106 protein-coding genes, 1 tRNA gene and 1 pseudogene (2 of these 108 running past the window's edge) are annotated in these 115343 nt (G+C 54.2%); 49 read left to right on the top strand and 59 right to left on the bottom strand.

Translation table 11 applies throughout. The features are described from left to right. The 6 genes from CDH47_RS02385 to CDH47_RS02410 form a co-directional block, all read right to left on the bottom strand. Positions 1-662: the 5' portion of a hypothetical protein gene (locus CDH47_RS02385; protein WP_100638218.1), read on the bottom strand. It extends 34 nt beyond the left edge of the window; the window shows 662 of its 696 coding nt (coding positions 1-662); the start codon lies at positions 660-662; its stop codon lies off the left edge, out of view. A gap of 3 nt (positions 663-665) precedes the next feature. Continuing rightward, positions 666-1745, bottom strand: coding sequence for a tyrosine-type recombinase/integrase (locus tag CDH47_RS02390; RefSeq protein ID WP_100638219.1), 1080 nt, complete (start codon positions 1743-1745; stop codon positions 666-668). Positions 1746-2176: 431 nt separating this feature from the next. Next, positions 2177-2252, bottom strand: a tRNA-Phe gene (locus CDH47_RS02395). A 121-nt stretch (positions 2253-2373) separates the two neighbouring features. After that, positions 2374-2646 (bottom strand): oxidative damage protection protein, encoded by a 273-nt coding sequence (locus CDH47_RS02400; protein ID WP_100638220.1) that lies wholly within the window; start codon positions 2644-2646, stop codon positions 2374-2376. Between the two features lie 73 nt (positions 2647-2719). Continuing rightward, positions 2720-3787, bottom strand: coding sequence for an A/G-specific adenine glycosylase (gene mutY / locus CDH47_RS02405; RefSeq protein ID WP_100638221.1), 1068 nt, complete (start codon positions 3785-3787; stop codon positions 2720-2722). Then, positions 3784-5985 carry an AsmA family protein gene (locus CDH47_RS02410; RefSeq protein ID WP_100638222.1) on the bottom strand — a complete coding sequence of 734 codons (2202 nt, stop codon included), beginning with the start codon at positions 5983-5985 and terminating at the stop codon, positions 3784-3786. The genes mutY and CDH47_RS02410 overlap by 4 nt, the downstream gene beginning before the upstream one ends. A 192-nt stretch (positions 5986-6177) precedes the next feature. Between CDH47_RS02410 and CDH47_RS02415 the strand changes: the two genes are divergently transcribed. The 5 genes from CDH47_RS02415 to hisF all read left to right on the top strand — a co-directional run bounded on the left by CDH47_RS02415 (position 6178) and on the right by hisF (position 9550). Next, positions 6178-6639, top strand: coding sequence for an SRPBCC family protein (locus tag CDH47_RS02415; protein WP_100638223.1), 462 nt, complete (start codon positions 6178-6180; stop codon positions 6637-6639). A 128-nt stretch (positions 6640-6767) separates the two neighbouring features. After that, a complete protein-coding gene (hisB, locus tag CDH47_RS02420; protein ID WP_100638224.1) occupies positions 6768-7361 on the top strand; it encodes an imidazoleglycerol-phosphate dehydratase HisB in 594 nt (197 codons plus the stop codon). A 28-nt stretch (positions 7362-7389) separates the two neighbouring features. Continuing rightward, a complete protein-coding gene (gene hisH, locus CDH47_RS02425) occupies positions 7390-8031 on the top strand; it encodes an imidazole glycerol phosphate synthase subunit HisH (protein ID WP_100638225.1) in 642 nt (213 codons plus the stop codon). Further along, positions 8025-8762: a 1-(5-phosphoribosyl)-5-[(5-phosphoribosylamino)methylideneamino]imidazole-4-carboxamide isomerase gene (gene hisA, locus CDH47_RS02430; protein WP_100638226.1), complete on the top strand. Its 738-nt coding sequence runs from the start codon at positions 8025-8027 to the stop codon at positions 8760-8762. The genes hisH and hisA overlap by 7 nt, the downstream gene beginning before the upstream one ends. A 14-nt stretch (positions 8763-8776) precedes the next feature. Beyond that, positions 8777-9550, top strand: coding sequence for an imidazole glycerol phosphate synthase subunit HisF (gene hisF / locus CDH47_RS02435; RefSeq protein ID WP_100638227.1), 774 nt, complete (start codon positions 8777-8779; stop codon positions 9548-9550). On the opposite strand, the gene CDH47_RS02440 is transcribed toward hisF, so the two are convergent. The 4 genes from CDH47_RS02440 to gpmI all read right to left on the bottom strand — a co-directional run bounded on the left by CDH47_RS02440 (position 9547) and on the right by gpmI (position 14594). Continuing rightward, entirely contained in the window at positions 9547-10335 is a 789-nt protein-coding gene (locus CDH47_RS02440) for a divergent polysaccharide deacetylase family protein (protein ID WP_420843656.1), read from the bottom strand. The two genes, hisF and CDH47_RS02440, sit on opposite strands and share 4 nt — an antisense overlap. Before the next feature lie 56 nt (positions 10336-10391). Further along, the gene (locus CDH47_RS02445) at positions 10392-11789 is read right to left on the bottom strand and encodes a S41 family peptidase (protein WP_100638228.1); all 1398 of its coding nucleotides are present in this window, start codon (positions 11787-11789) and stop codon (positions 10392-10394) included. Positions 11790-11886: 97 nt separating this feature from the next. Then, positions 11887-13026 carry a murein hydrolase activator EnvC family protein gene (locus CDH47_RS02450; protein ID WP_100638229.1) on the bottom strand — a complete coding sequence of 380 codons (1140 nt, stop codon included), beginning with the start codon at positions 13024-13026 and terminating at the stop codon, positions 11887-11889. A 20-nt stretch (positions 13027-13046) separates the two neighbouring features. Continuing rightward, positions 13047-14594 (bottom strand): 2,3-bisphosphoglycerate-independent phosphoglycerate mutase, encoded by a 1548-nt coding sequence (gene gpmI / locus CDH47_RS02455; protein WP_100638230.1) that lies wholly within the window; start codon positions 14592-14594, stop codon positions 13047-13049. 159 nt (positions 14595-14753) lie between these two features. On the opposite strand from gpmI, the gene CDH47_RS02460 reads away from it, so the two are divergent. Further along, entirely contained in the window at positions 14754-15170 is a 417-nt protein-coding gene (locus CDH47_RS02460) for a rhodanese-like domain-containing protein (RefSeq protein ID WP_100638231.1), read from the top strand. 152 nt (positions 15171-15322) lie between these two features. Next, on the top strand, positions 15323-15826 hold the full coding sequence (gene secB, locus CDH47_RS02465; RefSeq protein ID WP_100638232.1) for a protein-export chaperone SecB: 504 nt from the start codon (positions 15323-15325) through the stop codon (positions 15824-15826). A gap of 55 nt (positions 15827-15881) precedes the next feature. On the opposite strand, the gene trmL is transcribed toward secB, so the two are convergent. From trmL to traF, 5 genes are all read right to left on the bottom strand, one after another. After that, positions 15882-16358: a tRNA (uridine(34)/cytosine(34)/5-carboxymethylaminomethyluridine(34)-2'-O)-methyltransferase TrmL gene (gene trmL / locus CDH47_RS02470; protein ID WP_100638233.1), complete on the bottom strand. Its 477-nt coding sequence runs from the start codon at positions 16356-16358 to the stop codon at positions 15882-15884. A 6-nt stretch (positions 16359-16364) separates the two neighbouring features. Continuing rightward, on the bottom strand, positions 16365-17543 hold the full coding sequence (locus tag CDH47_RS02475) for an acetyl-CoA C-acetyltransferase (protein WP_100638234.1): 1179 nt from the start codon (positions 17541-17543) through the stop codon (positions 16365-16367). Between the two features lie 134 nt (positions 17544-17677). Beyond that, positions 17678-18424, bottom strand: coding sequence for a pteridine reductase (locus CDH47_RS02480; protein WP_100638235.1), 747 nt, complete (start codon positions 18422-18424; stop codon positions 17678-17680). Positions 18425-18433: 9 nt separating this feature from the next. Beyond that, positions 18434-19555 (bottom strand): tRNA nucleotidyltransferase/poly(A) polymerase-related protein, encoded by a 1122-nt coding sequence (locus tag CDH47_RS02485; protein WP_100638236.1) that lies wholly within the window; start codon positions 19553-19555, stop codon positions 18434-18436. 117 nt (positions 19556-19672) lie between these two features. Next, on the bottom strand, positions 19673-20932 hold the full coding sequence (gene traF, locus CDH47_RS02490) for a conjugal transfer protein TraF (RefSeq protein ID WP_100638237.1): 1260 nt from the start codon (positions 20930-20932) through the stop codon (positions 19673-19675). 246 nt (positions 20933-21178) lie between these two features. Between traF and CDH47_RS02495 the strand changes: the two genes are divergently transcribed. Next, on the top strand, positions 21179-21727 hold the full coding sequence (locus CDH47_RS02495) for an LPP20 family lipoprotein (RefSeq protein ID WP_100638238.1): 549 nt from the start codon (positions 21179-21181) through the stop codon (positions 21725-21727). Between the two features lie 113 nt (positions 21728-21840). After that, complete coding sequence (locus CDH47_RS02500) at positions 21841-23049, top strand: flagellar assembly protein T N-terminal domain-containing protein (protein ID WP_100638239.1); 1209 nt, start codon at positions 21841-21843, stop codon at positions 23047-23049. A gap of 29 nt (positions 23050-23078) precedes the next feature. Here CDH47_RS02500 and CDH47_RS02505 read toward each other — a convergent pair whose 3' ends face one another. From CDH47_RS02505 to trhP, 8 genes are all read right to left on the bottom strand, one after another. Then, positions 23079-23540, bottom strand: a complete 462-nt coding sequence (locus tag CDH47_RS02505; protein ID WP_100638240.1) for a SufE family protein — start codon at positions 23538-23540, stop codon at positions 23079-23081. Continuing rightward, on the bottom strand, positions 23541-24083 hold the full coding sequence (gene sufT / locus CDH47_RS02510; protein ID WP_100638241.1) for a putative Fe-S cluster assembly protein SufT: 543 nt from the start codon (positions 24081-24083) through the stop codon (positions 23541-23543). It lies immediately after the preceding gene. Between the two features lie 12 nt (positions 24084-24095). Further along, positions 24096-24449, bottom strand: coding sequence for a HesB/IscA family protein (locus CDH47_RS02515; protein WP_100638242.1), 354 nt, complete (start codon positions 24447-24449; stop codon positions 24096-24098). Between the two features lie 13 nt (positions 24450-24462). Next, complete coding sequence (locus tag CDH47_RS02520; RefSeq protein ID WP_100638243.1) at positions 24463-25716, bottom strand: aminotransferase class V-fold PLP-dependent enzyme; 1254 nt, start codon at positions 25714-25716, stop codon at positions 24463-24465. Positions 25717-25722: 6 nt separating this feature from the next. Beyond that, positions 25723-27012, bottom strand: a complete 1290-nt coding sequence (gene sufD / locus CDH47_RS02525) for a Fe-S cluster assembly protein SufD (protein ID WP_100638244.1) — start codon at positions 27010-27012, stop codon at positions 25723-25725. A 12-nt stretch (positions 27013-27024) separates the two neighbouring features. Beyond that, complete coding sequence (gene sufC / locus CDH47_RS02530) at positions 27025-27798, bottom strand: Fe-S cluster assembly ATPase SufC (protein WP_100638245.1); 774 nt, start codon at positions 27796-27798, stop codon at positions 27025-27027. A 42-nt stretch (positions 27799-27840) separates the two neighbouring features. Continuing rightward, positions 27841-29289: a Fe-S cluster assembly protein SufB gene (gene sufB / locus CDH47_RS02535; RefSeq protein ID WP_100638246.1), complete on the bottom strand. Its 1449-nt coding sequence runs from the start codon at positions 29287-29289 to the stop codon at positions 27841-27843. Between the two features lie 245 nt (positions 29290-29534). Beyond that, positions 29535-30866, bottom strand: a complete 1332-nt coding sequence (gene trhP / locus CDH47_RS02540) for a prephenate-dependent tRNA uridine(34) hydroxylase TrhP (RefSeq protein WP_100638247.1) — start codon at positions 30864-30866, stop codon at positions 29535-29537. A 158-nt stretch (positions 30867-31024) separates the two neighbouring features. On the opposite strand from trhP, the gene CDH47_RS02545 reads away from it, so the two are divergent. Next, positions 31025-31381 (top strand): helix-turn-helix transcriptional regulator, encoded by a 357-nt coding sequence (locus tag CDH47_RS02545; protein ID WP_100638739.1) that lies wholly within the window; start codon positions 31025-31027, stop codon positions 31379-31381. An 18-nt stretch (positions 31382-31399) separates the two neighbouring features. On the opposite strand, the gene fabB is transcribed toward CDH47_RS02545, so the two are convergent. The 3 genes from fabB to CDH47_RS02560 form a co-directional block, all read right to left on the bottom strand. Further along, a complete protein-coding gene (gene fabB / locus CDH47_RS02550; protein WP_100638248.1) occupies positions 31400-32611 on the bottom strand; it encodes a beta-ketoacyl-ACP synthase I in 1212 nt (403 codons plus the stop codon). An 11-nt stretch (positions 32612-32622) separates the two neighbouring features. Continuing rightward, on the bottom strand, positions 32623-33132 hold the full coding sequence (fabA, locus tag CDH47_RS02555; protein WP_100638249.1) for a bifunctional 3-hydroxydecanoyl-ACP dehydratase/trans-2-decenoyl-ACP isomerase: 510 nt from the start codon (positions 33130-33132) through the stop codon (positions 32623-32625). Positions 33133-33336: 204 nt separating this feature from the next. Further along, positions 33337-34521, bottom strand: coding sequence for an NnrS family protein (locus CDH47_RS02560; RefSeq protein WP_100638250.1), 1185 nt, complete (start codon positions 34519-34521; stop codon positions 33337-33339). Positions 34522-34647: 126 nt separating this feature from the next. On the opposite strand from CDH47_RS02560, the gene CDH47_RS02565 reads away from it, so the two are divergent. Together CDH47_RS02565 and CDH47_RS02570 are read left to right on the top strand one after the other, a co-directional pair. Next, entirely contained in the window at positions 34648-35025 is a 378-nt protein-coding gene (locus CDH47_RS02565) for a SirB2 family protein (RefSeq protein WP_100638251.1), read from the top strand. A 70-nt stretch (positions 35026-35095) separates the two neighbouring features. Next, positions 35096-35695, top strand: coding sequence for an SAM-dependent methyltransferase (locus tag CDH47_RS02570; RefSeq protein WP_100638252.1), 600 nt, complete (start codon positions 35096-35098; stop codon positions 35693-35695). A 20-nt stretch (positions 35696-35715) separates the two neighbouring features. On the opposite strand, the gene CDH47_RS02575 is transcribed toward CDH47_RS02570, so the two are convergent. Together CDH47_RS02575 and CDH47_RS02580 are read right to left on the bottom strand one after the other, a co-directional pair. Then, the gene (locus CDH47_RS02575; protein WP_100638253.1) at positions 35716-36531 is read right to left on the bottom strand and encodes an ion transporter; all 816 of its coding nucleotides are present in this window, start codon (positions 36529-36531) and stop codon (positions 35716-35718) included. Between the two features lie 104 nt (positions 36532-36635). Further along, a complete protein-coding gene (locus CDH47_RS02580; protein ID WP_100638254.1) occupies positions 36636-37988 on the bottom strand; it encodes an MFS transporter in 1353 nt (450 codons plus the stop codon). A 293-nt stretch (positions 37989-38281) separates the two neighbouring features. Here CDH47_RS02580 and CDH47_RS02585 point away from each other — a divergent pair, with 293 nt between their 5' ends. The 10 genes from CDH47_RS02585 (at position 38282) to CDH47_RS02630 (ending at position 46434) form a co-directional block, all read left to right on the top strand. Beyond that, entirely contained in the window at positions 38282-38743 is a 462-nt protein-coding gene (locus CDH47_RS02585) for a universal stress protein (protein ID WP_100638255.1), read from the top strand. Positions 38744-38782: 39 nt separating this feature from the next. Further along, positions 38783-40288, top strand: coding sequence for an MFS transporter (locus CDH47_RS02590; RefSeq protein ID WP_100638256.1), 1506 nt, complete (start codon positions 38783-38785; stop codon positions 40286-40288). Positions 40289-40505: 217 nt separating this feature from the next. Then, the gene (locus tag CDH47_RS02595; protein ID WP_100638257.1) at positions 40506-41414 is read left to right on the top strand and encodes an urease accessory protein UreD; all 909 of its coding nucleotides are present in this window, start codon (positions 40506-40508) and stop codon (positions 41412-41414) included. 100 nt (positions 41415-41514) lie between these two features. Then, on the top strand, positions 41515-41817 hold the full coding sequence (gene ureA, locus CDH47_RS02600; RefSeq protein ID WP_100638258.1) for an urease subunit gamma: 303 nt from the start codon (positions 41515-41517) through the stop codon (positions 41815-41817). An 11-nt stretch (positions 41818-41828) separates the two neighbouring features. Further along, positions 41829-42164, top strand: coding sequence for an urease subunit beta (locus tag CDH47_RS02605; RefSeq protein WP_100638259.1), 336 nt, complete (start codon positions 41829-41831; stop codon positions 42162-42164). After that, positions 42161-43864: an urease subunit alpha gene (gene ureC / locus CDH47_RS02610; RefSeq protein ID WP_100638260.1), complete on the top strand. Its 1704-nt coding sequence runs from the start codon at positions 42161-42163 to the stop codon at positions 43862-43864. Before CDH47_RS02605 ends, ureC begins: the two co-directional genes overlap by 4 nt. A gap of 21 nt (positions 43865-43885) precedes the next feature. Further along, the gene (gene ureE / locus CDH47_RS02615) at positions 43886-44434 is read left to right on the top strand and encodes an urease accessory protein UreE (RefSeq protein ID WP_100638261.1); all 549 of its coding nucleotides are present in this window, start codon (positions 43886-43888) and stop codon (positions 44432-44434) included. Further along, the gene (locus tag CDH47_RS02620) at positions 44424-45131 is read left to right on the top strand and encodes an urease accessory protein UreF (RefSeq protein ID WP_193601567.1); all 708 of its coding nucleotides are present in this window, start codon (positions 44424-44426) and stop codon (positions 45129-45131) included. The genes ureE and CDH47_RS02620 overlap by 11 nt, the downstream gene beginning before the upstream one ends. Before the next feature lie 30 nt (positions 45132-45161). Then, positions 45162-45800 carry an urease accessory protein UreG gene (gene ureG / locus CDH47_RS02625; RefSeq protein ID WP_100638263.1) on the top strand — a complete coding sequence of 213 codons (639 nt, stop codon included), beginning with the start codon at positions 45162-45164 and terminating at the stop codon, positions 45798-45800. A 49-nt stretch (positions 45801-45849) separates the two neighbouring features. After that, on the top strand, positions 45850-46434 hold the full coding sequence (locus tag CDH47_RS02630) for a HupE/UreJ family protein (RefSeq protein WP_100638264.1): 585 nt from the start codon (positions 45850-45852) through the stop codon (positions 46432-46434). A 101-nt stretch (positions 46435-46535) separates the two neighbouring features. Here the strand turns inward: CDH47_RS02630 and CDH47_RS02635 are convergent, their stop codons facing one another. Both CDH47_RS02635 and CDH47_RS02640 read right to left on the bottom strand, forming a co-directional pair. After that, entirely contained in the window at positions 46536-48128 is a 1593-nt protein-coding gene (locus CDH47_RS02635) for an MFS transporter (protein ID WP_100638265.1), read from the bottom strand. A gap of 257 nt (positions 48129-48385) precedes the next feature. Further along, entirely contained in the window at positions 48386-49540 is a 1155-nt protein-coding gene (locus CDH47_RS02640) for an NnrS family protein (RefSeq protein WP_239985547.1), read from the bottom strand. A gap of 125 nt (positions 49541-49665) precedes the next feature. Here CDH47_RS02640 and CDH47_RS02645 point away from each other — a divergent pair, with 125 nt between their 5' ends. After that, positions 49666-50229: a Yip1 family protein gene (locus tag CDH47_RS02645; protein WP_100638267.1), complete on the top strand. Its 564-nt coding sequence runs from the start codon at positions 49666-49668 to the stop codon at positions 50227-50229. 15 nt (positions 50230-50244) lie between these two features. Here the strand turns inward: CDH47_RS02645 and CDH47_RS02650 are convergent, their stop codons facing one another. The 3 genes from CDH47_RS02650 to CDH47_RS02660 form a co-directional block, all read right to left on the bottom strand. After that, positions 50245-50742 carry an acyl-CoA thioesterase gene (locus tag CDH47_RS02650; RefSeq protein ID WP_100638268.1) on the bottom strand — a complete coding sequence of 166 codons (498 nt, stop codon included), beginning with the start codon at positions 50740-50742 and terminating at the stop codon, positions 50245-50247. A gap of 31 nt (positions 50743-50773) precedes the next feature. Next, complete coding sequence (locus CDH47_RS02655; RefSeq protein ID WP_100638269.1) at positions 50774-54073, bottom strand: carboxyl transferase domain-containing protein; 3300 nt, start codon at positions 54071-54073, stop codon at positions 50774-50776. A 163-nt stretch (positions 54074-54236) separates the two neighbouring features. Beyond that, complete coding sequence (locus tag CDH47_RS02660) at positions 54237-55019, bottom strand: crotonase/enoyl-CoA hydratase family protein (RefSeq protein ID WP_100638270.1); 783 nt, start codon at positions 55017-55019, stop codon at positions 54237-54239. Between the two features lie 64 nt (positions 55020-55083). Here CDH47_RS02660 and CDH47_RS02665 point away from each other — a divergent pair, with 64 nt between their 5' ends. After that, complete coding sequence (locus tag CDH47_RS02665; protein ID WP_100638271.1) at positions 55084-55896, top strand: PaaX family transcriptional regulator C-terminal domain-containing protein; 813 nt, start codon at positions 55084-55086, stop codon at positions 55894-55896. A gap of 29 nt (positions 55897-55925) precedes the next feature. Here the strand turns inward: CDH47_RS02665 and CDH47_RS02670 are convergent, their stop codons facing one another. Both CDH47_RS02670 and CDH47_RS02675 read right to left on the bottom strand, forming a co-directional pair. Then, positions 55926-57230: a TRAP transporter large permease gene (locus tag CDH47_RS02670; protein WP_100638272.1), complete on the bottom strand. Its 1305-nt coding sequence runs from the start codon at positions 57228-57230 to the stop codon at positions 55926-55928. A 2-nt stretch (positions 57231-57232) separates the two neighbouring features. Then, positions 57233-57787, bottom strand: coding sequence for a TRAP transporter small permease (locus CDH47_RS02675; RefSeq protein ID WP_100638273.1), 555 nt, complete (start codon positions 57785-57787; stop codon positions 57233-57235). A gap of 318 nt (positions 57788-58105) precedes the next feature. Between CDH47_RS02675 and CDH47_RS02680 the strand changes: the two genes are divergently transcribed. Further along, positions 58106-60820 (top strand): winged helix-turn-helix domain-containing protein, encoded by a 2715-nt coding sequence (locus tag CDH47_RS02680; RefSeq protein WP_100638274.1) that lies wholly within the window; start codon positions 58106-58108, stop codon positions 60818-60820. A 68-nt stretch (positions 60821-60888) separates the two neighbouring features. Here the strand turns inward: CDH47_RS02680 and CDH47_RS02685 are convergent, their stop codons facing one another. Next, a complete protein-coding gene (locus tag CDH47_RS02685) occupies positions 60889-62865 on the bottom strand; it encodes an acetoacetate--CoA ligase (protein ID WP_100638275.1) in 1977 nt (658 codons plus the stop codon). Positions 62866-63246: 381 nt separating this feature from the next. Here CDH47_RS02685 and CDH47_RS02690 point away from each other — a divergent pair, with 381 nt between their 5' ends. Then, positions 63247-64338 carry a C4-dicarboxylate TRAP transporter substrate-binding protein gene (locus tag CDH47_RS02690; RefSeq protein ID WP_161494471.1) on the top strand — a complete coding sequence of 364 codons (1092 nt, stop codon included), beginning with the start codon at positions 63247-63249 and terminating at the stop codon, positions 64336-64338. A gap of 199 nt (positions 64339-64537) precedes the next feature. On the opposite strand, the gene CDH47_RS02695 is transcribed toward CDH47_RS02690, so the two are convergent. Continuing rightward, positions 64538-65239 carry a Crp/Fnr family transcriptional regulator gene (locus tag CDH47_RS02695; RefSeq protein ID WP_100638277.1) on the bottom strand — a complete coding sequence of 234 codons (702 nt, stop codon included), beginning with the start codon at positions 65237-65239 and terminating at the stop codon, positions 64538-64540. A gap of 266 nt (positions 65240-65505) precedes the next feature. Here CDH47_RS02695 and CDH47_RS02700 point away from each other — a divergent pair, with 266 nt between their 5' ends. Further along, the gene (locus CDH47_RS02700) at positions 65506-67632 is read left to right on the top strand and encodes a methyl-accepting chemotaxis protein (protein WP_100638278.1); all 2127 of its coding nucleotides are present in this window, start codon (positions 65506-65508) and stop codon (positions 67630-67632) included. Between the two features lie 23 nt (positions 67633-67655). Here the strand turns inward: CDH47_RS02700 and CDH47_RS02705 are convergent, their stop codons facing one another. From CDH47_RS02705 to CDH47_RS02740, 8 genes and pseudogenes are all read right to left on the bottom strand, one after another. Next, positions 67656-69149: a nitrite reductase gene (locus CDH47_RS02705; protein ID WP_100638279.1), complete on the bottom strand. Its 1494-nt coding sequence runs from the start codon at positions 69147-69149 to the stop codon at positions 67656-67658. Positions 69150-69197: 48 nt separating this feature from the next. Further along, the gene (cobA, locus tag CDH47_RS02710; protein ID WP_100638280.1) at positions 69198-70061 is read right to left on the bottom strand and encodes a uroporphyrinogen-III C-methyltransferase; all 864 of its coding nucleotides are present in this window, start codon (positions 70059-70061) and stop codon (positions 69198-69200) included. Between the two features lie 10 nt (positions 70062-70071). Then, positions 70072-71268 (bottom strand): heme d1 biosynthesis radical SAM protein NirJ, encoded by a 1197-nt coding sequence (nirJ, locus tag CDH47_RS02715; protein WP_100638281.1) that lies wholly within the window; start codon positions 71266-71268, stop codon positions 70072-70074. A 16-nt stretch (positions 71269-71284) separates the two neighbouring features. Further along, positions 71285-71809 (bottom strand): siroheme decarboxylase subunit beta, encoded by a 525-nt coding sequence (ahbB, locus tag CDH47_RS02720; protein WP_100638282.1) that lies wholly within the window; start codon positions 71807-71809, stop codon positions 71285-71287. Beyond that, complete coding sequence (locus tag CDH47_RS02725; protein ID WP_100638741.1) at positions 71784-72227, bottom strand: Lrp/AsnC family transcriptional regulator; 444 nt, start codon at positions 72225-72227, stop codon at positions 71784-71786. The genes ahbB (CDH47_RS02720) and CDH47_RS02725 overlap by 26 nt, the downstream gene beginning before the upstream one ends. Positions 72228-72255: 28 nt before the next feature. Beyond that, entirely contained in the window at positions 72256-72801 is a 546-nt protein-coding gene (gene ahbB, locus CDH47_RS02730; protein ID WP_161494472.1) for a siroheme decarboxylase subunit beta, read from the bottom strand. Further along, the gene (locus CDH47_RS02735; protein WP_100638283.1) at positions 72798-73262 is read right to left on the bottom strand and encodes an AsnC family transcriptional regulator; all 465 of its coding nucleotides are present in this window, start codon (positions 73260-73262) and stop codon (positions 72798-72800) included. Before CDH47_RS02735 ends, ahbB (CDH47_RS02730) begins: the two co-directional genes overlap by 4 nt. A gap of 29 nt (positions 73263-73291) precedes the next feature. Next, positions 73292-74869 (bottom strand): annotated as a pseudogene (locus tag CDH47_RS02740) (cytochrome D1 domain-containing protein); the annotation flags it as partial. A 253-nt stretch (positions 74870-75122) separates the two neighbouring features. On the opposite strand from CDH47_RS02740, the gene CDH47_RS17650 reads away from it, so the two are divergent. Genes CDH47_RS17650 through CDH47_RS02765 form a run of 5 tightly spaced genes read left to right on the top strand, consistent with a single transcriptional unit; the run spans position 75123 to position 78782 of the window. Continuing rightward, positions 75123-75608 carry a c-type cytochrome gene (locus tag CDH47_RS17650; protein ID WP_239985548.1) on the top strand — a complete coding sequence of 162 codons (486 nt, stop codon included), beginning with the start codon at positions 75123-75125 and terminating at the stop codon, positions 75606-75608. A 24-nt stretch (positions 75609-75632) separates the two neighbouring features. Further along, positions 75633-76898: a cytochrome D1 domain-containing protein gene (locus tag CDH47_RS02750; protein WP_100638285.1), complete on the top strand. Its 1266-nt coding sequence runs from the start codon at positions 75633-75635 to the stop codon at positions 76896-76898. A 37-nt stretch (positions 76899-76935) separates the two neighbouring features. Further along, the gene (locus CDH47_RS02755) at positions 76936-77637 is read left to right on the top strand and encodes a PhnD/SsuA/transferrin family substrate-binding protein (protein ID WP_100638286.1); all 702 of its coding nucleotides are present in this window, start codon (positions 76936-76938) and stop codon (positions 77635-77637) included. 16 nt (positions 77638-77653) lie between these two features. Next, positions 77654-78442 carry a CbbQ/NirQ/NorQ/GpvN family protein gene (locus CDH47_RS02760; protein WP_100638287.1) on the top strand — a complete coding sequence of 263 codons (789 nt, stop codon included), beginning with the start codon at positions 77654-77656 and terminating at the stop codon, positions 78440-78442. Between the two features lie 10 nt (positions 78443-78452). After that, a complete protein-coding gene (locus CDH47_RS02765; protein WP_239985549.1) occupies positions 78453-78782 on the top strand; it encodes a hypothetical protein in 330 nt (109 codons plus the stop codon). Positions 78783-79111: 329 nt separating this feature from the next. Here CDH47_RS02765 and CDH47_RS02770 read toward each other — a convergent pair whose 3' ends face one another. From CDH47_RS02770 to CDH47_RS02795, 6 genes are all read right to left on the bottom strand, one after another. After that, positions 79112-79351, bottom strand: coding sequence for a cytochrome C oxidase subunit IV family protein (locus tag CDH47_RS02770; RefSeq protein ID WP_100638289.1), 240 nt, complete (start codon positions 79349-79351; stop codon positions 79112-79114). A gap of 12 nt (positions 79352-79363) precedes the next feature. Next, on the bottom strand, positions 79364-79948 hold the full coding sequence (locus CDH47_RS02775) for a cytochrome c oxidase subunit 3 (RefSeq protein ID WP_100638290.1): 585 nt from the start codon (positions 79946-79948) through the stop codon (positions 79364-79366). A gap of 10 nt (positions 79949-79958) precedes the next feature. After that, a complete protein-coding gene (locus CDH47_RS02780) occupies positions 79959-81782 on the bottom strand; it encodes a nitric oxide reductase activation protein NorD (RefSeq protein WP_100638291.1) in 1824 nt (607 codons plus the stop codon). Between the two features lie 12 nt (positions 81783-81794). Then, positions 81795-82763 carry a 4Fe-4S binding protein gene (locus tag CDH47_RS02785; RefSeq protein ID WP_100638292.1) on the bottom strand — a complete coding sequence of 323 codons (969 nt, stop codon included), beginning with the start codon at positions 82761-82763 and terminating at the stop codon, positions 81795-81797. A 66-nt stretch (positions 82764-82829) separates the two neighbouring features. After that, the gene (locus CDH47_RS02790) at positions 82830-84290 is read right to left on the bottom strand and encodes a cbb3-type cytochrome c oxidase subunit I (protein WP_420843654.1); all 1461 of its coding nucleotides are present in this window, start codon (positions 84288-84290) and stop codon (positions 82830-82832) included. After that, positions 84256-84705, bottom strand: a complete 450-nt coding sequence (locus CDH47_RS02795) for a c-type cytochrome (RefSeq protein WP_100638294.1) — start codon at positions 84703-84705, stop codon at positions 84256-84258. Before CDH47_RS02795 ends, CDH47_RS02790 begins: the two co-directional genes overlap by 35 nt. Before the next feature lie 187 nt (positions 84706-84892). Here CDH47_RS02795 and CDH47_RS02800 point away from each other — a divergent pair, with 187 nt between their 5' ends. From CDH47_RS02800 to CDH47_RS02810, 3 genes are all read left to right on the top strand, one after another. Then, positions 84893-85810, top strand: a complete 918-nt coding sequence (locus CDH47_RS02800; protein WP_100638295.1) for an AEC family transporter — start codon at positions 84893-84895, stop codon at positions 85808-85810. A 179-nt stretch (positions 85811-85989) separates the two neighbouring features. Further along, the gene (locus tag CDH47_RS02805; RefSeq protein ID WP_100638296.1) at positions 85990-87591 is read left to right on the top strand and encodes a BCCT family transporter; all 1602 of its coding nucleotides are present in this window, start codon (positions 85990-85992) and stop codon (positions 87589-87591) included. Continuing rightward, complete coding sequence (locus CDH47_RS02810; protein ID WP_100638297.1) at positions 87581-88039, top strand: universal stress protein; 459 nt, start codon at positions 87581-87583, stop codon at positions 88037-88039. Before CDH47_RS02805 ends, CDH47_RS02810 begins: the two co-directional genes overlap by 11 nt. Before the next feature lie 24 nt (positions 88040-88063). Here CDH47_RS02810 and CDH47_RS02815 read toward each other — a convergent pair whose 3' ends face one another. Further along, positions 88064-88975, bottom strand: coding sequence for a cation diffusion facilitator family transporter (locus CDH47_RS02815; protein WP_100638743.1), 912 nt, complete (start codon positions 88973-88975; stop codon positions 88064-88066). A gap of 156 nt (positions 88976-89131) precedes the next feature. On the opposite strand from CDH47_RS02815, the gene CDH47_RS02820 reads away from it, so the two are divergent. Next, positions 89132-90820 (top strand): HAD family hydrolase, encoded by a 1689-nt coding sequence (locus CDH47_RS02820; RefSeq protein WP_100638298.1) that lies wholly within the window; start codon positions 89132-89134, stop codon positions 90818-90820. 9 nt (positions 90821-90829) lie between these two features. Here the strand turns inward: CDH47_RS02820 and CDH47_RS02825 are convergent, their stop codons facing one another. Then, a complete protein-coding gene (locus CDH47_RS02825) occupies positions 90830-92362 on the bottom strand; it encodes a cryptochrome/photolyase family protein (protein WP_100638299.1) in 1533 nt (510 codons plus the stop codon). Positions 92363-92603: 241 nt separating this feature from the next. Here CDH47_RS02825 and hemN point away from each other — a divergent pair, with 241 nt between their 5' ends. The 3 genes from hemN (at position 92604) to CDH47_RS17655 (ending at position 96305) form a co-directional block, all read left to right on the top strand. Beyond that, positions 92604-94022 (top strand): oxygen-independent coproporphyrinogen III oxidase, encoded by a 1419-nt coding sequence (hemN, locus tag CDH47_RS02830; protein WP_100638300.1) that lies wholly within the window; start codon positions 92604-92606, stop codon positions 94020-94022. Positions 94023-94491: 469 nt separating this feature from the next. Continuing rightward, on the top strand, positions 94492-96174 hold the full coding sequence (locus CDH47_RS02835; RefSeq protein ID WP_205077488.1) for a sodium:solute symporter family protein: 1683 nt from the start codon (positions 94492-94494) through the stop codon (positions 96172-96174). After that, positions 96174-96305 carry a putative transporter small subunit gene (locus CDH47_RS17655; protein WP_239985550.1) on the top strand — a complete coding sequence of 44 codons (132 nt, stop codon included), beginning with the start codon at positions 96174-96176 and terminating at the stop codon, positions 96303-96305. Before CDH47_RS02835 ends, CDH47_RS17655 begins: the two co-directional genes overlap by 1 nt. 66 nt (positions 96306-96371) lie before the next feature. On the opposite strand, the gene CDH47_RS02840 is transcribed toward CDH47_RS17655, so the two are convergent. After that, positions 96372-98399 (bottom strand): methyl-accepting chemotaxis protein, encoded by a 2028-nt coding sequence (locus CDH47_RS02840; RefSeq protein ID WP_239985551.1) that lies wholly within the window; start codon positions 98397-98399, stop codon positions 96372-96374. A gap of 291 nt (positions 98400-98690) precedes the next feature. On the opposite strand from CDH47_RS02840, the gene ubiU reads away from it, so the two are divergent. After that, a complete protein-coding gene (gene ubiU / locus CDH47_RS02845; RefSeq protein ID WP_100638301.1) occupies positions 98691-99686 on the top strand; it encodes a ubiquinone anaerobic biosynthesis protein UbiU in 996 nt (331 codons plus the stop codon). Positions 99687-99699: 13 nt separating this feature from the next. Further along, positions 99700-100605, top strand: coding sequence for a U32 family peptidase (locus tag CDH47_RS02850; RefSeq protein ID WP_100638302.1), 906 nt, complete (start codon positions 99700-99702; stop codon positions 100603-100605). Here CDH47_RS02850 and CDH47_RS02855 read toward each other — a convergent pair. The 5 genes from CDH47_RS02855 to CDH47_RS02875 all read right to left on the bottom strand — a co-directional run bounded on the left by CDH47_RS02855 (position 100596) and on the right by CDH47_RS02875 (position 105040). After that, positions 100596-101288, bottom strand: a complete 693-nt coding sequence (locus CDH47_RS02855; protein ID WP_100638303.1) for an MOSC domain-containing protein — start codon at positions 101286-101288, stop codon at positions 100596-100598. The genes CDH47_RS02850 and CDH47_RS02855 overlap by 10 nt on opposite strands. Positions 101289-101322: 34 nt before the next feature. Continuing rightward, entirely contained in the window at positions 101323-101784 is a 462-nt protein-coding gene (locus CDH47_RS02860; protein WP_239985552.1) for a hypothetical protein, read from the bottom strand. A 109-nt stretch (positions 101785-101893) separates the two neighbouring features. Continuing rightward, positions 101894-102382, bottom strand: a complete 489-nt coding sequence (gene ubiT / locus CDH47_RS02865; RefSeq protein WP_100638304.1) for a ubiquinone anaerobic biosynthesis accessory factor UbiT — start codon at positions 102380-102382, stop codon at positions 101894-101896. 70 nt (positions 102383-102452) lie between these two features. Then, a complete protein-coding gene (gene narL, locus CDH47_RS02870; protein ID WP_100638305.1) occupies positions 102453-103124 on the bottom strand; it encodes a two-component system response regulator NarL in 672 nt (223 codons plus the stop codon). Positions 103125-103189: 65 nt separating this feature from the next. Next, positions 103190-105040, bottom strand: coding sequence for a histidine kinase (locus CDH47_RS02875; RefSeq protein ID WP_100638306.1), 1851 nt, complete (start codon positions 105038-105040; stop codon positions 103190-103192). Between the two features lie 153 nt (positions 105041-105193). On the opposite strand from CDH47_RS02875, the gene CDH47_RS02880 reads away from it, so the two are divergent. From CDH47_RS02880 to CDH47_RS02915, 8 genes are all read left to right on the top strand, one after another. Then, positions 105194-106462 (top strand): MFS transporter, encoded by a 1269-nt coding sequence (locus CDH47_RS02880; RefSeq protein WP_100638307.1) that lies wholly within the window; start codon positions 105194-105196, stop codon positions 106460-106462. A 130-nt stretch (positions 106463-106592) separates the two neighbouring features. Further along, complete coding sequence (locus CDH47_RS02885) at positions 106593-110336, top strand: nitrate reductase subunit alpha (protein WP_100638308.1); 3744 nt, start codon at positions 106593-106595, stop codon at positions 110334-110336. Continuing rightward, positions 110333-111904 carry a nitrate reductase subunit beta gene (gene narH, locus CDH47_RS02890; RefSeq protein ID WP_100638309.1) on the top strand — a complete coding sequence of 524 codons (1572 nt, stop codon included), beginning with the start codon at positions 110333-110335 and terminating at the stop codon, positions 111902-111904. The genes CDH47_RS02885 and narH overlap by 4 nt, the downstream gene beginning before the upstream one ends. A 9-nt stretch (positions 111905-111913) precedes the next feature. Continuing rightward, on the top strand, positions 111914-112666 hold the full coding sequence (gene narJ, locus CDH47_RS02895) for a nitrate reductase molybdenum cofactor assembly chaperone (protein ID WP_100638310.1): 753 nt from the start codon (positions 111914-111916) through the stop codon (positions 112664-112666). A gap of 23 nt (positions 112667-112689) precedes the next feature. Next, on the top strand, positions 112690-113367 hold the full coding sequence (narI, locus tag CDH47_RS02900) for a respiratory nitrate reductase subunit gamma (RefSeq protein WP_100638747.1): 678 nt from the start codon (positions 112690-112692) through the stop codon (positions 113365-113367). A 180-nt stretch (positions 113368-113547) separates the two neighbouring features. After that, entirely contained in the window at positions 113548-114354 is an 807-nt protein-coding gene (locus CDH47_RS02905) for a peptidylprolyl isomerase (RefSeq protein ID WP_100638311.1), read from the top strand. Positions 114355-114532: 178 nt separating this feature from the next. Next, positions 114533-115282 (top strand): Crp/Fnr family transcriptional regulator, encoded by a 750-nt coding sequence (locus tag CDH47_RS02910; RefSeq protein WP_100638312.1) that lies wholly within the window; start codon positions 114533-114535, stop codon positions 115280-115282. 22 nt (positions 115283-115304) lie between these two features. After that, positions 115305-115343 carry the 5' portion of a ribonucleotide reductase subunit alpha gene (locus tag CDH47_RS02915; RefSeq protein ID WP_100638313.1) on the top strand. It continues 363 nt past the right edge of the window, so 39 of the gene's 402 nt are visible here — the first part of the coding sequence; its start codon is at positions 115305-115307; the stop codon falls past the right edge of the window.

Consider the following 115343-nt stretch of genomic DNA (forward strand, 5'->3'; position numbering starts at 1 on the left):
TCCCAGTTAACAATAGTGGCAATCCGTTCTATGGCGCTTCCGCTCCGCTTGCCATTATGCATTAAGCCAAGCTCGCGGTAGTTGGTTTCAAGCCATTCGGTAGCAGCCGCTTTTGCCGTTTTTCCTTTTCGCAATTCTGGGTCTTGTATTGCTTCCCATGCCCTAATTGCTGCCGCGATTTCCGCGCTAAAGTTCGGGTGTTTCAGTTCCAGATAGTCGGGAGTGTTACCGGCGTCAGCGCCGAAAAAGAATTGCGGCTTGCAGTTGCGGGATAGTAGCCAGCGTTTGAGTTCATCAACTTCAATGATAGTTTCTTTGATTACATAGTCAGCCGCTGTAGCGTGCTCTGAGTCCGGGCGCTCTAGGTGGGCAACTTCAAGTTTTCCCGTTGTTATTGCGTTGCAAATAGCCTGTACGACGATATTGGTTTCTGCTGAGGGAAGTAGGTCGTTTATATTGGAATCGCCAGCGTTCAAATGAATAGTCATATATGTGTCATTTGTAATTAAAGCTGGTGATACACCGACAATGCAGCAAGCTGCGTTTGCAATAGAAAGGGTATCCGAAAGTTTGAGAGCATCATCTTCCGTCATAAACTTGCCGCTGCCTCCGAGGCTGAAAACGGATAAATCAACGTAGTCAGAAATGTAATCCGGGGTCATTTCTCAATCCTCAAATACGGCTTTGGCCATCCGTTCCACAACGGCGGCCTTGTGGTCTTGCGTCAGGTGGCTGTAGCGTTGAACCATGGCCAGTGTCTTGTGCCCCAATATGTCGGCAATCTCCCGCAAGCCTGCCCCGTTCATTGCAAGGTAGCTGGCGGCGGTGTGGCGTAGGTCATGGAACCTGAAATCTGTCAGCTCTGCCCGTTTTAGGGCGGTCATCCAAGCGCGTTGGAAATCGAGCGGCTTGTCTTGGGTTTTGTCGGTGCGGCCCTGAAATACATGGGCGGTGGAATCCAGCGGGCGAACCTTTGCCCACTCCTTCATGGCTTCCAGTGCGGGCCCTACCAGCGGCGCGGCCCTTGTCTCCCCGTTCTTGGTGTCGGCAAAAATGATTCGTTTGCGCTTAAGGTCAACATCCTGCCAGCGCAGGCCGGATATTTCGCCACGGCGGCCCCCGGTTGTCAGGGCCAATAGAACGATGGTTTTCAGTTCGGGTGTATCGGTGGCTTGGTCGCAAGCCGCCAGCAGCCTGTTACGCTCGTCTGTGCTTAAAAAGCGGGTGCGGCCTTTTGATTCTTTGCCCCGGCGAACCTTCCGGCAGGGGTTGTCAGTAATCCATCCCCAGTCATCGGCGGCGGCTTTCAGTACCGGGCTGAGTGAAGCCAGATAGCGGTTAACGGTTGCGTCAGTGCGGGGTTTTTCAGTCTTGCCGTTCATGTAGGGCGTTGCCTTCAAGGTGTCCCGGCATTCCGTCAGCAGTGCGGGCGTTATGTCGCTGATTGACGTTGCGCCAATCTTGCTACGCCACCACTTCAAATGAACACGGCGAGGGTTCTGGTCTTTCAGGTCGGGCAGAATGTCGCGGCTGTATCGGTCGATAGCGTCCGCCAGCGTTTTTCCCTTGCCAGCAGTCGAATGAAAATACCGGCCTTCTCTGATTGCTGCCTCTGTCTGGGTAGCCCACCGCTTGGCATCGGTCAGCCGTTCAAACGTGGCGGTTTCAGCCTGGCGGCCTTTGAGGCGTATTTTTACCCGGTAGGTTGTTCCGGTTTGAGTCGTGCGTTTTTCTATCGTGGCCATGCGTTGCCCCCCAATAGTGTGAAGGGCGCAAGGTGATATAGTGGCTTTGCCATTGGCTGAACCTCCCTATAAGGTTTTGCCGGTGGTTGCCGGGTTGGTGTTAGCGCACTGGCCCGGCTCCCCTTCACTGTAAGCCGCAACACGTCACAATATCAACCACGGGATAGATAGTCCTCGGGTAATATCTTTTATCTCCATGAAATTATTAGGTTTGTTTTTCTGTGGTGTGGGAAAGGGACACTGGCGGGACAGTGTGGGCTGAAATTCGGCTCTTTGAGGTGTCCCGCGGGGACAATTGGCGGCGCTTGGGTGTGCAGGTAAGGGGGGCTGATTATTGTGGTGTTTTGCGGTTTGGTGTCCCGCTAGTGTCCCATTTTAAGGGGCAGAAACGAAAAAGCCCGCTGGTGGGCGGGCTAAGTCGTTGAAATAATTGGTGCCCGGAGGCGGAATCGAACCACCGACACGAGGATTTTCAATCCTCTGCTCTACCGACTGAGCTATCCGGGCAAGTTGCTTTACTGCTATGCAACGGGGCGCTATTAAACCGGTTTCGGTGTGGTGAGTCAAGGCCAGCCCGGAAAAATATCTGAATCTTTTCAGGGTTGATCGGCCTTTGACCAATTCTGGGTCATTTCTCAGGTGGTACGTAGCCTTCGGCTTTGTCGAAAGGCTCGTTGTTGAAGAAATGCTCCATTTGCGCCTGCAGGTATTTGCGTGTGTTCGGATCCATCAGGCTCAGGTGCTTTTCGTTGATGAGCATGGTTTGCTCGTGCTGCCATTCTTCCCAAGCCTGTTTGGAGATGTTCTCGAAGATGTCCTGGCCCTTGGCACCGGGCATGGGCGGCAAGCTCAGGCCTTCCAGTTCTTTCTGGTGTTTGCGGCAGAATACGGTGCGGCTCATGATCGCTCCTGTTGTAATGGGTAAGTGATTGGATGATAGCAGATTGTGCCGGTCGAGCGTGCGTAGGCTGTTATCACAGCAGGGCGGCTTGTTCCGGGCTGGTGAGTAGTGTGCGGATTGGCGCTGGCAGGCCCAGGGCCAGGGCTTCGTGTCTGTGCAGCCATTTGTGTCGGGAATCATCCTTCACGGTGTTTTGCCCGTTCACGCCCAGGCGCGCAGGCTGAATGTGCAGGTGGTAATGGGAAAAAGTGTGGCGAAAGCCGCTGATCAGCTCCGGTTCTGTGCAATTAAATCCCAGATCCCGCTCACAGGCGTCCTGGAGTTCATCTGCACCATAGGCCGGATCCAGTTCCGGTAAGCTCCAAAGACCACCCCAGATACCGCTAGGCGGGCGGCGTTCAAGCAACACGCGGCCATCCTTATCTTCCAGTATGACCATCCAGGTGGTTTTTTCAGGTTTTGCTTTCTTGGGCTTGGAACCGGGGTAGAGGCTGGTCTCTGCTCTTGCGTATGCGGCACAGCCCTTTTGCAAAGGGCAGTCGTTACAGGCTGGTCGGGTGCGGGTGCATACCATCGCGCCAAGATCCATGATGCCCTGGGTATAGTCGCGCACACGTTTGTTAGGGGTGTGTGCCTCGGCATGCTCCCAGAGTTGGTTCTGCACTGCAGTTTGGCCGGGCCAGCCGGGAACCGCGTGGTAGCGGGCAAGCACTCGTTTTACATTGCCGTCGAGAATGGCAGCACGTTTGTTGTAAGCTTGGGCAAGAATTGCAGCCGCAGTGGAGCGGCCAATGCCGGTGAGGCTTTCCAGCTCTTCCTGTGTGTCCGGGAAGTTGCCGCCAAAATTCTCAATAACTGAGCGGGCGGCTTTTTGCAGGTTGCGAGCCCGGGCGTAATATCCAAGCCCGGACCAATGGCTGAGCACGTCATCCGTGGGCGCCTCCGCCAAAGACTGGACATCCGGGAAGCGAGCCATGAACGCCTGATAGTAGGGGATCACGGTTGCGACCTGGGTCTGCTGAAGCATGATTTCAGATACCCACACTCGGTAGGCGGTACGGTTATGGTGCCACGGCAGGTCGTGCCTGCCGTGTTGGTTGTACCATTTCAGAAGGTTTGCAGCGAAGCTGTCTGCTGTCACTTGAACAGACCTTTGAGTGTGTCTTTTACTTTGTCGCCTGCACCTTCACCGAGCTTTTCTTCGAGTTTTTTGCGTACTTTTTCTTCGGCCTTTCCCTTCGCCCTGTCTACTTCTTCCTGGGCCTTTTTGCGCGCGGCATTGGCTGCTATGGTTTTCAACGTATCGCGAAAGCGGGAGCCATCAAAGGAACACAAGTTGGCCGCACCGGCAGAAAAATCACCGCGACACTCAACCGGAATAATAACGTCCTCCACGTATTCAGTTACGCGGCAGGCATTGTCGCGATGAATGTCGCCCACAATCCTGAGGCCAAGTTCGTAATCAACCAGAGTTTGCTTCAGATCTACAGAGCCTTTGCCTTCCAGTTTCATACCCGCCAGCGAGGCAACCAAATCGGTATTGTTGAAGACGTTGCCATCGATCTCAAGCACGCCATGCATGTCGTTGAATGGCGTGGTGTCGCCCCAGTCATCCGTTGATAATTGGTCTTGGTTGGCCAGAGCAATGCCTTGGCAGGCCATGTGGGTCAGGTTCATTTTCCGGAACTCACCTTCAGCAAGGTTGAAGCTGATTTGGCCATCGGCTTTGTCTCTCAGAACCGAGATGCGGTTGCCAGAGGTTGTGGCGTTTACTTTGAGGTTCGCGCCACCGGAAAGCATGGTGATTTCTGCCAAGTCTGCGAGCAGGGGGAGGGTCTGTACATTGCTTACATCGGATTTGATGGTCCACTTCGGGGTGTCGGTGCGGGCATCGATAGTGGCGTTCGCGCCAAAGCTGCCTTCATAGAGCTTGCCGCTGAACTCATCCACTTTCAGCACGCCTTTGCTGGCGGTTGTGCTGGCTTTGATTTCGTTGATGCTCAGGTTGCTTACAACCAGTTCGCCCAATCCGAAGTTGATGTCAAAAAGCAGGCTGCGCAGGGTTTCCAGTGGTAACAGGTCGCCTTCCGGGCCGCTGGCGGCGGTCTGAGCCGGCGCATCGCTTTCTGCATCTGCACCCTCAACCGCTGGGGGCAGGTAACGGTCAGCATTCAGCTTGTCACCCTGAAGGTTGAACACAATGCCGCCGTTTTCCAGATTGTAGCTGCCTGAGCCTTTGAAGGTGGTGTCATCCAGTTTGATCTCCAGGTCAGACAACGCAGGCTTGCCGGCTGGCCCGCCGATGTTGGTAGAGAACGCGATGGCTTCAAGGACGGTTTCATCGGTTGTCTCAACAGCAGGTTGCCCCAGGTTTTCGAGCAGGTCTTTCAGGGAAAACTCATTGATGGCCAGTTCGCCCTTGATGGCTGGCTTGGCGCCGAAGCCTTTAACGTCCAGATTGGTACTCAGGGTCAGATTTGCGAGGCTGGCGGTAAAGTCGCTCAGCGTTGCGGTTTCATTTTCCAGGTTGGCCTTGGCCGAGCCAGACATCTCTGCCGTTACGGATTTGCCCCCGAACGGCTCGCCATTCATTTTGAATTCTGCTTTCAGGCCAGACATCGCGAAATCGTTCAAAGCTTCGTTAGCAGCAAGGCGGGCTTCTATGCTTCCGTCCACTGCGAACTGCGGCTGGGCTGTTTCTACACGGAAACCGATCTCCAGCGGAAATTCAGAGCCCAGGGTAATGCTGCTGGCGTTTACTGTGAAATCCTCAAGCGTCACTTTCTGGCCAGTGCTCAGATCGCTGTAGTGCACCTGGGCATTGCTGATCTGCACGTTATCGACATTAAAGTTAAGGGTCTCGCCGCCCTGTTCGTCGCCAGTGTCCACTGCAGTGGATTGTTCAGGTGTGCTGGCAACATCCTGCTTATCTTTTACATCGCCTTCTGCCGGCTCCGGCATGATGCGAGTCCAGTTGCCTTCCCCCTGTTCATTGATGGTCAGGTGTGCTTCGAGTCCGTCGAGTACGAAGGTGTCTACCTGCGGCGACATGGCGATGAGAGACCAGAAGTCGACCTGTGCCACCAGTTGTTTCAAGGCAACGAAACGCTCGCCATCCAGAAGGGCTTCTACTTCGTTCAATTCAAGTCCTAGAGGAATGAAAGACCAGCCGATATCGCCTTCCAGAATGAGGTCGAGGTTGGTTTTTTCCTCAACTACTTTTTCGATTTGCGGCTTGTAGTCGTTCGGGTCGATAACGACCATGGCAATAGCGATCGCTGCTATAGATAGAACAATCACTGCAACTATGGCGATCAGCACATATCGAATGGCTTTCATGTTTCGGGCATCCTTTCTTGTTGCGGGAGCTTTCAGGATTCAGTGCGAATCCGGTTGCGAATAATCTAAAGGATAACGCAGGGTTAACAAATTTACAGGGTGGGAGTATGACAATGCTGTAGTGTTAAGCCAAAATGCACCCTGCTTGTTTTCCGACTACATTGATATGTATTAACAAAAAAGGAGTTCGCTGTGGCTATTACTGTTTCGATTGAACTGAACCGAGAGCTGGAAATTCCGGGCAGCTATGATGAGGTGTTTGACCTGCTGGCGGATGTGCCACGCTCTGCGTCTCACTTTCCGAAGGTAGACAAGCTCACAGATCTTGGCGATAACACCTACCGCTGGGAAATGGAAAAAGTAGGTATCGACAAGCACGCTATTCAGTCTGTGTACGCGAGCAAGTACGTTTCCGATAAGGACGCGGGGAAAATCACTTGGGAGCCGGTAAAAGGCGAAGGTAATGGATTGGTAAGTGGCTCTTGGGTACTGAAGGCCAATGACGACAAGTCCACCACAGCGAAATTTCAAACCAGCGCCGAGCTGACTTTGCCACTGCCTAAACTTTTGAAATTGGCCATTAGCCCCGTTATCAAGCACGAGTTTAACGGCTTGGTGGATACCTATATGGATAATCTGAAGAAGGTTTTTTGATCTGATTTTGAATCAAACGGACTATCGTATCGATTAATCCGGTTATGGGACTCCTGAGAGCAGAAAAGGTATAATCCGGTAATTGAAATTTTCCGGCGTTGTGCCACTTAATTTGCTACGGAGTCTCCATGGCCGAACGTAAGGCTCGGGTAGAGCGAAATACCCTTGAAACCCAGATCACTGTTGACATAAATCTGGATGGTACCGGCAAATCCAGTTTTGACACCGGGGTGCCATTTCTGGAGCACATGATGGAGCAAATTGCCCGTCATGGAATGATGGATCTGGATATTGTTTCCAAAGGTGATTTGCACATTGATGATCACCACACCGTAGAAGATGTTGGCATTACTCTGGGCCAGGCATTCAAGCAGGCGGTGGGAGACAAAAAAGGCATATGCCGTTATGGCCATGCCTATGTGCCCATGGACGAAGCCCTCTCCCGTGTTGCGATTGACCTGTCTGGCCGCCCTGGCCTGATTATGGAAGTTCCCTTTACCCGCGCTGTTGTGGGCGGTTTTGATGTGGACCTGTTTGAAGAGTTTTTCCGTGGGTTCATTAACCACGCTATGGTAACGGTGCATATTGATAACCTGCGTGGCAAGAACACCCATCACCAGATCGAAACAGTGTTTAAAGCATTTGGTCGTGCCCTGCGCATGGCGGTTGAAATGGATGAGCGTATGGCGGGTGTTACGCCGTCAACCAAAGGCTTGCTGTAAACCGCCACTAAAGGATTCCGCATAAACCATGAAAACCGTTGCCATCATCGACTACGGCATGGGTAACCTTCACTCTGCCCGCAAGGCAGTAGAGCACGTCGCCCCGAATACCAGAGTTCTGGTAACCGACAACGCAGATCAGATTCGTGAAGCCGACCGGGTGATCCTGCCCGGTGTCGGCGCTATACGCGACTGCATGGCAGAGATTCGCCGGCTGGGTGTGGACGAATTGGTTCGGGAGGTATCTCGGGATCGCCCATTTCTCGGTATTTGCGTTGGCATGCAGGCTCTAATGTCTCGCAGCGAAGAAAATGGCGGTGTTGATTGCATAGGTCTGTTTCCTTCCCAAGTGCGGTATTTTGGTGACAACCTGGTAGTAAACGGCGAGCGCCTGAAAGTGCCTCATATGGGGTGGAACGAGGTTTATCACTCGGTGAAGCACCCACTGTGGCAGGGCATTCCCGATGGAGAGCGCTTCTATTTTGTGCACAGTTACTACGCTGAGGCAGAAGGTAATTCAGACATTGCCGGGCGCACCCATTACGGTGTTGATCTGGCAGCGGCAGTAGCCCGCAACAATATTTTTGCAGTGCAGTTTCACCCTGAGAAAAGTGCCGGGGCAGGGCTGCAACTTCTCAAGAACTTTACTGACTGGAACGGAACATGCTGATTATTCCCGCCATTGATCTGAAAGACGGCCGATGCGTTCGCTTGCGCCAGGGCCGTATGGAAGATTCCACCGTATTTGGTGGTGACCCGGTTGATATGGCCACCCGTTGGGTGGACGCCGGAGCCCGCCGTTTGCACCTTGTTGATCTGAACGGCGCCTTTGCGGGCGAACCGGTTAACGGCGAAATCGTTAAGGCCATAGCGCGCAAGTACCCGGATTTGCCAATTCAGATTGGCGGCGGCATTCGCTCAGCAGAAACCATTGAGGCCTACCTGAAAGCCGGTGTGCAGTGGGTGATTATTGGTACCAAGGCCGTCAAAGAGCCTGAGTTTGTGACGGAAATGTGCAAGCGCTTCCCGGGCCACATTATTGTTGGCCTGGATGCTAAAGACGGTCGCGTTGCTACTGATGGCTGGGCTGAAGTCTCCGAGGTTATGGCCGTTGATCTGGCCAAGCGGTTTGCCAACGATGGCGTTGAATCCATCGTTTACACCGACATCAACCGTGACGGCATGATGCAGGGCGTTAACGTGGAAGCCACGGCTGCTCTGGCAGAGGAAGGCGGCATTCCGGTAATTGCTTCCGGCGGTGTAACCAATATGGATGATCTCAAGCGTTTGGCGCCCGTTGCTCACAAGGGCATCATCGGAGCCATTACTGGTCGCGCCATTTACGAAGGCACGCTGGACGTTGCTGAAGCCCAGGCTTACTGCGACTCCCTGAAAGGCTGAACAAGGCAGATATTATGACACTGGCAAAACGCATTATTCCTTGCCTGGATGTGGATAAAGGGCGCGTTGTAAAAGGCGTGAACTTTGTGGATATCCGGGATGCCGGCGACCCGGTAGAAGTGGCTCGCCGTTATAACGAACAGGGCGCCGACGAGATCACCTTTCTGGATATCACAGCTAGCAGTGAGAGCCGTGATACAACCTATGAAATGGTTGAGCGCATGGCAGCAGAAGTCTTCATTCCGCTGACTGTAGGGGGCGGTGTTCGAGCTGTTGAAGACATCCGCAAACTGCTCAACGCGGGCGCAGACAAGGTTGCCATCAACACAGCTGCCGTATTTAACCCTGAGCTGGTAAAAGAAGCTGCAGAGCGGTTTGGTAGCCAGTGCATTGTGGTTGCGATTGATGCCAAGCAGGTAAGCGCTGAAGGTGAAGAGCCGCGCTGGGAGATATTCACCCATGGTGGGCGCAAGCCGACAGGGCTGGATGCGGTGGAGTGGGCTCGCAAAATGGTAGAAATGGGTGCCGGTGAATTGTTGCTTACGAGCATGGATCGGGATGGCACCAAAATCGGTTTTGATCTGGGCCTGACCCGCGCAGTCAGTGATGCGGTAAGCGTTCCTGTGATCGCTTCAGGCGGTGTGGGCGAGCTTCAGCATTTAGCAGATGGCGTCACCAAAGGTGGCGCGGATGCTGTGCTGGCGGCTTCTATATTCCACTTTGGTGAGCACACGATTCCCGAAGCAAAAGCCTTTATGAAGGCCCAGGGTATCGAAGTCCGGGATTAGGGTTTTTTAGCAAAAGCAGGCCGGATGGTCTGCTTTTCACCTTCTGCGAACATTCTCTGGTTATTATTGCGAATGGCCCACAGCCCACTTACCGTTGCTATTGCAATGCCTTGTTCATCCAGCAATGGAAGGTGCTTCTCCAGATAATCAACGGTCACCTTGTGTGGATGGCCGATTCCCACTGCACTGCCGTTCTCCTTTGCTCTCTCGACCAGTTCCTTGAACTGCCTGTCTATAAACTCTTCCGTTTGCTCGTGATCCAGAAACACATCCCGTGTCATGGTCGGGATCTGATAGGCTGCGGCAACATCGCTAGCAACGGATGAGGCTATGGTGCGGCTGTCAACAAAATAGACCGGGTATCGATACAGCTCCTTCATTACCCAATCCATAGGCTTTAGCTGCTGGGTCAGCAGGCTGCCCATGTGATTGTTCACACCCTGTACATAGGGGATGGACTGCAGAGCGCGGCGCAGAGTGGTTGTCAGACTCTGTTCATCCATATCTGCCGTTAGACCACCTGGGCCAAGACCAAAATTCCGGGTGTTAGCCATGGGAGCGTGCAGCATGATCTCTTTGCTTTGGTTATGAGCAAGGCGCGCAAGGGTGTCGGTGTGCCTGCGGTAGGGCAGGAATGCCAAGGTCAGTGGTTGGTCCAGGTTGGCCAGGCGCTTGCCCTCATGCAAGTTGTGCCCCATGTCATCAATGATAATGGCAATGGTTGGCGGAACACCGCGAGTGGAGGGGTCGGCAGCAACTGCACTTGTTACCAGACTGGCCAACAATGCCAGCACCAGTTTAACCGCAGTTAAACTGGCCGAGGTTAGCTGAAGGGTCGCATTCACTGTGCTGAGCCTGCTCCCTTGCGGTTCAGGATGCTCAGGCCTTTCAGCAGGTTAAGTGCTGAGCGTAGCTGATAATCCCTGTCTGCGATGGAGCCAGGCTGGTTTTCAGTGTTCGATTGCTTGTCTGTGCTTTCTGCTTTCTCATCCTGGCCAATCAGGTGGCCGCTCAGGTCTGCTTCGGTAAAGAATGGACGGCTATCCAGCTCCTTGAGCTCTGCCGGTTTTACCTCAATGTCTGGCTTGATGCCGGTGGCCTGTATAGAGCGCCCTTCAGGCGTGTAGTATCGAGCCGTTGTCATCTTGATGGCGTGGGTTTCATCAAGTGGGATAACCGTTTGAACACTGCCCTTGCCAAAGGATTGTGTGCCCATGATGACGGCCCGTTTGTGATCCTGTAACGCACCTGCGAGTATTTCTGACGCGGAAGCAGAGCCTCCATTGATAAGAACAACAATGGGGGTGCCGCTCATAACGTCGCCAGCTTTCGCGCTGAAGCGCAGACGAGAACTCTGAATCCTGCCTTCGGTGTATACAATCAACCCCTCATCCAGCAGGGCATCTGCTGTGGCAACTGCTGCTTGTAACACTCCACCGGGGTTGTTGCGCAGGTCGATCACCAGCCCATCCAGGTCGCTACCATGTTCTTTTTTCAAATTGCTGAGGGCCTTAGTAAACTGCCCACCTGTTTCCGCCTGGAACTGGGTCAGGCGCACATATCCGTATCCGTTCTCAATCATGCGGCTCTTCACGCTGGTTACCTTGATAACGGCGCGCTCAACATCGATTTCTACAGGGCCGCTCTCACCGTCGCGCATAATTGTCAGCGTAAGGACGGTGCCAGGCTTGCCGCGCATTAGTTGAACGGCCTCTTCCAGGCTCATGCCTTTTACTGGTTTCTCATCAAGCTTGATAATCAGATCGCCTGCCCGAACACCGGCCTGCTGGGCAGGAGTGTCATCAATGGGGGCAATAACCTTTATAAAGCCGTTCTCCATACCCACTTCAATACCCAGACCGCCGAACTCACCGGACGTGCTTTCTTCAAGCTCTTCATAGTCTTTTGGGGCCAGGTAGGTCGAGTGCGGGTCGAGATCGGAAAGCATGCCCTTGATGGCGCTTTCCAGAAGCTGGCGGTCATCTACTTCTTCAACGTAGGCGGCCTTGATGCGGCTAAAAACTTCAGTGAACTTGCGCAGGTCGTCCAGAGGGAGCTGTTTTTCCGGGTTGGGCAGCGTGATTTCAATACGCTTGCCGTCCTCGGTAGCTCCCAGCGCCTGAGTGTTGCCCGCAGGGTTATCGTTGGCGAGCGCTAATCCGGGAATGGATATGAAACAGGCGGCCAGGATGGCTGAGCGCAAAGGAGAGGCTTGGAGTTTACTTCGGACCCGTTTCATTCACATATCCCGTGGTTATTCCGGTAGTTGGGCTGAACCCTATGTATCACGACAGTATGGCGGCAGCGGGCCCGTTTGTCAGCCCCGCGGCCAGTGTTCAGTTGGCCAGCCAGCGCCCCGGGTTGTCCGGTTTGCCATTGTGCCGAACTTCAAAATACAGTGCCGGCGTTTCTGTTCCACCGGTACGACCTGATTGTGCAATGGCTTCCCCGGCTGCAACCCAGTCGCCTGGACTGGTGAACAGGCTGCTGCTGTGGCCATAGAGTGTCATGTAGCCATCGCCATGATCAATAATTGTTATCAACCCAAAGCCCCGGAGCCAGTTGGCAAAAACAACACGGCCATAGTGAATGGCTTTGACCTCAGCTTCTTCTCCAGTCTCAATGATCAGCCCGTTTCTATGCAGCTTGCCATCTGCGTATTTATCGCCAAAACGACTGACCACCTTGCCCTGTGCCGGCCAAGGCAACTTGTTGCGAAGTGACGGGAAAGGTTGCGATTCGTTGGGAGCAGGGATGTTTGCGATGGCCTCCTGGACTTCGGAAAGCAGTTTTTCCAGCCGTTTGCGGTCAGATTCCAGCTCATCTTTTTCGCTCCGGCGGCTACGAATATCCTGGTCAAGTGCAGCCAGGGTTTGCTGGCGCTCCAGCCGGGAAGCTTTCAGTGCCTGTTGGCGTTTAACAATTCCTTCCTCGGTTTTTGCCAGCTCTGCTCGGGTGCTTTGAACCTCTGACTGTGTAATCTTGAGCGCTTCAAGATTCTTATGGAAAACTTCCAGGCGCCGGACGGTGTCGCTGCTGAGGTATTCGTAGTAGGTCATTGTCCGCGTAATGCTGTCCGGGTCTATCTCGTTAAGCAGCACTTTAATAGCGGGGGTGTCGCCTTCCATCCAGGCGGAGCGGATCTGTTTTTTCAGGCCTTCCCGTTGGCGCTCCAGAGTGTTCGCCAGGTCCCGTTCCTCGTCCCGCAGTGTTGCCAGCCGTTTCACCTGGTCCTTTACCTGCTCGCCCAGAGATCTGCGCTCACGAGTCAGCCGGCTGATGGTGCGTTCGGCCGCAGCCAGTTGTTGCTCTAGCGCGGAACGGTCCTTCTCGGCACTGGCCAGCCATTGATCTATGCTCTCAATGCGTTCCTTGAGGGCTTCAATCTGGGCAGGTGTAACCTCTTTTCCGTACACAGCGGGCACTGCACTCAGAGAGAGTGTGAGTGCCAGTGCCAGTATTGCAGTGAGTCGCAATGGTAGAGCCTGTTTCCGGATCAACCAATGTTGACCAGGCTGTGCCCGGTCATTTCCTCAGGCGGTTCCAATCCCATCAAAGTGAGCAGGGAAGGGGCTACATCGCTCAGGCTGCCATCGCCACTCAGGCTTACCTTTTGGCTACCGGTGTATACCAGAGGAACAGGCCCGATGGTGTGTGCAGTGTGCACCTGGCCAGACTCCGGGTCTGTCATCTGCTCGCAGTTGCCGTGGTCAGCGGTTATCAAGGCTTGGCCACCAACTTCTTCCAGAGCTTCAACTACTCGCTTTATGCACTTGTCGAGGCACTCTACCGCTTTGATGGCTGCGTCCAGCTTGCCGGTGTGGCCAACCATGTCGCCATTGGCATAGTTGCATACCACCAGGTCGTACTTACCGCTCTTGATGGCTTCGACCAGTTTGTCGGTGACTTCCGGAGCGCTCATTTCTGGTTGCAGATCGTAGGTAGCCACTTTTGGTGAGGGCACCAGAATTCTGTCTTCGCCCGCAAAAGGCGTTTCCTGCCCGCCGTTAAAAAAGAAAGTGACGTGGGCATACTTTTCGGTTTCTGAAATTCTTAGCTGGGTTTTGCCCAGATTTGCCAGATATTCGCCCAACCCGTTGACCAGCTGCTCTGGTGGGTAGGCGCAGGAGGTTTTGATATCTGCGGCATACTCGGTAAGCATTACAAAGTCGGCCAGTTGCGGGTGCTTCTTGCGCTCAAAGCCTTCGAAATCTGTTTCTACAAAGGTGCGGGTCATTTCTCTGGCGCGGTCGGCGCGGAAATTCATGAACAGAACCGCATCGCCATCGTTAATGGTGGCAGAGGGCTCGCCAGCGTTCTGAATAAGTGTCGGTGTTACGAATTCATCGTTCTCGCCTCGTTCATATGCCAGTTCCAGACCCGATACAGGGTCTGTGGCTACGAATTCTGATTCGCCCAGGGTCATCAGGTTGTAGGCAGCTTCAACCCTGTCCCAGCGATTGTCTCTGTCCATGGCGTAATAGCGACCGACAATGGATGCCACACGGCCAACACCCAGACTTTTAAGTTTTGCGGCGGTTTTCTCAAGAGAAGGGCGGGCGCTGCGAGGTGGCATGTCTCGGCCATCAAGGAACGCATGCACGTAAACCTTTGTGGCGCCCCGCGCTGCCGCAAGCTCTGCCGCTGCGAGTATGTGGTCTTCATGACAGTGAACACCGCCGGGTGAAAGCAGGCCCATAAGGTGAACTGCGCCACCATTGCTTATGGCCTTGTCGATTGCGGAGCAAAGAGCCTTGTTTTCGTTAAAGGTGCCTTCCTCTATATCTTTGTCGATGCGCGTGAGGCTCTGATAAACAATTCGGCCCGCACCAAGGTTCATGTGCCCGACTTCGGAATTGCCCATCTGGCCTTGGGGCAAGCCTACAAACATACCGGAAGTATTGATGAGAGTTTTGGGCCTGGACTCCCAGAGATTCGTCCAGAAAGGCGTACTGGCGTTGCTGATGGCGTTGTCTTCGGCGGGTTTACGATGGCCCCAGCCGTCTAGAATTATCAGTGCTGTCGGCTTGCGCAATGCTGTCATCATTCAGTCCGGAGGTAGAGTTGCAGTAAGTTTATAGGGATAGGAGTGAAGCTTATCCATTTTCTCACTTTGAGGCCACAGTCGTCACCTTCATGGTTACCTTCTGTCCGGCGAGCAGGCTGTGTATAATCCGGCCAAACTTATTTTCAGGGTAGCCTCATGGATCGGTTGTTTGAATTTGTTGTTAACCACTACGTTCTAGCTTCACTGTTTGTGGCTTTTCTGGTCGCTATTCTGGTGCTGGAGTCCCGGCGTGGTGGTGCCAAGATATCTGCGCAGGGCGCTGTTAGCCTGATCAACCGCGACGAAGCCATAGTGGTTGATATCCGCGACCGTAAAGAATTTGGTGAGGGTCGTATCACCGGTTCGGTGAATATTCCGCTGAACAGCCTGAAAAGCCGTGCTGCCGAGTTGAACAAACACAAGGATAAACAGATTATCGTGGCGGATAAAATGGGCCAGCATTCTGCCATGGCGGTTAAACAGCTGAACGCAGAAGGTTTCACCAACGTGGTGCGACTCAATGGTGGTGTCAGCGATTGGAAAGCCAGTAACCTGCCACTGGTAAAGAAATAGAAGCGGAGGCAGAACTTGATCTGAGCGTCGATCTGCCGCACTGTTTCACATAACTGATCGCCGCCAGACAGTAGACTGTGCCGGCAGATGTAACCATAACAACGGGCCCAGAGCCCATTCAACGACTCCTTACAAAAGCAAAAGGACTTAACATGGCTGAGAATCCGCAAGCCGCTGCAGGCAATGAGAACCAGAACCAGGCTCAGTTTGCCCTTCAGCGTATTTACGTGAAGGATCTGTCTTTTGAATCCCCTAACTCACCAGTAGTGTTTCAGGAACAGTGGAAACCGCAGGTGAACCTGGACTTGAACACTGCTCACAGCAAAGTGAGTGATAACCAGTATGAGGTTGTTCTGTCGCTGACGGTCACGGCAAAAATAGACGAAAAAGTTGCCTACATTGTCGAGATTCAGCAGGCAGGTGTATTCCTCGTGTCCGGTATTGAAGGCCCGCAGCTTGGCCAGATGCTGGGTGCATACTGCCCCACTATTCTGTTCCCTTATGCCCGTGAAGCGATTGACGGCCTTGTGAACAAGGGTAGCTTCCCGGCGTTGATGCTGGCGCCGGTTAACTTCGATGCTATCTACGCCCAGGCACTGCAGCGTAAGCAGGAAGAGGCAGCTGGTGAAGCCGGTGCAGAGCAGCAAACTCACTAATTGAGTTGCTTTGCTTCAATTACAAAACAGCCCGGCAATTGCCGGGCTGTTTTGTTTAGGGCGTATCGTCTACCGCGCCTTTGAACCCTAGCTGTCGCCAGGCTTCATAAACCACTAAGGCGGCCGTATTCGAAAGATTCAGGCTGCGACTGCCCGGGCACATGGGCACTTTCAGGCAATGTTCTTCAGCTAGCCCCTCCCGAATGCTTGATGGCAGGCCGCGAGTTTCCGGGCCAAACATCAGGTAGTCGCCCTCCTGATAATCAACCTGGTGATATTGGCGGTGGCCCTTGGTGGTCAGGCCAAACAGGCGCCTGGGCTGTTCACTGTCCAGAAACGCCTGATAGTTGTTGTGCACTTTTACCGTGGCGTATTCGTTATAGTCCAGCCCGGCGCGCCGCATCTGCTTGTCCTCCAGAGTGAACCCCAAGGGCTCAATCAAATGCAGGCGGCAGCCGGTGTTGGCGCACAGCCGGATGATGTTACCCGTATTGGGGGGTATCTCCGGCTCATACAGCACTACGTTCAGCATTACGCCTTAGCGCTCAACGGCCAGAGCAACGCCCATACCACCGCCGATGCACAGGGTTGCCAAGCCTTTGTGGGCATCACGGCGTACCATTTCGTGCAAAAGCGTTACCAGAATGCGGCAGCCAGAAGCGCCAATGGGGTGGCCCAAAGCAATCGCGCCACCGTTAACGTTTACCTTGCTGGTGTCCCAGCCCATATCGCGGTTTACAGAGATAGCCTGGGCAGCAAAGGCTTCGTTGGCTTCAACCAGATCCAGATCGTCCACACTCCAACCGGCAAGTTTCAGGCAGCGCTGGCTGGCGGGGATTGGGCCGGTCCCCATGATGGTGGGGTCAACACCCGCATTGGCGTGGGCTTTGATTGTCGCCAGCGGGGTCAGACCCAGTTCTTTCGCTTTTTCTGCACTGCAGACCAGAACAGCCGCCGCACCATCGTTCAGGGATGAAGCATTACCTGCGGTGACAGAGCCGTCTTTTTTGAACGCAGGGCGAAGCTTGCCCAGGCCATCGCTGGTTACGCCATCGCGGGGGCCTTCGTCTTTGCTGATGATTACCGGGTCGCCCTTGCGCTGTGGGATGGCTACCGGAACGATTTCATTTTCGAAATTTCCGGCTTCCCAGGCGGCGGTAGCTTTTTGATGAGACGCTGCAGCGAACGCATCTTGCTCTTCCCGACTGATGCCATACTTCTCAACAATGTTCTCCGCTGTAATGCCCATATGGTAGTCGTTAAAGGCGTCCCATAGGCCATCGGTAACCATGGTGTCGATCATGGTCCAGTTGCCCATGCGTTGGCCATTGCGGCTGTTAGGTAGTACGTGGGGGGCTTGGCTCATGTTCTCTTGCCCGCCCGCAATAACCATCTCGGCATCGCCACAGCGAATTGATTGAACCGCCATGTGAACGGCCTTGAGGCCGGAGCCGCAGACCTTGTTGATGGTCATTGCAGGTACAGACGCGGGAAGGCCAGCATTGATGGCCGATTGCCGCGCTGTGTTCTGGCCGGAGCCTGCGGTCAGAACCTGACCCAGAACGACTTCATCAATTTGCTCGCCGGCAACACCCGTCTCTTCCAGCAGTGCCTTGATAACGGCGCTGCCGAGCTGGTCCGCACGAAGGCTTGATAGGCCTCCACCAAATGCACCAATGGCTGTACGCCGAGCGGCAACGATGACGACATCACGCATGAGATTTCTCCGGTTAGGTGGTTGTTCTGCTGAGGGGAGAGGCAAATTGAGCCTTGTCCGCACAGGGTGTAAAAAGTTGCGCGCATTGTAGCCGGAAAGATAGAGCCGGCAAAAGCGCAAGGCGAGTCTTGGGGTTACATGTTCAGGCTGCGCCCGCCATCCACAGAAATAATTTGGCCAGTAATAAAAGGCGCATCTTCAAGCAGAAACACAATGGTACGGGCAATATCATCTGGCGTGCCGGTGCGGTTCAAGGGCGTTTTTGCCAGTATTGTACTTTGGTATTCGGAATCAACACTTGCATCGCCTTCAGGCCACAAAATGGCTCCGGGAGATACCCCATTTACACGCACTTCTGGGGCCAGATCCTTGGCCCAGGAGCGGGTAAGGGCGGCCAGGCCAGCTTTGCTGACACAGTATAGAGGGTGGTTGGCCAGCGGCTTATCACTATAGATATCAATAAGGTTCACCACGCTGCCTGTGTTTTCCCGCAGAGAAGGCAGGCAGGCCTGAAGCAGAAAGAACGGAGCCTTCAGATTAGTGTGCATGATGCTATCCCAGTCGTCTTCCGTGGCTTCCGGTGTTGGGTTTGGGTAGAAAACGGACGCGTTGTTTACCAGTGCATCTAGCCGGCCCCATTGCGCCATGGCCTCGTGGCCCAAGCGCTGGGTGTCAGACATTTTGCTCAGATCGGCTTGCAGTGCGGTGGCCGAGTTCGGACGCTGGCGGTTCATGGCTTCCACTACTTCCAATGCCTGGTCTTCACGGCTGCGATAATGAATAGCCAGGTTCCAGCCCCGTTTGTGGAGCATTTGTGCTGTGCGAGCCCCAAGGCGGTGGGCAGACCCGGTAATCAGAGCAACAGGTGTGCTTTCAGGCATATTGGCTCCTCAGGAAGTTGAACTGCAGATTGCCTGGGTTATACGCGCCAGACGCACAGTCTGGATTGCGTTACCCAGTTCTTTCCCCAAAAAGCCTTGCTCCATCAGAGCCTTCGGGTCAACGCCTTGTGTGGCATCTGCAGCGCATTTAAGAATGTCCAGTTGCCGCTGGTTTTTGGGTTCAAGGGTGCATTCCACCGCATTGAGTAGCAGTGAAAACCGCTCAGGCCGACGCCACAGGTCGGCTTTCTCCAGTAGCCCAAGCAGGGTGTCGGCATCTGGCCGCTCTGAATCAAGCTGCTTGAGTGCAGGGATAAAAATAGCCAGCAAGCGGGTAAGTTGCTGGCAGTCATTGGGTGCTTTCAAGGCCTTGGTTCTTTTTGTAGACGCGGCCTCATCAAGCGCGCAGAACAAGGCGGCAAAACGCTCTGCTGTTGAGCCATCACTGGCATGAACGCATTGCAGTGCGTTAATGGCGGCACGGAAATGAGGCTCTGGCTGCAGTTCCGGAATCAATACAGCAAGCGCGCCGCAGTCTCGCAGCACTTGAAAAAAAGTGCCCGGTGAATTCTCGTGGAGAGCCCTCTGAATCTCCTGCCATACTCGCTCAGCCACCAGATGCTCCACCTCGCCCTCGGCAACCATAGAGCGCATCAGCTCCATGGTTTCTGCACAAACACCAAAACCAAGAGGCTGAAAGCGCGCAGCAAACCGTGCGGTTCGCAAAATTCTCAAGGGGTCTTCTTTAAACGCCAGCGAGACATGACGCAGCTCTCGTGCCTCAAGGTCTTTACGGCCATTGAAGGGGTCGATCAGCTCACCTGCGTCTGAGCGCGCCATGGCATTTATGGTGAGATCCCTGCGCATTAGGTCTTCTTCCAGAGTGACATCCGGGGCACTGTAAACAGAGAAGCCGTGATAGCCATGCCCCTGTTTGCGCTCCGTGCGGGCGAGGGCGTATTCCTCATGGGTTTTAGGATGCAAAAACACAGGAAAGTCTGAACCTACCTGGGTAAAACCTTGAGTAAGCATTTGTTCCGGAGTTGCGCCGACGACCACCCAGTCTCGATCTTTGACTTCCAGGCCAAGTAACTCATCGCGAACAGCGCCGCCAACCAGATAGGTTTGCATGAGGGGTGGGGTTCCTTTCAGAGAAGTATCCGGGAATTATCCTTTTCCCGGGCGGGCCAGGCAAACCCATACGTTCGGTTTGGCTTGTCTGACCCATGAAGCGGCGTTTCGCTATGACTAGAAAGAGGTGCCCAGCTCCAGCGCAGCGCCTATGTCCGCATCACTGAACAGGGCACCAAGATCAAAACGCACGCCCATCAAGTTGAGCCCCAGGCCCGCGGTGAACTGGGTTTCTTCTGCAATGCCGTCGTTGTCGTCGTTACTTGCCAGGTTGTAGCGAACACCGGCGCGAAGCTGGGCGTAGCGGAAAGCGTCAAATTCTGCACCCAGAGCGAGCCATTGGGTGTCGTCTTCAAAGCCAAAAGCTTCTTTCTTGGTTAGATCAATTTCCGCTGTTACAACGTGGTAGGCACTTTTGTGGGCGAGGCCTACGGTTGCCATTGGGTCTAGCTTGAGGGTGCGTACTTTCTCGTCCAGATCTGCCCGGCTTGCTGCAGAATCCAGCTTCATGGGAATCAGGTTTTTTACCAGGATTCCTGCGCTCCACTGCTTTTCATCTCCGAACGCATAAGCAGCACCTATATCGAGGTTAAAGCCGCTCTTTTCAGTTTGCGAATCATCACTGTCGAAATCGTTGTCATCAAAACCGGAAACGGTTTCCGTGTATTGGAACGTTTGCAGCTTTACGTATTTTGGGGAAAAACCCAGCTGGAGAGTTTCACCATTACTCAGCTCCAAAGCGTGAGCAAAGCTTATGCCTGCCTCTATCACCGCCGAAGCAAGGACCTTTCCGCGGGAATTTAATGTCAGAGTGCCGCCAGGGAGAGAGGTCACCGTGCCGTTTTCAATATCTTCCAGTATTGCGTTGTCACTTTCGTCGTACTCTCCCCTGGCTGTTGCAGTCAGATTGCCGTTGGTGAACACGCCCATGGAAATTGTCTTTCCGGGAACAGCAACAGCAAAGCCCAGGCCGAGGTTGCCTCGGACGGTGTCTCTATCAAATCCGGCAAGTTGTTCACGCAACTGCCCCGCCTGCTTTTGAGTTTCGGTTGAATTATTTAAGCTGATAGCGCTCTCAAGCCCGTCAATTGAGTCCTGGATATCATCAATCTGATCAATGGTTTCTTCTTCATCCGCAACCCGCACGTTGACAGACGGCAGCATGAGACCAAAATCATCAGCCCAATCGTGCTGGTCGGCGGCCATCATCGCTGGGTTTGCAGAAGTGGCTGAGGCTGGGTGAGCAATGGCTACACCAGTGCCCCCCATGGCAAAGGAACGTGACGACATGAACGCTTGTGGACCAGCGAGCGCTGAGGAGGTTGCAACGGACAAGCCCACGGCAATAAACAGTCTGGACAGGCGGTGTTGATGCATTTCGGTACCTTGGAGATAAGAGTGTGGATGTGAACAATGAGAGTGCTGAAAGGTTAGAGCAATATCCGTACGGGAACACGGCATAACCGGTAACGGTTTGTTCTCAATGTGTAAGCGGAGGCAGATATTTGCCGGTTTAGCATGCAACTATGCTGCTGTGGCGTAGAAAGGCCTTTTAAACAGCGCGTTAGGAAAACTGGCGTGAATTTTTCATGAGACCAAGGAAATGAATTCTGGAGGCAAAAAATGGCCATTCGCTGGATAGTTATTCCCTTGTTGGCTTTCACGTTGGCTGCGTGCGCACCTGTTGGCGGGTATCGGGACAGCGGTAGAAGCACAGCGAAAAGCGAACCCCGGCTTGATCCCATTACAGTTCGGGTTAGCGGGTTTGGTACCTATGAAGACGCCAGCAAAGACCGCCTGAACACTCGTAAGCGCTTGATGGCGCGCCGTGCATCTCAAATGGATGCGTACAGAAATCTTGCGGAACGGGTGTATGGCACGGTGGTTTATGGCAGCGCTACTGTGAATGATTTTGTTCTGCGTAATGACAACTTCCGAACGTACGTGGATAGCTACATTCGTGGTGCAAAAATGGTTGCTGTTAACGAACACAGTGATGGGGTGGTCGAGACCGTAATGGAACTGAAACTGGAGCCACGCTTCCGGGCATGTGTGGCTAAAGTAGACGCCGATCAGGTACAGGACCTTTGCCCTATACCCATGCCCAGCTACAACGACAGTGCGGGTGATGTTCAGAGCAAAAACGTCGACTCCTTGTACTATCTGGACTGATATTTTGGGCTCGACTGATATTGCCGGCCCGGCCGGTTTGTATTGATGCCGGACGGGTGGCCCCGAAAGTGTGGCGAATTTGGAAAAGCGGGTATGAAACAATGCGTGGGTTAATGAAGCAGTTTGTTTGGTTGTCACTGTGGTGTGCACTGCTGCCGCTAATGCTGGTTGCCAACGCTCAGGCGATTGTTCTGGAAGGTGTAGGCCACGCTAGCATCCACAATGAAGACCTCACAACAGCCCGGGCGGAAGCCCGCAATGCGGCCATGCGCGACCTTGCGCTTCAGTTTGAAGCACAGGTGAGTACCAGAGACACCATGGAAAATGGTGTTCTTACCGAATCCAGAATGCGCCTGGCCTCGAGCGCCAGGGCGCGGAATGTAAAAGTGATTGATGAGCATCGCAGCGGCAATCTTTTGCGTGTGACAGTTCGGGGAGACATCTCTGCCGGGCAGGCCAGTTGTGGCGGTGGAGAAGCGGGACGGTTGAAAAAACGGGTGGCGGTAACCGGGTTCCCGCTTTTGTATCCGGAGCAGGCCCGGGTAGGGCGTCTTGATGATGCTGGTGAAATCCTGCCTCAGCAGCTGCAACAAAGCCTGCGGGAGGCTGGCAGCTTACAGGTGTTTTCTGCATCCACCTTCCGTCTTTTTCCCGATCTTCTGAATGCACCAACACTGCAGCAGGGCACCAACCAGCTTACTAATGTAGTTCAGGTGGCTCGAGAAATGGGCGTCCAGTTTGTAGTGGCGGGTGTTATACGGGATCTTGGCGTTGCTGATCCTGCGGCCTGGGGTACGTCTGTTTTGGACAAGATGCAGAGAAGTATCGGAGCTGCTGACATGCGCCGGAGGTTCGCTGTCGATCTTGTTGTTCTTGACGGCTTCAGTGGCTCACCTGTTTACCAGCAACATTTTGAAACGGCCGCTGTTTGGAATGCGGGCTCCGGCAGTTCTGCGGGTTTTGGCTCGGAAGGGTTTCGTAAAACCCATTATGGCGAAGCAGTTGCTGGTGTTCTTGGAGATATGGGGCAGGCAGTAACCGACGCTTTGGCGTGTCAGCCATTTATGGCGCGGATTACCCGGGTGAATGGTCAGCAGGTTACACTGGATTCTGGTGCGACGGCAGGTTTGAGGCCCGGAGATGAGCTGCACTTGTATCGCAGTGCCCGGTACTTTGATTCTTTGGGAGGTACACCGGAGCTCAGTGACAGCCAGGTGGCGGTCACTCTGAATAATGTTCATCCGGACTTCAGCAACGGCAGCATGCCCCGCGTTGGTGGGCAGATCAACATTCAGCGGGACGATATTGCCATAATCTGGTAGCACACAATCAAACGTGAGCTGATCAGGAATCAGGCCGCCGTTTCAGCTGCCGCAATATCCCGAATCTTGCCAACCATGGAGCGTAGGCCGTTGCCACGGGTGGGGGAGATGTGGCGAAACAGGTCCAGTCGTTCAAAAAGCTCGTCTATATCTGTGGCCAGCAGGTCTCTTGGGGTTTTGCCGTTCAGAGCAATCAGAATCATGGCCGCAAGGCCACGCACGATCATGGCATCGGAATCGATCAGCAGGTAGAGCTTGCCGCTGGCTTCATGAAAGTGGGAGATCAGCCAGACCTGGCTCTGGCAGCCATGAACGTAATTCTCTTCAATCCGGGCATCGTCCGGAAAAGCCGGTAGCTGTTTTCCAAGATCAATAATGAACGCGTAGCGATCTTCCCAGTCGTCCAGAAACTCAAAGCCGTCCAGCACGTCTTCCAGAGTTGGGTTTTCCCCAAGCGGATTGTTCAGGAAATCCTGTTCTGTTGCTGGCATTTACAACATTCCCAATTCGAGTTTGGCTTCGTCGGTCAGCATGTCGTTGTTCCAAGGTGGATCAAAGGTTAGCTCTACGGTTACCTTGTCTACGTTGGGAACGTGCTCAACCTTGGTTTTCACGTCTTCCGTAATGACGGGGCCCATGCCACAGCCGGCGGCTGTGAGGGTCATCAGGATGAAGACATGGTTGCCCTCTGGCGTATCGTTTTCAATGCGGCATTCGTAAATCAGACCCAGATCCACTACGTTCACCGGAATTTCCGGGTCGTAGCAGTTGCGAATGGCTTCCCACACCTGGTTCTCATTAATCGTTCCGTCTTCTGGTGTTTCAAAGCTGCTTTGCAGTGGCTCCTTGCCCAGAGCATCGGCATTGTGGCCTTCTATGCGGGCGAGGTTGCCGTTAACGGCAACCGTAAAGGTACCGCCCAGAGACTGGGTGATGGTTACAAAACTGTCTGCCGGAATCATGATTTCTGTTCCAACAGGAACAAGGCGGGCTTCCACCTCGCGTTTGGTCAGGACGACTTCGCGTTCTTGCATGCCTGGTTAACCTCAACTTACTGTAAAACTCTCACCACACCCGCACTCAGCAGTGGCATTTGGATTGCGGAATTGGAACATGGAGTTCACGCCTTCGGTAACGAAGTCGATCTCTATGCCATTCACCATGGCCAGGTGTTCCTCTTTCACAAACACATCTACGCCATCAATGTGGAATATCTTGTCGTCAGATGAGGCTTCGTCCACCCACTGGGTTTCGTATTTGAAGCCGGAACATCCGCTTTTTCGAATCGCTAACCGTATACCTTTGGCGCTCGTTGCTTTGTCGAGTTGCTTGCGTACGTGCTTGACGGCACTGGGTGTCATTGTGACACCTACGGTCGGTGTGAAGACTTCGGCTGTCATGGTGTCTCCTCCATCAGGCAAACAGGCGCTGGACTTTCTGTAAGGCGGTAAACAATTGCTCCACCTCGTCCAATGTATTGTAGAACGCAAAGGAGGCCCGTGCTGTACCGGGAACTCCATAGAAATCCATTAGTGGCATGGCACAGTGGTGGCCAGTGCGAATCGCAATACCCTGCTGGTCTAGCAGTGTACCTATATCACTGGGGTGCAAGCCGTCGATTTTAAAGGACATCACGGGAACTTTTTGCTTGGCGGTGCCAATAACGCTCATGCCCGGAACCGTCTCAACCAGTTGGTTGGCGCGCTCCAGTAAGGCATTCTCCGCTGCTTCCATGGCTGCCCTGTCGAGACTGCTCAGGTAGTCGATAGCTGCGGCCAGGCCAACGGCCTCAGCGATTGCCGGTGTGCCAGCCTCAAACTTGTAAGGTAAAACGTTCCAGGTGGTGCGCTCAAAGGACACACGCTCAATCATCTCGCCGCCGCCCTGGTATGGGGGCATCTCTTCCAGCAGAGCGGCTTTTCCATAAAGCACGCCAATGCCGGTTGGGCCAAACAGCTTATGAGATGAAAATACATAGAAGTCACAATCCAGTGCCTGCACATCCGGCTGGAAGTGAGGTACGGCCTGTGCACCATCGAGTAGAGTGATTACACCACGGGCTTTGGCCTGAGCAATCATCTCGGCGACTGGGTTAATCGTACCCAGCACGTTGGAAACATGGGCGACGGCCAGCACGCGGGTGCGATCATTCAGCAAGCTGTTGAATGAATCCTGGTCCAGTTCACCGGCAGGCGTAACCTGTATGGGCACCACTTTTGCACCCGTGCGCTCGGCAATCATTTGCCAGGGCACTATGTTGGCATGGTGCTCCATGTGGCTTACCAGAATCTCGTCACCAGCTTTGAGCTTCGGTGCCAAGCCATTCGCCACCAGATTGATGGCCTCAGTGGTGCCCTTTGTCCAGATGACTTCCTGCGTACTGCCTGCATTCAGAAAGCTGCGAACGGTTTCCCGGGCGCCTTCGAATGCCGTTGTAGCACGGTCACCAAGGGTGTGGGCACCCCGGTGAACGTTGGAGTGCATTTCCCGGTAATAACGATCCATGGCATCCAGAACAGCGAGGGGCTTTTGTGCCGACGCGCCGTTGTCCAGATACACCAACGGCTTCCCGTTTACCTGTTGCGACAGGATAGGGAAGTCACGGCGTATGGCTTCTACGTCAAACGCCTTCTGTATAGTTGTGTTTGCCACGGACAGGTCGTTCATACCGGTTTAGCCCTCCAGGAATACTTGGTCAAAAAACTGGTTCAGGCGGATTTGTACCGTGTCTTTTACGGCATCTACCGGAATCTGGGCAACCAGTTCGTTGATGAAGGCCAGTGTCAGAAGAACGTTGGCTTCCCGGCGGCCGATGCCCCGTGAAATCAGGTAGAACAAAGACTCTTCATCAAGCTGGCCGATGGTTGCGCCGTGGGCACACTTTACGTCATCGGCGTAGATTTCCAGTTCTGGCTTGGTATCGATTTCTGCGCCAGTGGAGAGCAGCAGGTTTTTGTTGTGCATATTCGCGTAGGATTTTTGAGCATCCGGATGAATATGGATCCTGCCGTTGAACACTACATGAGACTTGTCCGTTGCAATGTTGCGATAGGTTTCTTCACTGTTGCAGTTGGGCGATACGTGCTCAATGGTGGTGTGGTTGTCGTAGTGCTGTGTGCCCTGGGTGACAACAACGCCGTTAAGTTTGCATTCAGCGCCTTTGCCTTCCAGCCGAACCCGCAGGTCGTGGCGCCTCAGGGGGCCGCCAAAGCCTACGCAGTGGCTTTCGAAGCGGGAGCTGCGCTGCTGGGTTACGCCGGTGGCGCCAATGTGCTGAACCGTGTCGCCGTCCATGCTCAGGCGGATGTTGGTAACATTTGCGCCTTCGGCAAGAACGAACTCGGTTACAGAGTTCACGAACACAGATTCCTGGCCGCTGGAAATGTATTCTTCAACCAAGGTGATCTGGCTGTTAGGGCCAGCATCCACAAAAATGCGCGGGAAGGCAGATCCACTGGCGTCTGCAGTCACTTCATGGATGATGAACAGTGGCTGATCAAGAACCGCGCCCGGTTTCAGGCGAATGATCAAGCCATCTTCAAAGCGGGCTGAGTTGAGGCCGGCAAACTGCACGGCTTTCGCGTCCAGGGTGCTGTCCAGGCGCTCTGCCAATTCACTGGCTTCGGCATCAGAAAGATCGCCAAAGCGCTGGATAAGAATGTTGTCCAGATCCGGGTATTCACTGGCTTCTGGTACTACTACGCCATTGATGAAAACCACTTTGTAGCCGGGTACCGCAAGAGCGCTGCCAGTTTTGCCCTCTGTAGGCAAAGAGATGGCCATCTCGTCGGTCAACTTCAGGTACTTGCTGGAGTATTTCCAGTTTTCCGTTTTCCGCGTTGGCATGGGCATGTCGACCAGGGCAGCGCCACGCTGTTTGCGCAGGGCAAGCAGGGGCTCAGGCAGTGCCTGGCCAGCCGGATGCAGGAACGCGGTGGAAAGAAGAATTGGTGCTGGTTTCATTCCGCGATCTCCTTAGTTGGCTGAGCTGGCTGCAGTTTCGTCTTCCTTGATGCCAAGCCAAGCGTAACCGCGCTCTTCCAGTTCCAGAGCCAATTCTGGACCACCGGATTTCACGATCTTGCCTTCGGCCAGAACGTGTACAAAGTCCGGAACAATATGGTCGAGTAGACGTTGGTAGTGAGTCACCATCAAGATGGCCCGGTCCTCGGCACGAAGAGCGTTAACACCGTCTGAAACGACCTTGAGGGCGTCGATGTCGAGGCCGGAGTCGGTTTCGTCCAGAATCGCCAGCTTAGGCTGCAGCATCAGGGCTTGCATGATTTCGTTACGCTTTTTCTCACCACCGGAAAAACCTTCGTTTACGCCGCGCTTGAGAAATGCAGGGTCCAGATCTACCTGTTTGGACACTTCTCGCGCCAGCTTCATAAACTCAGCGGCGTTCATTTCTGACTCGCCTCTGTGGTGGCGCAAGGCGTTTACAGAGGTGCGCATGAACTGCAGGTTGCTAACGCCCGGAATCTCTACTGGGTACTGAAACGCCAGGAATACACCGTCCCGTGCTCGCTCTTCGGTTGCTTTCTCCAGCAGGTCTTCATCGTTCATGGTGACGCTGCCTGAGGTGACTTCAAATGCGTCGTTGCCTGCAAGCACTTGGGCGAGCGTGCTTTTGCCTGAACCGTTCGGGCCCATAATGGCATGTACTTCCCCGGCTTTGATGTCCAGGTTGATGCCCTTGAGGATTTCTTTGTCCTCAACGGATGCGTGCAGGTTTTTGATGCTCAGCATTTGTGGCTTCTCTCTTTAATCTGAAAAATCTGTGTATGTAAATTAACCAACAGAACCTTCGAGGCTAACTTCAAGAAGCTTGCCGGCCTCAACCGCAAACTCCATGGGGAGCTCCCTGAAAACGTCCTTGCAGAAACCGTTCACAATCATGGAAACGGCCCGCTCCATATCGATACCGCGCTGGCGGCAAAGGAACATCTGCTCATCGCTCACTTTTGACGTTGTGGCCTCGTGCTCAACGATGGCTGATTTGTTCAGGCTCTCAATGTACGGGAAGGTATGGGCTCCGCACTGGTCGCCGATCAGCAGCGAATCACACTCGGTAAAGTTACGAGCGCCTTCCGCACGGGGGCCAAACTTGACCAGGCCGCGATAAACGTTGGAGCTTTTACCCGCCGAAATACCTTTGGAGATGATGGTGCTGGTGGTGTTCTTGCCCAGGTGGATCATCTTGGTGCCGGTGTCGGCCTGCTGGTAGTTGTGGGTGAGGGCCACAGAGTAGAACTCACCAACGCTGCCTTCACCACGCAGGATGCAGCTTGGGTACTTCCAGGTAACCGCCGAACCGGTTTCTACCTGTGTCCAGGAAACTTTGGAGTTCTTGCCAATACAGGCCGCGCGCTTGGTTACAAAGTTGTAGATGCCGCCTTTGCCGTTTTCATCGCCCGGGTACCAGTTTTGTACCGTGGAGTACTTGATCTCGGCATTGTCCAGCGCGACCAATTCAACTACCGCAGCGTGCAGCTGGTTTTCATCGCGCATTGGGGCGGTGCAGCCTTCCAGATAGCTCACGTAACTGCCTTCATCGGCAATGATCAGTGTGCGCTCGAATTGACCGGTGTTGGCCGCGTTAATGCGGAAGTAGGTGGACAGTTCCATGGGGCAGCGAACGCCTTTCGGAACGTATACAAAGGTTCCGTCGGAGAAGACTGCAGCGTTGAGACCGGCAAAGAAGTTGTCTGTGTGGGGAACAACCGTGCCCAGATATTTTTGCACCAGCTCAGGGTAATCGCGTACCGCTTCTGAGATGGAGCAAAAGATGACGCCTGCTTTTGCGAGTGGTTCTTTGAAGGTGGTGGCTACCGATACTGAATCGAACACCGCATCGACGGCTACGCCGGCGAGCTTTGCGTGCTCGTGCAGAGGGATGCCCAGCCGCTCGTAGGTTCTCAGCAGCTCGGGATCTACCTCGTCAAGGCTCTGAGGCATATCTTCTTTGCGTTTCGGGGCCGAGTAGTAGGAAATGTCGTTGTAATCGATTCTTTCGTAGCCCAAGTGCGCCCAGTCGGGCTCTTCCATTTCAAGCCAGCGACGATAGGCCTTGAGGCGCCATTCCAGCATGAACTGCGGCTCTTTCTTGATTTCAGAAAGGCGGGTGATAACGTCTTCATTCAAACCGGGCTCGAAGGTATCTACTTCGATGTCTGTTACGAAACCGTGTTCGTATTCCCGTTTGATCAGTTCGTTCACCTCTTTGTTGGCGGTCGTCATGATCGTCACTCCGTATTCTCTCTCGCGGGCTCTATGGCCCTTTGATTTGCCGGCAACCAAGACTGGGTTGCGGGGCCTGATCTGTTGCTTATGAGTCGTAATTGTACAATACCAGACTAAATTAGTCAGGTATTAAATGTAGGGATGATCAAGTATATCGCAATACACCCGCCAGACGCTAAGTCTGGCGGGTGTAGCGCGTGTTTGATAAGCGTATATACGGAGCTGCAAACCCAGAGGGAGTGTTAGCTTTGTGGCGGCAAAATGCGGGTGAGGTAGCTGTAATCAAATGCTTCAGGGGTGCCGGTCGGGCGGGGGATGCGAACGATGTGCCCGCTACCGGGAGCACAATCCATACTCACGCCATTGCGGTTTTCCATGGCCGGAATTGAGAACTGCAGGTTGCCTGAGGGGGTGATGAGTTCAAGCTGATCGCCAGGTGCAAATTTGTTTTTCACGTTAATTGTAAGCCACTGGTCATCGGCCTCGAGTATTGTGCCAACCACTTGTTGAGTGCCCAGGAAGGATGAACCTTGTTCATAGGTCTGGTACTCCTGAGGCAAGTGCCTGCGAAGAAAGCCTTCGGTGTAGCCGCGGTTGGAAAGAGCCTCCAGTTCATTCATCAGGCTCATATCAAACGGCTTGCCTTGGGCAGCCTGGTCAATGGCGTTGCGGTAGACCTGCGTGGTGCGGGCAACGTAGTAGGTACTTTTGGTGCGACCTTCGATTTTCAGGGAGTGTACGCCCATGGCCGCCAATTCAGCTACGTGTTGCACTGCCCTCAAGTCGCGAGAGTTCATGATATAGGTGCCGTGCTCATCCTCATAAGCAGGAATGTAGCTGCCAGGGCGGTTGGGCTCTTCCAGAAGGATTTCTTTCGGCTCGTAGTTTTGTACTGCGCTGTTGGTACCGTTTTGGGCTGATGTGGCAATCAGGTCGCCGGCTTGGTCCTGGGTATGGGCAACTTCCTTGTAGTTCCAGCGGCAGGCATTGGTGCAGGCACCTTGGTTGGCATCTCTGTGGTTCATGTAGCCGGAAAGCAAGCAGCGACCGGAGTAGGCCATGCAAAGGGCGCCATGCACGAATACTTCCAGTTCCATTTGGGGAACTTTTTCACGGATATCACGAATTTCTCCCAACCCCAGCTCCCTGGACAAAATCACTCGGCTGATGCCCTGCCGCCGCCAGAACTCTACCGTTGCCCAATTCACGGCATTGGCTTGAACAGACAGGTGTATGGGTTGTTCTGGCCACTTTTCCCGTACCAGCATGATCAGGCCCGGGTCGGACATGATCAATGCATCCGGTTTGTGCTCGAGTACTGGCTCCAGATCTCTCAGGTAAGAGCGCACCTTGTCGTTATGGGGAGCAATGTTTGAAACCAGATAAAACTGTTTGCCCAGAGCGTGGGCTCGCTGGATGCCAGCGCCCAGTGCAGCGGTGTCTTTGAAGCTGTTGTTGCGAACCCGCAGGGAGTAGCGGGGCTGGCCGGCATAGACTGCGTCAGCGCCATAGGCAAAAGCGGTTTCCAGGTGTTCTGGGGTGCCGGCGGGCGCCAGCAGTTCCGGGATGTTCATGTGGGCTCCGGGTAAATCAGTGGTGGGCTATTTTGCCGGAGGTCGTTTCACATTCCCTTGATCCTGCTCAAACGTCTTATTGATTGTTTTCAGCTAACATGTGTACGCTGTAAGTTGTGACGGGAGACTGAACGTTTATGAATCTGGAGGATAGAAAGATGGCATCAGAACCTCTGAACCAAGAGGTGGTGCGGGTTTCGCTGGGTAACAGAGTAAGTTCGCTGATCAGTATTCAGCTTGCCCGAGGCAAGGTGGGTGTTGAGGTGGTGGCGTCTCAGTTGCATATGAGTCGGTACACGCTTCACAAGAAATTGAAGCAGGAAGGTGTAACCTTTGCCCGTTTGCTTGAGGATGTGCGCCGTAAGCAGGCGCTGACTTACATGCAGGATAGAACCAAGCCGCTGGTGGAAATTGCTGAGCAACTCGGGTTTTCAGAGTTGAGCGCATTCAGCCGGGCATTCAAACGCTGGATGGGAACTTCCCCGGCTGAATATCGCTCTGTCAGGCTTTCCTGAGCTTGGAATTGCAATAAATCAGAACTTTTTGAATACCAGTGTCGCGTTGGTGCCACCAAAGCCAAAGCTGTTGCTCATAACGAGATCCAGATTCTGGTTGTCCAGTCGTTCACGAACGATCGGGTATCCCTCGGCGCCTTCATCCAGAGTGTCGATGTTGGCTGACGGCGCGATAAATCCATCCCGCTGCATAATCAGGCTGTAAATGGCCTCATGAACCCCGGCTGCGCCAAGCGCGTGGCCACAAAGGGGTTTGCTGGAGCTTAACGGTGGAATCTTGTCGCCAAAGGTCTCTTTCAGGGCTTTCAATTCTGTTACGTCGCCAGCAGGTGTGCTGGTGCCGTGGGTATTGATGTAGTTGATCTCGCCATCCAGGTTTTTCATGGCTTGCTGCATGCAGCGTATGGCACCTTCGCCGCTGGGGGCAACCATGTCGGCGCCGTCTGATGTGGCACCGAAACCGACCAGTTCCGCAATAATGTTCGCACCGCGGGCCTCGGCATGCTCTAGGGCCTCAAGCACCAGAGTACCGCCGCCGCCGGAGATAACAAAGCCATCGCGGTCCGCATCGTAAGTGCGGGATGCCTTTTCAGGAGTATCGTTGTACTTGGTTGAAAGCGCGCCCATGGCATCAAACATCAGGCTCAAGGTCCAGTGGATATCCTCGCCGCCTCCGGCAAGCATCACATCCTGACGTCCCAGAGCGATCTGATCCGCAGCATGGCCGATGGAGTGGGCGCTGGTGGCACAAGCTGAAGTAATGCCGTAGTTGATACCAGTAATGCCAAACGCCGTTGCGATCGAGGCGTTGATTGCGCTGCCCATGGTGCGGGGCACCCGATAGGGGCCAACCCGGCGTATGCCTTTGGCGCGATGGGTGTCGATCGCATCCAGCAGTTCAACCGTGGACGCGCCGCCGGTGCCGAAAACAGCGCCGGTGCTGTTGGCTGTAAGGTGCTCCTTGGTCAGTCCGGCTTGCTCAATGGCTTCACAGGATGCGAGATACGTGTAAGCAGCAGCCGGGCACATGAAGCGCAATAGCTTGCGATCAATCAGTTCGGGAAGATTCAGATTGATTTGGCCGCATACGTGGCTGCGCAGGCCGTTGTCACGGGCTTCTTCACTGAAAGCGATCCCGGGAATGGACTCCTTCAGGGAGCGCGTGACTTCTTTTTGATTGGTTCCAAGGCTGGAGACAATCCCCATACCGGTGATAACAACACGCCGCATCTTGCTAACTCCTAAAAATCATCGGTGGAAGAGAATACGCCAACCCGCAGGTCTTTGGCGGTGTATATTTCTTTACCATCCACTTCCATGCGTCCATCGGCAATAGCCATTGTAAGCTTCCGACGGATTACGCGTTTGAGGTCGAGGTAGTATGTTACCTTTTTGTTGGTGGGGAGAACCTGGCCGGTAAACTTCACCTCTCCCGAGCCCAGAGCACGACCTTTACCTTCACTGCCGCCCCACGCCAGGAAAAAACCCACCAACTGCCACATGGCATCGAGGCCCAGGCAACCAGGCATGACCGGGTCATCCACAAAGTGCACTTTGAAAAACCATAGGTCGGGATTGATATCCAGCTCAGCCACCAGGCTGCCTTTACCGTAAAGGCCGTCATCCGCGCCTACGTGGGTAACACGGTCAACCATCAGCATCTCATCAATGGGCAGCCGAGTGGCGCCCGGGAAAAGTTTGCCATGACCACACTTAATCAGGTCTTCTTTGTCAAAATGATCCGGGTTCATAGTGCCGTCGTCTCTATTGCAGAATGATTTATTGTTACTTTAGCTGTTATTTCGCGAGTCGCTATTGACCATTAGTGGATGATTGACGTTTAAGTGCAGAAGTTGCAAGCAAGCCAGCCCTCAGGGAGAGCTAAAAACAAATAGGGCAAGCGTTTGTGCGCTTGCCCTATTTGTTGGATAGGCTGGTATAGAGTGCGCTTCACATCAGCCTGTGCGGCCATCGGGCCTGGGGCTTGCGAGTATTTTGGTGTAGCGCACCAGGAACATGGCAAAGGCAAAAATCCAAAGCAGGCTGCTACTGCCAATCCCCGGGTGCCAGGCAATGATGTCGAATGCAGTTAGCACACGGATCACCGCCGCCAGTTGAATCGCAATGAATGCGGTAACCATGCCTTTTGGCAATACCAGGGGGCGGCCAGTATGGCCTAGTGTTACCCGGGCGATAACGCCCAGAATGAGGCAGCTGATAGCGCCCGTGCCTGCCGCATGGCTCCATGCGTTAGAAGGCCAGCCAGCAAAAATGGTACCTGCGAGAAGGTACAGTGAAACCGGTACCCAAAGAATGGACAGGTGAAGCACCCATAGCAGGGGCTCTTTACGAGCCAGCCAGCCCTTCCAGTTAGCGAGCCGAATCAGCACAAGCGTGCCGGCAAGGGTCGCCAATATGCCGGTGAGGGCTTGCCAGCCGGTCACCAGAGAGGCCATAAGCAGAATCATGGAGAACAGTGACGCCATATCCAGCGCCGGGATGTTTTTTACAGCGTCAGCATTAAGTCCCCGCTGGCGGAGCCAGCCGGTTGTAAAAGCAGGCGTTATGCGCCCCCCGACAATGCTGATAAGCGCCATCGCAGCAATCAATGCCCCGTGGCTGTAGGTCATGTCCAGGCGAGTAACAAAGCCTATCTGCATCAGCCATAGCAAGCCCAGAACCACCAGGAGCATGAACTGACGTTTTTGTCTTGCCTGCCAAACGCGCCAGCCGGCATCCAGCATCACCAGCGGCAGGAAGGCCAGGTTGACCCCCTGCACCAGCCAGTCGGGCAAATCTGCCCCCAATGCCAGCAACAATCGGCCTGCCAGCCAGACCCCCCAGAGCAAGACCAGCCGGAAGCCATGGGTGCGCTCAGTCTGAGTCCAGACACAGACCGCCGTCAGCAAAAAACCTGCAATGGCTGCGGTCAGAAAACCAAACAGCATTTCATGTTGATGCCAGAACAGCCCTGGCATGGCCAGAGGCAGGTTGATAACGCCGGTCACCTGCAAAACCCAGAGAGGTATAGTTAACAGCGCCAGTACTGTCATTGACAGAAAGAAGATCCGGAATGGGTAGCCGAATAGTTGACTGACGCTGGCGGAGCCGGATTGAGCTGAAGTGGGGATAGCCTGCATGTTGGTTCCTGCTAATACATATATGTGAGTTATATGTTAATCGTGTGCGGCTGGAAATAACATACCCGGTTGGTGGTATCTTTGCGTACAATGCCGCTATCGTTTTGATTCACAATGGAATGGTTTATGAACTCATACATGATTTTGAAGCACCTCCACATGACCACAGCCTATCTCACGGTTGTCCTGTTTACACTGAGACTGCTGATGGACGCCGTGGGTCGGCCCGGCTGGCGCCAGACCCCACTGCGCTGGATTCCCCATGCCAACGACACTGTTCTGCTGGTCGCTGCCATCAGCCTGCTGTTTGTGGGCGGCTGGAATCCCCTGGAGCAAGGCTGGATTCTGGCCAAAATTGTATTGCTGCTGGGCTACATCGCCGCCGGGCTTTTCGCCCTGAAAGTCACTGTATCACGCCCGGTTCGAGTTGTTGCCGCAATTCTGGCCTTGGTGCAGGTATCTGCCATTCTTCACCTTGCCATGGCAAAGCCCGTCATTTTCTGACTCAGTGAAGCCAGTAAGAAAAAGCCCAAAGTCTATGGGGTGATTTCCTGACAGTTATACGGAGCAAGCAATGTGGGACGAGCGTTTCAGTAGCGAACACTATGTATACGGGGAAGAGCCAAACTCTTTTCTGGTGGAGCAGTGGAATAGATATGAGCTGGATAAACACAAAGGCAAGGTGTTGTGCCTCGCCGAGGGAGAGGGGCGCAATGCTGTTTATCTCGCAGAGCGGGGGCACAGTGTAACCACGGTGGACTTGTCTGAGGTCGGATTACAAAAGGCCGACCGGCTGGCGCAAACCCGTGGTGTAGCTCTGAAGACGGTGCACGCAGATTTGGCGACCTATGCCCCGGATACAGACATCTACTCTGCGGTTGTCATGATCTTTGCCCATACCCCTACCGATATCCGTAAACGCTCGCTGCAAATGGCAAAGGACGCGCTGAAACCGGGCGGCTATCTGGTTCTGGAGGGCTACACAGAAGATCAAATAGGTCGAGGCACCGGCGGGCCGGGCAATAAAGCCATGATGTTCAGCAAGCAGGAGCTGGAGGAGTTTTTTGAGCCCGACGAGATTCTTCTTTCCCGTGAGCTCGTCCGTGATATTCGTGAGGGCCCGCTTCACGATGGTGAAGGTGCAGTGGTTCAGTTTGTGGCTCGCAAGGCATAAATCGGGCCGCATGCCCTCGTCTAGCGTTGCAGTTTTTCTGTCAGTTCGTCCAACTTGCGTTGAACCGAGTGGAGCTGCTGAACAATCTCATCCCGCTCGTCGTGAGCTTGTTGAGCCTGTTTAGCGTTCTGCTCCTCGCTCATTACCTCCAGAATCGCACCGATCATCATGTTCAAAAATACGAACGCCGTCAGGAAAATAAAGGTCAGGTAGTAGACCCAGCTCAGCGGGTACTGCTCCATGGTGGCATACATCACATCGGTCCAATCCTCGAACGTGGCCACACGGAACAGGGTGAGCATTGAGATGGCGACATCGCCCCAGAGATCCTCATCTACTTTGGCAAAGAACATAGAGCCCATGGCGGCATAGATGTAAAAAATAATGAACATCAACAGCGCGATGTAACCCATGCGTGGAATGGCTTTGAGCAGGGAGTTGATCAGGAATCGCAGCTCCGGCACCACAGAGACCAAGCGCAACACACGGAACACCCGCAGCAATCTTCCAAGCAGAACCGCCTCCGAGTTATCCAGAGGAATCAAACTGCCAATCACTACCAGCGTATCGAACAGGTTCCACCCGTCCATGAAAAATCGGCGCTTGACCGGGCTGGCGGCAAAGCGGAAAAGAATTTCGACCAGGAAAAACAAAGTGATGGCAGCATCCATAACGCCCAGTGACTGTTCCACCAACGGCGGCAGGTCGTAGGTTTTCGCGCCTATGGTCAGGGCAGACAGGATGATGATGGCGATCACTACGCCCTGAAAGAGCGTGCTGGATTCAATACGGCGCAACTGGTTGAAGCTGGCCGTGGGTGAAAGTTCCAGGGACATGGGGTTTACTGCTCCAGGTGAAATCGGGTGTGCGAATTCTAATGGCACGGCCCGCGCTGGAACAGTGTTGTTACAGAGATTTCAAGAATCGCTCACCAAGCCGCTTATGGTCGTAGTGAGCGGGTGTCTCTTCCTTGGCCCTGGTTGCGATTCAGTGGGTAGAACAGTTGTGGTGATGCCAGCTCGGGCAGGTCTGTCTGTTCCTGGTTTGCGGCCCATTCAACCCGTTCGGCTGAGCGTATGGCGTAGTGCATCCAGGCGAGGGCTGCGGCCACAATAACGAACATAAGCATGAAACAGCTCTGCCAGATGCCGGTAACATCGTTCAGCACGCCAAAGGTCAGAGGCAGGATAAAGCCACCCAGCCCGCCAATCATGCCCACTACCCCGCCCACAGCACCCACGTGCATGGGGTAGTAAACCGGAATGTGCTTGTAAACAGCTGCTTTGCCCAGTGACATGAAAAAGCCCAAGGTGAAAATCAGAATAATAAAGACCGGCAGGGTCATTTCCAGAGTAAAGCGCACATCGCCATCAATGCCGTGTACCACATAATCCGTAGGTGGGTAACTCAACAGAAAGGTGCAGACCACCGATGCAATAAACGTCCAGTACATAACGCGCCTTGCGCCGAACCGGTCAGACATCCAGCCACCAAGAATACGGAACAGGGAAGCCGGAATGGTATACAGCGCCGCAATCATGCCCGCCGTTGTTATGTCGAGGCCATAAACGCCGATAAGGTAGTGGGGGAGCCAGAGCGCCAGGGCCACAAAGGCCCCGAACACAAAGAAATAATAGAGCGCAAAACGCCAGACCCGCAGATCTTTCAGTGGCTCCATTTGCTCCATGAATGAGCGTTGCTGTTCGTCTTTTTTGCGCCCAGCAGAAACAGGATCTTCTTTGGCCAGCAAAATAAAGGCCACGCCCATAACCGCCAGTACAGAGGCATAGACCTGAGCGGTGGTCTCCCAGCCAAAAGCGACCAGAAGAAAAGGTGCGCCAAAGTTGGTTACCGCAGAACCAACGTTACCCGCGCCGAAAATACCCAGAGCCGTACCTTGGCGGGCGGGCTCAAACCAGGCTGCAGCATAGGCAACGCCCACAATGAACGAGCCACCGGCCAAGCCAACCCCCAAGGCGCCAACCAGCAACATTGGGTAGGTAGTGGCGAAAGTGAGCAGATAAACACAGGCAGCGGTTGTCAGCATGAGTATGCCAAACACCCAGCGCCCACCGTAACGGTCTGTCCAGATGCCAAGAAACAGGCGGCTGATTGAGCCGGTCAGAATAGGTGTGGCCATCAACAGGCCAAGTTGGGTGTCGGACAGCCCCAAGTCTTCCGCGATGCGGATGCCGATAATGGAAAAAATTGTCCATACCGCGAAGCAGAGCGTGAAGGCCAGCGTGGAAAGGCCGAGTGCACGATGCTGCTGTGTTCTGGTTGGTGAGATCATTGCTGCCGCCCTCCCTGTCTGCATTTTTCAGCCTTTGTTAGTGGCTTTTATAACCATATCAAAACCCGGTTTTTCCGTGTGAAAGCATTAGGGGTACCTCCAGCAGGGTGGGGTGGTGGTAGCTCCAGGCTGGCTTTTTCTGTGAGGAGGTAGGGCTCTGATTGCTCTGGTGGGGTATGCGGTACACGTTTTGATATAAATCAATTATACGCCGCTATGGATTGTGGGCTAATGCTGAGCAATATCAATTGGCGCGATGCCCGCGCGTGGCATCACTGCCTTCGGAGACTACTATGAAAATCATGATTGCCTACGACGGCTCCAGGAACGCGAAGCTGGCGCTGGTTCAGACGATTACGATGTTTCGCGATCTGAAACCGCAGATTACTTTGGTTGCTGTGGCGGAAAATCCCAGAGATATCACTGCCAGCAACGAAGACATGTTTCAGGAAGAATTGACGGATCTCAAGCGACACCTTCTTGAAGCGCAGGAGGTTTGCGAGAAAGAAGAGATTGCCTCAGAGACCCTGCTACTGGAGGGTGACGCCCGCAAGATGCTGCTCTATGCCGCGGATAACAAGGTTAAGCCCGGCATGTTGGTTATTGCTCGCCACAGTGAAGAAGTGGACGGGGGCCTGATTGCGCGCTCACTGAACTATTTTGTGGACGAACTGGATTACATGACATTCGGCAAGGTCAGCTCATTTCTGGCGCGCCGGGTGCAATGCCCGCTACTTATCCTGCCCAGTCACTAACAGCACCAGGCACTGAACTTTATGCCCCCGGAGGGTGAAATGAGAGTTGCAGACGTATTTCGCTTCAAAAACCCAGAGATCAAGGCACTGCACCTGACCTGGATTGCGTTTTTTATCACATTCTATGTGTGGTTCAACATGGCGCCGCTGGCGTCCAGTATGCTTAAGAGTGTCGATTGGCTGACCCCGGACGACCTGCGCTTGTTCGCCATCTGTAACGTGGCGCTGACAATTCCTGCCCGCATAATTGTAGGCATGGCGCTTGACCGCTTTGGCCCGCGCCGGGTGTTCTCCATACTGATGATTCTGATGTCGATTCCGGCACTCACCTTCGCCTTTGGCGACACCATGACTCAACTGCTTGTCAGCCGTTTGGTGCTCAGCTCCATCGGTGCAAGTTTTGTGGTGGGTATCCACATGACAGCTATGTGGTTCAAGCCGCGTGATATCGGCTTTGCCGAGGGCTTCTACGCGGGCTGGGGTAACTTTGGTTCCGCTGCTGCAGCACTGACACTGCCTACCATCGCCTTGCAAATGTATGGCGGCGATGACGGCTGGCGCTGGGCTATTGCCCAAAGTGCCATCGTAATGGCGCTTTACGGTGTTTACTATTGGTTTGCCGTTACCGACGGCCCTGCAGGCACCGTGCACCGTAAGCCGCGCAAAGCCAGCGCACTGGAGGTCAGCACCTGGGGCGATATGGTCAAGCTCATTCTGTGGACCATACCCCTGATTGGTGTTCTCGCGATTCTGGTGTGGCGCATCCAGAACATGGGCTATCTGAGCGTGACCGGTGCAGTTATTGCTTACGCAGTCATTGTTGCCATTGTGCTCTACCAGATTGTGCAGATTCTGCGAGTGAACCTGCCTATCCTCAAAAAAGGCGTGCCGGAAGACGACAAGTACCCGTTCAACAGTGTTGCAGCCTTGAACAGTACCTACTTCGCCAACTTTGGTGCTGAGCTTGCGGTTGTCTCTATGCTGCCGATGTTTTTCGAGGAAACCTGGAGCCTGAGTGCCGCTGCTGCGGGCATGGTTGCTGCATCCTTCGCTTTTGTGAACCTGGTGGCCCGGCCTATGGGCGGTATGGTTTCCGACCGTATGGGTAACCGTCGGTTTGTTATGCTCAGCTACATGTTCGGTATCTCGGTTGGCTTTGCGCTGATGGGGCTGCTTAACTCCAGCTGGCCATTGATTGTTGCCGTGGGTATTACTGTGTTCACTTCCTTCTTTGTGCAGGGTGCAGAGGGGGCAACCTTCGGCATTATCCCGTCAATCAAGCGCCGCCTGACCGGCCAGATATCCGGGATGGCGGGTGCTTACGGTAACGTGGGTGCCGTGGTCTACCTGACTATCTTCACTTTCGTAACACCCAACCAGTTCTTCTTTATCATTGCCGGTGGTGCGTTCATAAGTTGGGTGCTTTGTCTGATGTGGCTGAAAGAGCCTGAGTCGGGCTTTGCAGAAGAGTACGAGGTGTCTTCTGTAGATCTTCAGATCGAAGAGGAAGAGCGCCAGCGCCAGGCGGCGCTCGGCAAGGCGTGATGCCCTGATGTCGAAATAGTAAGAGTAATACCAAAGCCCCGCCGGGAGTGATCCCGACGGGGCTTTGTTTTTATGGGTAGTTTTTGCATATTCTCCGATCGTGTGGACGTTCAAAATCCTTCTGCTATCTTGATTTTATAGTCTGTTTTAGTGGGAACACTGTATGAGAACCAAGTGACGTCGTCGCGCTGGGCTCATAAAGAAAGGGTTGGAACGCATGACGACATTATCTTTTACGCCCGAAAAACATCGGGCGGTTGCGGATTCCGGGCATCGTTTCGATGCTGACCGCCACTGGGTTGCGTCTTTAAATCTGGGGTTTGGCACCCGATCGGTCAGAGGCTCCAGCATTACCACCATGGTCAAAGCGCAGCACTTTGGCCCCCTGCGCGTGCAGCGGCCGTTTTATCCAGAGGGCCGCGACGGCTGCTGCCATGTGTACCTCCTGCACCCACCGGGTGGCATTGTCAGTGGTGACGCGCTCACTATTGATGTGAGTGTTGAGGCAGGTGCCCATACCCTGCTAACCACACCCGCTGCAAATAAACTCTACCGCGCGGACAGCCATGGTGTTGCCTGGAGCCAGCACACCCATCTCAAGGTTGTGGATGGTGGCGTGCTGGAATGGCTGCCTCAGGAAACCCTCGCGTTTGACGGTTCCAGAGGCCAGCAAACCTTCGCGATCGAGCTAGAGGGAAATGCCAAATGCCTGGGTTGGGAAATTCTCGGGCTTGGCCGGCCTGCCAGTGACCTTCCTTTTGCTAATGGCCACTTGGAACAGCGGTTTCAGGTGATGCGCGATGGCCGCCCCCTGTGGCTGGAACGACAGGCAATGGACCCAAACCATCGCCGCTTCACCGGCAAGTGGGGGCAGGGCGGTGCCACCGTGCACGCGACCCTTTGGGCGATAGGTCTGATCGACCCCGACGAAGCAATCGAGGCCCTGCGAGCGCATCTACCCGCGAACAGCCGCTGGGCGGCAACTTGTCGCCGTGGTGTGCTGCTGGTTCGCTATCTGGGCCAGGAGCGAAATGAAGTCTGGGCCTTGTTTCAGCAGGCGCGGGAAGTTCTGCGCCCCCGACTGACCGGCCATGAGGCCACGGTACCAAGGATTTGGTTGACCTGAATTTACACGCCAGCGCGTGAGCTTTGGTGATTATCAGTGCCTGTGCTTTTCAAAGGCTAGAAGGCATCAATGCACAACATCGACGACTACGGAGTTAGCGATGGAATTAGCACCAAGAGATAAAGACAAGCTGCTGCTTTTTACTGCAGGGTTGCTTGCTGAACGCCGTAAGGAAAAAGGGCTCAAGCTGAATTACCCGGAATCGGTAGCCTTGATCAGTTGCGCCATTATGGAAGGCGCCCGTGAGGGCCGCACGGTTGCAGACATGATGAGTGCCGGCCGCGAGATACTGACCCGGGACGACGTGATGGAAGGCGTTGCCGAGATGGTTCAGTCCGTTCAGGTTGAAGCAACCTTTCCCGACGGCACCAAGCTGGTCACTGTTCACAACCCCATTGTCTGAGGAGGCTCGCCATGATTCCTGGTGAATATCAGTTGAAGAGCGAAGACATTGAACTGTGTGTGGGGCGGGAGAGTATCACCATGAATGTCGCCAATACCGGCGACCGCCCGATACAGGTAGGTTCCCATTATCACTTTGCCGAAACCAACCCCGCTTTGCGCCTTGATCGTAAAAAAGCTTATGGCTATCGCCTGGCAATAGCTGCGGGTACAGCAATTCGCTTTGAGCCGGGTCAGGCCCGTGAAGTGACCTTGATACCCTATGTAGGTTTGCGCCACATCTATGGTTTTCGTGGTGAAGTTATGGGGCCGTTGGATAAGAACCCGAAAGAGGGAGCAAAATCATGAAGATATCCCGGCAAGCCTACTCGGATATGTACGGCCCTACGACCGGTGACCGCATTCGCCTTGGTGATACCGAGCTGTGGATCGAAATCGAACAGGACCACACCCATTACGGTGAAGAGGTGATGTTTGGCGGGGGCAAGGTTATCCGTGATGGCATGGGCCAAAGCCAGCGCTGCGATGACGCCGTTATGGACACTGTGATTACCAACGCCATCATCATCGATTGGTGGGGGATCGTTAAAGCAGATGTGGGTCTGAAAGACGGCCGCATTGCCGCCATTGGCAAAGCCGGTAACCCGGACACCCAGCCTGATATTGATATTGTTATCGGCGCGGGTACCGAAATCATTGCGGGCGAAGGTCAGATAGTTACCGCGGGAGCGGTTGATACCCACGTCCACTATATATGCCCGCAGCAGGTCGATGAGGCGCTGATGAGCGGCCTGACCACCATGATTGGCGGTGGTACCGGCCCTGCAACAGGCTCTGTGGCGACCACCCATACCCCCGGGCCTTGGCACCTGGGTAAAATGATGCAGGCCGTGGATGATTTGCCCATTAATATCGGGTTTCTTGGTAAGGGCAGCGCCAGTACGCCGGAAGCGCTGGAGCAACAGGTGAAGGCTGGAGCCATGAGCCTGAAAATCCATGAAGACTGGGGCGCCGCACCGGCTTCCATCAGTAACGCACTGGATGTGGCCGACCGCTTTGATATCCAGATTGCCATTCATGCCGATAGCCTCAACGAATCCGGTTTTGTTGAGGACACACTGGCGGCGTTCAAAGACCGGTGTATCCACACCTACCACACCGAAGGGGCTGGCGGTGGGCACGCGCCAGACATTATCGTGGCCTGCAGCCTGCCTAACGTTTTGCCATCGTCCACCAACCCGACCCGGCCCTATACCGTCAACACGGTGGATGAACACCTCGATATGTTGATGGAGTGTCACAATCTGGACCCCAATATCCCGGAGGATGTGGCGTTTGCCGATTCCCGTATCCGCCGTGAAACCATTGCGGCCGAAGATATCCTTCATGACATCGGCGTGATCTCAATGATCTCTTCAGATTCCCAGGCCATGGGGCGTATTGGCGAAGTCGTGTGCCGCACCTGGCAAACCGCCCACAAAATGCGCGTACAGCGCGGCCTGTTGCCGGAAGATCAGGAGCGTGGAACTGACAACTTCCGGGTGAAGCGTTACATCGCCAAATACACCATCAACCCGGCAATCACCCACGGCGTTGGCCATGAGGTTGGCTCAGTAGAGGTTGGTAAGCTGGCGGATCTGGTGTTGTGGAAGCCCGGTTTCTTTGGCGTTAAACCGTCCATCATTCTCAAAGGCGGGATGATCGCAGGGGCGGCCATGGGCGACCCCAATGCGGCTATCTCCACACCGCAACCGGTGCATTACCGGCGCATGTTTGGTGCCTTGGGCAGGGCAGCCGCGGCAACCCGGATGACCTTTGTCAGCCAGGCATCAATGAACACCGGGCTGGAGGAAAAACTGGGCCTGAAGAGCCCGCTTGTCGCCGTTAAAAATGTTCGGCAGATGCGTAAGAGCGATATGAAACTCAACAGCGCCTGCCCGGATCTGACCGTGGACCCGCAAACCTACGAGGTGCGCGCAGATGGCGAGTTGCTGACATGTGAGCCCTTGTCGGCATTGCCGCTGGCCCAGCGTTATCACCTGTTTTGAAACGCTTGCAAGGACATCAAAATGCTTGAGTTAACACAGAGGTTGGAAGCAGGTTCTGAAGGCGAGGTGCTGGATACCCTGACTTTGCCATACGAGCTGCGCATTCGTGGCCGCCTCAGGGCCGTAACCGATAATGGCCGGGATGTAGGCCTGTTCCTCGATCGTGGGCCGGTGTTACGCCACGGTGATCTTTTACGGGCCAGCAGTGGTGAGGTTATCCGTGTGCGTGCCGCTGATGAGTCAGTCACCACGGCCTACAGCGAAAGTGGATTGCCGCTGGCACGCTTGTGCTACCACCTGGGCAATCGCCACGTAACCCTGGCCTTGGGGGAAGATGCTGACGGACGCCAATGGGTGCGTTTTCCGCCGGACCATGTACTGGAGGAACTGGCGGAGCTTTTAGGTGCAAAGTTACAGCATCACGAGGCACCGTTTGACCCGGAGTCCGGGGCATATGCCCACGCAGGCCGTGAACAGGCCCACGGGCATTCCCATAGCCATAGCCACTCGCACGGCCATAGCCATGATCATTCTCATGCCCACGACGATGGACACAGCCATGCACACTGAGAGCGCGGCGGAAGCGATCAATGATATGGCACTGCTTGGTTTGATGCAGTTGGTTAGTCCGGCCCTGCCGATTGGTGCGTTCGCCTGGTCTCAGGGCCTGGAAAGCGCCTTTGAGCTGGGCTGGGTCACGAACGAACAGGAGCTTGGCGAGTGGCTTGAAGGCGTGCTGGATGATGGCCTTACCCGTTGCGAACTGCCGGTCCTGGTGCGCCTGCAAAACTGTTGGGCCAAGGCTGACAGCGAGGGCCTTGCGTACTGGAACGACTGGCTGCATGCCAACCGGGAAACCGCCGAGCTAAGTGATGAGGGCGCGCGATTGGGTTTGGCATTGGTGCGCCTGCTCACCAGCCTTGCGGTGCAGCCACAGACTGAGCAGGGCGATGCCCGGCTTCCGGAAGAGCCGGATTACGTCACGGTATTTGCCTGGACAGCGCACCAGCGGCGAGTGCCGGTGCGCCAAACCCTGCTCGGTTTTGCCTGGGGCTGGCTTGAAAATCAGCTGGCGGTGGCGTGCAAGGCCATGCCGCTTGGGCATACAGCAGCGCAGCGCCTGAGTGAGTTGCTTCGCCCGAAATTGGTGACGGCGGTTGAGGCTGCATTATTACTCACCGATGAACAAATGGGGCCCATTTTGCCGGGGCTCGCCTTGGCCAGTGCCCAACATGAAACCCAATATTCAAGACTATTCCGAAGCTGACGCTTCGAGTAAACAGAGGAAAAAATACCCATGACACATTGTTTACGAGTAGGCGTAGGGGGGCCGGTGGGTTCCGGTAAAACAGCCCTGTTGCGCCAACTGTGCAGCGCATTGAAAGATCACTACAACATAGCGGTAGTCACCAACGACATTTACACCCGTGAAGACGCCGACTTCCTGCTGAAGCACGATGCGCTGCCTGCTGACCGCATTCTTGGCGTGGAAACCGGAGGCTGCCCCCACACCGCTATCCGCGAAGATGCCTCCATGAATCTTGCGGCCATTGACGACTTGCAGGCTCGGCACCCGGGCCTGGAGCTTGTGCTGGTGGAGTCTGGCGGCGACAACCTGGCGGCCACCTTCAGCCCCGAATTGTCGGACCTGACGCTGTACGTTATCGACGTAGCTGCGGGCGATAAAATTCCCCGCAAAGGCGGCCCAGGCATTACCAAGTCAGATTTGTTGATCATCAACAAAATCGACATTGCCGAATACGTGCATGCGTCGCTGGATGTAATGGAACGGGATTCCAGGAAGATGAGAGGCGAACGCCCGTTTGTGTTTACCAATTTGTATGACGGTGTCGGCCTGGAAGAGATCATCAGCTTTATTCTGGAGCGGGGCATGTTGCCTGAACGTCGCCCCGAAAAACTGACTGATACCGCTTGATTGCACAGATGCCAGATATTCTAAATAGAAAGAACTGACGGAGAACGCTATGAACAAAATGACAAAATTGCTGATGACCCTTGGACTGATGTTGACCGCCAGCCTGGCCGCCGCTCATCCCGGCGAAATTGGGCACACCCACGGCGGTTTCCTTAGCGGCTTGCTACACCCGATGCTGGGCATTGACCATTTGTTGGCCATGGCGGCTATCGGTTTCTGGAGTATTCGCCAGAGCACCACCATGAAGCGTGGCGCGCCATTGTTTGTCGTGGGCGGTATGGTTGTGGGCGCAGCCATCGCATGGGGTGGCATAAGCCTGGCGGGTGTGGAAACCGGTATCGCCATGTCGGTGCTGCTGGCCGGCGTGCTGATTGCCACCATGGCAAAACTGCCGACGATTGTCGGTGGCACTCTGGTTGCTTTGTTCATGGTTGCCCACGGTTATGCCCATGGCGCTGAAATGGCGGCAGGCAGCAGCCTGGTGGCCTACATGGCTGGCTTTGTTGTTGCTACGCTGGCAATCACCTTCGCGGGCCGTGGCCTGGGAGTCCTGATGCTGAAGGCCGATAACCGTATTACCCGGGCACTGGGTGGTGTGGTTGCTGTGATAGGCGGCATGTTGGCAGCGGGCTGAGGGCTCTGAACAGAAAGACTGTTCTTTTTTAGACGCAGTAAAAAGCCCGCCGGGGGATTGTCCCCCGGCGGGCTTTTTGTTTGCCTGCCTTGGTCGCAGTTTTATGGGTTCTTGATGTAAGCGCCTTTGCGCAGGTAGAACCACCAGTTAACGATCAGGCACAGTGCGTAGAATACTGCAAATCCGTACATAGCCACTTCCGGAGTGCCTGCCTGGATCTGCTGGCCTAGCAGCTTGGGCGCAATAAAGGCACCGTAAGCAGCGATGGCACTGGTCCAGCCAAGTACTGGCCCCTTCTGCTGCTGGTTAAAGATGTAACCAATGCTGCGGAAGGTGGAACCGTTGCCGATGCCGCTGGCGGCGAACATCACAATGAACAGAATCAGGAACAGGGCGAAGTAGCTGTTGGGATCAGTGGAGTTGTAGGCCAGCATCATCACATAGCCAGTTGCCACAGATGCCACCACCATCACCACAGAAATGATCTGGGTAACGATAGAGCCGCCAAACTTGTCGGAAATCCAGCCACCTACCGGGCGAATCAGAGCGCCTACGAATGGTCCCATCCATGCCCAGGTCAGCGCGCTCGGGGCGTCCGGGTTAACAACGCGGGTGACGGTGCCGTCGGCAGCCACTTCCATCATGTTGCCAAAGATTACGCCGATAGACAGCGGCAGCGCAGCGGAGAAACCAATGAACGAGCCGAAGGTCAGGATGTACAGCACGGTCATGGACCAAGTGTGCTTGTTACTGAAAATGGCAAACTGATTCTTGATGTTAGGTTTGATGTCACCCGGGATCAGCCGGAGCAGAACTACAGTCAGCACAATGGTCAGCGGCAGTGCCAGCCACATATTCATAATACTGAGCGCCCAGACACCAACAATCGAGGTCAGAATGCCTACGCCGTACAGGCCCAGGATCTTACCGAAGGCTGAAGCCGGGTTGCCTGGGTTGGGGGTAACAACTTTCAGGTTGTTCATGCCGAACCAACTGGCAAATGCCAAGGGGATTAAAAACACCAACCAAATAAAGCCGGCGTTCTGGATCCAGGTGTCGGTACCGGCTTCAATCCGGCCAATCAGCGTGCCACTTGGGCTTTGCAGTTGCATGGGATCGCCTGCCAGAAACCCGAACATGCCAACGGTCATTACCAGCGGAATCAGGATCTGCATGGTGGTAACACCGAAGTTGCCCAGACCCGCATTCATGCCAAGGCCGTAACCCTGCTTGCTTTTGGGGTAGAAGGAACTGATGTTGCTCATGGAGCAGGCAAAGTTACCGCCACCGATACCGGAGAGCAGAGCCAAAGCCTGAAATACGATAAACGGTGTGCCTGGGTTCGTCAGAGCTATGCCAGTGCCTACCGCCGGGATCATTAACAAAGAGGTGGTCAGGAAAATGGTATTACGCCCACCAGCAATCTTGATCATGAACGACGCCGGTATACGCAGTGTGGCGCCAGACAGACCGGCAATGGCCGAGAGGGTGAAAAGCTGGTCTATGGTGAAATCAAAACCCAGGTTCTTCATCTGGGTGGTGATCATTCCCCACATCAGCCAGACAGCAAACCCCATCAGCAGGCTGGGGATGGATATCCACAGGTTGCGGGAGGCAATTCTTTTCCCTTCTTTTTCCCAGAATTCTTCGTTTTCGACATCCCAGTGTTCGATGTCGGCGTTGGTTTTAGCCATAACAATACTCCCTCGGTTAGCCTGCCCGGTTCCGCATTGGGCGCAGTTTTCGGGCTTCTTGACACCATTGTGCAAAGTCAACCGTCTATGCGTTCATGACATTTATCAAGGTAAGTTTTCGTGCAATTGGGTCGACTTTTGAGTATAGGTCAAGATGTGTGAGGGTGGGGTATTTTGATAATAAAAACAATGGATTGTGGAGGTGATATCACCAAGGAGGTAGGCGTGTCAGAGGTTGGCGCAGGAGAGGTAGCCACTCATTTCCGGCGGTATTGCCCATGTTTTGCAAGAGCGAGGAGCCGAAGGGTAACCCACAGATAGGCCAGTGCCCAAGCGCAGGCTGATAGCCATAGCAACGTTGATGCGCCGAAGGGAGATGCGCCTGCCATAAAGCGGCTAATGGCGGCGACAGCCATAAGGGTGGCAATAAGGAAAACCTCACTGGCAGGTGGTGGTTTTCGATGGCTTCTTTGCCAGGCAAGCCGAAGCATTACGCTGGTGGATAAGGTTCCCAGCCCACCAATCGTAATCAGGTGCAGTGCCGGCGCCGGTAGGCTGCCGTGTAGTAGCGATAGGCCTGCGGCCAGGGCACCAACTGCCAGCCATACATACCCTGAAGCCAAAACCAGCAAATCGGGACGTTCAGGGCAGAGCCAAAGTTTCCAGCGCAGTGTGCGAAGGGCTATCAGCGCAGAAGCCACTATCAATAGTATGCCAGTCAGTGGATCAGCTACAGGAAACGCTATGAGACATGTTGTGCAGCCCAGCATCAGAATTAACGACCCTTCAATCCGTGGCTGAACCCGCGCTTCCAGAGGTATGCCCTTTTTCTCCAGGGTGCCAGCAACCGCAGGGGCAATGATTCGCCCGCCCATGAAGGTCATGAGTAGCAACAGCCCGACAATGGCAGAATGCATAAGCAAGAATGGGCCAGGCAGCCATGGCGTGTAGGCCAGGCCGGCACCCGAAGAAAGCCAGAAGATAACCGCAAGCATGCAAATCAAAAAGATGAGCGGCCCGACCATTTTGTTTCGCCATTTTTTTGCAGCGCTGAAGCGGGGCACCACGTGCCAGGCAAGCAGTATGGCAAAGGCAGGGCTCAGAATCTGTGCTACCAGAAAGTTTGGTAACAGGATCCAGCTTATCCTGGCCGCCAGCCACAGCCCAAACAGCGGATAAAGCATTGCTGCAGGCTGTGGCCCAAGAGTGTAGCCGGCAATCAGGGCCAGTGCGAAGCCGAAAATCAGTTCATGGCCATGCCCGGCACCAACGAGACCGGCCGGCCAGCCCGTGCCCGACCAAACCGCCCAGACAGACAATGGAACAGCAAGTGCAGCAAGCAAACTCGCGGCTGGGAAAAACAGCCAGAAAGCCTGAGCTTTGGGTTGTCGCTTGTTGGTTGAATTGTTCAAGATCATCCCGGCTAATTGACGGTTTGGGGAAAGGCGCCTAAAAAGAATAAGTAAAAGCCATCATAATATTGCAAATGCTGTCCCGAGAGGCAACTCTGCCCCACTCGAGAGCAAGGAGGTTCACCATGAACGTTTCAAGCTTGTTTAAACTCCCGTTTTCCAGCAATGGGGGGTGGGCTGAACTTCAGGAAAGGCAGATCTCCATACCTGTTCTTGCCTGGTTTGTTGTTGTGCCCATGTCGCTCATACCACCGGTAATGCTCTACTACGCAGGCACTCACTATGGTGATGACTTTATTGCCGGTTTTGGAAGTAAGGAATGGCGTTTCATTACCACCATCCTCTTTCTTGCAGAGCTATTGACATTTTTTGTGATGGGCTGGCTGATTCATAGTGTGGTGGAAGGTCATAAACTGAAAATCAGTTATAACGACGCCTATTTGCTTGCGGCGATTGCACCTATACCTCTTTGGATATCTTCACTGGCACTACTGGTACCAGTGGTTATGTTTAGTGTTTTGGCAGTTATGGTTGCAATGGCGTTGTCCTGCACCCTTGTGTATCAGGGCATGAGGTCTTTGTGCCACCGTAGTCCGGGCGATGTCCTCAGCATGTCCGTTGCCTACACCGTAATGGCAGCATCCCTGCTGGCATGGGGAGTATTGATGGCGCTGGTTTGGGCGTATTGATTCAGCCGCTAAAAATCAATTGGCCTGTGGGGCTGTAAAAAGCCCCGCGTGGTCAACGAACTTTCCCCGTGCGCCATTTACCATTGCTTGCTTTATGCTGTCAGGAATCGGCATTTTCTCGACGTTTTTCGGATTAACAGCAACCCCGATCAGTTCGCCCTTGGCAAGGAACTGCCCGGTCTTTGCATTTCGAAACTCTGTGGTCAGCTCAAACGAGGTGTTGCCCACATGAGTAACATTGACGGATATTTCCAGAGTGTCTCGATAGCGAGCCGGCGCCTTCCACTCAATAGTCAGCTTGACTACCTGGTAGTCAAAGCTGGCCTCCAGATCTGGCAACTCAGCGCCCACAATGTACAAGAACTCAGTGGCTGCCAGTTCAATGTAATCCCCGTAGCGGGCATTGAAAACCACAAGCTGGGCATCGCATTCGCTATACCGAACCTGCATAAAATACCTGAATGGCTTCTCTTCGGAAGACTTTTGCTCAGAGGTCTCCGGTATTTTTGTCATTGGTGCTTTCCTTGTTCTTTAAAAGATGTGCTTACCAGGTATCGATCATGGGCCTGCGACGACCCTGCCTTGGCCCTGCTTTCTTCGCGGATTTGAGCCCCCGGATAATCCAGCTCCGGGTTTCCAGGGGATCAATCACCGCGTCAATCTCCAGCGAGACTGCCATGTTCAGGGCTTTGCCTTGCTCGTAGTGCTTGGCGACCAGTTTTTCAAAAAGCGCTTTTTGTGCAGTCTCGTCACCCGCCTTCGCAAGTTCATTCTTGTACCCCAGGCGAACCGCGCCTTCTAGCCCCATGCCGCCAAACTCCCCGGTGGGCCAGGCCACGGTGAAGAATGGATTGTGGAAGGAGCCAGCGGCCATACCCATGGCGCCGAGTCCATAGCCTTTGCGTAACACAATGGTGAAAACTGGAATCTGCAGGCTGGCGGCGGTGACAAACAGTCGGCTGGTGTGGCGAACCAGTCCGGATTTCTCGGCCTCTGGCCCGACCATGAAGCCCGGGGTATCGCACAAGCTCACCAGTGGAACATCGAAGGCATCGCACAGCTGCATGAAACGTGCGGCTTTGTCTGAACCATTGGCATCAATGGCACCGCCAAGGTGTCTTGGGTCGTTGGCAATGATGCCTACGGGCCGGCCTTCAATGCGGGCAAAGGCCGTGACCATGCCTGAGGCGAAGTCTGGCCTTAGCTCAAGGTAGCTGTCGGTATCGGCCAGGGTGCGAATCAATGCACGAATGTCGTAGGAGCGCAGCCGGTTTTCAGGAATGCTTGAACGTAACAGGCGCTGGTCGTCGCATTGCCAATCAGCGGTGGCACCCTGGAAATAGGACATGAGCTTGCGGGTTACCTGGGCGGCCTCTTGCTCATTCTCTACCAGACAATCCACTACACCGTTGGCCACCTGAACAGACATGGGGCCAACATCTTCTGGTGCGAATACGCCTAGACCTCCGCCTTCAATCATTGCCGGGCCTGCCATGCCCAAGCTGGCGTTGCGGGTGGCAATCACCAGGTCACTGGAGCCGGCGAACACCGCGTTCCCGGCAAAACAGCGGCCAGACACAATGGCAATGCGTGGTGCCAGAGCGCTTAATCTGGCGTATTGCAAAAAGCTGGGCGTGTGCAGGCCGGCGATCAGTGTTGCATCATCGGTATCACCGGGGCGGCCGCCGCCACCTTCTGTGAAGAAAATCACCGGCAGATGTTGCTCTTCCGCCACATGCAGAATTCGGTCGGTCTTCCGGTGGTTCATGGTGCCTTGGGTGCCGGCAAGTACGGTGTAGTCGTAAGCCAACACGGCGCAGCGAGCCTGTTCTTCGCTGTAGCTATCACCGTTCACCGCACCCACGCCCGTTACCAAACCATCGGCCGGTGTGGATTGCATCAGCTCCTCTGCTGATCGACGCTTGCGCTGGGCGGCAAAGGTGAGGGCGCCGTATTCCATGAAACTGCCGGGGTCGCAGATATTGGCCACGTTTTCCCGTGCCGACAGCATGCCCCGTTTGTGGCGCTTGGCCATAACTTCTGGGCGAGCTTCGTCCTGAGTCAACCGATGGCGCTCGAAGGATTCTGCCAGATCCGGGCGGACGTGGTTCAGATCGACCGTTTTCTCGGCTGTCTCTGTGTTTTGGGTTACCTCGCCAGGCTCGATATAGGCAATCGCCTGGCCTTCGCTCACGTAGTCACCATGTTCAAGTGGAAGGCTATGAACACTGCCTGCAACGGAGGCTTGTATCTCATGCTCCATTTTCATGGCTTCAATAATGGCGAGGGTTTGGCCTTTGTGTACGCTTTCCCCTACCGCCACCAGAGCTTTGATTAACTGCCCTTGCATGGGAGCCAAGGCAGCCTCTGTGCCTTCCGGAGCCTCTGTTCCGGGCTTGGCACTATCGGCTTTTTGTGTAGGTGCAGTGACGGAAAACAGGCGAGGGTGTTCCTGCTCGCATTTGGCTACCAGCGCCGCCATATGGTCATCCACATAACGGGTATACACGCTGTTATCCGCAACATCTGATTGGGACAACAAGGCCTGCAAGAAGCTGAGGTTGGTTCTGACGCCCTCAACCCTGAACTGGCACAGTGCCCGGTAGGCTTTTCTTACTGATTGGGCGTAATCCTGTGAGCGGCTGTGCACGATAACCTTGGCTAACAGGGAGTCGAAATTCGGGTTGGTGGTGTACCCGTTGTAGCCGTAGGTGTCGACCCGCACGCCCGGGCCGCTGGGTGGTTCGAATACACTCAGCGTGCCGCCGCTTGGGCGAGTGATTCCGCTGGTGTCCAGGGATTCCATATTAATACGGCACTGGATGGCAAAACCGCTTGGAGCAGGGATATCGGCTTGTTGTAGCTGAAGACTCTGGAGGCTGGCACCGCCAAGCACCGCAATTTGCGCCTGAACCAGATCAATCCCGGTGACTTCTTCAGTAATGGTGTGTTCTACCTGAAGTCTCGGGTTAGCTTCCATGAAGTAGAAATCGGAGCCGTTTGCGTCCACCAGAAACTCAAAGGTACCCAAACCTGCGTAGTTTACTTCCTGTGCCAGGCGTAAAGCCGCTTCCAGCAGTCGGTTCCGGGTGGCTTCGGACAGTGTCGGGCTGGGGGCAATTTCAATCAGCTTCTGGTTACGTCGCTGAAGGCTGCACTCCCGCTCCCATAGGTGTACGGCGTTACCCATGCCATCGCCCAAGACCTGAACTTCGATATGGCGGGCTCGCTCAATAAGCTGTTCAACATATAGATCGTCGTCGCCGAAAGCCGCTTTGGCTTCACGGGCGCAGGCGTGGAAATTGGCTTCAATATCATCGCCTGGATGGATAATGCGCATGCCCCGGCCACCGCCTCCAGATATGGCCTTAATCACAGCTGAGGCATCGCCGCTCTGGTTGGCAATGAATGCTTTCACCTCTTCGAGGGAGGTGCTGCCTTGGGTGCCGGGCGTAATGGGCACGCCACACCTCTGCGCAAGGTGCCGTGCTGCGGCCTTATCTCCAAGTTGTTCAAGGGTGCGGGCATCGGGGCCGATAAACGTGATGCCTTGTTGCGTACAGCTGCGAGCCAGTTCTGGATTCTCACTCAGAAAGCCGTACCCAGGGTGCAGGGCATCAGCACCTGCCTCAATCGCGGCTGCTATGACCGCATCGATATCCAGATAGGCTCGGGCACCTTTACCGGGGAGTTTTATAGCCTGATTCGCGTGTTGGATATGCAGGGATTCGCTATCGTCTTCCGAATAGACCGCAACAGATTCCAGCCCCATGTCTCCGGCGGCTCTGGCAATACGAATGGCGATTTCGCCGCGGTTGGCGATCAGTAGCTTGTTGAACTTCACTCATGCACCTTTTTGTTTTGTCTGCAGGTTTAAAAACTGGGTTTTAGATTTATTTCGCTAGCATGTCCGGCAAGGCCGTCCGGTTCGGGTAGGCTTTTGCGCCGCGGTTAATCAGGTCGAGGTAGGTTGTTGTCATAGTATTGCCCTCTTAACATTTCATATTCTAATTGTTGAAATCCCCGTGACGCCCTGCCCCTTCGGCAAACCGTTGGGCTCCTGCAATGGCCTCTTCGAACACGATGGGGTAGCCCTTCTTGCCTTCATTGCGCAGGGCGTCCGCCAAAGGTAGTTCCCATTGGCGATAAGCAGAGGCCCGGTCTGCCAGCATGCACTGCTGCGGGAATTCTGCGATCTGTCGGGCGAGGGCTTCGGCCGCTTCACGGCTTTCTCCATCTGGAACAATGCGATTCGCCAAGCCTATCTGTAAAGCCTCATCTGCCTTCACTGGACGCCCGGTCAGGATCATGTCCAAAGCGCGAGACTGGCCGACAACTCGGGGCAGGCGCACAGTGCCGCCATCAATCAAGGGAACGCCCCAGCGTCGGCAAAATACGCCAAATACGGCCGACTCTTCGGCTACCCGCAAATCACACAGCAGTGACAATTCAAGGCCACCTGCCACCGCGTAACCTGATACAGCCGCTATTACAGGTTTGCTTAATGCCATGCGGGTCGGACCCATTGGGCCGTCTTCCTCACCTTCGGAATCAATGTTGTTGCGGGTTTTCGGATCGTGCAGGGCTGTCAGGTCGGCGCCGGAACAGAAGGTGCCGTTTGCACCCCAAAGTACGGCGACACGTAAGTTCGGATCGGTCTCGAAATGCTCAAATGCCGCATAAAGCGCCTCGGCAGTTGGTCGGTCCACGGCATTTTTTTTACCAAGGCGATCCAGAACAATGGTGCAGATATGACCTTGTTCTTCGATCCGGACGGCGGAAGTGTGCACGCTGGAGCTTCCTTTTTGTTACAGTTATTGTTCTAGGGTGCCAATTTATGAAACATTACGCATTATGGGCAACGATATCAAACTCTATAGCAAGAATTCTGGTATCACTGGCAGCGAGTTGGCGATGGACCTGTTGGCGACACATCCAGCTCATGAGCTATCGACCGCTTCGCTGTGTAAGGCGGGAGCATTGGTGGGTCTTTCGGGCCAGAGCGTTCGTGTTGCGCTTACCCGCCTTCTACGAGAGGGTAAGGTCACAAGCCCCGCGCGAGGGTTATACGCATGGAACCCGGCGGGAAACAGTCTCTATCGTGATGTGGAAAACTGGATAGCCAAGGAGCACAGGAGCTCTTCCTGGCAGGGTGGCTGGGTTGGCGTGTTGGATACCGAGGTTGTTCGTCGTGATAAAGCCATTTGGCGAGCCCATGAGAGGGCGCTAAGACTGCGGGGGTTTGAGAGGTTGTTTGAGGGTTTAAGTGTGCGCCCGGATAACCTTGTTGGTGGCGTAGATGCACTCAGGTTGGATATGGATAGCTTGGGCCTTGCAGCCAGTGCCCATGTTTTTGAACTAGGGGCGTTCACGGACAAAGATGAGCAAGCGGCTCGGGAGCTCTGGAACCGCGACCAACTGGTCGCCAAATATGCAGGGTTATTAGCTCAGGTGACAGATTGCCTCGAACGCCTCGAGACTCTCCGGCCGAAAGAGGCAGCGGTAGAGTCACTGTTGTTCGGGCGGGCGGTCATTCGGGAGATTATCCGTGATCCGCTGCTGCCGGAAGAGTTGGTTCCAGCAGAGCAGCGGCTCAGGTTGATTAGCTTGATGCAGGATTATCAGGCAAGGGCCGTCAGAATCTGGATCGCTGTCATAGAGGCGTGAGATTCAGGTCCCGGTATAACTGTTGGAGCTCACTCCAGAGAAGGGAGGAAAAGAATAAACTCGGGAACTGCGATCAGGAATATCAGAACCAGGAAGTCCATGACCAAGAACCAGAATATGCCCCGAAAAATCGCCGAGGTAGTGACCAGATTGCCTACAACGCTTTTAATCACAAACACGTTCATGCCGATTGGCGGTGTTATCATGCCTATCTCCAGCAACTTTGTCAGTACTACACCGAACCAGAGTAGGTTAAGGCCGGCACTGTCGACGATTGGCAATATGATGGGAAGAGTCAGCAACATAGCTCCGATAGGCTCAAGGAACATGCCTAGAAACACGTAGATCAGAACGATTGCAAAAAGCAGCATGAAGTGGCCCGAGTTCAGACTTATTATCAGTTCGGATAAATAATCTCCCGCCCCGGATAGCGCCAGAAATCGAGTAAGCAGGCTGGCACCAACCGCGATAATGATAAGAGCCCCGGTTGTCATCAGCGTCTCAAGAATCGCGTTGCGAAAACGCGTCCAGTTGAGACTGCGCTTAAGTGCAGCCACTACGAGTGAAAGAAAAGCGCCGACAGCACCCGCCTCGGTAGCAGTGAAGATGCCGCCGAACAAACCGCTGAATATACCAATCATAATCAGCAATACAGGCCAAGTGTCCTTCAGTGCGCGGATTTTCTCGACGGTGGGAATGACTTCATTCGTATCGGGTGCGAGCGAAGGGTTTAGCTTTACTCGTATCAGAATCACAACGACATAGCCGATAGCGGTCAGAATGCCTGCGCTGATGCCCCCAAGGAAAAGCCCTGTAATGGACTGCTGCGCGATAATACCGTAAAGGATCATAATTATTGAGGGTGGTATCAAAGCACCGATTGTACCCGCTACCGCAACCGTGCCCGTGGCCAGCTCAGGATGGTAGCGATGGCGAATCATTTCCGGAACAGCGATCCTGCCCATAGCCGCTGAGCAAGCGACGGACGACCCGGAAACCGCGGCAAAGCCTGCAGAGCCGAACACTGCTGCAATTGCCAGCCCTCCGGGCACACCTGATAGCCACATTCGAGCAGCGCGAAACATCCCCTGTGTGAGCTGGGTGTGGTAGCAAACAAACCCCAGCAATAAAAACATCGGTACAGAGCTTAATACCCAGTTCGAGGCGAACTGGTAAGGAATTATGCCGAGGGAGCCCCAGGCAATTTTCCACCCCATCATGTACCAGAGCCCACCGAAGGAAACCCCGATTAAAGAGACCCCAATCGGAACTCTTAAAGCAAGAAGTGCAATTAATATCCCGAGTCCGGATAACCCAATTTGTACGTCAGACATTGTTATTTTTTCACCCCGTCATTAGCGTCCAGGTCGTCGGCTTGCGCTGTAAAAGTATCCAGTCCTGATTTTGTCCCCAGACAGGAACTTACCAGTTTGTAAAAAACCACCAGCGTCATAAGCCCGCAGCCAAGGGGCAACACGTAATAGGTGATCCAGATAGGAATGGCGTCGCTGCCTTGTACAACCGAAGCACCAAAACTCCTTTTTTTCTCTGCTTCTTCCCATGTGCGAACAGACAGCAGTGAAAAGACGACTGTCGACAAAAGGAAAGACAGGCGTTCCAGGTTACGCTGCATCCAAATTGGGAGTCGGGCGGTAATCACTTCGACTGAAATGTGAGCATTTTTCTGTTCAGCGAATGCCAGAGGAATGAATACCGCAATAACCATGTAGTAATAGGAAACAATGGAAATGGTGCCCGGAATGGGCGAGTTAAGAAGGTAGCGACTGGCAACGTCCAGAGTGATGTGTAACATCATTAACGCGATTGCTAGTCCACCGAGTACGGTCATCAAATTCGTGACCATAGATAAAAATCGACCAATACCGTACATGCTTGTCCCCACTACGCCCCCAGAGGGCCGGCTTGTTTTTATTGAGTTTGTGTGCGTCAGCATCGACTGTGGCAAGGAGATCATGGCCTTGCCAGCAATAGGTTAATTCAAGAATAAGCGCGGTGGGTCGGCGCAACATCGTCGTAACCGACGAATTCGAGAACTAAGGCCGTGCGGCAGGGAATATTGCTGAGGTTTCAGCATTCTGTGATAGGCTTTTGAGTTGCTATTCAAACGGTCAGAGTTGAACAGCTGCGCCCTAAGGGGCTGCTGAGTGAGTAGTTGGTATTCGATTTAACACCGGAGCTGTTAAGCGCTATGCCTGTTTCCCAAACGCCCAAGCGTTTTCTAATGGTTAGCAAACTCAACCCACCTGCTTCCAGGGCTGCTCAAGTTGAGCGCGCTGAGCTGTGCCAAAAAATATTGTCCGCTTCTGCGGCTAAGCTGATAGTCGTTCGTGCTTCTGCAGGGTTTGGCAAAACCACTGCAATGACCCAGAGCATGTCTCGGATGAACAGCGCCGGAATTGCTACGGCTTGGCTTACTATTGATGATGCCGATAATGACGTCTCACGATTTTTGTTTTGTCTCAACGCGTCAGTCTCACAGCTAACAGAAAATGAAGCCTACACGTTTAATGAAGAGCCCATTGAAAGCCAGACGGCCAGTGAGGCGGCTTTTAATATAGTGGCTCGACTGTCCGAAAAGCGATCTGCGTTTGCTCTATTCATTGATGATTTTGAGAAGGTTCATGAGCAATCTGTTCTTGGGCTTATTCGAGAAATAATCGAGCACTTGCCGGCAAGTGGGCAAATCATTATAGGCTCAAGGCACGTGCCGGAGCTGGGCCTTGGACGCCTGAGAGCGCGAGGACAACTGCTGGAAATCGATGTTTCTGAATTGCGTTTTTCAGTTGATGAGACTGCCGATTTTTTGGTGAACAGGCGTCAACTGGAATTGACGCAAGACGACCTAATCCATATTCATAATCGCTCGGAAGGCTGGGCAACCGCACTTTGGCTGGCTTCGTTGGCGCTTGAAGGTAATGCCAGTCCGCAGTCTTTCATTCATCGTTTTTCAGGTGAAAATGATGCTGTTGCAGACTATCTTGCACACGATGTACTTGAGCAGCAGCCTGATAAAATTAAGTCTTTTTTGTTGCGCACGAGCATTCTTCGCCATCTGACTCCGTCCTTGTGTAACGCTCTTGTGCCAGGATGTGATAGCGAAGCAATGCTGCGCCACCTGGATACTCGCAGCGCTTTTCTTGCGCCCATTGAACACGAGCAGCTAACTTACCGTTACCACAGTTTGTTTGCAGAGTTTTTACGCTCCGTACTGCACGCAAAGTACCCTTGTGAGGTGTCGGGTCTTCATTTAGCTGCATCACACTGGTACGAGAACTCAGGGCGCTTTGTTCCCGCAATTGATCATGCAATCGAGGGGCGTGCGTTTGATCGCGCAATGTTCTTGTTGGATGCGCATGCCGAGCGATTGTTATCGCAGGGGCGGATGAAGCTTCTCGCGCGCTGGCTGGGCGAACTTCCAGCAGATCAGCTCAGCAAGTATGAACTTCTCGAAATGATTTACATGTGGGCTGTCGGGTTTACTCGTGGCCCGGACGAGGCGCTTGAGATGCTTTCGAATACCAACTTGGAAGCTTCAGTGAATCCTGTAGTGAAATCACACATCCTAGCGTTCAAGCCTCTGATGATGGGCATGATGGACCGCTATGAGGAAGCCAGTGAACTAGGCCGCACTGACGACAACGAGCTCTCAGGTTTTGCTCCGTTTGCAGATATTGTCTCGATTAACTCTCGAGCGAATGTTTTTTCTGTCATGGGTAACTACGATCAGGCTCGCCAGCTCATTGACGGAGCCAGAGACGCCCAGTTTAGTCACTCGAGTTCTTTCAACTCTATGTACTCAGAATCTTTGGAAGGGTTGATTGACCTTCAGGAAGGGCGACAGAAACAAGCGGCTGCACGTTTTCGCTTGGCTGTCGGTGCGACAAGTTCGACTTATGACTTTAGCCATACCAGTGGGAATGCCTGGGCTGGCGTATTGCATGCAAACACGGTTTATGAGGCGAACGATCTAGAGCTGGCTGCCCGCTTATTGCACGTATACGGTCCGCTGGTGCGGGAGGCCGGGTTGCCGGACCATATGTTGATTAGCGATATTATGCTTTCGAGATTAGCGTTCAACTGCGGGGATGTTGACCGGGCATTTCAGGCTCTGACTGAACTGGAGCACATGGGTAGGATCAGAAAACTACCAAGGGTAGTCGCCACGGCCAGGCTTGAGCGTTCGCGGCTATTTTTGGCGCAGGGACGACCAGAAGCGGCAAAGCAGGAGCTTGACAGGGCGGGCAATGAGGAGCTTTGGCGGCGAGTCCGTAAACATAGGATGCCTGCAAACGATTTACAATATATGGAGATGGCCCGCCTGCGCTGGGAGGTGCTTGCCGGTGACCCTCAAGCTGCGCTCGCACCACTCGATATGGAAATAAAGGAAGCGCAAAACAGTTCGTTATACCGACGGGTGCTGAAATTGAAATTGTTCAAAGCCATTGCGCTGTATCGCTGTAATCGGCTGGAAGACTCGATCGAAGTGATGACCGAGATTATGCCAACCTGTTGCGCGGAGGGATACGTGCGTTTGTTTGTAGATGAAGGCGCTGCGGCAGGCATTGTGGTCAAACTTTACCATCAAACATTTCGGGAGGCAGGACGTCAGAGTGATCCGGTTTTTGTTAGCTATCTTGAGAATTTAATCGAGGCGTTTGGGCCAGCATTATTGTCGACCGCCGTATTGCCTGAAACAGACGAGCCGACCCTGAATGCTCTAACGCGAAAAGAAACCCGGGTTCTACAGCTATTGTCGGAAGGGTACTCAAACAGCGCTATGTCGGAAAAGCTGTTTGTGTCAGATAGTACCGTGCGTACTCATCTGCGAAACATAAACTCCAAACTGAACGCTTCCAGTCGAACTCAAGCCGTTGCCATTGCGCGGCGTTATGGGCTTATTTGACGTATGTGTCACTAACAGCGAGCCGCAGGCTTTAAATCAAGAATCTGCGGCTCCCTGAAGCGGCCTACCTAAGCAATTGCAGTCTTTTTCTGTTTCGCAAACTCGGCAAAATAGCAAAGGCTATCCGGGTTGGCCATGGCGTCGGGGTTAGCAACGCTATCCATTGCAGCTCCCTGCAATAGCTTTTTAACCGGCAGTTCCATTTTCTTGCCCGTCAAAGTTCGAGGTATCTCAGTCACCTCGATTATGTCATTTGGCACATGTCGAGCTGAAAGGTGGGTGCGTATGGCGTTACGAATACGCTGATCAAGCGCGCTCGTTAACTCCACGCCTTCTCGTAGCACCACGAACAACGGCATGTACGGATCGCGACCCAGGTATTCCAAATCTATCACCAGGCTGTCGACAACTTCCGGGGCTTCTTCTACAACGCGATATATTTCGCTGGTGCCCATTCGAATACCCTGACGATTGATCGTGGTATCTGACCTGCCGTAAATGACTGCTCCACCACGGGGAGTTATCCGAATCCAGTCTCCATGTCTCCACAGCTTCGGGAATACGTCGAAATAGCTTTCGTGATAGCGTTGGCCATCGACATCTCCCCAAAAATACAGGGGCATGGATGGCATCGGTTTAGTGACAACCAGCTCGCCTACTTCGTTTTCTATGATCTTGCCGTTATCATCCATAGCGTAAACAGCTGTGCCTAATGTACGACACTGCATTTCACCTTCATAAAGTGGCATGATCGGACAGGAGCCTACATAAAATGCAGCGACGTCGGTGCCTCCGCTGATGGGAGCAATCAGTACGTCATCAAGCTGCTCGTTAATCCATTTGTATCCCTGTTCAGGTAATGGAGAGCCAGTTGAGCCAATGGAGCGAATTTGCTTGAGGTCCGCAATATTGTCGAGCTCAACTCCGGCTTTCAGGCAGCTTAGATAATATGCGGCGCCAGCTCCAAAAAACGTTATCTCGGCTTCTTCGGCAAATCGCCAAAGAGTCCCTAAATCGGGATATCCCGGATTACCATCAAACAGGCAGATGGTCGCTCCAACCAAAAGGCCGCTGATCTGACAATTCCACATAATCCAGCCAGTGGTTGAGAACCACATGTAGCGATCCTGTTTGCCCAAATCCAAGTGGAGGCCGTGGCCGAGCATGCCTTCAAGCAAGGCACCCCCGTGGCCATGAACAATGGGCTTCGGCATCCCTGTGGTTCCTGATGAATAGACTATCCATAGTGGGTGGTCGAAGGGCAGGTGCTCAAATTTCATTGGAACATCATGCCCCAATAAGTCGTCCCATAAGGTTGCATTCTCAAGGCGGGCTTCTGGATTGAGATAGGGTAGAAGAATCACGTTCTCTAACGTAGGCAGTTCGATTTTGAGGTTCTTCAGAATCTCAAGCCTATCGAATTCCTTTCCACCGTACTTGTAGCCGTCCACGGCTAGCAAGACTTTTGGGTCAATCTGGCGAAAACGATCTGTTACGCTGCGCACCCCCATATCGGGCGAGCAGCTTGACCAGATTGCACCGATGCTTGCACAAGCATAAAACGCGATGACTGCTTCAGAAATGTTAGGGAGGTAGGCAACAACCCGGTCGCCTGGCTCTACCCCCATTTGCCTTAAGGTAAATGCGACAGATGCGATCTGGCTGCGCATTTCGGCCCAGGAGATGGTTTCGGTCGGGCGTATTTCTGAACGAGAGATTATGGCTGCACGATCGGAATTTTCATGGTGAAAACGAAAAACCTGCTCCGTGAAATTTAGCCGGGCACCTTCAAACCATGCAGCGCCCGGCATTTCGTGACTGCTCAGAACGCTTCGGTAAGGGGTGGTCGATTGAATATCATAAAATTCCCAGAACGCTGCCCAAAAGTCCTCCAGTGACTCTACTGACCATTCCCAAAGGGAATTGTAATCACTGAAGTGCAGCGATTTTTTCTCGCCCAGCCAGTCCATGAAACCTTTGATTTGGCTCTGCTCGATGCGTGCCTGGCTTGGCTGCCACAGCGGTTTGGGAGTGACTGCTGTCATTTTAGAACCTCTAGCATATTGTTGTTGACGGGGGTGTGCGCACAGCTCGCTCCTTGGAACCCCTGCTCATAATGATTCTATGACCGTGCAACAGACATCGTCTGAACCGACGAAAAACACACACAGTCTACTTCCGCTGGCTAAATAAGAGGCCTGGTTGAGATGGGGTTTGTACGCCAGCGAAAGATTCGTCGCTTCCGACGATGTCGAAGAGTGTGATTTGCTTTCAACATGTTATGGCCGGTGCGAACTCCCGATGATTCAGTCTGGCGCACTTTTGCAACTGACTATAAAAAATTGAACGTATACAGGAGAATAACAATGAACTGTCCTAACATGCTTAGACGTGGAGTGCTTCCTGCAATTCTGGCAGGTATCGCTATGACCAGCGCTGTTGAAGCAAAGCAGCTGAGCTATGCAACCGGCTATTCGACAGGCTCCATTGGTGCTAAGGCCGCGGAGATTTTTGCGAAAGATGTTCAAGGCCACTCCGGCGGTGACCTGACTGCAAAAGTGTATGCGCAGTCGCTACTGAGCTTCAGCGAAATTCCGCCAGGTATTCGGGACGGTATGGCCGACAGTGGGTTGGTCTTGACACCGTACTTCCCGTCTGAGTTTCCAAGTACCAATCTCGCCACTGAACTCACAATGCTCATTGAAATGACCGGCGCACCCACGGAAAAGGTAGGTCTGGCCTTTGCCGGTGCGATGGCTGAATATGTTTTCTTTAATTGCCCAAGCTGTGTAAACGAATACAAGCAACAGAATCAACTGTTCCTAGGAGGCGGTGGGACCTCGTCATACTTCCTGATCTGCAACAAGCCGGTTAGAACGCTGGAAGAAATCAAAGGTAAACGTCTGCGTATAGGCGGTGCCCAATGGGCACGCTGGGCCAATGCAGTTGGGGCAACTCCTGTGTCTATCCCTCAGCACGAAACATACGAAGCTCTAAGTCAAGGTGTTGTGGATTGCAGTGTGCATTCTGCGCCTGAGCTAACCATCGTGAAGTTGATGGAAGTTACTTCTGATATGACTCCCAATATGCCCGGGGGTGTCTTCTCAGGGCTTGCCAATAATATCAATTTGGACGTATGGAAAAGCCTGGCACCCAGCGAGCGCAGCACGATGCTCCATGCTTCTGCGGCGCATGCCAGTGCTCTGAGCTGGGGTTATGCCCAGGCAGCGATCACGAATATGAAAACAGCCGAAGAGCAAGGAATTAAAATCCACGAACCCGATGCAGGTTTAGTGAAAGTAACCCGTAATTTTATCGAGCAGGATATCAAGGCTGTCGCTGCCAAGTATGCTGAGTCCCATAGCCTGGGATCGTCAGCGCAACTGGTTGAGTCATTTCGCACGTTGTTAACCAAGTGGGTAGAACTTGTGAAAGAAGTAGATAACAGCGAAGAGCTAACGCAGATTTATTGGGATGAGGTGTACTCTAAGGTTAATGTGGACACCTACGGACAATAGGATTCACCGTTTGAATTAGACGTTGCAAAAGCGCAGAGATTGCCAGTGGTCAGTCTCTGCGCCTATTGGCTTTACAGAAGTCTTATGTAAGTTCGCCCAATAATAGGGTCAAAACTTAACCCGCCCGTCTGTGACGCTATAAGTACCCTCTCCAGCCAGACCTAGCCAGTGTTGGGCGTTCGGGAGAGTAGTTGTGGTGTTATCCCTTTATCGCACCAGTTTTGAGCCGGGAGAAGGTTGCAGGTACAACGCCTAGCCATGAGGCAAGCTGGTTGTCCGGTACTCGCTTTACCAGCTCCGGGTATTCTTCAAGCAGCAATTGATAGCGCTCTTTGGCGGACATGGTGTGTTTGCGGAATTCCCGCATGCTGGTAAGTTCTGCCAATTCTTCAGTGAGCGCCATTGCAAACTTTGGCCAGATGCCATCGCCATGGGCGTGAATAGCGGTACGGAAAGCTGCAAAGTCGGCAACCCATACTGTGGCAGGTGTGACTGTGGTGAGACAGAGAGTGTTGCGCACTGTGCGGCTGCGGCCAAACACTGGCCAGACCATATCCCCTTCGGTAAAGAAATGGTGTATCGCGACCTTACCATTGGGAGCTTCTCTGAACAGGCGCATGATACCGTGCTGAATGAGATAAACATTCGCCCAGGGAGTATCGTGTTTTTCCAGCTGCGCTTCGGCATCTACCCTGCGCTGGTGAAATAATCGCGTCAGATCGCTTAAAAACCGGGTTTCAGGGGTGTCCTGATTATCGGCCAGTCTTATTCCAAATACGCGGCTCAGTCCATTAAGCAGGGCTGTTGATTGTGGCGCTGTCTCATACTGAATGATGTCTGGACTGTCGTCTCCCAGCATGCAGGGGGATGAGGACAGTTTGGGTCTCGAGCTGCGGGTCATTGGGTGGTCGCCATTGGAATATGTGTCAATTATCCTAACAGAGAGAGGCTACAGGAAATGACTTAAATCATTAAGGCTTTTTCATTCATTCGATAAGCAGCTTCAGAAGCTTTTTTCGGATCAGGCTTATTTGGAAAAAATCCCCCTCAGCCTTCAAGTGCCCAAGGCTTCAGCCGATAGCCACAGTTATAGTTGTGCTATAGGTATTACGTTACATCCCATTGTGGCGCTAATGGATCATTGGCCCTGAATAGGTTATTCGAAATATGAGCAAGCTTTCCCTTAAGTTCAAGCTGTACGCTTTGGTTATCAGCCTGTTGCTGGTGCTGGGTGTCAGCATGATGATTACAGCGCAGGTGTCTCTAAGCCAGATGGAGAGTCGCCTTACCTCGGAAACCAGCGCGCTGGTGCAAGGTATTGTGATGGATCGCTTGTCAGCGACCGCAGGCGAATACGGAGAGGAGGTCAGTGGCCAACTTACCGCAGCGCTGAAAACGCCCGAGGTGGTGAGCAGCATTATTGAAGAGAACATAAAGGCAGATAGCTCGGGGAGGCTCAGCAGAAGCGCCTTATCGGATACCGTGCGCGCGGTGCTGGTTGCAGAACAAGGGCTTGGTGGAATTTACGCACAGTTTGAGCCAGATGCCTACGATGGTCAGGATCGGTATTTTACCGGCGGAGTTGAAGAATACAGTAGCCCGGTCGGTACCCTGGAGATCTATTACTACCGAGACGAAGAGGGGCAGATCCACTTTGACCCCACCGAAGATGTTGCCGAGAAGTACGATGAAACCCTGAATGAGTTTGGCGCACGGGAATCGGAGTGGTACCTGTGCCCGATGGATACCAAAGCGGCCTGCGTTCTGGAACCCTACGATTATGAAATTGTTGAAGGCTACAGCGAATTGATGACAACTCTGGTAGTGCCGGTCATGAATGGCGCTACCTTTGCTGGCGTGGTTGGCGTTGATATCAATCTGAATAGCCTTCAGGAAACAGTTCAGCGGGTAAGTCAGCAGCTTTACAGCGGACAGTCACGGGTCACTCTGCTGAGTAGCCAGGGTTTGATTGTTGCAGCCAGCCACTATGAAGACGCCTTGGGCCGGCCCTTTACCGAGCGTGCTCCTGAGTTGGCAGGTGAGTTGATGGAGCTGCATCGTAAAGGCGGGCGCTATGATGATGGAGAAACACTGGCAGTGTCGTTTCCGGTGCGGCTGGCGGGCACGGGCAGCAGCTGGTCGTTGTTGATTGAATTGCCACGAGCCGCCGCCTTGGCTCAATTGGGCGAAATTACCGCACTGCTTGCGAATGAGATTTCAGCAACGGCTCAGCGTCAAATGTTTGTGGGCATAGCGGTGTCAATTCTGTCGCTACTGGGTTTGATTGTTATGGTTCGCTCAGTGATCCGGCCATTGGATGAGATACGTGACCGGATGAATAACCTGAGCAGCTCCGAGGGCGACCTGACACGTGAGCTTGTTATAGATACCCACGCTGAGCTGATTGATCTTGCCAGCGGGTTTAATACGTTCCTCGCGCGACTGCGGGAAATGATCACAGACCTTAAGGCGGTCAACGTTCGGGTGCACCAACAAGCGGCAGATGTTGGCGCAATTGCCTTGGAAACAGAAGAGAATACAGCAAGACAATACCGTGAAGTGGACAGCGTGGTTGCTGCAATGAATGAAATGTCGGCGGCGGCCAGCGAGGTGGCAGGTTTTGCGGGAGAATCGGCAGACAACGCTCGTCAGGCGCAGGACGGGATTCGTTTTACCCAGGAAACACTTGGCACCGCTGTTGAAGGAGTGGATGCCTTGGCTGGTGAAATGGGTGAAGCAAGTGAGGCCATTGGCCAGGTCGCCAATCGCAGTGAGGAGATCAATCGTATTTTGGATGTGATCCGAAGTGTTGCCGAGCAAACCAACCTTCTGGCGCTGAATGCTGCTATAGAGGCTGCGCGGGCTGGAGAGCAAGGGCGCGGGTTTGCGGTGGTCGCAGATGAAGTGCGCACACTGGCTTCGCGCACACAACAATCAACCGATGAAATCAGTCAGATGATCGAGGGCTTGCAGCAAGATGTGCATCAGGCCGTATCTGTTATCAATGGAGGTGTTGATCGGGCCACCAACGCCGTTGATGGCACTCGCGAGGCGGATCACTCATTGGCGGCCGTGGTCGCACGTATCGGAACGATTGTGGAGCATGTAACTCAGGTAGCAACGGCTGCGGAAGAACAAAGTTCGGTCAGCGAGGAAATTAACCGCAACCTGACCACCATCGGTGATGCCGCCAGCGATCTACGCGAACTTGCCCAGCGGGTAAGGAGCAGTGGTCAGTCCCTCGACCAGGAAGTTGAAATTCTCGACAGTGAATTGAACCGATTGAAAACCTGAGCCAGGTTGGAGCCACTGGTTCGCTAGTGGCTCGTTCCTTCCTCGTAATTTATCTTGTTCCACACATTGTATTTTCCCGAGGGTTTGTTCATCGGGATCCGCTTTTCTTCCTCCAGGGTATCTGCGTTGTAGACGATTACAGCGCCCTCGTTGTCCCAGATGCTCAACAAGAGTTTTTTACCGTAACGGTCGAACTCAACGTGGGCCGCGACTTTTCCTGGTGTGGGCTGGAGGGTTTTTACAATTTCCAGCGTCTTTTTATCAATCACATGGACTTTATCCTTGTTGGGGCCAAAGAAGACGTCTACCCAGGCGTAGCGTGAGTTTTCGTGGCTGCGCATGAAGAATCCGGGGCCGGCTGTTTCCAGGGTTTTGATCACTTTCCAGGTGTCCATGTCGATGATGGAAACCGCGCCTGCGCGGAAGTGAGGGGTCGCCATTACCCGTGTGCCCTGGTAGTCCCAAGTGATGCCGGAGCCCAAATGGGGCATGCCGGGCAGGGGTAGGTCGGCGGTGGTTTTTCCGGTATCCATGTTGATCACCAGGCCGTGTTTGCCATCACGCGCTGCGCCGATGAGGTGCTGGTAACCGGGGTCGAAGAAAAAGTCGTCAAGCCAGGTGTCGGTTTGCATTCTGCGTACCTTTGCCCGGTCGTTTTCTACGGTGATCTCCCAGGCTTCGGGTATGTCCTTCAACGCGGCAATAAAGCTGTCCCGGGGCGGAGCTGCGTAAACGGCGCTTACCCTTGAGCTTTCTTTGGCGTCGTTTTCAACCGGGATGATTTCCAGCAGCTCGAGATTGTCTGCATCGAACAAGACCAGCGTGTGGGGCAGGTAGTTGGCCGCCATTACGTGATCGCCATCGGCAGAGACAGCAATGTTACGCATGTTGATGCCCGCGCGGATTTCGGCAACCACTTTCAGATTGTAGAGGTCGTACTTGGTGATCCAGCCATCGCGGGAACCGAAATAAACGTAGCGGCCATCCGGGCTGTATTTGGGACCGCCGTGTAATGCGTAGCGGCTGGCGAATCGGTGGATGGGCTCCATTCTGTCGCCGTCCAGCAGGGTAACGTGATGGTCACCGATTTCCACCACCAGGAACAGGTTCATCATGTCGGCATCATAAACCGGCGTGTCCGGGAGCGAGCCGAACGGGTGCGGCAGCAAATGGCTGGTGGCAATTTCGTTTTTGCCCCAAACAGGTTCTTTTGCTGGTGGCTGGTAAATATATTCAGCCAGGGCGGTGATGGATTGGTCGTTCAGTACGTCGGCGAACGCAAGCATCTGGGTGGCGGGTCGACCTTTACGAATTGCGTCTTCAGCCTGATCTTTTTTCAGACGCGAGAGGTTGTCTGGCAGTAAGGCCGGGCCCATGCCGCCAAGCCTGTCGCTACCATGGCAGCTTGCGCAGTGTTGTTGATACAGAGCTTCTGTCTGTGCGTCTGTGTTGGCAGATATCAGGGGTGAGGCCAGCAGGCCTGCGGTCAGCATCAGGGTTTTCAGAGTCTGTTGCATCGAGTTTCCAGTTTGGAGCGTTGGCAATGGTTTTCAGGCTTGTAGTGCTTATGCGGGCCGTTGTGTCGCAGTGACAGCCGCGGGTGCAATTAATGCGCTGTTCCAGCCTGCCTGGGCGGGTTGCGCGAGTTTTTCAGCCAGCTGTACAACCTCGCCAACAATGATCAGTGTGGGTGGCTGGAAACCTTCCATTTTGATGGTTTCTTCAAGGTTTTTCAGTGTGGTTACGGCCATGTGCTGTTGCGGGGTTGTGCCACGCTCTATCAGCGCCACCGGGCAGTCGCCGGACTGGCCTTGGGCCATCAGCTCGCGCACAATCGTGGGTGCGTTGTGCAGGCCCATGTAAAACACGCAGGTCTGGTTTGGTGCCGCCAGAACTTTCCAGTTCAGGTCCAGGGCATGGTCAGCTTTGCGATGCCCGGTTACGAAGGTCACGCTGTGTGCGTAATCCCGGTGTGTGAGTGGGATGCCGCAATAAGAGCCGCAGCCGGCTGCAGAGGTAATGCCGGGCACGACCAGAAAATCGATGGCGTTATCCACCAGAAATTCGGCTTCTTCACCACCACGCCCGAAAATGTATGGGTCGCCGCCTTTTAATCGCACGACGCGACGTTGCTTTACCGCTAACTGCACCAGAAGCTCGTTGGTATCTTCCTGGGCTACGTAGTGACAGCCGCTGGCTTTCCCCACGTGGATTCGCTCGGCGGCAGGGTTCACCAGTTCCATGATCTGTGGCGACACCAGTCGGTCGTAAACGATGGCATCTGCCTGTTGAATCAACATCAGGGCTCGAAGTGTCAGCAGGCCGGGATCACCAGGGCCGGCGCCGACAATGGCAACTTCACCCGCTCGCAAGGGTTGTTCCGCCAACTGGAACTCTACCAGGCATTTCTTTCTCTGGCTGATGGTCATGATGCGTTCCTTACAGATTATTGACCGGGATTTCGACCACCGGGGCGGTAACGCGCCTGGGCATGTCGATAACACCAATCTCTTCGTTGGTGAGATAACAGCCGGGATCTTCCTCCCAGAAATCACCGGAAACGTTGTAAGCCCTGACCCGGGTGTTGCCGTTGCAGATAGCCAGGTATTGGCACTGGGCGCAGCGGCCTTTCACAGGTCGTGGTTTCTGCCGGAAACCTTGCATCAGCTCATCGCTGGCTTCTGACCAGATCCGTGAAAACGGCTTTTCACGTACGTTGCCAAGGTTGTAGTCCCACCAGAAGGTATCGGGATGCACAACGCCCAGGTTGTCGATGTTGGAGACGTTCTGGCCTGAGGAGTTTCCGCCCCAGTTAACCAGCCGCTGTTCCAGAGCCGGTACCTGATCCGGGTAGTGTTCCGCTGCCCACTGGAGGAGGAAAGGGCCATCGGCGTCGTTGTTGCCTGTGACGTATTCCCGCTCGATGCCGCGTTTCAGTTCTTCGTGGCAGTGGTTGAACAGTAGGTTCATGGCATCCCGGGTCATGTCATACCAGGCATCGCGCTTGCGGTTACGACCACCTCGGCCGGAGTAGTTCAGGTGCGAGAGGTAGAATTTGTCGATGTCATGCTCGTCGAGCATTTTCAGCATGTCTGGCAGCTGAGCAGCGTTGTCCTGGGTGAGTGTGAAGCGCAGCCCCACCTTGATGCCCACATCCTTGCACAGCTTGACGGCTTCCATGGAGGCAGCAAAGGCACCTTTTTTCTGGCGGAATTCGTCGTGGGTTTTTTCCAGGCCGTCTATGCTGATGCCCACGTAATCGTAGCCGGCATCGGCAATCTGCTGGATGTTGTCTTTGGTAATCAGGGTGCCGTTACTCGACAGGCCCACGTAAAAACCCATGTCTTTGGCGCGGCGTGAAATGTCGAAAATATCCGGCCGCATTAATGGCTCGCCGCCGGAAAGAATCAGCACAGGAACGCCGAAGGCTTTGAGGTCGTCCATCACCGTGTAGACTTCATCGGTACTCAGTTCACCTTTGAAGTCGATATCGGCAGAAATCGAATAGCAGTGTTTGCAGGTGAGGTTGCAGCGACGGATCAGGTTCCAGATCACCACCGGGCCGGAGGGTTTGGGGATGGCTCTCACCGGGGCCGGATTCATCAGGCTTTTTATGTAGCGGGTCATTCTGAACATAGTGCTTCCCCTTGCGTTATTTGCGCAGCCGCAGGCCGGTTTTCTTCAAAATGGCCGAGCTGTAAAGAATGGTGTGCTGCTGGCAATCTGCGCCCAGCACGGCACGAATCCGGGCCGCTTTGTCCTCTACTTCTTCCCGGGTGGTGCCGTGCACCATGGCAAACAAGTTGAACGACCAGTAGGGCAGGTGGCGCGGGCGCCGATAGCAATGGCTTACAAAAGGCAGTTCACCGATGGCGGCGCCTAGCTCAGCGATGCGATCATCAGCAACGTCCCACACGGTCATGCCGTTGTATCGATAACCCAGGCGGTAGTGATCGGGCACTGCGGCAACGCGGCGTATTACGCCGGCTTGTTGCATAGCCTGAAAGCGGGCAAGCACCTCGTTGGCGTCCATGCCCAGCTGCTTGCCTAACTCAGCCCATGGGTCGGATACCAGGGGCAGGCCGGCCTGGGTGGCAAGAATCAGTTCGCGGTCGCGTTCTGTCATTGCGAAGTCTTTTGGTGTTGCCGCATCAGACAGTGAAGTGGAGGTGGACATGGAACTCCTGCTCCTTTGGCATGTTGTAAACCGGGTAGCCGGTGGTGTCTTCTATGGCTCTGATGGTGCTGGCAATGGCGCTTTGGGTTTCAGTTGCCAATACAAACCACATGTTCAGGTCGTGCTCACGACGGTAGTTGTGAGCCACTTCATCAAAGCTGTTTACCTGCTCGGTAACCCGTTCAAAATCCGCTTCTGGAATGCGCATGGCGGCCAGCGTTAGAGCGCCGCCCATTTCGCCGGCGTGGAACATGGGGCCAAAGCGAGTCAGTACGCCTTCAGAGAGCAGTTTTTTCACTGTATCGAGGATTTGCTGCTCTTTGAGATTCAGCTCATCTGCAACAGCCGCGAAAGGGTGGCGAACAAGGGGTAAACCGTGTTGTAAACGGTTTATCAGGACTTTCTCAATCGGGCTCAGGTCTGCAACCGGGGCCAGGCGTCGGGATTCAGTCGTGGCTGACATAACGCCCTCCACGCTGCCGGTAGGCTTTGTTACTGAACAACACGGCATGCTGAATATGCTGAAGGTTGTGGTCTGCAATCAGGCTGTCGAGTTGTGCCAGTACGCGTTCGCGATTGGTTCCATGAATCATGCAGAAAAGGTTGTAAGGCCAGTCCGGAAGTCTTCTGGGGCGTTGGTAGCAAAGAGTGATAAATGGTACGTCGGCCATGGTTTTACCCAATGTACTTACTTGTTCGTCGGGAACGTCCCAGACCACCATGGCGTTGGCGGTGTAGCCCAGGGTGCGGTGTTTTACCACAAGCCCGAAGCGTTTGATCAGGCCCTGCTCCTGCCACTGGGAAATGGCGCTCATCACTTCCTGTTCGGAGAGGCCAGTGCGTTCGGAAAGTGCCAGATAGGGGCGGGGTACAAGCGGTAACCCCTGCTCGAGTTGCTGTCTTAGGCGTAACAGCCCCCAGGCACTTATCTCGCTTATAGCTGAGTTCGGAGAGCCCACGGCCAAATGGTTGGCTGATAAAGGCTGGCTCATGGCAAAGCCTCCCAGTCGATGTCGAAGCCCAGGTCAATGTGATAGCCCTCAACCATGGGTAGGCGAAGCATGGGCAATTTCAGTTCCTGTTCCAGTTCGTCGAGATGCTCATCCAGCAGTTCATAATCCGGCGCGGTCATGACAAACCAGAGGTTGTAGGTGTGCTCCCGGGCGTAGTTATGATTTACCCCCGGAGCACGATTGATGCGGGCAGCTACCAGATCCATTTGCTCTTCCGGCGCTGCCACGGCAGCCAGCAAGCTTGCACCTGCCCGGCTGTGTTCAAACACCGGCCCGACCCGGCCGACGACATCGCGAGACTGTAACGATTGCAACCGCTCAATGACCTCCTGCTCGGAAATGCCCAGTTGCCGGGACATCTCCAGATAGGGTCGCTCACACACCGGCAAGTGCCGTTGATAGTGATTGATCAGTTGCTGATCCGTATGATCCAGTCTCATGGCTCGTCTCCTCCGGGTCGGTGCCGGGATCAATACACGTCGTTCTGGGTGTTGTATGTGTTGAACTTGCCGGTCGGAGTGATCATGTAGTCGCCCTTGATCACCTCCTTCAGCTCGCGTGTCTTGTCATCAACCACAACAATGGCGGAGTTCTTGTCCTGAGTGTTCCAGACAGAGAACCAGACTTCATCGCCTGCCCTGTTGTATTCCGGCTGTACCACACGCTTGGGACCTTCACCAAGGTCGGCCCACTCGGCAATCGGAAGCACTTTGTAGCCTGCATCGAAGTTGTTGATATCGAATACAGCTATGCTCTGGCTCACTGCTTCGGCAGGGTTAAGCGCAGTGTCTACCCACAGGTTGGTGGACTTTGGATGGGTTTTCACGAACAGCGAGCCGCCACCTTGACCGTTAACCGTGCGGACCACTTTCCAGGCTTTGTCCGGGTGGCCTTCCGGGTCGGTACCGATCAACTGGATGGTGGGGTCGCCCAAGTGAGACGTTGCCCAGACAGGACCATGCTCCGGGTCTACAAAGTTGGCACCACGACCCGGGTGAGGGATTTTGCCAACATCGATAAGCGCCTCAAGGTTACGGTCCTTGGCATCAACAACCGCAATCTTGTCGGAGTTGTTGGCTGCCGTCAGGAAGTAACGCATGCTGGCATCCCAACCACCATCGTGCAGGAATTCTGCAGCATTGATGGAGGTGATGTTCATGTTGTCCAGATCTTCGTAGTTTGCCAGCAGGATTTTGCCGGTTTCTTTTACGTTGATGATGAACTCAGGGTGCTCGTGGGAAGCAACAATGGCCGCAACACGTGGCTCAGGGTGATACTCCTGCTTGCTCACAGTCATGCCGCGGGTGCTTACAATTTTCTTGGGCTCCAGGGTATCGCCATCCATGATGACGAACTGTGGCGGCCAGTAGGTACCTGCAATGGCGAGCTTGTCTTCCCAGCCCTTGTACTTTGAGGTCTCAACAGAACGTGCTTCCATGCCCACTTTGATCTTGGCAACGGTTTGTGGCTCTTCCATCCACAGGTCGATCATGTTGATCAGAGCGTCGCGGCCGATAACCATTACGTAGCGGCCAGAGGCAGACATCCGCGATATGTGTACCGCGTAACCGGTATCGATGATTTTCACGATGTCCTTGGAGTCGCCGTCAATCAGGGCTATCTGGCCCGCATCGCGCAGGGTGACACTGAAGATGTTCTCCAGATCCAGATCGTTCATCTGCTTTTTGGGCCGGTCTTCCGGTGGCACGATCACTTCCCAGGTTTCTTTCATGTCGGCCAGGCTGAACTCGGGAGGCATGGGCGGCTCGTGCATGATGTATTTGGCCATCAGCTCCACGGTTTCTTCGTCAAAGTCACCGGAGGTCAGCCAGTTGGGCATGCCGGCGGGGGAACCATAGCTGATGAACGCTTTCAGATAATCGATACCGCGCTCCTGTGTGATATCCGGAGTCAGTGCTTTACCTGTGGCGCCTTTACGCAGAACACCGTGGCAGCCAGCGCAGCGTTGGAAGTAGATTTGCTTTGCTTGTTCAAATTCTGCATCAGTAAGATCCGGGGCTCCGGGGGAGCGGACTACCTTCGCGGTACTTGCGTCAATGGGGCTGGGGGTGCCTTCATAGGCGGTTGAAGTCGGGTCGGCGTGTTTTGGTGCAGCGTTTACGCTCATTACGCCGAGCGACGCCACAGCCACGGCAATCGCCAGTGGTTTCAGGAATGGGTTGGTTGCTCTCATCAGGCTCTCTCCTTTGAGTTAAGAGTGTTGTAAGGTTTCTCTTCTTTACCCTGATGAACATTGATTAAAATCAGATATATGTTATTTGTCCAGTGAGTACCCACCCATGGGTATAACCAAAGAGTTGTTGTGGCTGAAAGGGTTTTTAACCAATATCAAAGATGCATTGGATCGGCTGCATCATCATGTTGTAAACCCGCTACAGGGGCATGGGAGAAAACGAACTGTGAACGGTTCCGGAAGGGGTAAAGGCAGGCTTCAGGTTGGCACCATAATAGTGTCGGGGATGCTGTTTTTTGCACCACCTTTGCTGTCGGCGGGCGAGCAGTTGGCGCCTTCAAAAAACCTGGCTGACCTTGAAAACTTTGTGATTCAGGACTGCGGTTCCTGCCATGGATTGACGCTCAAAGGTGGCTTGGGCCCGCCATTACGACCTGAAAACCTGAACCACCTGCCGGAAGCAGCCATCGCCGCCATAATCCGCGAAGGTATTCCTGGCACTGCAATGCCCCCTTGGAAGCCGCTACTGGCCCCAGCCGATATTGTGTGGATCAGTCATCAATTAAAGGCCGGCAAGCTGGTCTCGCCCTGATAATTAGCCCGGAGGATGTGCCAGATGTCTTGGATAACCCGCTGTGCGAAGCGTGTGTTGTTGCTGTCTTTTTTTGTGGTACTGGTGAGTGGATGCCAGGCTCTTTCTATTCCCGGTCCTGATGGGGGGGCGCAAAGCGCAGCATCGGCAACTGAAACCGACAGTTTAATGGGCACTGGCGATCTGGGCCTGATTATTGAACGTGCAACCGGCTCGTTGCTGGTTATCAACACAACCAGTCGAAGCGTTATCAATCGCATTGAAGGGCTGGGCGATCTTTCTCATGCATCTGTTGTGTATTCCAGAGATGCTCGCTATGGCTTCGTGTTTGGTCGTGACGGTGGCCTCACCAAAGTGGACCTGCTTACCCAATCTATCGTCGGAAGAGTTATCCAATCTGGCAACAGCATTGGAGGCGCTATCTCTCAGGATGGCCGCTATGTTGCTGTGTCCAATTACGACCCGGGGGGAGTGAAGGTTTTCGATAGCAAAACGCTGGAATTGGTTGCCGATATCCCTGCTACCTATACCCGGGGAAACGGTGAAATCGCGCAATCCAAAACGGTTGGTCTGGTAGATGCTCCGGGCAATCGTTTCGTGTTCAGCCTGTTTGATGCGGGGCAGATCTGGATTCTGGATATGCCGGAAGACGGTACCGGTGGCGCGCCTGAAGTGACGCGCTTTGATGCCGGGAAAGCACCGTACGATTCCATGATCACCCCTGACGGACGTTACTACATTGCGGGTTTGTTTGGAGAGGATGGTCTTTCCATGCTGGATCTTTGGGACACCGACGCTGGTGTGACAGAAATTCTGCCGAATTACGGCAAGGGTGAACAGCAACTCCCAGTCTACAAAATGCCGCACCTTGAGGGCTGGACAGTTGCCGATGGCAGAGCCTTTGTGCCTGCAGTTGGGCACCATCAGGTGTTAGTGGCCGATATGAATGACTGGTCACTGGTTGATAAGGTGCCGGTACAAGGCCAGCCGGTTTTTGTGATGGCCAGCCCGGATAACAGGAGAATCTGGGTCAGCTTTGCACACCCGAAAAATGATGTGGTTCAGGTGATTGACTCCCAGACCCGAAAAGTCATTCGCACACTGGAGCCTGGCAAGGCAGTGTTGCACATGGAGTTCACTCCGCGGGGTGAGGAAGTCTGGGTATCGTCCAGAGACAGTAATCGGGTAACGGTTTACAACACCCAAACACTGGAGCCGGTTGCCGAACTGGAAGCGGTCAAGCCCAGTGGTATTTTCTTTACAAGCCGAGCTCATGTGCTTGGGCTATAGCTTCAGTTGTGCCTGCGCATCAGCGTTGGCGGTGCTGATGTGCGGTATGCCGGTCGCCATAGCGGCTGAAGAATCTGAGCCGGTTGTTGTGTTATCCATTGATTCAGTCACGCGAGTCACAGATGTTGCGGCTTATCGCCTCAGCCGTTACCTGCGAGGGCAGGGTTGCGCCGCCGAGATTCGCTTCGACAATGAACCCGGCGAAGTGGCATTGATGTTCCGCTATACAGTTCAAGCCGAGCGGAAACCGGCAGTTTTGAGTGCAACGAGCCTGGATGGCCACTGGCCCCGCCCGGCCTGGATAACCCGCAGAACCTCGGGAGTCCCTGCACTGTCGGAGCTTGAGGGTCGCGACCTGGCGACAGTAGCCGGCCAGGATCCGCTGGGGTCAACCCTGCCCCATGCAGCACTGGAAGCTGTGGGCGTGCATCCGAAACCGGAAGCCATATACGAATCGGGAGACTTCAGTTCAGCACTGGGTCTTCTCTTGCACAACAACACCCATGCTGCAGTTTCCGAGGCAGGATTTGTTGGTCAGTTTCTTGAGAGCCGGGATTTGGTCATCACCTGGCAAGGTGATCCGGTCACAACAGTTGGCTGGTACCGGGGTAAAGCCTGGAGTAAACAGGCGCTGGCCTGTGAGGAAGCTCTGGGTCAACTGGAACGAGTCGCAGACAAACAGATGTTTGCCGTTTTTCCTGAATGGGTTCATGGCTTTGCCAGAATCGACGATGAGTAACAGAGGATTGTGATAGATGACGTTTTACCAGCCCGTTGGTAATGAAATAGAACTGTTCCAGGCAGCCGCCGATAACGGCCTGCCGGTTCTGATCAAAGGCCCCACAGGCTGCGGTAAAACCCGGTTTGTGCGCTACATGGCCGAAAAGCTCAACCGGCCGGTTTACACGGTAGCCTGCCACGACGACCTGACCGCTGCCGATCTGGTTGGCCGCCACCTGATAGGCCCGGAAGGCACCTATTGGCAGGACGGCCCACTGACCCGTGCCGTGCGTGAAGGCGGCATCTGCTATCTGGACGAAGTGGTAGAAGCCCGGAAAGACACCACGGTCGTGCTGCACCCACTGGCAGACGACCGCCGGGAATTGCCCATAGAGCGCACCGGCGAACTGCTCACCGCAGCACCGGGCTTTATGTTGGTGGTTTCCTACAATCCGGGTTACCAGAGCCTGCTCAAAGGCATGAAACCCAGTACCCGCCAGAGATTTGTATCACTGCGGTTTGATTACCCCTTGGAAGAGGCAGAGCAAACCATTGTGAAGGAAGAGTCCGGTTGCACCAGCGACCTTGCAAAGCAGCTGGTGAGCCTTGCGACTGCCTTGCGCAACCTGAAAGACCACGATCTGGAAGAAGCCGCATCAACCCGGCTGCTGATACATACAGCGTTATTGATACGCGCTGGTCTGCCAGCGGCAGAAGCCTGCCGTGCAGGCATGATCGAACCATTGTCTGATGACGAAGCAACAGTTATTTCATTGATGGAGGTGGTATATGCAGTATTCGGGCGGCAGGAAGAAACCCGCTAGCGGGGCAGTTGTGCCCGTTGTCTGGTATTTGCTGAACTTGTTGGCAATTCCGGTGATCAGTTTTGTGATTTTGCTCTGGCTTTTTATTAACAGTTCAGGAACAAATGAACTTCGCAGGGCCCATACCCGTGCGGCTATGTTCATGTCGCTGATTGGTTTTGTCTTGATCAGCTCAGGCGTTCTCATTAGCTGGATGTTCTTCGGCGATGTTGGCCATTTCGGAACCTTTGCTCTGGTTTGGGCAATCGCGTTACACACAGGGTTTGTGCTGTGGGGAATGATTTCTCTGGCGCAGGCTATGTCTGAGAAGATGCCTTATTTTCCGGCTAAGTGGCTGTAAGCCTGAGAGTTGGAGGGGAGCACTGGCGGGGCCGGCCTCTCAAAACACGCTGTTAATACGTCCGTGTACGCTTGGCTCCGCCATCCATGGCTCCGCACAGTTTTGAGAGGCCGGCCCCGCCAGTGCAATCTAACCTTGGCAGTTTCATCAGCCTCACTTGTTTAAGGCGTTTGATCTCAACTCCAATGTTGGAAGCATCAGGGGGGAAGTAGTATCCAAAACTGTGCGGAGCCATGGATGGCGGAGCCCAAGCGTCACATGGATGTGCCGCAAGGAGCGTGTTTTGGATACTACTTCCCCCCTGATGCTATCGCGAAGTCAAACTATATCTATGTGATCGTGTGAAACCCAGCAACCGCAACAATAACCACCGGCGCCCAGGACTGGGCAATCACCCTCCAGCCGCGAGGTGCATTCTTCATCTCCATGAAGTGATCCACCAGCAACATGGATTTCACAATCACCATACCGAATACCAGCCAGGCCAGAAACTCAGGCCCGATACCGACCTTTAAGGCAATCACCGGCAAAGCCGTGCAAATCATCAGCGCAAAATAGACAGTCAGCATCCCAAATCCTCCCTAGGCCAGTACGTAAATCATCGGAAACAGCACCAGCCACACCAGATCTACCATGTGCCAGTAGCAGGCACCGGACTCCATGCCATTCATATCCGAGCCGTCGTAGTCACCGTTGCCGACCTTAACGGCCAGAACAACCAGAATGACCTGCCCCAGAATGACATGCATGAAGTGAAAAAAAGTCAGGAAAAAGTAGAACATGAAAAACGTGTCTGTACCCAGGTTATAGCCCTGGCTATACAGGTTCACGTACTCGTACATCTTGCCTACTGTGTAAATGCAGGAAACCGCAATGGCTAACCACAGGCGCCATTGCACACCAGGTAGCTTTTGGCGGAGTTGATGAACCGCAGTTGCGACGAAATAGCTGGCTGTGATCAGCGCTGCGGTATTGATCAACCCTATTATCGGATGCAGAGCCTCGCGGCCAGCGTGGAAGGTAGCCGGGTCCAGGCTGCGGGCAACGGCAAAGCCGATGAACATGATGCCGAACACCGCCAGCTCGGCGAAAATGAAGATCCACACGGCAATATCGCCGGGAAGCTGGCGGGTATCGGTTTCTGGAGCAAGGTTAAGGTGAGTCATATCGCTCCTGTTACTGGGTGAGGTTCAGGTAGAGTTTGGGTAGCTGTACAGGCAGCTGAGCCGGGTCGCGGATAACCACAAAGTTGCTGCTGCCAAACACGTAGGGCAGGTACTCACTGGCCTCGTCATCAATGGTGACACAGAACGGCGTCAGCCCGGCTTTTTGAGCTTCCTGCACCGCCATGCGAGTGTCTTCCACGCCATAGCGCCCCTCGTAGATATCCAGGTCGTTAGGCTTTCCATCGGTCAGCAATAACAGGATTTTCTGATGCTCATGCCGGGTTTCCAGCAGTTTTGTCGCCTGCCGGATAGCGGCGCCCATGCGGGTATAGAAGCCGGGTTCCAGCGCCTGAATGCGCCCACGAATGGTGTTGGTATAGGGCTCATCAAAGCTTTTCAGATGGTGGAATCTTACGTGGTCACGGCGACGGGATGAAAATGCGAACAGGGCAAATGGGTCGCGGCTGGCCTGCAAGGCCTCACTGAGCAATTGCAGGCCATCGCGGGCAACGTCGATAACGCGCTGGTGGTTGTTGATGTAGGTTTCGGTAGAAAGCGATATATCCGCCAGCACCAGGCAGGCAAGATCCCGCTGACTCTGCTGGCAGCGGCGAAACAGCTTCTGGTCTATTACACCTTGGCCACGCCGGTGTTGCACTTCCCGTTCAAGGCAAGCGTCAAGATCCAGTTCGTCGCCATCCATCTGTCTCTTTTGCCATTGCTTGAGCGGTTTCAGGGCACTGAACTGACGCTGCAAGCGCTTTGCGGGTCGGCGCAAAACTTCGGGAAGCTCGGCGGGCACGGCGTCCTTCGCCAGCAGGGGCTGTAAGCAGCAGAAGGCTTCACGGTAGCTTTGGCTGCGCCAGTCCCATTCCGGCAAGTGTATGCCAGGGCCAAGGTGCAGGTCGTCGTGCTCTTCCGAGGGCAAATCCAGATCAAACTTGATCGCCGATGAGGCTTCTTTGCGGTCGTTGGATACGGAAATCATGTCCATATCGTTCGCAACGGCTTCGGCATCTTCTTCGTCGGTGTCGTCGCCCGCCCGGTCAACCGGAATGAATTCAGTCCAGGAGAACAGGCTCTCCAGCCGGAAGATCATCAAACCCTGATCGCGGTCAAAGGCTTCCACCCGTTCTGCCTGCTTGCGCTTGTTCTTTTTCGTCAGGCCGCCCGGGCTCGATTGAGTATCTTCATCGCCGGTTACCTGCCCGCTGGTTGTTCCCTGTTCAAGAGCAGGGTATAGCCAAAGGATGACGGGCCAGGGGTCAGTGTCGGCTGAGGGTAAAACAGGTACGCTGCCCGGGTGAATCAGTGCCTGGCAGATGGCCTGTTCGCGGATAGCCTCAGCGTCGGTCAGGCTGTCGGGGTCGGGGCGCCAGTACAAAACATGCTTGACCAGGCGCTGGTAAACATTTTCCAGCCCCGGCCAGCGTGCAAGAACATCCTGCACCAGGGCCTGGTTTCCGGTAAACCAATCGGTTTCTGCCGGTGCCGGAGTAGCCGCAAGCGCAGCCAGCCAAATATAGAGATCCCGGTTTAACTGCCTGGACGGGAACCGGGCTACTCTCTCAGGCAGCCGCAGGTTCTGGTCATCACGCCATGCCAGTTCAAATTTGCGGTGTGTTCCCGCAAGTTTGTGCAGAAACTTGCGACGCAGGCGAAAGTGTCGGGGCTCTGCGGTGACCAGGCTGAGCGCCGGGTCGCCCCCGAAGGCGCGGAATACAATGCCCAGGCTGCGGGCTTCGTCTTTCAGGTAAACGGCGTGCTCGGGGAACTCACCCAGAGCCTGGCGAGTAATGTACTCATGCCATTTGTAGCCGACCCACTCTTCCATTTCGAGTTCCTTTTAGGCCTGCGTACTGACAGGCTTGCTGTCACGTCGCTGGCCGGTGGTTAATTGACGAACAGGAATCAGAATTGTTTGCCGGCTGGGCTCGCCTGGTTGCCATTGCAGCAGACTGCCTTCCGGGTTGTTTTTTTGTACTTCACGGCAAGCGCTCACACATTGCAGGCACTGAGTGCAGGAGAACTTTGCCCGCTTGTGACTGCGAGTAGGCAGTCGCATGGGGCAGGCTTCGTCGCAGGCCTTGGTGCAGTCACGACAGGCTGCGGCGCGGGTCGTATCAAAAGTAACTAACTGACCCCGGCCATGGGTCATCCAGGCAATGCTTTGCACCACACCAAAAGCACAGCCGTACTTGCAGAACAGATGCCGTGCGAACAGGAAGTCGAGAGTAAACACGGTGGTTGCTATGGTCAGAAAGATAGCGGGGTAAAAACTCAGGTTGCCCGTTATCAGGTCTGAATATAACGGGATAGGTGGCAACAGGTAAGATAGCATCGCCAAAGCCCAGGAAAAGCCAATCAGGCTGCAAGCCAGAGTCAGCCCCATCCAATGGATAACCTTGCCGCGACGGCCTTTCTTCAGGGCCTCCCAAAGTGTCGGGCGGCCCGTAATACGGGTCATCAGATCGTTGATGGTTTCCACTACAGAAAAATGTGGGCACAGCCAACCGCAGTAGATGCGGCCCCATTTCCAGGCAACCCAGAGCACAAGGGGGACCAGAACAAGAATGGGAAGGATGAACCACAGCAAAACCTGGCTGGCGACGTCCGCAGGGGAACTTTGCACCACCCAGTCGAGATTCAGGTTGAACGAAAGCGGAAAGCCCAGCAGTACAAATCGGGCTTCCGTTAAGTCATAGCGAAAAATATTCAGTACCGGTGCCAGCAGGAACAGCCCAAAAAACGCAGCGCGAGTGAACAGGCGCTTGTTCTGGAGTGTGTCCTTGGGGTTTGCTTGCTGCACGGTCACAGTATGGTTCCGGGGTAGACAGGGCCGGAAACGATTTCCGGCCCTGTGGGTTTTAAGGGCGCCGGTTTATGCGTCCTGAATAGTAGCGCCGCGGACTTCCTCGTCAAAAGATGCTTGTCCCTTGATAAAGAAGCTGCCGAAGTACACCACCAGACCCGCCATGAAGAAGCAGCCGGCAATCATGCGCGCCCAGTAGAACAATGCGATGTTGTCCTGGGTAGCCATGAACGACAGGGCTTCGCCACTATCCGGAATACGCTGCAACCAGATCTGCAGGATGCCCGCACCGGTCAGGAACAGGGTGATGAACACCATGGATATGGTCATTAACCAGAAGCCCCACATTTCCACAACCTGGGCAGTGTTACTGTTGCCGTAGGGTCGCCCGCGCATAATCGGCACCGCGTAGGAAATGATGGTAAGCACAATCATCACATAGGCGCCGTAGAAGGCCATGTGGCCATGAGCCGCTGTGAGCTGAGTGCCGTGGGTGTAATAGTTGATAGGTGCCAGTGTGTGCAAAAAGCCCCATACACCTGCGCCCAGGAACGCCATTACCGCAGTACCCATGGCCCAGAGAATGGCGGCCTTGTTCGGGTGGTTACGCTTGCGCCGGTTGATCATGGTGAAGGCGAACAGCACCATCATGAAGAACGGCAGGGGTTCCAATGCAGAGAACACAGAGCCCAGCCACAACCAGTACTCAGGTGGCCCAATCCAGAAGAAGTGGTGGCCTGTACCGATGATGCCGGTAATCAGCGCCATGGCGATGATCACATACAGCCACTTCTCGATAACCTCCCGGTCTACGCCGGTGAGCTTGATCAGCACATAGGCCAGAATGGCAGCCATGATCAGTTCCCACACGCCTTCAACCCACAGGTGTACTACAAACCACCAGAAGTATTTGTCAGTGGTCAGGTTGCTTGGGTTGTAGAAGGAGAACAGCCAGAGTACCGCCAAACCAATCAGGCCGGTGATCAACACAATGTTGACCACGGTTTTGCGGCCTTTCAGAGCAGTCATCATGATGTTGAACAGGAACCCGACCACCACCAGGGCTATGCCTATCTTGGTTACTGTTGGCTGTTCAAGGAACTCCCGCCCCATGGTTGGCAACAGCTTGTTCATGGTGATGTCCGCCAGAGTGGCGTAATCCACAAACAGGTAACCAAGAATGGTGAGCGTACCGGCAACGGCGAAGACCCAGAAAAGAATCCAGGCAAGCAGCGGGCTGTATAGCTCGGTTTGTGCTTCTTCCGGCACCAGGTAGTAGGTGGCACCCATAAAACCGAACAGCAACCACACAATCAGCAGGTTGGTATGAACCATCCGCGCAACGTTGAAAGGGATTTCCGGGAACAGGAAATCACCCACCACATACTGCATGCCCAGCACCAGGCCGAACACGATCTGGCCAGCGAAAAGTACCAAGGCAAAGATGAAGTAGGGCATGGCAACCCGTTGAGACTCGTATTTCATAGTTACTCCCTTAACCTTCGATGTTGGGTGGCCAGCCGTTATCATCGACCTTGGATGTCCACTCAAGGAACTCCGACAGGTCGTTGATTTGCTGGTCGGTCAGGTTGAAATTAGGCATTTGCCGGCGCCCTGGCACGTTGGTGGGCATGGCGTTCATCCAGGCGTTCATGTACGCCTTGAAAACTTCGCTGTTGCCACCGCCGCGACGGTCAAATACGTTGGCAAGTTCCGGTGCAAAATATGCACCTTCCCCCATGATGGAGTGACAGCCAACGCAGTTGTTGTTTTCCCAGACGTGTTTGCCCCGGACAACCTCTTCGGTAAGCTGATCCCTGTTATCCCGCTCGGGCATTGCCCGCGATTGGGTGTCAAAAGTCAGAACCAGAAACAGCAGGATGAAGAATGTGCTCCCCCCCAGATATATGTTTCTGGCCATGCTTTTGGTAAAGCGTTCGGCCATTGGTCTCTCTCCTTGGTCGTTGTGGAATACCTGACTGCCCTACTAGGATATAAAGATGTATTCGCAATGCTGTTGATGATTATCAATCATGACGGAAAATCACACTACTGCGCTGGGGAGTTACCTCTGTAGGGGTAGGTGGTAGACTTCGCGCCCTGTTTTTTTAACCCGAATGCCCGGAGTAAAAATGACCGCAGCACTGGCGTTGTTTATCAAGCTGATTCCGCTTTATGTCACGGTCGCTCTTGGCTGGGTGGCTGGCCGTTATCTGGAGGCCAGTGGCAAACATATTGCGGGCATCATGCTTTACATTGTTACGCCCTCAGTGGTGTTCTCCGGCGTGATGACCGCACCGCTTTCGCCTGAAGTGATCCTGTTGCCATTTTTGGTGTTCGGTTTTGCTGCGGCGCTGGCGGTTGCGCATCTCAGGCTGGCGCGTCGGGTGTTAACTGATGGCAGTGCCAGCATGATTCCCCTGTGTGTGGGCTCGGGGAATACGGGTTATTTTGGTGTGCCTGTTGCGTTGCTATTGTTCGGGGAAGAGGGACTGGCGATCTACATTGTGTGTATGTTGGGGGTCACTCTGTTCGAAAGTTCGGTGGGGTATTACCTGGCTGCTCGCGGCCGGCATGATTTGAAAGACTCCCTGTTGCGGGTTGCTAAGCTCCCTTCTGTATACGCCTTTCTGGCGGCAGTAACCCTGAATCTTTCGGGTATTGGAATTCCCGATGTGTTTGTCCCCCTGTTCGATAACCTGCGTGGCGCCTATAGCATTCTGGGCATGATGATTATCGGCATGAGCATCAGCAGTTTTCGTGGACTGGCGGGTAATATACGGTTTACCGCGCTGGCGTTTTTCGGAAAGTTTGTGGCCTGGCCAGTATTGGCGACCATGTTCTGGTGGCTGGACTCACAGTTTTTGGGAGTCTACGAGCCCGCAGTGCACAAGGCTATATTCCTGATTTCCATTACTCCCATTGCAGCTAATACGGTTGTTATTGCCACCCTGCTGGACACATCCCCGCGGCAAACCGCAGGGACAGTTATGCTATCAACACTGTTTGCATTGGTGTTTATACCGGTGATGATTTCGCTGGCGTTCTAGCGTGCTGGCTGGCCAGGATTCGTCCACCTGCTGGAAATCGCTTCGGGGTTTTCAGAAAGCCGTATAAGCTAGCGTATTTCGTCCTGGGTATTATTGATCTGACGTCTGTCGGGGTGTGGTTGTTTTGGTTATGGTAGGGGGTAACCCTATCATTTGTAAACGTCACAGGGAGGTTTGATTTGCTGGAGCGACTGCAACGCAAGCTTGGATTGCAGACAATACCGGGCGTGTTTTTTACGTCAGCAGGGGTGGCGACACTGTTTGTGCTGCTTGCGATACCATTTGATGAAGCCGTTGCAGCTATCTTCGGCGTTTTGACGGGCTGGGTGGCGCAAAACCTTGGTTGGTTCTACATCCTCTCTGTTACCTCACTTTTACTCTTCCTGTTAGGGCTTGCGGTCAGTCGGTACGGCAGCATCCGCCTGGGCGCTGATGACTCCCGACCGGATTACTCCAACCTTACCTGGTTCACCATGCTGTTTGCGGCGGGCATTGGTACCATTTTGATGTTCTGGGGTGTGGCCGAGCCGGTTTCCCACTTTGCCAATCCCCCCTTTGAGGGTGTTGTCGCCGGCAGTGAGCGCGCAGCCAGTGATGCTATGACCATAGCCCTGTATCACTTTGGCCTGCACACCTGGACCATATTCGCCATGCCCGGACTGGCGATTGCGTATTTTGCCTACAGGCACCAATTGCCCATGCGCATCAGCAGCCTGTTTTACCCGCTGCTTGGCGATCGAATATACGGGCCATTGGGTTGGACTGTGGATGTGATCGCGGTGCTGGGTACTCTGTTTGGTGTGGCCACCTCCCTTGGCCTTGGCACCTTGCAGTTGAATAGCGGCCTCACGTATCTGTTTGGTATCCCTTCAACCGGGTGGATTCAGGTTTTGCTGATAGCGGTGATTACCAGCATCGCTGCCACATCGGTGGCGCTGGGGCTGGACAAGGGCGTGCGCCGTTTATCCCAGGTCAATATTGTGATGGCTTTATTATTAGTAGTGTTTGTGCTGGTGGTAGGCCCAACAGTATTTATTGCAGAGGGAATGGTTCAGAGCATTGGAGACTACTTTGATGCTTTGCCTTGGCTGGCATTCTGGACTCAAACCTATGCCGAATCGGGCTGGCAGCGGCAGTGGACCCTGTTTTACTGGGCCTGGACGATTACCTGGGCGCCTTATGTGGGTATTTTTATTGCCCGGATTTCCCGGGGAAGGACCATTCGTGAGTTTGTGGCCGGCGTGCTGTTTGCGCCAACCGTGTTTACCCTGGTGTGGTTCGGGGTGTTCGGGCTCTCTGCCATCAATGTGGAAATGAACGGTCAAGTGGCCTTGTATGAGCAGGTTCAGCAGGATCCTTCGGTAGCTATTTTTGCCTTTCTCGAAGCTTTTCCTCTGGCGGAAATTGCCTCACTGCTCAGCATCATCATTATCGTAATTTTCTTCACCACCTCGTCGGATTCTGCCTCTCTGGTGATTGATATGCTTACGCGCCGGGAGGACCAACCGTCGCTGGTGCGACAGAGGATTTTCTGGGCCGCAGCCCAAGGTGTGATAGCAGCAACCCTGTTGCTGGCAGGCGGGCTGGATGCATTGCAGAACGTCATTACGTCGTTGGGGCTGCCATTCTGTGTGTTGCTGATATTTATGGCAGTGTCGTTATTCAGGGCGTTAAATGCCGACCATCGCGGGTATTCCGTGAGCGAACTTGTGCAGGGGCGCGTCTTCCCGGAAGTGGAAGGCAAGGCTGTGCCAAAAGAGGAGGGGCAGAATGTACCGTAAAATACTGTTAGCCATCGATTACGAAGACGCTGGCGAAGGCAAGCGAGCGCTGGAGGAGGGCGTAAGGTTGATGGGTGAAGGCAGTGAGTTGCATTTGGCCACGGTGTTTAATCCTGGCGGTGCGGGCTTCTTCCCCCATGTAACCACAGACGCTCCCGAAGACCGGGAAAACGAGGTGAGGGAAAGCCTGAGCCTGCTGGCACGAAAGTACCTGCCCATGAAGCACAGTGCCAGCCTGCATGTTGTTGCCGGCACGCCTGGTGAAAAGCTGCTGGCACTGGCCGCAAACATTGGTGCGGACTTGCTTGTGCTTGTATCCAAAGGTGCCAGTAGCCGCTGGCCAATGCGCCGGGCTACAGTGGAGTATGTGGCAGTGAATGCCTGCTGTGCCGTTTTAATTCTGCCATCTTTGGTGAAAGCGCCGGAAGAAGCTGATGGCGATGTCTAGACTGACTCAGCGCTTGTCGGGCAATCAGCACCCCGAAGCGCTCGGGCAGCCAGTAAGGGCGCGCTCCCACTGAATGGTCACATGCTGAATATTGAACTCGTGGTTCAGCATGTGGGTGGCCTGTTCGATCACTTGATCATCATCGGTAGAATCCGGTTTTATCAGATGCACGGTCAGCGCGTTTTCGGTGGTGCTGAGCGCCCAGATGTGCAGGTGATGGGCCGACTCCACGCCGGGCAGGGCCTTCAGCTTCTCAAGCACCTCACTTGGATTGATACTCTTGGGCACCGCATCCACCGCAAGGCTGACTGAGTCTTTCAGTAACCGCCAGGTGCCGATAAAAATCACCACCGCGATGACCAGGCTGACAACGGGATCAATCCAGCGCACGTCGGTGAGCAGGATAATAACCCCCGCAATCACTACGCCCACCGACACCAGCGTATCCGCAGCCATGTGCAGGAATGCACCTCGAATGTTCAGGTCTCCTTCCTGGCCCTTGAGAAACAGCAGCATGGTCACACCGTTGATCAGCACGCCGATGCTGGCGACAATAATGATGGTTTGGCCTACCACTTCGGCGGGCTCATTGAACCGGCGAATGGCTTCCCAGGCGATGCCACCAACAGCGGCAATCAGAAACAGGGCGTTGAACAGCGCCGCCAGAATGGTGGTTTTCTTGAGGCCATAAGTATTGCGGTCTGTGGCTTTGCGACTGGCCAGCCAACTGGCTACCCAGGCCATAATCAGCCCCAGAACGTCACTCAGGTTGTGCCCTGCATCCGCGAGCAGAGCCAGAGAGCCCGACAGCACGCCATAAACGGCTTCAATGATCACGAACCCGAGGTTGAGAAAGACCGCAATAGCGAATGCACGGTTATGGGTGTCGAAGTGTTCTGCGTGGCTGTGACCGTTGCCGTGACTGTGGTTGTGCATGAAGGGCTCTGAATCGATGAAGTGGATTTGTGCCAGTAAAAACCCTGTAACTGATACAGGGCCAAGCCACATTGGAGCGGCTTTTGTATATTTGGTCAATATGGCGTTAACTGATTGGCGGCAATCACAGGATTCTGAATAGCCAGAGGATTGTTTATGGAACGCTTGAGAGGGCATGTGGTAGCACCCTCGGCGCTGATCTTTGACTGGCATGGGACTCTGGTAGACACCCACGATGCCATGTTCAGCGCCATGGAAGACATGCTGCCGCAACTGGAAGAGTTGGGGCTGGTGGGTCAGCTGTTACCAGAAGAGCAGTGCCGCACCGAAGACGATGCCAGATTGGTACGATACATTCGCATATTCCGGCGTTTGCACCCGCGTATCCTGGCTGAGCGGCGAGTATCGAGGACGGATATTTTCAATGCGATTTTTGGTGACAATACAGCGGCCAAACTGATAGCCCACCAAGCCTACAATCAGGCCTACCGGCGTTACTTCGGGCAGGTTCGGCCATTTCAGCCGGGTGCTTACGAATATTTGTCGGCGTTGAAGGCCATGGGCATCCGGTTGGCCGTGGCCACCAACAGAAACCGGGAGTTTTTCGATAAGGAACTGAAAACCGTTGACGAGGGTCGCTGGCAGGATCTTTTTGAAGTTGCCATTTGCGCTGATGATGTTACGGAATACAAACCTGACCCTCAGGTGATCCACACCATATTGGAAAAAATGAACCTCCCGGCGAACGGGCGTGCCTGGTACATGGGTGATAGCTACGTGGATATGCTAACTGCCCACCGTGCCGGGATTTCCGGCGTTTTTTATAACGGTGCCCAATGGGAGGCGGACCGGATTCGAGGCTGGTTTACCCGCCGGGACGAGCCCGTGGCGGTTTTGGACAGTTTTGAAGAGCTTATGGATTTACTGGCCCTGATTGAGCGTGAGGAACCGGAGAAGTTCCTGCAACTGCCAGCGGAAGTGAGGCCTTCTCCCTTCCCGCCACCAGAGCGCCCGGAACCTCGCATAGAGCCCGACTGGCATCCCGCTGTGGTCAAGCTCATACGGCCTGAGGTGATCCTGTTTGATTGGCACGCCACGCTGGTGGATACCCTGGATGCCATGTACCACGCTGTGGATGACATGTTCCCGGATTTTTACAAACTCGGGTTGATGGAGCGCATGGTTGCCCCTGAAGACAGTAAAACGCCGGAAGATGCAAAACTGGTGGCTTATGTGCGCGAGTTTGCCAAGCTTCACCCCAAGGTGAAGGCCGACCGCAAAATCTCCCGCACGGATATCTTTGAAGTGCTGTTCGGTGATGATCAGGAAGCAAAGCAGATTGCTCACAAGGCCTTCAATCACCATTACCGCAATCATTACGGCACCGTAAAAGCCTTTGAGGCTAAAGTCCGTGCCGTGCTGGAAGGTCTGCGCCGCCTGAACATTCAGGTGGGAGTTATCACCAATCGCGACCGGGAGTTTTTCGAACACGAACTGGCGGCGGTGGAGGATACAGGTTGGGTGGAGCTGTTTGATGTGGACGTTTGCGGCGATGATACACCCCTGCGCAAACCCCATCCGGATCAGCTCTTGCTGGCGGTTCAGAAGCTGGATTACCCGCCCGACCCCAGTGTCTGGTACGTGGGTGACAGCACCACGGATGTGATTGCCGCCAAGCGCGCGGGCATGACCTCCGTGTTTTTCAACGGCGCACAGTGGGATCTGCCCTGGCTGAACCGGATATTCCCTGGCACTCACAAGCATCCGGACAAGCCGGATGTGGTGGTGAATGATTTCTCGGAATTCTGGGCGTTGGTGCTGGCGTGCGAGGTTGGGCCGCCCTGATGGGTTGGCTTAAAGCTCCTCCAGGTGTTCCAGCAAATAATTAGCCCGCTTCAACAGGGCTTCGCGTTTCTCCGGCTTCTGCTTGTCCCAGTTGCGGTACATCATACCCATGCGCGGATTGCCCTCGAAGTCCGCCCGGTGCCGGTCAATAAAGTGCCAATACAGGGAGTTGAACGGGCAAGCGTCCGATTCGGTACTTTTGCTGACCTTGTAGTGGCAGTTGGCGCAGTGGTCAGACATCCGTTGAATATACTTGCCGCTGGCGGCGTAAGGTTTTGAGCCAAGGTAGCCGCCATCGGCATGCATTACCATGCCCAGCACGTTGGGCAGCTCTACCCAGTCGTAAGCATCGGCATAAACAGCCAGGTACCAGTCGCAAATTTCATCCGGTGCGATGCCTGCCAGCAGTGCGAAGTTGCCGGTCACCATAAGCCTCTGGATGTGATGGGCGTAGGCGTTGCGCCGGGTGGCGTCGATGGCCTTGTGCATACAGCGCATTTTCGTTTCACCGGTCCAGTAAAACCAGGGCAGGGCGCGGATGTTACCAAGGCGATTTTCCTTGGCATAACCCGGCATGTGCAGCCAATAGATACCCCGCACGAACTCGCGCCAGCCAAGAATCTGGCGGATAAAACCTTCTACCGCATTGATGGGTGCTTGCCCGGCGTACCAGGCTCTTGCGGCGGCTTCACACACAGCGAGTGGGTCGAGCAGGCCGCAGTTGATATAGGGCGAGAGAATCGAGTGGAATAGCCAGTCTTCTGTGTCAGACATGGTGTCCTGATAATCGCCGAAACAGGGCAGGGCAAACTCGAAAAAGTAGTCGAGGGCTTCTTGTGCTTCCTCCGGCGTGACTGCAAAGTGAAAATCCTCTGTAGTGCCGAAGTGATCGGGGAAGTGCTGCTCAACCAGATCAATCACCTCACGGGTTATGGTATCCGGCTCAATCCTGAAGGGCGCAGGCGCGGGTGGTTTGCCACTCCATTTGCGCCGGTTGTCGGCATCGAAGTTCCAGTTGCCGCCTTCCGGTTTGTCGTCCGGAGTCATCAATAGCCCGGTTTTGCGGCGCATTTCCCGGTAGAAGAACTCCATACGCAGCTGCTTGCGGCCTTCGGCCCAGTCTGCAAACTCTTTTTTGCTGGCAATGAAACGGGTGTCGGTGCGGATTTCTACCGGCACGCCAAGCCGTTCCTGCCATTGGCTTATCTGATCGTGCAGGCGCCATTCGCCGCACTCGGTTGTGATGATCTTGTCTGGCTGCAAGTCTTCAAGGAGGTGGGATATAACGCCTTCAAGGTTTTGATGTTTGTTGTCCGGGTGGTAATGCTGGTAGTGAACCTGCCAGCCGTCTTGCTTCAGTCGCTGCGCAAAGTGGCGCATGGCACTGAACAGCAGAACCAGTTTTTTCTTGTGGTGGTTGGTGTAGCTGGCCTCCTCATGAACTTCCGCCATAACAAGGGTATCGCGTTCCGGGTCAGCTCCCTCGAGGGCACTGATATCGGTTGTCAGCTGATCACCAAGAATCAGAATCAGGTTGGTCATGGGGGGGATGCTCCGTGTGTCGGCGGGCTTTCAGGCTTGCGCACCTGAGAAGGGCTGGGGGGTACTTACCCATAGTAGGTAGCCAGAATACGCACTAGGCACAAGGGTAGTTCATGTTTCAAGCTGATAAAATTCCGGTATTCGCCAAGATGACTCGCATCAACATGCGCCTGGCCCGGTTAGCATACAATGCCCTTACATCACGGCTGATCCCACACATTACACGCTCAGAGTGTTTATTATGGCTTCCGATTCCGCACCACAAACAGCTGAATCCACACTCCCGGAATTTATCTGGGACGATGCGCTGATCAGGCGCTACGATCTCAGTGGTCCTCGATACACCTCTTACCCCACGGCGGTGGAGTTCAACCAGAGCTACCCGGTGGAACAGATGGTGGAGGCAGCCGCCCGCAGCAAGGCCAGCAACCGTCCGCTATCTCTGTACACCCATCTGCCGTTTTGCGCGCACCTTTGTTATTACTGTGCGTGCAATAAGGTGATCACCAAAAAGCGCGATAAGGCCATGCCTTATGTGGAGCGTGTTCTCAAGGAAGCGGCCATGCAATCTGAGCTGTTCGGCTCGGACCGGCCAGTAAAGCAGTTGCACTGGGGTGGTGGTACCCCCACGTTTTTGCCCAGGGATGTCATGCAGGAGCTCATGGGGGGCTATGCAGAGTTGTTTAACCTGCAAAACGATGCTGAGCATGATTACAGTGTGGAAATTGATCCCCGGGAAGTGGATCAGGACACCCTGCCAACCCTCTGGGAGCTTGGGTTTAACCGAATCAGCCTTGGGGTGCAGGATGTAAACCCGGAAGTCCAGAAGGCGGTTAACCGCATACAACCCCGGGAAATGACCGAGGCTGTGCTCAAGGAAGCCCGCCACCTCGGCTTCGGCTCCATCAACCTGGACCTGATTTACGGCTTGCCCCACCAGACCCCGGAGAGTTTCTCGGATACTCTGGAAGCGGTTCTCGAAATGTCACCAGACAGACTGTCGGTGTTCAGTTACGCGCACCTGCCGGATCGCTTTTACCCGCAAACCCGGATCAAGGACGATACGCTGCCAACGCCCCAGCAAAAGCTGACCATTCTGCACAACACCATTAACCGGCTTCTGGAAGCGGGTTACGAATACATAGGTATGGACCACTTTGCCAAGCCGGATGACAGCCTGGCGGTGGCCCAGCGCGCCGGAAAATTGCACCGGAACTTCCAGGGTTACACTACCCATTCAGACTGCGATCTGGTGTCTCTGGGGGTTTCCGCCATTGGTCAGACTGACGATGCCTACTTCCAGAATAATCACGATTTACCCGCCTGGGAGGCATCCATCGATGCAGGCAAACTGGCCATCACCAAAGGTGTGAATCTGACTCGGGATGACCGCATTCGCCGCTGGGTAATTGGTCAGCTTATTTGTCAGTTCCGCCTGGATCGACAGCAGTTTGCTGCTGAATGGCGGGAAGATTTTGACCAGTATTTTGCGGATGAGCTGGCCCGGTTGCGGCCGATGATGGCCGATGAGTTGATTAGTGATAATGGCCAGGTTTTGCAGGTTGAGCCGGCCGGGCGACTGCTGATTCGCGCCATTTGCCAGATTTTCGATTTCTACCGCAAGGAAGGTGCAAGCCAGCGATTCTCTCGCATTATCTGACCTCGTTTTATCTTGTCTTCCCCCGGGGCAGTCTGTGCCCCGGAAATTTGTTACGACCCCTAAAGACTGGACTACTGCCTTTGTTTGGCGTAACTTCTAGAGCTTCTTTTCAGGATTCTTAGAAAAAACTTCCCTGATTCAATGGCTTTGCGCTTGTAATACACTCTTTTTCGGCTTGCATTGCGGCCGGAAGAAAATAGCCTCTGCCAGCTGACTTCAGGGCCAAAGGGGCTGCAATTACAATGACTACTAAACAAATTTCCAGGCTGTACATACACCTCCGCTTTCTTTAGCGACTCTCATACCTTGGCGAAATAGCGGCTCCGCTTTTCGCCGACACCGCACCGGTGTTCTCGCACTGTTCATTTTCCGCGATTGGCGGGCTTTCTGAATATCTGTGCCGCAGGTAAACGAATAAATGTGTTCGGCGCCTGCTCAATTGGCACTGTGGTCGTAAAGAGGTTGTGTTTTGAACGAAAGTGGCTTTGTTCAGTTCTCGATACTGACAATCATGATCTTGCTGGTGGGCTTTTATGGCGGTACTTATCTGCTCACCCTGCTAATACGCAAAAAAGAAGAAGATACATCGGGTTTTATGGTTGCCGGCCATAACGTAGGCTTTGGCATGGGTGCAGCCAGTATGACCGCAACCTGGATATGGGCAGCGTCTTTTTATGCGGCGGCTACATCCGGTTATACCTATGGCGTGTCCGGACCGATCCATTATGGCCTGTGGGGCGCCTTGATGATCCTGTTCATCTACCCGTTTGGCCGGCGTTTTCGCAAACTGGCGCCCAATGGCCATACCCTTGGAGAGCTCATCCACGCACGCCATGGCTCCTCCAGCCAGCTGATACTGGCCGGCTCCAACATTCTCGGCAGTATTATCAGCCTGATGGTGAACTTCACCGCTGCGGGTGCCCTGGTATCAGTACTGTCGCCCTTGTCGTTTCAAACTGGCGTGCTGGTTGCCGGTGTGGGTGTGCTCAGCTATACCCTGACCTCGGGTTTCCGGGCTTCCGTTTTCACGGATTTCGCCCAGCTTGTTGCCTTGATGGCGATAACGGTAGTGATCATTCCTGCGGTGCTGTTTGCGGTGGGCGGGCCATCGGTCATGGTCAGCGGCCTTGAGAACCTCACCAGCGAGCAAGCCGATTTTTTCTCGGTCGATGCCATCATGAACCAGGGGGCGCCGTTTTTTGTTGCCGTTCTGGCGTATGCTATCGGTAACCAGACCATATCCCAGCGCTTGTTTGCGGTGCGTGAGAAACACATCAAGCGGACCTTTGTTACAGCGACGCTTGGTTATGGTGCCATTGTTATCGGTCTTGGCATGATCGGGCTGATGGCACTGACCGTGGGTGTGGAGCCGGTAAACGGCAACATGAACAACCTGATTCCGCAAATGGTTTCCACCTATCTTCCCCCGGTGTTTGTGGGCTTGTTCTTCGTGTTGGTGATCGGGGCTCTGTCATCCACCGCGGATTCGGATTTGTCTGCCTTGTCTACCATAGTGATGGCCGATATTTACGGCAAAAACATCGCGAAGAATGACCCCAACCCCAAAACAATGCTGTTGGTTGGTCGCTCGACCATGATTGTTGCAACTGTGGCGGGTTTGATTTTTGCCAGTTTCTCGCTGGATATCCTGGTGATGCTGGTGTTTGTTGGCGCCCTGTGGGGGGCCATTGTATTCCCGGTTATTGTCAGCTGTTACTGGGACAGGGTAACCAATGCGGCCTTCACCTGGTCTGTGGTTATTGCTATGGCGCTGTTCTGTATCGCGCGCTTTGAGCTGCTGGAAATGACCGGAGCCACGGTACTTTTCTTTGAAATACTGGCATCGGTTGGTGGCGCCGTTGTATTCGGGCTTATGGCATTTGGTTTCTTTGGCCGCGCAGTAGGTTTGGGGGTTGGCGTGGTTTCGGGACTGATTTTGTTGGTGTACGCCACGGGTTTTCTGCGGGACTACATGGTGCTTACCGCTTCTCTCACAGCATACGGCGCCAGCGCCATAGTCTGTACTGCCATGACACTGCGCAGTAAAGAACGATTTGATTTTGACCTGATCAAGCAGCGCGTTGGCAGTTACGACGTGCCTGCAGATAAAGAAGAAAATGAACCCACAATGATTCCTGAAGGAGCACACTGATGAGTGAACTCGTCTATGGTAGTTATATTCTGGTTTGGCCGGTATTGACCTTGGGGGTGCTGGCTGTCATTTGCGGTGCGGTTATCAAGGATGCCGTGCAGGCGCGCCAGTCGGACCGCGACATGGTCTGATGCGTGGATGAAACGACATGAAAACGGGAGCCCTATGGCTCCCGTTTTTATTTTGAGCATAGGCACTCAGGCCACTACTACTTTGAACTCGTTGGCCAGGTCTTGCAGTTGTCGCGCCAACCGCGCCTGCTCTGCGGTAACATGGGAGATCTCCTGCGAGCCAGTGAGCGTCAGTATGGCCACCTCACTAACGGCTTCCATGTTCCCTGCCAGTTCGCGGGTTACGGCAACCTGCTGTTCCGATGCGGCAGCAATCTGGTTGGCCATGCCGGAGATGTCGTTGACGTCGCCAAGAATGGCAGCGAACGTTTGCTCCAGCTCAGAGGATTGCTCACTGGTTTCATGGGCAAGCTTGTGGCTGGCGGTGATAGAACGGCTGGCGTTCTCGGTAATTACTTTGAAGCCATCCACTATGTCTTCAATTTGCGTAGTGGAGTCGTGGGTCTGGCGCGCCAGCGCACGAACCTCGTCGGCTACAACCGCAAACCCCCGGCCGTGCTCGCCCGCCCGCGCGGCCTCGATGGCGGCGTTCAAGGCCAGCAAGTTGGTTTGGTCGGCCACTTTGCGAATGACATCCACAACTTCGGCAATGCTACTGCTGCGGGTTTCGAGTTCCTCGATCACATCGTTTACGTCCCTCACTGACTGAGCCAGGGAGTGGATGCGATTGACACTGCCTTGCAGAACCTCTTCACCCGTGCGGCTTCTTTCCATAACCATGTTGGCAGCTTCTGCCACTTGCTGGGTGTTCTGGGAAATCTGTTCAGACGTAGCCGACATTTCCTCGGTAGCGGCTGCAACCTGTTCTATTTGTTCCTGCTGGCTTTTAGCTTCTGTGGCATTCTGGTCAGCGGTTGAGCTGGTTTCTTCAGTCGCTGTGGCCAGTTGTACGCTGGCCCTGTCGATGTGCTGAAGTGCGTTGCCAAACCGGCTGAACAGTTCGTTGATAGCGCGCGCGATATTTCCAGCTTCGTCTTTGCCGGAAACAGGGATTTTTTGCGTAAGGTCCTTGTTGTCCATCGCAAATTGCACGCCATCTAGCAGGTTGTTGATCTGGCGATTTATTGCGCCGACCATAAAGAACATCAATGCAAGCACGCCAATAATGGCCAGGGCAGCAATGCCGGACGCTATCATTAGCTCGTTGCGGGCACTCGCAAGGCCATCAATGGCGGCGGCTGATGTACGGTCAAGCAATGTTTTACGCAAGCGGTTCAGGCTCTCCAGCCGTTTGGTAGCTATTTCAAACCATTCGGCTGAATCCAACGCATACATGCCCGATGGACTGCTGAAAAGGGTCTCCCGTTTTGCTTGCAGATCCTGGCTCTCGTTGGTGGCGGGCTGGCTATTCAGTGTGGCAAGCAAGGCAGAGCCTGGGGGCAGCATGGCGCCAGCTTCCCGGATAAATGCTTCCTGCTGGCCTTTGAACGCTGCAACTTGTTGGAGCCCGGGAAGATCAAAATCACCGCCGCTGATAAAGGCTGCTCCGGTAGCGCGCTCCTTGCCTGCTGCCTCAGCAGCTTCTGCAAGGGCATAGTAGGCATTCGTATCGCGGGTGAGTGTCGGGTCGGTTGAGCGGGCAATAACCAAAGGTATCCGGCTGAGCAGTCCGTTAATCAGTTGGGTGTACTGCTTCCCGGCTTCCAGAGCTTCCAGGGAGGCGCTGTCGACCTTGCGACGAAGTTGCCCGATGTCTGCCAACCTACGGGAAACGGCCTGAATACTGGTACTGATTTCCGGCCCGAAGCTCGTATCCTGCCGCAGGTTGTCCAGACGAGAGTAATAGTCTGTTATACGGTCATCGGTTTCCTGACGCTGGCTGGTAAGCGCTTGCACGGCCCGCCGGGCGGCGGCGTGATCGGAACCAGCTGAAAGGACAACCGCCGAACGGCCCCTTTCTTTTTGTAAAGACTCAATCAGAGGGTCGCCAATACTGGCGAGCTGGACCAATGCGCGCAGTTGTCGCATGTCGCTCAGTTGCCCGCTATTTACCACAATGCTTTCAATCGCAAAATAGACGATCACCAGCAAGGCCGGCATCACAAGTGTGATGAGTTTTCCTCGCATGGAGAGGTTGTTGATGATGTTTTTCATCGGGATCCCTCATGTTTGTGAATGGCGCCCATTTTGGTCAAGTGTAGCCGCTCCTGCTATTCACAGGACGAGGTAGTGAGGGGGTAGGTATGAGCTCGTAACTTCTTGTTTCAAAGTGCTATGTTGTTGATTTTATGGTTGAAAGCAAGGCTATACGTAATGGTGCGTGGAGTAACCCTGAATGGGTAGAAAGTGAAATATAGCGGATATCGGCCACTCCGCTGATAAAGGTCAATGCCCGGGAAGATCGCGCCGCGTATGGTCTCTATAACTTTTACGTGGAGACAGCCCATGGAACTTGTTTGCCCGGCCGGTAGCTTGCCGGCATTGAAGGCGGCGGTGGATAACGGAGCCGATGCCGTATATCTGGGGTTCAAAGACAGCACCAACGCGCGCCAGTTTGCAGGCCTCAACTTTAATGACAAACGCGCGGGTGAGGGCATAGAGTATGCGCACAGCAAAGGTGCCCGGGTGTTCTGTGCTATCAATACTTACCCGCAGCCAGACGGATGGGAAACCTGGAAGTCTGCTATTGATCGTGCAGCTGCTTTGGGTGTGGATGCCATTATCCTGGCCGATATGGGCTTGCTGGAATATGCCGCCAATAAACACCCACAAGTTCATCGCCACCTTTCGGTTCAGGGCTCGGCCACCAGCTATGAAGCACTGAGGTTTTATAAGGATAACTTTGATATCCGCCGCGCTGTTCTGCCCCGTGTTTTGTCCATAGATCAGGTGCGCGGTGTTGCCAAGCATAGCCCGGTAGAGCTTGAGGTATTTGCCTTTGGCAGCTTGTGCATCATGGCAGAAGGGCGGTGTTACCTCTCATCCTATCTTACTGATGAATCACCCAATACCCGTGGTGCCTGCTCGCCGGCTAAAGCCGTGCGCTGGCAGGAAACTGCGGAGGGTTTGGAATCCCGCCTCAATGATGTGCTCATTGACCGATACGGCAAAGGGGAATCTGCCGGCTACCCCACCCTTTGCAAAGGCCGTTTTGAAGTGGAGGGGAGTGTTTACCACGCTATTGAAGAACCGGTCAGTTTGAATACTCTGGATCTGCTACCCGAGTTGAAAGAAATAGGAATCAGTGCGGTGAAAATTGAAGGGCGCCAGCGCAGCCCATCGTATATTGCCGATGTCGCGCGTACCTGGCGACAAGCTTTGAACAGATTGGATTCTGGCGCAGACGGTTTTCTGGTGGATCCTGCCTGGAATAAAACCTTGTCGGGCTTGTCGGAAGGTGGGCTGACCACCATCGGCGCCTATCACCGCAAATGGAAATGAGGCTGAATAACCCATGATGAAGCTTTCTCTGGGCCCGATTCTCTGGTTTTGGTCCAAGCAATCCGTGTTCGATTTTTACGCCAATGCGGCTGAATGGCCGGTTGATACAGTGTACCTGGGGGAAACCGTGTGTTCCCGGCGCCGCGAGCTGAAGCTGGCGGATTGGCTAGAGATTGCCAGTGTGCTCAAAGAGTCCGGTAAGCAGGTGGTGCTTTCTACGCAAACCCTGATCGAATCTGAGGCGGACTTGCGGGCATTGCGTAAAATTTGTAGCCAACAGGATTATCTGGTCGAGGCGAATGACCAAAGTGCACTCCAGTTGGCCACTCAAAATAACCTGCCGTTCGTGACCGGCCCTTCAATGAACATATACAACAGCGCCACCCTGAAGCTACTAGCTAAGCAGGGGTTGAAGGGGTGGAGCTTGCCAGTAGAGTTGGGCCAGGAAACCTTGCAGCAACTGATTGCTGAGCTAAAAGCGGAAGGGTTGGATTTGCCTGCAGAAGTCTTTGCCTGGGGCTTTTTGCCTCTGGCTTGGTCATCCCGCTGCTTTACTGCGCGGCACTACAATCTGCCTAAAGATAATTGCGAATTCCGTTGCCTGCAGCACCCGGATGGTTTGGAACTGCGCTCCAGGGAATCCCAGGAACTGTTTCGCCTGAATGGCACATCCACGCTTTCTGGCTCGCGCTACGACCTGATGCGGGAAATGCCAGGCATGGAGCGAATGGGTGTGGCAACTGTGCGCCTAAGCCCGGAGCATCAGGGGATGGAAGAGGTTGTTCGCCGCTTTGATCAGATGCGCCGAGGGGAGATCCCATCAACTGATCCGTTACAGCTGGTGGAAGCACCCCCCTGTAACGGGTACTGGTATGGCAAGCCTGGAATGGATCTTGTAACGGGTCAGGCTCAGGCCTGACCAAATAGCCGTCTTTTCCAATCTTCTACTTGCTGCGTTTCAAGGCGTTGGTTTGCAAGTTGTTTCAGATTGGGAGAAAGTTCGCTGATGCCGGCCATCAATGCCAGTGCACTCAAATCCAGAGGGTGCTCGTAGAGTATCGACAGCACCCTGCTAAGAGGCCAGTCTGCATGGGGGCGCTCCTTGAGCAGTAGGGTGTCTCCTTTGCTGATCTTGCCGGGTTGCAATACCCGGTAATACCACCCGGTTCGGAGGCTGTTTTGTAGCCTTTGGGACATGTCCGGAATGCCAAAGCGCAGGTTCAGCCGCCAGCATGGCTGGCGAGGTTGAGATACCTGAAGAATCGCTTCCCCTAGCTGATAGGTATCGCCGGCACACACATCTGTTTCGGTGAATCCTTCTGTCACCAGGTTTTCACCAAAGGCGCCCGGTTCGCATTGCCCTGAAGCTGGGTCAGGAAGCTCTGAACGCAAGCGCACATAGTGGTCTGAGGCAAAATGATGAAGGGCTTTTTCCGGCCCGCCATGATGGCGTGTGTCGCCCTGCTGATCACCGCTCAGGCCATTCACGTTCAGGTAGGCCGATTCAATTTCTTGCTTATGAATGCCCGTGAGGGTTTCGGTGCCTGCAAGTCTTTCCAAGCTGCCAATTCTGAGCTGCTTAATCAGAACGCCATTTGCCATTTGAATCTCCAGTGCCCTCGTAACGGATGACATGCTACCAGATCGATATCATGGCACCGGTTCCCAGAATCAGCGAGCCGCCCACTTCCGCCACAATCAATGCAATCATAAAACCGTGAACGATCCAGGAAGGGAGTGTCATGCTTCCCAGCTTATGAGGCTTGCGTAACTGGTTGCTGGTATCCCGAAGAAACCCGTGAATGATATAGGTGCCAATCGCCAAGGCAAAAAAGCCGAGTGCGCATACGGCTGCCAGTGTATTCAGCCAATCCGGGAACACGCTGTGGCTTGCAAACCAGCCCAGTACAACAGCGGCAAAGCTATACATCAGAGAGCTGCGATGGGCAATATCCACATATCGGGGCGCGGCCGCTTTTGGGCTTTTTGCCATGCACCAGTATTTCCAGATGCCTGTTAACAAGCCGGTCATGAAGAAAATAAATGCGGCGGTTAGGCTGAGTTTTTCAGCCAGTGTCATTATCTGTGTACCATCCATTCTGTTCGCTCTTGGCCAAATTATGCAGGGAAGTGTCTTGTGGATTCGCTTGAATGCTAACCATCCCACAGGGTTGTCGAATTTTATATGGCTTGAGCGTCGGAAGTCGTCAGAAAGAAAGTAATGTTCGGAGATTAAGGTCCCATTCCAGGCTGTCCAGAAGGTTTTTCAAACCCAATCCCAGTTCGGTATCCCCCTCTATCACCAGGCGTCTCTGGAAAAAAAGTTGGTCAGGGTCTTGTTTGCGTTCAGCCAGAGTCTTAAAGGCAGAAAGGGAGCCGCGGATGGTTGCTTCGCCCGGGCCATTCAGAACCCGCAGGCGGCCTGCCCAAAACCCGAAGGTAACGCCAGGGTGGCCTCCGGTAACTTCAAGGCGAATGCGTCGCCCCTCAAAATCATCAAACTCGCCATCTGCAATGGCTTGGGCAAATATGCGGTTGAGTGGAGCTTCTGCAAATAACTGCTTTACGGGAATGGGGATTGATCGATCGATAGCCCCAAGTAAAGGGGAGGGCGAAGGAAGGTATTCAGAAAGCAGTGCCAGAGAATCGCTGATAAGGGGTTTGGCTGGCAGCGGAAAAGCAAAAGGCAGGGCCATAATCAACTCCGGGCAGTGGGTACAGTCTGCCCAGAGTAAACAAAACCCATTAGGTTTGATTTGATATAGCTCAGCCCTTGTGCAGACCTTCTTCCACAGCCCATACCGCCACCTCAACCCGGGAGCGCAGATTGAGCTTTTTGAGCAGGTGTTTTACGTGCACTTTTACGGTGCCATCACTGATATCCAGCTTGCGGCCAATCATTTTGTTCGACAGGCCTTCGGCAATCAGGCGCAGAATGTCTTTTTCACGCGGGGTCAGGCTATCGAAATCCGGACGCGATGCCTGTTGTGGCTTGTTGGAGCGCAGAGCCTCCGCAAGCAGAGTGGTCAGCCTGTCGCTGATGACCATTTTTCCCAAGGCGGCTTGGCGCAACTGGGCAATCATGTCTTCGGGCTCCATGTCCTTCAGAAGATAGCCGTCGGCTCCGGCGCGCAGAGCGGCAACGACATCGTCTTCCTGATCAGACACGGTAAACATTACGATGCGGGAGCTTACATTCAGTTCTCTGAGTTTTTTCAGAGCATCAATGCCACTGACCTCGGGCATGTTGAGATCCATCAGTATGAGGTCTGGCTCCAGCTCCGTCGCCAGGCGAATGCCGTCAGTAGCATTGCTTGCTTCGCCTGTTACATCCATGTCCCCCTCCATTTCGACGAGTTGCTTGATGCCTTGGCGCAACAGTGGGTGATCGTCGATCAGCAAAATGCTGGCGGGTGTGTCAGATGCTGCTTCAGGCATGGTGCTTAGCTTCCTCTCTCTTAATTTGCTAGCGACAGTTTAGGGCTGTCGCACAATAATGGTGCTCAGTTAGTCGACACTTCTGTGGGAATTAGGTGTCGGTTTTTCGGAACAAATGTAAGAACAACTTCCACACCGCCAACTTCGCGGTTTTGGACAATAATCTCGCCACCCAGCGTGCGCGCACGATCCTGCATGATGATGAGCCCGTAATGGTTGACCGGCTGCCCGCTCTGGGGCAAACCTTTGCCATTATCTCGTATTTTCGCCTTTACTTGGGGCGATTCGAATACCACATCAACAAAAACTTCTGTGGCGTCAGCGTGTTTAACGGCGTTGGCCAGCCCCTCGCGCACTATTTGTAGCGTATGTATTTCTTCATTTGGCGATAAGGCCTGGGGTGGTAGATTGTAATTCAAGACTACGGGTTTCCCCAGTCGAGTAGAAAACTCTTCAATGGTTTTGCGCAGTGCTGTTCCCAAGTCTGGAGTATCCAGCTTGAGGCGGAAGGTGGCCAGCAACTCCCGTAGCTGGCGGTATGCGCTGTTAAGTCCTGTGCTGAGCTCATCCAGAATGGCATCGTGAGCAGCTTTTTGATCGCCATCAATGTTCAGCCTGCGCATACGAGCCACCTGCATTTTTAGGTAGGACAGGGACTGAGCCAAAGAGTCATGCAGTTCACGGGCGATCACAGTGCGCTCTTCGGCCAGCGTAACCCGTTGCTCATCAGTAATCTGCTGCTCCAGAAAAATGGCAGTTGCCAACTGGTCACTAAGTGTCTCAAGCAGGCGGCGGGCAGTGTCCGAAAGGCCGGTTTCGGCTGGATACCACACCTCCAGAGTGCCAAGGAGTTTGCCAGGGGTGCGGATGGGAAGCAGCAGTCTGCGGCCATCGTTATCATCTATGGGCAGTTCGTCATAGACTTCGGGTGTTACCAGGCAGGCATTGCACTCGTGGTCGCGGCAGTAGAACGGGCGCTCTGTTGACGCTGTGGTAATTGCCTGCACTGGTTCTGTGGATTCTTTGTCGTGAAGGTAAAGACGAATCGGGCCTATCCCCAGGAGGCTTTCCAGCTCCTGCAGCATGGGGACTGCACCATTGCACAGATCATGATTGGCAAACAGATTGCGGCTTGCAGTATGCAGCAACTGAAGTGCGGTATGGCTTGTTTCCAGTTCCTCGGTTTTGCTGCGCGCACGCTCTTCCAGCTCATAGTAAGTGAGCGCCAATTCACTGCTCATTTGGTCGAATGCTATGCCCAGTTGAGCAAGCTCATCGCTTCCCTTCATATTCGCCTTCTGCGAAAAATCCTGCTCGCCTACCGCTCTGGCAATGGTAACAAGTTTGCGTAATGGTTTGAGGACGCGGTTTCTGAGGTCAAGAAACAGGGCAGTAATTATAAGAATAGAAAGTGCGAGACTGATGATCTGGATAAGGTGCAGCAGGCCAATCCGCGCTTCAGTGCGCCGCTCAAGCATGCTGACCAGTTGATTTACTGAATCAACATAAGCTTCTGTGGTCGCGAGTATTTCTGCGCTGACAGGCACTCCGGATGAGTGAGCTTCCAGTTTCGGGCGTAAAGACTCTTCCCAAATGGTGCTGATGGTTTGGTATTGCTTGGTGAGAGGGTGGTCTTTAGTGCCTGGAATTGCACGGGTGATGTGTCGGTCTTTTAAATCACGCTCGTATTGGGAGGCGAGGCTATGAATCCTGGCGTTGCTTTCTTCCGGGCTGGCTGCGTGAGATAGCAACCGGAAAGCACCCATGCGTAGCGCCCCTGCAAGGTTAATGGCTGTGGCATTACCTTCTATACTTTTCGAGATCCCAAGGGTGGTCGCCATGCTGACAAGAGATGTCAGTACAATAGCGCACACTACAACAGTAATCCGGTTTACAAGGGGGCTTCTGGGTTTCATTGAATCTCGTCTTTGTAGTCCCGGGCTCAAGTACCTCCTTGAGGATAGTCAATTACCCCAATGGTTGGTATCCCATCATAGTCTTTGACCTGCGTGAGGGCAAAAGCTAGAACTGAAAGGTAGCTTAGAGAGCACTCACAAAGGCGAAGGCGGATGAAGTCAGAGGCGGAGCAGGAGGATGAGCGGCTGGCGTCGCTTGCTGTTATTCTGCCGCTGGCGGTAACAGGATTTGTTATCGCCGCTGGTTGCTGGACGCTGTTTGCAGTAGCTGGAATCCATCTTCGAACCGAGCTCAACCTCAGCAATCTTCAATTTGGTTTGCTTCTGGCTATGCCTATGGCGGTTAGCGCTCTGCTAGCCCTGCCTGCGGGTTTGGCTGCTCGAAAATTTGGCGCCCGCCGAATTATGCTTATCTGCCTTGCGGGGCTTGCAGCCTGTATGGTGCTTTTGCTCATCACCCGAACGTTTACTGGTTACCTTGTGGCTGCGGGCGGCCTGGGGCTGGCCGGTGGGTTTTACAGCGCTGGTATGCAGTTTGTAACCAGTAATTCCCAGTCTCACCGGCTTGGACTTGTTTTGGGTGTGTTTGGTTCGGGGGTTACCGGCGCCGGGTTTACCTATTATCTGGTGCCGCTGTTCCATGAAGCCTTCTCCTGGCACGGTGTGCCCTTGGCATACCTCATAGTCCTGTTGTTGGTGCTGGCACTGCTGACCTTATTGACAGATCCGGAAGATACAGCCGCGGACCCGGAAGCTGAAGCCTCTATTGTTGTGCTGTTTACACACCTTCGGAGGCAGGGTGTATGGCAGCTTGGTGCCTATTTTTCAGTGGTGGCGGGGAGTTTTTTTGCGCTGGCGCTATGGTTGCCAGACTATCTTTCTTCTCAGTTTGAGCTGCGGCTGGATTCAGGCGCCAGGTTAGCGCAGTGGTTTATTGTTCCTGGGGCTCTTGCACAGATTTTGGGTGGCGTGTTGTCTGATCGCTACGGCAGCCCCAAAGTCGTCAGCCGTTCACTGTTTATAGGTTTGGTCGCTTTGGTGGTGCTGTCTTATCCACCCATGACGCTGTTTATTCGGGGTGTAAATGAAATCATAGCCATTGAGTTTGCATTGCCCGTCTCTGTTGAAAGTGTCTTTGTGGTGTTGCTAGGCATAGCACTTGGTTGCGCCATGGGTAGCTTGCAGAGAATGGTCATTTTTGAAAACCGTGAGAGCGCTGCGTTCGTTGCAGGGTTGTTACTGGTGGGCGCTTGTTCAGTGGCGTTTTTGTTGCCGGTTATTTTCGGTGCGATATACCACTGGCTGGGTGTTCGCAGTGCTGTATTCATGATTCTGTTTTTGCTGCTTTGTATTTGCCAATTCATGTTTGCCCGCTTTAATCGCCACTACGAAAGAAAAGCACTTCTCCATCCGGGGATATGATTCCTATACCTCCTCAGTGGTAGGTGCGGGCTTTGTGGTAGTAACCACGCAGATTTCAGGGTTTTTCTCCCACACAATGGTTCCAATTCGGGAAAACGATCCGGTAGACGGGTTGATGGAGAGAGAGACCATGAGTCATTTGATCGACAAGCTGAGCTACTTCAGTAAAAAGCGCGAAACCTTCGCGAACGGCCACGGCGAGACCCACGACGTAAACCGTGACTGGGAAGACAGCTACCGCCAACGCTGGCAGCACGACAAAGTTGTACGTTCTACCCACGGCGTTAACTGCACCGGCTCCTGTAGCTGGAAAATCTACGTCAAGAACGGCCTGGTAACCTGGGAAACCCAGCAAACCGACTATCCTCGCACCCGTCCGGACCTGCCTAACCACGAACCCCGTGGCTGCCCCCGTGGCGCCAGCTATTCGTGGTACATGTACAGTGCCAACCGGTTGAAGTACCCATTGATGCGCAAGCACCTGATGCAGCTTTGGCGTGCAGCACGCATTCAGTTCAACGATCCGGTTGAAGCTTGGGCTTCCATTGTGGAAGACCCGAAAAAAACAGCTGAGTACAAACCCCGCCGTGGTATGGGCGGTTTTGTGCGTTCTACCTGGGATGAAGTTAACGAGCTGATTGGTGCGGCAAACGTATACACCGCCAAAAAAGTTGGCCCGGACCGCATCATTGGCTTCTCGCCAATCCCGGCCATGTCGATGGTGTCTTACGCCTCTGGTAGCCGTTATCTGTCGATGATCGGCGGTGTGTGTCTTAGCTTCTATGACTGGTACTGCGATTTGCCACCGGCTTCTCCGCAAGTCTGGGGTGAGCAGACCGACGTTCCTGAATCTGCAGACTGGTACAACTCGGGCTACATCATTGCCTGGGGTTCCAACGTGCCTCAAACCCGTACTCCAGATGCCCACTTCTTTACAGAAGTGCGCTACAAAGGCACCAAGACTGTTGCCGTCACTCCCGACTTCGCCGAAGTGTCCAAGCTTTCAGACGAATGGCTGAACCCCAAGCAGGGCACTGATGCGGCTATGGGCATGGCTATGGGCCATGTCATTCTGAAAGAGTTCCACCTCGACAACCCCAGTGAGTATTTCACCGATTACGTGCGTCGCTACACCGACATGCCGTACCTGGTTAAGCTCGACAAAACGGAAGATGGCCGCTACGTACCTGGCCGATTCCTGCGCGCCAGTGATCTGGTGGGTGGTCTGGGTGAAGAGAACAACCCTGAGTGGAAAACCATTGCCATTGATGAAGCCAGCAACCAGCTAACCGCGCCTAACGGCTCTATCGGTTACCGTTGGGGTGAAAAGGGCAAGTGGAACCTGAAGCAGACAGCCAAAGCTGAAGATGTCAGCCTGCAGTTGTCTCTGGTTGAGAAGCATGACGAAGTGGTTGATGTAGCCTTCCCGTACTTTGGCGGCATCAAGCACGATCACTTCAAGTCTGTTGAAATCAGCGACACCCTCACTCACAAGTTGGGAAGCCGCAAAATAGAGTTGGCCGATGGTGGCGAAGCTCTCGTGGTAACCGTGTACGACCTGATGATGGCCAACTACGGCATTAGTCGTGGCTTGGGCGATGACGACAGCGCAACTTCCTACGATGAAATCAAGCCGTACACTCCAGCCTGGCAGGAGAAGATCACTGGCGTACCCGCTGAAAAAGTGACTCGTATTGCCCGTGAATTTGGTGAGAACGCCCATAAAACCAAGGGTCGTTCCATGATCATTGTTGGTGCCGGTATGAACCACTGGTATCACATGGACATGAACTACCGCGCTCTGATTAACATGCTGGTCATGTGTGGCTGTATTGGCCAGAGCGGTGGTGGCTGGGCTCACTATGTAGGCCAGGAAAAACTACGCCCGCAAACTGGCTGGCAGCCGTTGGCCTTTGGTCTGGATTGGCAGCGTCCACCGCGTCAGATGAACGGTACCTCCTTCTTCTACGCCCATTCCGGGCAGTGGCGCTACGAGAAGCTGGATGTGAGCGAGATTCTTTCGCCTCTGGCCGACAAGTCCAAGTTTGGTGGAAGCCTGATCGACTACAACGTACGTGCCGAGCGCATGGGGTGGTTGCCATCTGCGCCACAGCTTAATCGCAACCCACTGACCATCGCAGCAGAGGCTGAGAAGGCCGGTATGGATGTGCCTGCCTACGTGACCCAGTCCATGAAGGACGGTTCACTGGCCTTTGCGTCGGAAGATCCTGAAGCACCGGAAAACCACCCGCGCAACATGTTCATCTGGCGCTCCAACTTGCTGGGCTCTTCCGGTAAGGGACACGAGTACATGCTCAAATACCTGCTGGGAACCACCAGTGGACTGCAGGGCAAAGACCTGGGCCATAACGGCGGCGTTAAGCCAGAGGAAGTGAAGTGGCGTGACGAAGCACCTGAGGGCAAGTTGGACTTGCTGGTTACTCTCGACTTCCGTATGTCCACCACGTGCCTGTATTCAGACATCGTTCTGCCGACCGCTACCTGGTACGAGAAGAACGACCTGAATACATCAGACATGCACCCGTTCATTCACCCGCTGACTGCAGCCACCGATCCTGCGTGGGAATCCCGCAGTGACTGGGAAATCTACAAGGGTATTGCCAAGTCCTTCTCCAAGGCGGCCGAAGGCCATCTGGGTGTTGAGAAAGACGTGGTTACCCTACCGCTGATGCACGACGCACCGGCCGAATTGGGCCAGCCGTTTGATGTGAAAGACTGGAAAAAAGGTGAATGTGATCTGATTCCAGGAAAAACCGCACCAAACTTCATTACTGTGGAGCGGGATTACCCCAATACCTACGCGCGCTTTACCTCTCTTGGGCCTTTGATGGACAAGTTGGGCAACGGCGGCAAGGGTATTAATTGGAACACTGAAGACGAAGTGAAGTTCCTGGGTGATCTGAACTACAAGCACATTGAGGGTGCGAACGCAGGCCGGCCGAAAATTGAAAGTGCCATCGATGCAGCAGAAGTGATTCTGTCTCTGGCACCGGAAACCAACGGTCACGTGGCGGTTAAAGCCTGGAAGGCGCTTTCAGAGTTTACCGGTCTGGATCACAGCCACCTGGCGGTGGGTAAAGAGCACGAAGCCATCCGCTTCCGCGACATTGTGGCTCAGCCCCGCAAGATCATCTCCAGCCCTACATGGTCTGGACTGGAAGATGAGCATGTGTCCTACAACGCTGGTTACACCAACGTGCATGAGTTGATTCCCTGGCGCACGCTGACAGGCCGTCAGCAGTTCTACCTGGATCACGAATGGATGCGCGCGTTTGGTGAAAGCCTGTTGGTGTATCGCCCGCCCATCAACACCAAAGCGGCGGCACCTCTGCTGAATGCCAAGCCTAACGGCAACCCTGAGAAGGCGCTGAACTTCCTGACGCCGCACCAGAAGTGGGGCATTCACAGTACCTACAGCGACAACCTGATGATGCTGACCCTGTCTCGCGGTGGCCCCATTGTGTGGCTGAGTGAAGACGACGCCCGTGATGTGGGTGTAGAGGACAACGATTGGGTTGAGGTGTTCAACGCGAACGGTGCAATTGCTGCCCGTGCCGTAGTCAGCCAGCGGGTTATGCCGGGCATGATGATGATGTACCACGCTCAGGAGCGGATTGTGAACATTCCGGGCTCTGAGGTTACCGGTACCCGCGGTGGTATCCACAACTCAGTTACCCGGGCTTGCCCGAAGCCGACGCACATGATTGGTGGCTACGCGCAGTTCTCCTACGGATTTAACTACTACGGAACCGTGGGTTCCAACCGCGACGAGTTTGTGGTGGTGCGCAAAATGAAGAAAGTTGACTGGCTTGACGGCGAAGGCAACGACACTGTTCAGGAGGCTGTAAAATGAAGATCCGTTCCCAAGTAGGCATGGTGCTGAACCTGGACAAGTGCATCGGTTGCCATACCTGTTCAGTGACCTGTAAAAACGTATGGACCAGCCGTGAAGGCATGGAGTACGCCTGGTTCAACAACGTTGAGACCAAGCCCGGTATTGGTTACCCGAAAGAGTGGGAAAACCAGGAAAAGTGGAAAGGCGGCTGGATGCGTGATGCCAGCGGCAAGATCCGCCCGCGCATTGGCGGTAAGTTCCGGGTACTGGCGAATATTTTCGCTAACCCGGATCTGCCGGAAATCGACGATTACTACGAGCCGTTTGATTTCGATTATCAGCACCTGCACACCGCAGGCGACAGCAAGCATCAGCCGGTTGCACGGCCACGCTCGCTGATCTCTGGCAAGCGTATGGAAAAGATCGAATGGGGCCCGAACTGGGAAGAAATCCTGGGTACCGAGTTTGCCAAGCGTCGCAAGGATAAAAACTTCGACAATGTGCAGGCCGATATCTACGGCCAGTTCGAAAACACATTCATGATGTACCTGCCCCGCCTGTGCGAGCACTGCCTTAACCCGACTTGCGTAGCGGCCTGCCCAAGTGGCGCCATCTACAAGCGGGAAGAAGACGGCATCGTACTGATCGACCAGGACAAGTGCCGCGGCTGGCGGATGTGTGTATCCGGCTGCCCGTACAAGAAAATCTACTTCAACTGGAAAACCGGCAAGTCTGAAAAGTGCATCTTCTGCTACCCGCGTATTGAAGCTGGTATGCCGACCGTGTGCTCCGAGACCTGCGTAGGCCGTATCCGCTACCTGGGCGTGCTGCTTTACGATGCCGACCGCATTGAAGAAGTTGCCAGCACTCCTGGCGAGCACGAACTGTATGAGAAACAGCTTGAAATCTTTCTGGATCCGAACGATCCAAAGGTTATAGAGCAGGCGCAAAAAGACGGCATCCCGATGAACGTCATCAAGGCAGCTCAGCGCAGCCCGGTGTACAAGATGGCAGTGGACTGGAAACTGGCTCTGCCACTGCACCCGGAATACCGCACTCTGCCGATGGTTTGGTATGTACCACCACTAAGCCCGATCCAGTCTGCAGCTGAGGCTGGCAAGGTTGAGTTCGACGGCATACTGCCGAAGATCGAAAGCCTGCGAATCCCGGTGAAGTATCTGGCCAACCTGCTTACCGCGGGTGACGAGAAGCCGATAGTGCGTGCGCTCAAGCGCATCATGGCTATGCGTCTTTACAAGCGTGCAGAAACAGTAGACGGCGTTGAAGATTTGCGGGCATTGGAAGAAGTTGGTCTGACCAAAGCGCAGGCTGATGAAATGTACCGCTATCTGGCCATTGCTGACTATGAGGATCGCTTCGTGATTCCTACCAGCCATCGCGAGCTGGCGAAAGAAGCCTTCCCGGATGCACACGGCGAGCGCGGTGGTTGTGGCTTCAGCTTCGGCGACGGTTGCAGCGGTGGAGACAGCGAATTCAGCATGTTTGGTGGTCGTAAAAACACCACATCCATGGTGCAGAAGCTGACCACTGTGAAGCAAGTTGACCCGAAACAGCTGCAGGAATAAGGAGGCCACATGAAACTATTGAAAGTACTGGCACGGATTCTGGAGTATCCCACAGCGGAACTTCAGGCCTCCAAAGACGCTCTGGTTGCTGCTGTCCTGGAGGACAGCCGGCTGCCACGGAAAAACAAGGAGCAACTGCTGCAGTGCATCGACCGTCTGTGCGATGGCGACTTGCTGGACCTTGAAGAAGCCTACACTGGCACCTTCGACAAAGGCCGCGCCACCTCACTGCTGTTGTTTGAGCACGTTCACGGAGAATCCCGTGACCGTGGCCAGGCCATGGTTGATCTGATGGAGCAATATCGCGCCAACGGGCTGGAAATCGATGCCAAGGAACTGCCGGATTACCTTCCGCTGTTTCTGGAGTATCTGTCGACTCGCCCCTGGGAAGAAATCAAGAACTGGCTGGAAGATATCCACCACATTCTTGGGTTGTTGGGTGAGCGCCTGTATCAACGTGAAAGCATGTATCACGTAGCCATGGATTCTCTGCTGGAGTTGTCTGGCCGCAAAACAGACCGTCAGGAGCTGGCACAGCTTGTGGCATCTGAAGAGCGGGACGATACAGCGGAAGCGCTGGACAAGGTCTGGGAAGAAGAAATGGTTAAGTTTGTGGATGACCAGGGCAGTTCCTGTAACACGGGTGGCGTTGTTGGCCAGCGCCGCCGCGAGATGGAGCAGACCCAAACCATTCACCTCAGTGATCATCTGATGACGGATGTAACGCCCGCTCAGGCGCGTGCTGCCGCGAGAGACGCCTGAAGGCGCAAGAGGAGACCAAGATGATGTCTTATCTGAATACACTGCTTTTCGGAATTTATCCGTACATCGCTCTGGTAGTGATGGTTGTAGGTACCTGGGCGCGATATGACCACGGCCAGTTCACCTGGAAGGCTCACTCCACTCAGATGCTGAGCAAGAAAAACATGGTAATGGCCAGCGTGCTTTTCCATGTGGGGATTCTGGTGATTTTCTTCGGCCACCTGGTTGGCCTGTTAACTCCGCACTTTATGTACGAGCCGTTCATGACCGCGGGCACCAAACAGGTGCTGGCGATTGTGGTTGGCGGTATAGCGGGTGTGATGTGTCTGGTAGGGGGTGCCATGCTGGCCTATCGCCGGCTGACAGACCCAAGAGTCAAAGCCAGCAGTACCTTCGCTGACAACATGATCATCATCATACTGGTTGTTCAGGTAGTACTGGGATTGCTGACCATCTTCCCGACACTGGGTCACCTCGATGGCGGCACCATGCTGCAACTGGCAGGCTGGGCGCAGGCAATCTTCACCTTCCAGGGCGGAGCTGCTGACTATGTGGTGGGCGTACACTGGATCTACAAGCTTCATATGTTCCTGGGCTTGACGATCTTTGTACTCTTTCCGTTCACCCGTCTGGTGCACATGTTGAGTGTGCCACTGGAGTACTTCGGCCGGAAATACCAGGTCGTGCGTAAGCGGGCGTAAGAGATAAAGCGCCCCCTCTCCCCCAGCCCCTCTCCCGCGAGGGGAGAGGGGAGCTACACATCCCAACCTGCGGGATTGCCCTCACGCCAGAGAGCTGTGCAGTAAAAGCCCCTCTCCCCTCGCGGGAGAGGGGTTGGGGAGAGGGGCTAGCGCCACTGAAAACATATACGGAGACTTTCCATGCAACTGATCCCCACCGGTGAACCCGAAAAACCCAGAAACCAGTTTCCGCCAGTGTATGTGGGTGAAACCCTGATACCTGAAGAGGATATCGCTCGGGAAATGCAGCATCACCCGGCTGAAGAGGTTGCTGAAGCCTGGCACGAAGCCGCTAAAAGCCTTGTTATCCGTGAGCTCCTTTTGCAGCAGGCTAAAAGCCTGAAATTGCCGGAAGAGCTGGATGAAGAAACTGCGATAGCACAGGTGCTTGAGCAGGAGCTCGACGTGCCGCAGCCCAGCGATGAAGACTGCGAGCGCTTTCATGCAGCCAACCCCGGGCGTTTCCGTAGTTCTACATTAATGGCCGTAAGCCACATTCTGCTGGCCGCAGCGCCGGACGATGTGCAGGAGCGCATGCGCCAGGAAGAGGTTGGGCAACAGTTGCTTGCCTCCTTGCTGGAAGGTCGTGCCCAGTGGGCGCCATTGGCCAAACAGTACTCTGCGTGTGAATCCCGTCATCAGGGCGGCAGCCTTGGGCAGATCAGCAAGGGGCAAACTGTGGAAGAGTTTGAGCGGCCAGTGTTAACGCTCAAAGAGGGTCTGAACCCGGAACTGATTGAAAGCCGCTACGGTTGGCACATTGTGCGTGTGGATCAGCGTGTGGATGGTGAGCAGTTGCCATACGAGCATGTGAAACCACAAATTCGCCAGTACCTGAGCGAAAGCGTAACCCGCCGGGCATTTCGCCAGTATTTGCAGGTGCTAGCGGCCGAGGTGGGCGTTCAGGGTGTTGACCTTGAGTTGCCCGATTCACCGTTGATGCAGTGACGCGCCCACACTGGAACGAGAGCCCGCTCAAGAAGTAGGTAGTAATACGAAGAATTGCGTTACGTCAATTTTGCCCAATTTACCGTGTTACTACCTCCATGGAGGGAGCGATTTTTCCAGAACATCCTCCTATTATCTAAAACATGATTCTGAATGCATGATATGGAAGGGTAGAAAAATGATAGCTACGCAATCTGCAGAAACCCGCTACGCCAAACCAGTTATGGTGGCAGTCAATGAGTTGACCAACGATAAAATCGGGCTACAGCAAATGCGCGGCCACGCCCTTTTCAACACGCTCAGTGATGCGGACTTTGAGAGCCTCGTATTGCAGTCCCGCCGCCTGCGCTTGGGGCACCATCAATTGCTTTACCGGCAAGATATGCCCGCTCATCATTTTTTCTTTGTGGTATCTGGCCGCTTGCGTCTATACAGGCTGGATTCCTCCGGCATTGACCGAACCCTCGACAGCATCGCGCCAGGGGATTGCTTTGCCGAAGTGATGATCTATGCCGATCCTGCCCGATATGCCTGCTACGCTGAAGCCTTGAAGTCCAGTGAAGTTCTGATGATTCCGGTGAAAGCCTATCAGGAGCTGCTCGATAGCAAGCCTGAGTACGCCAACGCAGCCCTTAGGCACTATGCCAAGCGTGCAGTCTCCCGGTTCCATGATCTCGAGATCATGACCGTTCAAAATGCCCGGGATCGTCTTATCCGTTACCTGATCGACTTGCTGCCGAATGGTGTTTCAGAAGGCGGGGAAGTGGAATTACCTCTGCCGAAGTGCCTGGTTGCGTCCAGGCTTGCGATGCAACCGGAAACCTTCTCCCGGATATTGGCGGATCTGAAGGCTAACGGTCTGGTGCGGGTGAACCGAAGTAAGTTGTATATCTCCGACCCTAAAAGATTAGTCGAAATCAGCCAGTAGAAACAGAAAGGATATTGCTTACATGATTAGCAGTTACAGTGACTTGGTCAAAGCAGCTAAA

This window comes from Marinobacter salexigens (genome assembly GCF_002806945.1).
Classification (GTDB): Bacteria; Pseudomonadota; Gammaproteobacteria; order Pseudomonadales; family Oleiphilaceae; genus Marinobacter; species Marinobacter salexigens.

Bases quoted from the DNA above. Each gene is read 5' to 3' on its own strand.
- CDH47_RS02390 (WP_100638219.1), bottom strand. From the start codon at position 1,745: ATGGCCACGATAGAAAAACGCACGACTCAAACCGGAACAACCTACCGG.
- CDH47_RS02400 (WP_100638220.1), bottom strand. From the start codon at position 2,646: ATGAGCCGCACCGTATTCTGCCGCAAACACCAGAAAGAACTGGAAGGC.
- CDH47_RS02410 (WP_100638222.1), bottom strand. From the start codon at position 5,985: ATGAAAGCCATTCGATATGTGCTGATCGCCATAGTTGCAGTGATTGTT.
- hisB (WP_100638224.1), top strand. From the start codon at position 6,768: ATGGCCGAACGTAAGGCTCGGGTAGAGCGAAATACCCTTGAAACCCAG.
- hisH (WP_100638225.1), top strand. From the start codon at position 7,390: ATGAAAACCGTTGCCATCATCGACTACGGCATGGGTAACCTTCACTCT.
- hisA (WP_100638226.1), top strand. From the start codon at position 8,025: ATGCTGATTATTCCCGCCATTGATCTGAAAGACGGCCGATGCGTTCGC.
- hisF (WP_100638227.1), top strand. From the start codon at position 8,777: ATGACACTGGCAAAACGCATTATTCCTTGCCTGGATGTGGATAAAGGG.
- CDH47_RS02445 (WP_100638228.1), bottom strand. From the start codon at position 11,789: ATGAAACGGGTCCGAAGTAAACTCCAAGCCTCTCCTTTGCGCTCAGCC.
- gpmI (WP_100638230.1), bottom strand. From the start codon at position 14,594: ATGACAGCATTGCGCAAGCCGACAGCACTGATAATTCTAGACGGCTGG.
- CDH47_RS02460 (WP_100638231.1), top strand. From the start codon at position 14,754: ATGGATCGGTTGTTTGAATTTGTTGTTAACCACTACGTTCTAGCTTCA.
- secB (WP_100638232.1), top strand. From the start codon at position 15,323: ATGGCTGAGAATCCGCAAGCCGCTGCAGGCAATGAGAACCAGAACCAG.
- trmL (WP_100638233.1), bottom strand. From the start codon at position 16,358: ATGCTGAACGTAGTGCTGTATGAGCCGGAGATACCCCCCAATACGGGT.
- CDH47_RS02475 (WP_100638234.1), bottom strand. From the start codon at position 17,543: ATGCGTGATGTCGTCATCGTTGCCGCTCGGCGTACAGCCATTGGTGCA.
- CDH47_RS02480 (WP_100638235.1), bottom strand. From the start codon at position 18,424: ATGCCTGAAAGCACACCTGTTGCTCTGATTACCGGGTCTGCCCACCGC.
- CDH47_RS02485 (WP_100638236.1), bottom strand. From the start codon at position 19,555: ATGCAAACCTATCTGGTTGGCGGCGCTGTTCGCGATGAGTTACTTGGC.
- traF (WP_100638237.1), bottom strand. From the start codon at position 20,932: ATGCATCAACACCGCCTGTCCAGACTGTTTATTGCCGTGGGCTTGTCC.
- CDH47_RS02495 (WP_100638238.1), top strand. From the start codon at position 21,179: ATGGCCATTCGCTGGATAGTTATTCCCTTGTTGGCTTTCACGTTGGCT.
- CDH47_RS02500 (WP_100638239.1), top strand. From the start codon at position 21,841: ATGAAGCAGTTTGTTTGGTTGTCACTGTGGTGTGCACTGCTGCCGCTA.
- CDH47_RS02505 (WP_100638240.1), bottom strand. From the start codon at position 23,540: ATGCCAGCAACAGAACAGGATTTCCTGAACAATCCGCTTGGGGAAAAC.
- sufT (WP_100638241.1), bottom strand. From the start codon at position 24,083: ATGCAAGAACGCGAAGTCGTCCTGACCAAACGCGAGGTGGAAGCCCGC.
- CDH47_RS02515 (WP_100638242.1), bottom strand. From the start codon at position 24,449: ATGACAGCCGAAGTCTTCACACCGACCGTAGGTGTCACAATGACACCC.
- CDH47_RS02520 (WP_100638243.1), bottom strand. From the start codon at position 25,716: ATGAACGACCTGTCCGTGGCAAACACAACTATACAGAAGGCGTTTGAC.
- sufD (WP_100638244.1), bottom strand. From the start codon at position 27,012: ATGAAACCAGCACCAATTCTTCTTTCCACCGCGTTCCTGCATCCGGCT.
- sufC (WP_100638245.1), bottom strand. From the start codon at position 27,798: ATGCTGAGCATCAAAAACCTGCACGCATCCGTTGAGGACAAAGAAATC.
- sufB (WP_100638246.1), bottom strand. From the start codon at position 29,289: ATGACGACCGCCAACAAAGAGGTGAACGAACTGATCAAACGGGAATAC.
- trhP (WP_100638247.1), bottom strand. From the start codon at position 30,866: ATGAACATCCCGGAACTGCTGGCGCCCGCCGGCACCCCAGAACACCTG.
- CDH47_RS02545 (WP_100638739.1), top strand. From the start codon at position 31,025: ATGGCATCAGAACCTCTGAACCAAGAGGTGGTGCGGGTTTCGCTGGGT.
- fabB (WP_100638248.1), bottom strand. From the start codon at position 32,611: ATGCGGCGTGTTGTTATCACCGGTATGGGGATTGTCTCCAGCCTTGGA.
- fabA (WP_100638249.1), bottom strand. From the start codon at position 33,132: ATGAACCCGGATCATTTTGACAAAGAAGACCTGATTAAGTGTGGTCAT.
- CDH47_RS02560 (WP_100638250.1), bottom strand. From the start codon at position 34,521: ATGCAGGCTATCCCCACTTCAGCTCAATCCGGCTCCGCCAGCGTCAGT.
- CDH47_RS02565 (WP_100638251.1), top strand. From the start codon at position 34,648: ATGAACTCATACATGATTTTGAAGCACCTCCACATGACCACAGCCTAT.
- CDH47_RS02570 (WP_100638252.1), top strand. From the start codon at position 35,096: ATGTGGGACGAGCGTTTCAGTAGCGAACACTATGTATACGGGGAAGAG.
- CDH47_RS02575 (WP_100638253.1), bottom strand. From the start codon at position 36,531: ATGTCCCTGGAACTTTCACCCACGGCCAGCTTCAACCAGTTGCGCCGT.
- CDH47_RS02580 (WP_100638254.1), bottom strand. From the start codon at position 37,988: ATGATCTCACCAACCAGAACACAGCAGCATCGTGCACTCGGCCTTTCC.
- CDH47_RS02585 (WP_100638255.1), top strand. From the start codon at position 38,282: ATGAAAATCATGATTGCCTACGACGGCTCCAGGAACGCGAAGCTGGCG.
- CDH47_RS02590 (WP_100638256.1), top strand. From the start codon at position 38,783: ATGAGAGTTGCAGACGTATTTCGCTTCAAAAACCCAGAGATCAAGGCA.
- CDH47_RS02595 (WP_100638257.1), top strand. From the start codon at position 40,506: ATGACGACATTATCTTTTACGCCCGAAAAACATCGGGCGGTTGCGGAT.
- ureA (WP_100638258.1), top strand. From the start codon at position 41,515: ATGGAATTAGCACCAAGAGATAAAGACAAGCTGCTGCTTTTTACTGCA.
- CDH47_RS02605 (WP_100638259.1), top strand. From the start codon at position 41,829: ATGATTCCTGGTGAATATCAGTTGAAGAGCGAAGACATTGAACTGTGT.
- ureC (WP_100638260.1), top strand. From the start codon at position 42,161: ATGAAGATATCCCGGCAAGCCTACTCGGATATGTACGGCCCTACGACC.
- ureE (WP_100638261.1), top strand. From the start codon at position 43,886: ATGCTTGAGTTAACACAGAGGTTGGAAGCAGGTTCTGAAGGCGAGGTG.
- CDH47_RS02620 (WP_193601567.1), top strand. From the start codon at position 44,424: ATGCACACTGAGAGCGCGGCGGAAGCGATCAATGATATGGCACTGCTT.
- ureG (WP_100638263.1), top strand. From the start codon at position 45,162: ATGACACATTGTTTACGAGTAGGCGTAGGGGGGCCGGTGGGTTCCGGT.
- CDH47_RS02630 (WP_100638264.1), top strand. From the start codon at position 45,850: ATGAACAAAATGACAAAATTGCTGATGACCCTTGGACTGATGTTGACC.
- CDH47_RS02635 (WP_100638265.1), bottom strand. From the start codon at position 48,128: ATGGCTAAAACCAACGCCGACATCGAACACTGGGATGTCGAAAACGAA.
- CDH47_RS02645 (WP_100638267.1), top strand. From the start codon at position 49,666: ATGAACGTTTCAAGCTTGTTTAAACTCCCGTTTTCCAGCAATGGGGGG.
- CDH47_RS02650 (WP_100638268.1), bottom strand. From the start codon at position 50,742: ATGACAAAAATACCGGAGACCTCTGAGCAAAAGTCTTCCGAAGAGAAG.
- CDH47_RS02665 (WP_100638271.1), top strand. From the start codon at position 55,084: ATGGGCAACGATATCAAACTCTATAGCAAGAATTCTGGTATCACTGGC.
- CDH47_RS02670 (WP_100638272.1), bottom strand. From the start codon at position 57,230: ATGTCTGACGTACAAATTGGGTTATCCGGACTCGGGATATTAATTGCA.
- CDH47_RS02675 (WP_100638273.1), bottom strand. From the start codon at position 57,787: ATGTACGGTATTGGTCGATTTTTATCTATGGTCACGAATTTGATGACC.
- CDH47_RS02680 (WP_100638274.1), top strand. From the start codon at position 58,106: ATGCCTGTTTCCCAAACGCCCAAGCGTTTTCTAATGGTTAGCAAACTC.
- CDH47_RS02685 (WP_100638275.1), bottom strand. From the start codon at position 62,865: ATGACAGCAGTCACTCCCAAACCGCTGTGGCAGCCAAGCCAGGCACGC.
- CDH47_RS02690 (WP_161494471.1), top strand. From the start codon at position 63,247: ATGACCAGCGCTGTTGAAGCAAAGCAGCTGAGCTATGCAACCGGCTAT.
- CDH47_RS02695 (WP_100638277.1), bottom strand. From the start codon at position 65,239: ATGACCCGCAGCTCGAGACCCAAACTGTCCTCATCCCCCTGCATGCTG.
- CDH47_RS02700 (WP_100638278.1), top strand. From the start codon at position 65,506: ATGAGCAAGCTTTCCCTTAAGTTCAAGCTGTACGCTTTGGTTATCAGC.
- CDH47_RS02705 (WP_100638279.1), bottom strand. From the start codon at position 69,149: ATGCAACAGACTCTGAAAACCCTGATGCTGACCGCAGGCCTGCTGGCC.
- cobA (WP_100638280.1), bottom strand. From the start codon at position 70,061: ATGACCATCAGCCAGAGAAAGAAATGCCTGGTAGAGTTCCAGTTGGCG.
- nirJ (WP_100638281.1), bottom strand. From the start codon at position 71,268: ATGTTCAGAATGACCCGCTACATAAAAAGCCTGATGAATCCGGCCCCG.
- ahbB (WP_100638282.1), bottom strand. From the start codon at position 71,809: ATGTCCACCTCCACTTCACTGTCTGATGCGGCAACACCAAAAGACTTC.
- ahbB (WP_161494472.1), bottom strand. From the start codon at position 72,801: ATGAGCCAGCCTTTATCAGCCAACCATTTGGCCGTGGGCTCTCCGAAC.
- CDH47_RS02735 (WP_100638283.1), bottom strand. From the start codon at position 73,262: ATGAGACTGGATCATACGGATCAGCAACTGATCAATCACTATCAACGG.
- CDH47_RS17650 (WP_239985548.1), top strand. From the start codon at position 75,123: ATGGGTATAACCAAAGAGTTGTTGTGGCTGAAAGGGTTTTTAACCAAT.
- CDH47_RS02750 (WP_100638285.1), top strand. From the start codon at position 75,633: ATGTCTTGGATAACCCGCTGTGCGAAGCGTGTGTTGTTGCTGTCTTTT.
- CDH47_RS02755 (WP_100638286.1), top strand. From the start codon at position 76,936: ATGTGCGGTATGCCGGTCGCCATAGCGGCTGAAGAATCTGAGCCGGTT.
- CDH47_RS02760 (WP_100638287.1), top strand. From the start codon at position 77,654: ATGACGTTTTACCAGCCCGTTGGTAATGAAATAGAACTGTTCCAGGCA.
- CDH47_RS02770 (WP_100638289.1), bottom strand. From the start codon at position 79,351: ATGCTGACTGTCTATTTTGCGCTGATGATTTGCACGGCTTTGCCGGTG.
- CDH47_RS02775 (WP_100638290.1), bottom strand. From the start codon at position 79,948: ATGACTCACCTTAACCTTGCTCCAGAAACCGATACCCGCCAGCTTCCC.
- CDH47_RS02780 (WP_100638291.1), bottom strand. From the start codon at position 81,782: ATGGAAGAGTGGGTCGGCTACAAATGGCATGAGTACATTACTCGCCAG.
- CDH47_RS02790 (WP_420843654.1), bottom strand. From the start codon at position 84,290: ATGATAACGGCTGGCCACCCAACATCGAAGGTTAAGGGAGTAACTATG.
- CDH47_RS02795 (WP_100638294.1), bottom strand. From the start codon at position 84,705: ATGGCCGAACGCTTTACCAAAAGCATGGCCAGAAACATATATCTGGGG.
- CDH47_RS02800 (WP_100638295.1), top strand. From the start codon at position 84,893: ATGACCGCAGCACTGGCGTTGTTTATCAAGCTGATTCCGCTTTATGTC.
- CDH47_RS02810 (WP_100638297.1), top strand. From the start codon at position 87,581: ATGTACCGTAAAATACTGTTAGCCATCGATTACGAAGACGCTGGCGAA.
- CDH47_RS02815 (WP_100638743.1), bottom strand. From the start codon at position 88,975: ATGCACAACCACAGTCACGGCAACGGTCACAGCCACGCAGAACACTTC.
- CDH47_RS02820 (WP_100638298.1), top strand. From the start codon at position 89,132: ATGGAACGCTTGAGAGGGCATGTGGTAGCACCCTCGGCGCTGATCTTT.
- CDH47_RS02825 (WP_100638299.1), bottom strand. From the start codon at position 92,362: ATGACCAACCTGATTCTGATTCTTGGTGATCAGCTGACAACCGATATC.
- hemN (WP_100638300.1), top strand. From the start codon at position 92,604: ATGGCTTCCGATTCCGCACCACAAACAGCTGAATCCACACTCCCGGAA.
- CDH47_RS17655 (WP_239985550.1), top strand. From the start codon at position 96,174: ATGAGTGAACTCGTCTATGGTAGTTATATTCTGGTTTGGCCGGTATTG.
- CDH47_RS02840 (WP_239985551.1), bottom strand. From the start codon at position 98,399: ATGAAAAACATCATCAACAACCTCTCCATGCGAGGAAAACTCATCACA.
- ubiU (WP_100638301.1), top strand. From the start codon at position 98,691: ATGGAACTTGTTTGCCCGGCCGGTAGCTTGCCGGCATTGAAGGCGGCG.
- CDH47_RS02850 (WP_100638302.1), top strand. From the start codon at position 99,700: ATGATGAAGCTTTCTCTGGGCCCGATTCTCTGGTTTTGGTCCAAGCAA.
- CDH47_RS02855 (WP_100638303.1), bottom strand. From the start codon at position 101,288: ATGGCAAATGGCGTTCTGATTAAGCAGCTCAGAATTGGCAGCTTGGAA.
- CDH47_RS02860 (WP_239985552.1), bottom strand. From the start codon at position 101,784: ATGGATGGTACACAGATAATGACACTGGCTGAAAAACTCAGCCTAACC.
- ubiT (WP_100638304.1), bottom strand. From the start codon at position 102,382: ATGGCCCTGCCTTTTGCTTTTCCGCTGCCAGCCAAACCCCTTATCAGC.
- narL (WP_100638305.1), bottom strand. From the start codon at position 103,124: ATGCCTGAAGCAGCATCTGACACACCCGCCAGCATTTTGCTGATCGAC.
- CDH47_RS02875 (WP_100638306.1), bottom strand. From the start codon at position 105,040: ATGAAACCCAGAAGCCCCCTTGTAAACCGGATTACTGTTGTAGTGTGC.
- CDH47_RS02880 (WP_100638307.1), top strand. From the start codon at position 105,194: ATGAAGTCAGAGGCGGAGCAGGAGGATGAGCGGCTGGCGTCGCTTGCT.
- CDH47_RS02885 (WP_100638308.1), top strand. From the start codon at position 106,593: ATGAGTCATTTGATCGACAAGCTGAGCTACTTCAGTAAAAAGCGCGAA.
- narH (WP_100638309.1), top strand. From the start codon at position 110,333: ATGAAGATCCGTTCCCAAGTAGGCATGGTGCTGAACCTGGACAAGTGC.
- narJ (WP_100638310.1), top strand. From the start codon at position 111,914: ATGAAACTATTGAAAGTACTGGCACGGATTCTGGAGTATCCCACAGCG.
- narI (WP_100638747.1), top strand. From the start codon at position 112,690: ATGTCTTATCTGAATACACTGCTTTTCGGAATTTATCCGTACATCGCT.
- CDH47_RS02905 (WP_100638311.1), top strand. From the start codon at position 113,548: ATGCAACTGATCCCCACCGGTGAACCCGAAAAACCCAGAAACCAGTTT.
- CDH47_RS02910 (WP_100638312.1), top strand. From the start codon at position 114,533: ATGATAGCTACGCAATCTGCAGAAACCCGCTACGCCAAACCAGTTATG.